The organism is Nocardia sp. NPDC050710, assembly GCF_040654375.1.
GTDB lineage: Bacteria > Actinomycetota > Actinomycetes > Mycobacteriales > Mycobacteriaceae > Nocardia.
Genome location: NZ_JBFAHV010000004.1, coordinates 57,672 through 169,726 on the forward strand (window position 1 = coordinate 57,672; position 112,055 = coordinate 169,726).

102 protein-coding genes and 3 tRNA genes (1 of these 105 only partly in view) are annotated in these 112,055 nt (G+C 67.3%); 51 read left to right on the forward strand and 54 right to left on the reverse strand.

Translation table 11 applies throughout. From position 1 onward, the window contains the following. On the reverse strand, positions 1 to 137 hold the 5' end (the start) of the coding sequence (locus tag AB0H61_RS10235; RefSeq protein WP_357301471.1) for a TetR family transcriptional regulator. 484 nt of this gene lie to the left of the window's left edge; only the first 137 of its 621 coding nucleotides appear in the window; it begins with the start codon at positions 135 to 137; the stop codon falls past the left edge of the window. Positions 138 to 309: 172 nt separating this feature from the next. Between AB0H61_RS10235 and AB0H61_RS10240 the strand changes: the two genes are divergently transcribed. Genes AB0H61_RS10240 through AB0H61_RS10250 form a run of 3 tightly spaced genes read left to right on the forward strand, consistent with a single transcriptional unit; the run spans position 310 to position 2,907 of the window. Then, positions 310 to 1,422: a ferredoxin reductase gene (locus AB0H61_RS10240; RefSeq protein ID WP_357301474.1), complete on the forward strand. Its 1,113-nt coding sequence runs from the start codon at positions 310 to 312 to the stop codon at positions 1,420 to 1,422. A gap of 27 nt (positions 1,423 to 1,449) precedes the next feature. Next, a complete protein-coding gene (locus AB0H61_RS10245; RefSeq protein WP_357301476.1) occupies positions 1,450 to 2,598 on the forward strand; it encodes an acyl-CoA desaturase in 1,149 nt (382 codons plus the stop codon). Beyond that, positions 2,599 to 2,907, forward strand: a complete 309-nt coding sequence (locus AB0H61_RS10250; RefSeq protein ID WP_357301479.1) for a hypothetical protein — start codon at positions 2,599 to 2,601, stop codon at positions 2,905 to 2,907. It begins immediately after the preceding gene. A gap of 17 nt (positions 2,908 to 2,924) precedes the next feature. Here the strand turns inward: AB0H61_RS10250 and AB0H61_RS10255 are convergent, their stop codons facing one another. After that, positions 2,925 to 3,461, reverse strand: coding sequence for a DUF4254 domain-containing protein (locus tag AB0H61_RS10255; protein WP_357301481.1), 537 nt, complete (start codon positions 3,459 to 3,461; stop codon positions 2,925 to 2,927). A gap of 445 nt (positions 3,462 to 3,906) precedes the next feature. Here AB0H61_RS10255 and AB0H61_RS10260 point away from each other — a divergent pair, with 445 nt between their 5' ends. Continuing rightward, entirely contained in the window at positions 3,907 to 4,227 is a 321-nt protein-coding gene (locus tag AB0H61_RS10260) for a hypothetical protein (RefSeq protein ID WP_357301483.1), read from the forward strand. A gap of 99 nt (positions 4,228 to 4,326) precedes the next feature. Here the strand turns inward: AB0H61_RS10260 and AB0H61_RS10265 are convergent, their stop codons facing one another. From AB0H61_RS10265 to AB0H61_RS10280, 4 genes are all read right to left on the reverse strand, one after another. Beyond that, complete coding sequence (locus AB0H61_RS10265; protein WP_357302260.1) at positions 4,327 to 5,523, reverse strand: MFS transporter; 1,197 nt, start codon at positions 5,521 to 5,523, stop codon at positions 4,327 to 4,329. Between the two features lie 101 nt (positions 5,524 to 5,624). Beyond that, entirely contained in the window at positions 5,625 to 6,827 is a 1,203-nt protein-coding gene (locus AB0H61_RS10270; RefSeq protein WP_357302262.1) for a PLP-dependent cysteine synthase family protein, read from the reverse strand. A gap of 126 nt (positions 6,828 to 6,953) precedes the next feature. Further along, positions 6,954 to 7,376, reverse strand: coding sequence for a hypothetical protein (locus tag AB0H61_RS10275; RefSeq protein ID WP_357301486.1), 423 nt, complete (start codon positions 7,374 to 7,376; stop codon positions 6,954 to 6,956). A gap of 52 nt (positions 7,377 to 7,428) precedes the next feature. Further along, positions 7,429 to 7,752, reverse strand: coding sequence for an excalibur calcium-binding domain-containing protein (locus AB0H61_RS10280; RefSeq protein ID WP_357301487.1), 324 nt, complete (start codon positions 7,750 to 7,752; stop codon positions 7,429 to 7,431). A 251-nt stretch (positions 7,753 to 8,003) separates the two neighbouring features. Here AB0H61_RS10280 and AB0H61_RS10285 point away from each other — a divergent pair, with 251 nt between their 5' ends. Further along, positions 8,004 to 8,672 carry a DUF4389 domain-containing protein gene (locus tag AB0H61_RS10285; RefSeq protein WP_357301490.1) on the forward strand — a complete coding sequence of 223 codons (669 nt, stop codon included), beginning with the start codon at positions 8,004 to 8,006 and terminating at the stop codon, positions 8,670 to 8,672. A gap of 103 nt (positions 8,673 to 8,775) precedes the next feature. Here the strand turns inward: AB0H61_RS10285 and AB0H61_RS10290 are convergent, their stop codons facing one another. Genes AB0H61_RS10290 through AB0H61_RS10300 form a run of 3 tightly spaced genes read right to left on the reverse strand, consistent with a single transcriptional unit; the run spans position 8,776 to position 11,409 of the window. Further along, positions 8,776 to 9,768: an ATP-binding cassette domain-containing protein gene (locus AB0H61_RS10290; protein ID WP_357301492.1), complete on the reverse strand. Its 993-nt coding sequence runs from the start codon at positions 9,766 to 9,768 to the stop codon at positions 8,776 to 8,778. Positions 9,769 to 9,770: 2 nt separating this feature from the next. Next, positions 9,771 to 10,604 carry an ABC-2 family transporter protein gene (locus AB0H61_RS10295; protein ID WP_357301495.1) on the reverse strand — a complete coding sequence of 278 codons (834 nt, stop codon included), beginning with the start codon at positions 10,602 to 10,604 and terminating at the stop codon, positions 9,771 to 9,773. Then, complete coding sequence (locus AB0H61_RS10300; protein ID WP_357302265.1) at positions 10,597 to 11,409, reverse strand: ABC-2 family transporter protein; 813 nt, start codon at positions 11,407 to 11,409, stop codon at positions 10,597 to 10,599. The genes AB0H61_RS10295 and AB0H61_RS10300 overlap by 8 nt, the downstream gene beginning before the upstream one ends. A gap of 211 nt (positions 11,410 to 11,620) precedes the next feature. On the opposite strand from AB0H61_RS10300, the gene ectB reads away from it, so the two are divergent. Next, the gene (gene ectB / locus AB0H61_RS10305) at positions 11,621 to 12,880 is read left to right on the forward strand and encodes a diaminobutyrate--2-oxoglutarate transaminase (protein ID WP_357301498.1); all 1,260 of its coding nucleotides are present in this window, start codon (positions 11,621 to 11,623) and stop codon (positions 12,878 to 12,880) included. 94 nt (positions 12,881 to 12,974) lie between these two features. Here the strand turns inward: ectB and AB0H61_RS10310 are convergent, their stop codons facing one another. Then, positions 12,975 to 16,448, reverse strand: a complete 3,474-nt coding sequence (locus AB0H61_RS10310; protein WP_357301501.1) for an indolepyruvate ferredoxin oxidoreductase family protein — start codon at positions 16,446 to 16,448, stop codon at positions 12,975 to 12,977. A gap of 256 nt (positions 16,449 to 16,704) precedes the next feature. Between AB0H61_RS10310 and AB0H61_RS10315 the strand changes: the two genes are divergently transcribed. Continuing rightward, positions 16,705 to 17,586, forward strand: coding sequence for an NAD-dependent protein deacetylase (locus tag AB0H61_RS10315; protein ID WP_357301503.1), 882 nt, complete (start codon positions 16,705 to 16,707; stop codon positions 17,584 to 17,586). Between the two features lie 40 nt (positions 17,587 to 17,626). On the opposite strand, the gene AB0H61_RS10320 is transcribed toward AB0H61_RS10315, so the two are convergent. Then, entirely contained in the window at positions 17,627 to 17,983 is a 357-nt protein-coding gene (locus AB0H61_RS10320; protein WP_357301506.1) for a hypothetical protein, read from the reverse strand. Positions 17,984 to 18,184: 201 nt separating this feature from the next. Here AB0H61_RS10320 and AB0H61_RS10325 point away from each other — a divergent pair, with 201 nt between their 5' ends. From AB0H61_RS10325 to AB0H61_RS10335, 3 genes are read left to right on the forward strand one after another with little or no spacing between them, the layout of a single operon-like run. Next, entirely contained in the window at positions 18,185 to 18,508 is a 324-nt protein-coding gene (locus AB0H61_RS10325; RefSeq protein ID WP_357301509.1) for a hypothetical protein, read from the forward strand. Further along, complete coding sequence (locus tag AB0H61_RS10330; RefSeq protein ID WP_357301512.1) at positions 18,505 to 19,824, forward strand: hypothetical protein; 1,320 nt, start codon at positions 18,505 to 18,507, stop codon at positions 19,822 to 19,824. The genes AB0H61_RS10325 and AB0H61_RS10330 overlap by 4 nt, the downstream gene beginning before the upstream one ends. Continuing rightward, positions 19,811 to 20,836: a hypothetical protein gene (locus AB0H61_RS10335; RefSeq protein ID WP_357301515.1), complete on the forward strand. Its 1,026-nt coding sequence runs from the start codon at positions 19,811 to 19,813 to the stop codon at positions 20,834 to 20,836. The genes AB0H61_RS10330 and AB0H61_RS10335 overlap by 14 nt, the downstream gene beginning before the upstream one ends. A gap of 88 nt (positions 20,837 to 20,924) precedes the next feature. Here AB0H61_RS10335 and AB0H61_RS10340 read toward each other — a convergent pair whose 3' ends face one another. From AB0H61_RS10340 to AB0H61_RS10360, 5 genes are all read right to left on the reverse strand, one after another. After that, positions 20,925 to 21,836, reverse strand: coding sequence for an alpha/beta hydrolase (locus AB0H61_RS10340; protein ID WP_357301517.1), 912 nt, complete (start codon positions 21,834 to 21,836; stop codon positions 20,925 to 20,927). 33 nt (positions 21,837 to 21,869) lie between these two features. Further along, positions 21,870 to 22,481, reverse strand: a complete 612-nt coding sequence (locus AB0H61_RS10345; protein WP_357301519.1) for a dihydrofolate reductase family protein — start codon at positions 22,479 to 22,481, stop codon at positions 21,870 to 21,872. 24 nt (positions 22,482 to 22,505) lie between these two features. Then, the gene (locus AB0H61_RS10350; protein ID WP_357301522.1) at positions 22,506 to 23,369 is read right to left on the reverse strand and encodes an alpha/beta hydrolase; all 864 of its coding nucleotides are present in this window, start codon (positions 23,367 to 23,369) and stop codon (positions 22,506 to 22,508) included. A 157-nt stretch (positions 23,370 to 23,526) separates the two neighbouring features. Next, entirely contained in the window at positions 23,527 to 24,720 is a 1,194-nt protein-coding gene (locus tag AB0H61_RS10355) for a cation:proton antiporter (RefSeq protein WP_357301524.1), read from the reverse strand. 9 nt (positions 24,721 to 24,729) lie between these two features. Next, positions 24,730 to 25,212, reverse strand: coding sequence for a TrkA C-terminal domain-containing protein (locus AB0H61_RS10360; protein ID WP_357301527.1), 483 nt, complete (start codon positions 25,210 to 25,212; stop codon positions 24,730 to 24,732). Between the two features lie 178 nt (positions 25,213 to 25,390). Here AB0H61_RS10360 and AB0H61_RS10365 point away from each other — a divergent pair, with 178 nt between their 5' ends. Both AB0H61_RS10365 and AB0H61_RS10370 read left to right on the forward strand, forming a co-directional pair. Beyond that, positions 25,391 to 26,269 carry an ATP-binding cassette domain-containing protein gene (locus AB0H61_RS10365; protein ID WP_357301530.1) on the forward strand — a complete coding sequence of 293 codons (879 nt, stop codon included), beginning with the start codon at positions 25,391 to 25,393 and terminating at the stop codon, positions 26,267 to 26,269. Further along, positions 26,266 to 27,492, forward strand: coding sequence for an ABC transporter permease (locus tag AB0H61_RS10370; RefSeq protein WP_357301533.1), 1,227 nt, complete (start codon positions 26,266 to 26,268; stop codon positions 27,490 to 27,492). The genes AB0H61_RS10365 and AB0H61_RS10370 overlap by 4 nt, the downstream gene beginning before the upstream one ends. A gap of 45 nt (positions 27,493 to 27,537) precedes the next feature. On the opposite strand, the gene AB0H61_RS10375 is transcribed toward AB0H61_RS10370, so the two are convergent. Further along, a complete protein-coding gene (locus tag AB0H61_RS10375) occupies positions 27,538 to 28,005 on the reverse strand; it encodes a DUF2269 family protein (RefSeq protein WP_357302268.1) in 468 nt (155 codons plus the stop codon). A 174-nt stretch (positions 28,006 to 28,179) separates the two neighbouring features. On the opposite strand from AB0H61_RS10375, the gene AB0H61_RS10380 reads away from it, so the two are divergent. Further along, positions 28,180 to 29,376 carry an AI-2E family transporter gene (locus tag AB0H61_RS10380; RefSeq protein WP_357301535.1) on the forward strand — a complete coding sequence of 399 codons (1,197 nt, stop codon included), beginning with the start codon at positions 28,180 to 28,182 and terminating at the stop codon, positions 29,374 to 29,376. Positions 29,377 to 29,389: 13 nt separating this feature from the next. On the opposite strand, the gene AB0H61_RS10385 is transcribed toward AB0H61_RS10380, so the two are convergent. The 5 genes from AB0H61_RS10385 to AB0H61_RS10405 form a co-directional block, all read right to left on the reverse strand. Next, positions 29,390 to 29,731, reverse strand: a complete 342-nt coding sequence (locus tag AB0H61_RS10385) for a hypothetical protein (protein WP_357301537.1) — start codon at positions 29,729 to 29,731, stop codon at positions 29,390 to 29,392. A gap of 83 nt (positions 29,732 to 29,814) precedes the next feature. Then, positions 29,815 to 32,064: a TraM recognition domain-containing protein gene (locus AB0H61_RS10390; protein ID WP_357301539.1), complete on the reverse strand. Its 2,250-nt coding sequence runs from the start codon at positions 32,062 to 32,064 to the stop codon at positions 29,815 to 29,817. After that, positions 32,048 to 32,389 (reverse strand): hypothetical protein, encoded by a 342-nt coding sequence (locus AB0H61_RS10395; RefSeq protein WP_357302271.1) that lies wholly within the window; start codon positions 32,387 to 32,389, stop codon positions 32,048 to 32,050. The genes AB0H61_RS10390 and AB0H61_RS10395 overlap by 17 nt, the downstream gene beginning before the upstream one ends. Positions 32,390 to 32,503: 114 nt before the next feature. After that, on the reverse strand, positions 32,504 to 33,667 hold the full coding sequence (locus AB0H61_RS10400) for a DUF4913 domain-containing protein (protein WP_357301542.1): 1,164 nt from the start codon (positions 33,665 to 33,667) through the stop codon (positions 32,504 to 32,506). 165 nt (positions 33,668 to 33,832) lie between these two features. Beyond that, positions 33,833 to 34,405, reverse strand: coding sequence for a sigma-70 family RNA polymerase sigma factor (locus tag AB0H61_RS10405; RefSeq protein ID WP_357301545.1), 573 nt, complete (start codon positions 34,403 to 34,405; stop codon positions 33,833 to 33,835). Positions 34,406 to 35,468: 1,063 nt separating this feature from the next. On the opposite strand from AB0H61_RS10405, the gene AB0H61_RS10410 reads away from it, so the two are divergent. Then, positions 35,469 to 35,924 carry a hypothetical protein gene (locus tag AB0H61_RS10410; protein WP_357301548.1) on the forward strand — a complete coding sequence of 152 codons (456 nt, stop codon included), beginning with the start codon at positions 35,469 to 35,471 and terminating at the stop codon, positions 35,922 to 35,924. Positions 35,925 to 36,045: 121 nt separating this feature from the next. Further along, positions 36,046 to 36,453, forward strand: a complete 408-nt coding sequence (locus AB0H61_RS10415; RefSeq protein ID WP_357301551.1) for a hypothetical protein — start codon at positions 36,046 to 36,048, stop codon at positions 36,451 to 36,453. Positions 36,454 to 36,490: 37 nt separating this feature from the next. Here AB0H61_RS10415 and AB0H61_RS10420 read toward each other — a convergent pair. Beyond that, positions 36,491 to 36,564: transfer RNA gene (locus AB0H61_RS10420), tRNA-Arg, on the reverse strand. A 206-nt stretch (positions 36,565 to 36,770) separates the two neighbouring features. Here AB0H61_RS10420 and AB0H61_RS10425 point away from each other — a divergent pair. From AB0H61_RS10425 to AB0H61_RS10455, 7 genes are all read left to right on the forward strand, one after another. Next, complete coding sequence (locus AB0H61_RS10425) at positions 36,771 to 38,813, forward strand: cytochrome c oxidase assembly protein (protein WP_357301554.1); 2,043 nt, start codon at positions 36,771 to 36,773, stop codon at positions 38,811 to 38,813. 271 nt (positions 38,814 to 39,084) lie between these two features. Beyond that, complete coding sequence (locus AB0H61_RS10430; protein WP_357301557.1) at positions 39,085 to 40,035, forward strand: serine/threonine dehydratase; 951 nt, start codon at positions 39,085 to 39,087, stop codon at positions 40,033 to 40,035. A 227-nt stretch (positions 40,036 to 40,262) separates the two neighbouring features. Continuing rightward, positions 40,263 to 40,784: a single-stranded DNA-binding protein gene (gene ssb / locus AB0H61_RS10435; protein ID WP_357301559.1), complete on the forward strand. Its 522-nt coding sequence runs from the start codon at positions 40,263 to 40,265 to the stop codon at positions 40,782 to 40,784. Positions 40,785 to 40,914: 130 nt separating this feature from the next. Further along, positions 40,915 to 42,591, forward strand: a complete 1,677-nt coding sequence (gene ettA / locus AB0H61_RS10440) for an energy-dependent translational throttle protein EttA (protein ID WP_357301562.1) — start codon at positions 40,915 to 40,917, stop codon at positions 42,589 to 42,591. 400 nt (positions 42,592 to 42,991) lie between these two features. Continuing rightward, positions 42,992 to 47,956 carry an NAD-glutamate dehydrogenase gene (locus tag AB0H61_RS10445; protein WP_357301565.1) on the forward strand — a complete coding sequence of 1,655 codons (4,965 nt, stop codon included), beginning with the start codon at positions 42,992 to 42,994 and terminating at the stop codon, positions 47,954 to 47,956. A 421-nt stretch (positions 47,957 to 48,377) separates the two neighbouring features. After that, entirely contained in the window at positions 48,378 to 48,818 is a 441-nt protein-coding gene (locus AB0H61_RS10450) for a thioesterase family protein (protein ID WP_357301568.1), read from the forward strand. 31 nt (positions 48,819 to 48,849) lie between these two features. Next, positions 48,850 to 49,518 (forward strand): hypothetical protein, encoded by a 669-nt coding sequence (locus tag AB0H61_RS10455; protein ID WP_357301571.1) that lies wholly within the window; start codon positions 48,850 to 48,852, stop codon positions 49,516 to 49,518. A 126-nt stretch (positions 49,519 to 49,644) separates the two neighbouring features. Here AB0H61_RS10455 and AB0H61_RS10460 read toward each other — a convergent pair whose 3' ends face one another. Together AB0H61_RS10460 and AB0H61_RS10465 are read right to left on the reverse strand one after the other, a co-directional pair. Next, positions 49,645 to 49,956 (reverse strand): AzlD domain-containing protein, encoded by a 312-nt coding sequence (locus AB0H61_RS10460; protein WP_357301574.1) that lies wholly within the window; start codon positions 49,954 to 49,956, stop codon positions 49,645 to 49,647. Next, complete coding sequence (locus AB0H61_RS10465; protein ID WP_357301576.1) at positions 49,953 to 50,756, reverse strand: AzlC family ABC transporter permease; 804 nt, start codon at positions 50,754 to 50,756, stop codon at positions 49,953 to 49,955. Before AB0H61_RS10465 ends, AB0H61_RS10460 begins: the two co-directional genes overlap by 4 nt. 98 nt (positions 50,757 to 50,854) lie before the next feature. On the opposite strand from AB0H61_RS10465, the gene AB0H61_RS10470 reads away from it, so the two are divergent. Next, the gene (locus AB0H61_RS10470; protein WP_357301579.1) at positions 50,855 to 51,406 is read left to right on the forward strand and encodes an XRE family transcriptional regulator; all 552 of its coding nucleotides are present in this window, start codon (positions 50,855 to 50,857) and stop codon (positions 51,404 to 51,406) included. An 8-nt stretch (positions 51,407 to 51,414) separates the two neighbouring features. Here the strand turns inward: AB0H61_RS10470 and AB0H61_RS10475 are convergent, their stop codons facing one another. After that, entirely contained in the window at positions 51,415 to 52,122 is a 708-nt protein-coding gene (locus tag AB0H61_RS10475) for an HNH endonuclease (RefSeq protein ID WP_357301582.1), read from the reverse strand. A gap of 217 nt (positions 52,123 to 52,339) precedes the next feature. On the opposite strand from AB0H61_RS10475, the gene AB0H61_RS10480 reads away from it, so the two are divergent. From AB0H61_RS10480 to AB0H61_RS10500, 5 genes are all read left to right on the forward strand, one after another. Next, positions 52,340 to 52,744, forward strand: a complete 405-nt coding sequence (locus AB0H61_RS10480) for a globin (protein WP_357302273.1) — start codon at positions 52,340 to 52,342, stop codon at positions 52,742 to 52,744. 262 nt (positions 52,745 to 53,006) lie between these two features. Beyond that, complete coding sequence (locus tag AB0H61_RS10485; protein WP_357302276.1) at positions 53,007 to 54,605, forward strand: alpha-amylase family glycosyl hydrolase; 1,599 nt, start codon at positions 53,007 to 53,009, stop codon at positions 54,603 to 54,605. Positions 54,606 to 54,672: 67 nt separating this feature from the next. Then, positions 54,673 to 54,954 (forward strand): hypothetical protein, encoded by a 282-nt coding sequence (locus tag AB0H61_RS10490; protein WP_357301584.1) that lies wholly within the window; start codon positions 54,673 to 54,675, stop codon positions 54,952 to 54,954. Further along, positions 54,941 to 55,405 (forward strand): DUF5130 domain-containing protein, encoded by a 465-nt coding sequence (locus tag AB0H61_RS10495; RefSeq protein ID WP_357301587.1) that lies wholly within the window; start codon positions 54,941 to 54,943, stop codon positions 55,403 to 55,405. Before AB0H61_RS10490 ends, AB0H61_RS10495 begins: the two co-directional genes overlap by 14 nt. Before the next feature lie 166 nt (positions 55,406 to 55,571). Next, a complete protein-coding gene (locus AB0H61_RS10500) occupies positions 55,572 to 56,375 on the forward strand; it encodes an NAD(P)H-binding protein (protein ID WP_357301589.1) in 804 nt (267 codons plus the stop codon). A 61-nt stretch (positions 56,376 to 56,436) separates the two neighbouring features. On the opposite strand, the gene pepN is transcribed toward AB0H61_RS10500, so the two are convergent. Further along, positions 56,437 to 59,016, reverse strand: a complete 2,580-nt coding sequence (gene pepN, locus AB0H61_RS10505) for an aminopeptidase N (protein ID WP_357301592.1) — start codon at positions 59,014 to 59,016, stop codon at positions 56,437 to 56,439. A gap of 191 nt (positions 59,017 to 59,207) precedes the next feature. Here pepN and AB0H61_RS10510 point away from each other — a divergent pair, with 191 nt between their 5' ends. Continuing rightward, positions 59,208 to 60,044 carry a phosphoribosylaminoimidazolesuccinocarboxamide synthase gene (locus AB0H61_RS10510; protein WP_357301595.1) on the forward strand — a complete coding sequence of 279 codons (837 nt, stop codon included), beginning with the start codon at positions 59,208 to 59,210 and terminating at the stop codon, positions 60,042 to 60,044. Between the two features lie 75 nt (positions 60,045 to 60,119). Here the strand turns inward: AB0H61_RS10510 and AB0H61_RS10515 are convergent, their stop codons facing one another. From AB0H61_RS10515 to AB0H61_RS10530, 4 genes are all read right to left on the reverse strand, one after another. Continuing rightward, positions 60,120 to 60,605 carry an NUDIX domain-containing protein gene (locus AB0H61_RS10515; RefSeq protein WP_357301597.1) on the reverse strand — a complete coding sequence of 162 codons (486 nt, stop codon included), beginning with the start codon at positions 60,603 to 60,605 and terminating at the stop codon, positions 60,120 to 60,122. A gap of 126 nt (positions 60,606 to 60,731) precedes the next feature. Further along, positions 60,732 to 61,994: a DUF6596 domain-containing protein gene (locus AB0H61_RS10520; RefSeq protein WP_357301600.1), complete on the reverse strand. Its 1,263-nt coding sequence runs from the start codon at positions 61,992 to 61,994 to the stop codon at positions 60,732 to 60,734. A gap of 202 nt (positions 61,995 to 62,196) precedes the next feature. Next, positions 62,197 to 62,598 (reverse strand): YciI family protein, encoded by a 402-nt coding sequence (locus AB0H61_RS10525; RefSeq protein WP_357301602.1) that lies wholly within the window; start codon positions 62,596 to 62,598, stop codon positions 62,197 to 62,199. 105 nt (positions 62,599 to 62,703) lie between these two features. After that, a complete protein-coding gene (locus AB0H61_RS10530) occupies positions 62,704 to 63,936 on the reverse strand; it encodes an FAD-dependent oxidoreductase (RefSeq protein WP_357301605.1) in 1,233 nt (410 codons plus the stop codon). A gap of 175 nt (positions 63,937 to 64,111) precedes the next feature. On the opposite strand from AB0H61_RS10530, the gene AB0H61_RS10535 reads away from it, so the two are divergent. Then, positions 64,112 to 64,756 (forward strand): DsbA family protein, encoded by a 645-nt coding sequence (locus AB0H61_RS10535; RefSeq protein ID WP_357301608.1) that lies wholly within the window; start codon positions 64,112 to 64,114, stop codon positions 64,754 to 64,756. A gap of 19 nt (positions 64,757 to 64,775) precedes the next feature. On the opposite strand, the gene AB0H61_RS10540 is transcribed toward AB0H61_RS10535, so the two are convergent. Next, positions 64,776 to 65,870 carry a M48 family metallopeptidase gene (locus AB0H61_RS10540; protein ID WP_357301611.1) on the reverse strand — a complete coding sequence of 365 codons (1,095 nt, stop codon included), beginning with the start codon at positions 65,868 to 65,870 and terminating at the stop codon, positions 64,776 to 64,778. A 200-nt stretch (positions 65,871 to 66,070) separates the two neighbouring features. Between AB0H61_RS10540 and AB0H61_RS10545 the strand changes: the two genes are divergently transcribed. Together AB0H61_RS10545 and AB0H61_RS10550 are read left to right on the forward strand one after the other, a co-directional pair. Then, on the forward strand, positions 66,071 to 66,544 hold the full coding sequence (locus tag AB0H61_RS10545; RefSeq protein ID WP_357301614.1) for a ribose-5-phosphate isomerase: 474 nt from the start codon (positions 66,071 to 66,073) through the stop codon (positions 66,542 to 66,544). 1 nt (position 66,545) lies between these two features. After that, positions 66,546 to 67,358, forward strand: coding sequence for a DNA-formamidopyrimidine glycosylase family protein (locus AB0H61_RS10550; protein ID WP_357301617.1), 813 nt, complete (start codon positions 66,546 to 66,548; stop codon positions 67,356 to 67,358). 189 nt (positions 67,359 to 67,547) lie between these two features. Here AB0H61_RS10550 and AB0H61_RS10555 read toward each other — a convergent pair whose 3' ends face one another. After that, entirely contained in the window at positions 67,548 to 68,504 is a 957-nt protein-coding gene (locus AB0H61_RS10555) for a GGDEF domain-containing protein (RefSeq protein ID WP_357301619.1), read from the reverse strand. A gap of 537 nt (positions 68,505 to 69,041) precedes the next feature. On the opposite strand from AB0H61_RS10555, the gene AB0H61_RS10560 reads away from it, so the two are divergent. Next, positions 69,042 to 69,112, forward strand: a tRNA-Gly gene (locus tag AB0H61_RS10560). Between the two features lie 47 nt (positions 69,113 to 69,159). Continuing rightward, positions 69,160 to 69,233, forward strand: a tRNA-Pro gene (locus AB0H61_RS10565). A gap of 334 nt (positions 69,234 to 69,567) precedes the next feature. Here AB0H61_RS10565 and AB0H61_RS10570 read toward each other — a convergent pair. The 5 genes from AB0H61_RS10570 to AB0H61_RS10590 form a co-directional block, all read right to left on the reverse strand. Next, a complete protein-coding gene (locus AB0H61_RS10570) occupies positions 69,568 to 69,756 on the reverse strand; it encodes a hypothetical protein (protein ID WP_357301622.1) in 189 nt (62 codons plus the stop codon). Positions 69,757 to 70,039: 283 nt separating this feature from the next. Continuing rightward, complete coding sequence (locus AB0H61_RS10575; protein ID WP_357301625.1) at positions 70,040 to 71,578, reverse strand: hypothetical protein; 1,539 nt, start codon at positions 71,576 to 71,578, stop codon at positions 70,040 to 70,042. Between the two features lie 428 nt (positions 71,579 to 72,006). Continuing rightward, a complete protein-coding gene (locus AB0H61_RS10580; protein ID WP_357301628.1) occupies positions 72,007 to 72,723 on the reverse strand; it encodes an ESX secretion-associated protein EspG in 717 nt (238 codons plus the stop codon). Continuing rightward, the gene (locus AB0H61_RS10585; RefSeq protein ID WP_357301631.1) at positions 72,720 to 73,298 is read right to left on the reverse strand and encodes a hypothetical protein; all 579 of its coding nucleotides are present in this window, start codon (positions 73,296 to 73,298) and stop codon (positions 72,720 to 72,722) included. Before AB0H61_RS10585 ends, AB0H61_RS10580 begins: the two co-directional genes overlap by 4 nt. Next, a complete protein-coding gene (locus tag AB0H61_RS10590; protein ID WP_357301634.1) occupies positions 73,295 to 73,639 on the reverse strand; it encodes a hypothetical protein in 345 nt (114 codons plus the stop codon). Before AB0H61_RS10590 ends, AB0H61_RS10585 begins: the two co-directional genes overlap by 4 nt. Before the next feature lie 304 nt (positions 73,640 to 73,943). Here AB0H61_RS10590 and AB0H61_RS10595 point away from each other — a divergent pair, with 304 nt between their 5' ends. Next, positions 73,944 to 74,339, forward strand: coding sequence for a DUF1801 domain-containing protein (locus AB0H61_RS10595; RefSeq protein WP_357301637.1), 396 nt, complete (start codon positions 73,944 to 73,946; stop codon positions 74,337 to 74,339). A 13-nt stretch (positions 74,340 to 74,352) separates the two neighbouring features. Here the strand turns inward: AB0H61_RS10595 and AB0H61_RS10600 are convergent, their stop codons facing one another. The 5 genes from AB0H61_RS10600 to AB0H61_RS10620 form a co-directional block, all read right to left on the reverse strand. Then, the gene (locus tag AB0H61_RS10600; protein ID WP_357301640.1) at positions 74,353 to 75,600 is read right to left on the reverse strand and encodes a serine hydrolase domain-containing protein; all 1,248 of its coding nucleotides are present in this window, start codon (positions 75,598 to 75,600) and stop codon (positions 74,353 to 74,355) included. A 209-nt stretch (positions 75,601 to 75,809) separates the two neighbouring features. Next, entirely contained in the window at positions 75,810 to 76,169 is a 360-nt protein-coding gene (locus AB0H61_RS10605; RefSeq protein ID WP_357301643.1) for a luciferase family protein, read from the reverse strand. Positions 76,170 to 76,338: 169 nt separating this feature from the next. Next, positions 76,339 to 79,041: a polynucleotide kinase-phosphatase gene (locus AB0H61_RS10610; protein ID WP_357301645.1), complete on the reverse strand. Its 2,703-nt coding sequence runs from the start codon at positions 79,039 to 79,041 to the stop codon at positions 76,339 to 76,341. Then, on the reverse strand, positions 79,038 to 80,816 hold the full coding sequence (locus AB0H61_RS10615) for a 3' terminal RNA ribose 2'-O-methyltransferase Hen1 (RefSeq protein WP_357301648.1): 1,779 nt from the start codon (positions 80,814 to 80,816) through the stop codon (positions 79,038 to 79,040). The genes AB0H61_RS10610 and AB0H61_RS10615 overlap by 4 nt, the downstream gene beginning before the upstream one ends. Positions 80,817 to 80,973: 157 nt before the next feature. Next, positions 80,974 to 83,442: a phosphoketolase family protein gene (locus AB0H61_RS10620; RefSeq protein WP_357301651.1), complete on the reverse strand. Its 2,469-nt coding sequence runs from the start codon at positions 83,440 to 83,442 to the stop codon at positions 80,974 to 80,976. Between the two features lie 171 nt (positions 83,443 to 83,613). On the opposite strand from AB0H61_RS10620, the gene AB0H61_RS10625 reads away from it, so the two are divergent. The 6 genes from AB0H61_RS10625 to AB0H61_RS10650 all read left to right on the forward strand — a co-directional run bounded on the left by AB0H61_RS10625 (position 83,614) and on the right by AB0H61_RS10650 (position 89,697). Further along, a complete protein-coding gene (locus AB0H61_RS10625) occupies positions 83,614 to 84,177 on the forward strand; it encodes an FKBP-type peptidyl-prolyl cis-trans isomerase (RefSeq protein WP_357301654.1) in 564 nt (187 codons plus the stop codon). Positions 84,178 to 84,385: 208 nt separating this feature from the next. After that, the gene (tig, locus tag AB0H61_RS10630; protein WP_357301657.1) at positions 84,386 to 85,756 is read left to right on the forward strand and encodes a trigger factor; all 1,371 of its coding nucleotides are present in this window, start codon (positions 84,386 to 84,388) and stop codon (positions 85,754 to 85,756) included. 186 nt (positions 85,757 to 85,942) lie between these two features. After that, complete coding sequence (locus AB0H61_RS10635) at positions 85,943 to 86,536, forward strand: ATP-dependent Clp protease proteolytic subunit (RefSeq protein ID WP_357301660.1); 594 nt, start codon at positions 85,943 to 85,945, stop codon at positions 86,534 to 86,536. Between the two features lie 66 nt (positions 86,537 to 86,602). After that, on the forward strand, positions 86,603 to 87,271 hold the full coding sequence (locus AB0H61_RS10640) for an ATP-dependent Clp protease proteolytic subunit (RefSeq protein ID WP_357301663.1): 669 nt from the start codon (positions 86,603 to 86,605) through the stop codon (positions 87,269 to 87,271). 443 nt (positions 87,272 to 87,714) lie between these two features. Further along, entirely contained in the window at positions 87,715 to 88,995 is a 1,281-nt protein-coding gene (gene clpX, locus AB0H61_RS10645) for an ATP-dependent Clp protease ATP-binding subunit ClpX (protein WP_357301666.1), read from the forward strand. A gap of 297 nt (positions 88,996 to 89,292) precedes the next feature. After that, entirely contained in the window at positions 89,293 to 89,697 is a 405-nt protein-coding gene (locus AB0H61_RS10650; protein ID WP_357301669.1) for an STAS domain-containing protein, read from the forward strand. Positions 89,698 to 89,774: 77 nt separating this feature from the next. On the opposite strand, the gene AB0H61_RS10655 is transcribed toward AB0H61_RS10650, so the two are convergent. Together AB0H61_RS10655 and AB0H61_RS10660 are read right to left on the reverse strand one after the other, a co-directional pair. Beyond that, positions 89,775 to 90,152 carry a nuclear transport factor 2 family protein gene (locus AB0H61_RS10655; RefSeq protein ID WP_357301672.1) on the reverse strand — a complete coding sequence of 126 codons (378 nt, stop codon included), beginning with the start codon at positions 90,150 to 90,152 and terminating at the stop codon, positions 89,775 to 89,777. Between the two features lie 302 nt (positions 90,153 to 90,454). Further along, on the reverse strand, positions 90,455 to 91,060 hold the full coding sequence (locus tag AB0H61_RS10660; protein WP_357301675.1) for a dihydrofolate reductase family protein: 606 nt from the start codon (positions 91,058 to 91,060) through the stop codon (positions 90,455 to 90,457). A 171-nt stretch (positions 91,061 to 91,231) separates the two neighbouring features. On the opposite strand from AB0H61_RS10660, the gene mihF reads away from it, so the two are divergent. Continuing rightward, entirely contained in the window at positions 91,232 to 91,546 is a 315-nt protein-coding gene (gene mihF / locus AB0H61_RS10665; protein ID WP_067787445.1) for an integration host factor, actinobacterial type, read from the forward strand. A 24-nt stretch (positions 91,547 to 91,570) separates the two neighbouring features. Continuing rightward, positions 91,571 to 91,975, forward strand: a complete 405-nt coding sequence (locus tag AB0H61_RS10670) for an NUDIX domain-containing protein (protein ID WP_357301678.1) — start codon at positions 91,571 to 91,573, stop codon at positions 91,973 to 91,975. Between the two features lie 57 nt (positions 91,976 to 92,032). On the opposite strand, the gene AB0H61_RS10675 is transcribed toward AB0H61_RS10670, so the two are convergent. From AB0H61_RS10675 to AB0H61_RS10695, 5 genes are all read right to left on the reverse strand, one after another. After that, on the reverse strand, positions 92,033 to 92,569 hold the full coding sequence (locus tag AB0H61_RS10675) for a hypothetical protein (RefSeq protein ID WP_357301681.1): 537 nt from the start codon (positions 92,567 to 92,569) through the stop codon (positions 92,033 to 92,035). Positions 92,570 to 92,664: 95 nt separating this feature from the next. After that, positions 92,665 to 93,504: a formate dehydrogenase accessory sulfurtransferase FdhD gene (fdhD, locus tag AB0H61_RS10680; protein ID WP_357301684.1), complete on the reverse strand. Its 840-nt coding sequence runs from the start codon at positions 93,502 to 93,504 to the stop codon at positions 92,665 to 92,667. Beyond that, complete coding sequence (locus tag AB0H61_RS10685) at positions 93,501 to 95,807, reverse strand: FdhF/YdeP family oxidoreductase (protein WP_357301687.1); 2,307 nt, start codon at positions 95,805 to 95,807, stop codon at positions 93,501 to 93,503. The genes fdhD and AB0H61_RS10685 overlap by 4 nt, the downstream gene beginning before the upstream one ends. A gap of 103 nt (positions 95,808 to 95,910) precedes the next feature. Further along, positions 95,911 to 97,293 carry an FHA domain-containing protein gene (locus tag AB0H61_RS10690; RefSeq protein WP_357301690.1) on the reverse strand — a complete coding sequence of 461 codons (1,383 nt, stop codon included), beginning with the start codon at positions 97,291 to 97,293 and terminating at the stop codon, positions 95,911 to 95,913. A 297-nt stretch (positions 97,294 to 97,590) separates the two neighbouring features. Continuing rightward, the gene (locus tag AB0H61_RS10695; RefSeq protein ID WP_357301693.1) at positions 97,591 to 98,337 is read right to left on the reverse strand and encodes an NAD(P)H-binding protein; all 747 of its coding nucleotides are present in this window, start codon (positions 98,335 to 98,337) and stop codon (positions 97,591 to 97,593) included. 258 nt (positions 98,338 to 98,595) lie between these two features. On the opposite strand from AB0H61_RS10695, the gene AB0H61_RS10700 reads away from it, so the two are divergent. Both AB0H61_RS10700 and AB0H61_RS10705 read left to right on the forward strand, forming a co-directional pair. After that, the gene (locus AB0H61_RS10700; protein ID WP_357301696.1) at positions 98,596 to 99,267 is read left to right on the forward strand and encodes a TetR/AcrR family transcriptional regulator C-terminal domain-containing protein; all 672 of its coding nucleotides are present in this window, start codon (positions 98,596 to 98,598) and stop codon (positions 99,265 to 99,267) included. 18 nt (positions 99,268 to 99,285) lie between these two features. Further along, positions 99,286 to 99,807, forward strand: coding sequence for a GNAT family N-acetyltransferase (locus AB0H61_RS10705; RefSeq protein WP_357301699.1), 522 nt, complete (start codon positions 99,286 to 99,288; stop codon positions 99,805 to 99,807). Positions 99,808 to 99,845: 38 nt separating this feature from the next. On the opposite strand, the gene AB0H61_RS10710 is transcribed toward AB0H61_RS10705, so the two are convergent. Next, on the reverse strand, positions 99,846 to 101,396 hold the full coding sequence (locus AB0H61_RS10710) for a glycerol-3-phosphate dehydrogenase/oxidase (protein WP_357301702.1): 1,551 nt from the start codon (positions 101,394 to 101,396) through the stop codon (positions 99,846 to 99,848). 61 nt (positions 101,397 to 101,457) lie between these two features. Then, positions 101,458 to 102,072 (reverse strand): helix-turn-helix domain-containing protein, encoded by a 615-nt coding sequence (locus tag AB0H61_RS10715; protein ID WP_357301705.1) that lies wholly within the window; start codon positions 102,070 to 102,072, stop codon positions 101,458 to 101,460. A gap of 164 nt (positions 102,073 to 102,236) precedes the next feature. Between AB0H61_RS10715 and AB0H61_RS10720 the strand changes: the two genes are divergently transcribed. Then, positions 102,237 to 103,811: an FAD-binding oxidoreductase gene (locus AB0H61_RS10720; protein ID WP_357302279.1), complete on the forward strand. Its 1,575-nt coding sequence runs from the start codon at positions 102,237 to 102,239 to the stop codon at positions 103,809 to 103,811. Further along, on the forward strand, positions 103,811 to 104,770 hold the full coding sequence (locus AB0H61_RS10725) for a YegS/Rv2252/BmrU family lipid kinase (protein ID WP_357301708.1): 960 nt from the start codon (positions 103,811 to 103,813) through the stop codon (positions 104,768 to 104,770). Before AB0H61_RS10720 ends, AB0H61_RS10725 begins: the two co-directional genes overlap by 1 nt. A 77-nt stretch (positions 104,771 to 104,847) precedes the next feature. On the opposite strand, the gene AB0H61_RS10730 is transcribed toward AB0H61_RS10725, so the two are convergent. Next, a complete protein-coding gene (locus AB0H61_RS10730) occupies positions 104,848 to 105,537 on the reverse strand; it encodes an AAA family ATPase (RefSeq protein WP_357301711.1) in 690 nt (229 codons plus the stop codon). A 143-nt stretch (positions 105,538 to 105,680) separates the two neighbouring features. After that, a complete protein-coding gene (locus tag AB0H61_RS10735) occupies positions 105,681 to 106,271 on the reverse strand; it encodes an XRE family transcriptional regulator (protein ID WP_357301714.1) in 591 nt (196 codons plus the stop codon). A gap of 337 nt (positions 106,272 to 106,608) precedes the next feature. Here AB0H61_RS10735 and AB0H61_RS10740 point away from each other — a divergent pair, with 337 nt between their 5' ends. From AB0H61_RS10740 to ndk, 4 genes are all read left to right on the forward strand, one after another. Next, a complete protein-coding gene (locus tag AB0H61_RS10740) occupies positions 106,609 to 109,287 on the forward strand; it encodes a valine--tRNA ligase (protein ID WP_357301717.1) in 2,679 nt (892 codons plus the stop codon). A gap of 83 nt (positions 109,288 to 109,370) precedes the next feature. After that, entirely contained in the window at positions 109,371 to 110,741 is a 1,371-nt protein-coding gene (locus tag AB0H61_RS10745; RefSeq protein WP_357302282.1) for a folylpolyglutamate synthase/dihydrofolate synthase family protein, read from the forward strand. A gap of 80 nt (positions 110,742 to 110,821) precedes the next feature. After that, the gene (locus AB0H61_RS10750; protein WP_357302285.1) at positions 110,822 to 111,160 is read left to right on the forward strand and encodes a DUF4233 domain-containing protein; all 339 of its coding nucleotides are present in this window, start codon (positions 110,822 to 110,824) and stop codon (positions 111,158 to 111,160) included. A gap of 246 nt (positions 111,161 to 111,406) precedes the next feature. After that, the gene (ndk, locus tag AB0H61_RS10755) at positions 111,407 to 111,823 is read left to right on the forward strand and encodes a nucleoside-diphosphate kinase (RefSeq protein WP_357301720.1); all 417 of its coding nucleotides are present in this window, start codon (positions 111,407 to 111,409) and stop codon (positions 111,821 to 111,823) included. Positions 111,824 to 112,055: the final 232 nt, after the last annotated feature.

Here is a 112,055-nt window from a genome sequence, read left to right on the forward strand (position 1 = left end):
ATACCGGCCGAGCGGGCGATCTCACGCAGGCTCAATGCGGCGAACCCGCGGTCGGCGGCCAGTGCGAGAGTGCCGTCCAGCAGGGCCTGCCGGGTGCGCTCCTTGCGCTCGATTCGGGTCCCAGCCTGCTCAGTCATCACGGTGAGCATACATCCGTTCACCATTCGTCCATGCCAAGGATGTAGTTCGGGTCACATAATTTGCCGGTTGACACCGGACCCTGTCCATCGGTCACACTAGTTGAGTGTACAGGCGTGCACTGAAAATCTCGTCGCACGCCGCAGCCCGACAAGAGGCACGGAGAACCGAATGGTGGACCTCATCGATCTGGTGCAGACCCTGACCACACCGCATCCGCTCGACCGCTACCTGGAACTCGTCCGCCCCACGCTGACCGCCCGGCAGATGCGGGCCGAGATCACCCATGTGCGCCGTTCGACCCCCGGGTCGGTGACGCTGACCCTGCGCCCGACCCGGCACTGGCGTGGTCATATCGCCGGCCAGTATGTCCAGATCGGTGTGGTGATCGACGGTGTGCGCCACACCAGGTGCTACTCGCCGGTTAATCCCGAAGGCAGACGGGACCGGCACATCCAGTTGACCATCAAGGCCCATCGCGGTGGGCTGGTGTCGCAGTACCTGCACCACCATGCCGTCCCGGGCATGGTGGTCGACCTGACACCGGCCGGTGGCACCTTCGCACTGCCCGAGCTGCGCCCCGAGCGCATCCTGCTGGTCAGCGGCGGCAGCGGCATCACCCCGGTGCTGTCCATGCTGCAGACATTGGCGGCCGAGGGCTACCCCGGTGAGCTGGTCTTCCTGCACTACGCGAAATCGCCGGTGCTGGTTCCGCATCGCGCCGAACTGGACGCGATCGCCCAGGCGCACAAGAGTTTCCGCATCGAGCTGCGCTATCCGGGTCGGCGTGCGACCGACGCGCACGGCCCGGCAGGCCTGCGGGTCTGCGGGGAGCTCAGCGGAGGCGGGTATTTCGACTACGACGAACTGGAGCGGGTAGCACCCTGGTTCGCCGACGCGCAGACCTTCGTCTGCGGTCCGCGGCCGCTGATGGACGCGGCGCGCAAAATCTTCGAGGCCGAGCAGCTGGCCGACCGGCTGCACACCGAGGAGTTCACGCTGTCACCGGCGCCGGTCGATCTCGGCGAGGCGCACGGCACGGTGAACTTCTCCGGCAGCGGGGTCAGCGCCGCGAATACCGGGGCCACGCTGCTGGAGCAGGCCGAGGCCGCCGGACTCGATCCGGAATACGGCTGCCGGATGGGGATCTGCTTCTCCTGCACGGCGGTTCGGCGCACCGGCTGCACCCGCAACCTGCGCACCGGCGAGACCGACAGTGATCCCGATCAGCCCATCCAGCTGTGCGTCAACGCCCCCGTGGGCGACGTCGAGATCGATATCTGACAACAAGACAATGACAGGGGAATAGTTATGACCATCCTCACCGAGACCAGGGAAGGACCGCTGGTCCTGAGCCCGGATCAGGTCGAAGAGCTCGGCAAGGCACTCGACGACCTGCGCGCCCGCATCGTCGCCGATCTCGGCGAGCGCGACCGCGATTACATCTACTCGATCATCAAGGCGCAGCGCGGTTTCGAGATCGCGGGCCGCGGCCTGATGTACCTCGGCTTCCTGCCGCCGTTCTGGCTGGCCGCGGTCGCGGCGCTGAGCGTTTCCAAAATCCTGGACAATATGGAGATCGGCCACAATGTCATGCACGGCCAGTACGACTGGATGCGTGAACCGGACCTGAATTCCCGCGAGTTCGAATGGGATACCGTCTGCCCGGCCGACCAGTGGCGGCATTCGCACAACTACATGCACCACACCTTCACCAATATCCACGGCAAGGACCGCGACATCGGCTACGGCATCCTGCGCATCGATGAGGCGCAGAAGTGGAACCTGCTGCGCCTTGGCAACCCGATCTACGCATTCGGCCTGATGATGCTGTTCGAGTGGGGCGTCATGGGGCATGACCTCGAGGTCGAGAACATCGTGCGTGGCAAGCGCTCCTGGGCCGATATCAAGAAGTTGGTGCGGGGACAATGGCGCAAGGCGGGCAGGCAGGTCCTCAAGGACTACGTCGTCTTCCCGGTGCTGTCGGGTCCGCTGTTCGTGAGCACCCTGGCCGGAAACATCACCGCGAACCTGGTGCGTAACGTCTGGGCCTACTCGATCATCTTCTGCGGACACTTCCCGTCGGGCGTACAGACGTTCACCGAAGAGGAGACCGCCGAGGAGACCCGCGGCGAGTGGTACGTGCGGCAGATGCTCGGCTCGGCGAATATTTCCGGCGGCAAGCTTTTCCATATCATGTCCGGAAATTTGTCGCATCAAATCGAACACCATCTGTTCCCGGATCTGCCCGCGAACCGGTATCCGGAGATGGCGCCGGAGGTTCGCCGATTGTGCGAGAAGTACGGCCTGCCGTACAACACCGGCCCGTTGCGTAAGCAGATCGGCTCGGTGTGGCGGAAGATTTTCAAGCTCGCGCTGCCGCCCGCCTTCGTCGAGAGTGACCCATCTCCCGGTGTTATCGTGATGCGTCAGCGGAAGGCAACCGAAGTGGGCGTGTGAATGATCGGGAAATTCGAAAGCAACAAGGATTTGATTCAGGAATTAACTTCCTCCGGAGCCAGGCACGTCGGCAATATTGCCAATATCATCACGGGCACCGTCGCCGAGGTGACCCGCGAGATCGGCGAGTGGATTACCGACGCGATCGAGATGAACGAGGCCGCGGCCGCCGCGCGCAAGGATGCGGCGGAGCATCGGGTCGATCGCGTCGATGCGGACTATGACGCGGGCGAGACCGAGGTCGCGCCGACCGCGGCGCCGTTCGTCGAGGCCGAGGTGGTCGAATCGGAGCTCGACGAGCCCAGGTGACGTCCCGGGGTGACCGATCACCAGACCGGCAGTCGCCGTCGGTGTTCGGTCACGTCGGTGATCAAATCCTGGTAACCGTCGGCCAATTCGGCCAGCCGGGTCCACTGTAGGTGGGCGTCACCGTCCAGCTGTAGTGGATGGGGCGGCACGGCCCGTGCCGTTGCTCCCAGAGATTGTTGTGCCACAATCCATTTCGCCGCCAACCGATCGATCACCGCGCCGAGTGTCTCGGTATGCAGCGAGGCGCCGGCGCGGTGCGCGATATTGGCGGCGACCCAGTCGTCGATGCGGCCGACCAATTCGGCGCGGCGCCGATCGATGTCTTCGAGCAACTGACTACAGGCCGCGACCCGGTTGCTGGAGGCGCCCGGTAGATGTGCCGCCTGTAGCGTGCGGCGCCTGCGTTCATGGCATTCGACCAGTTCGTGAGCGGCCTCCAGCACCCGGTGCCTGCGGCGGTTCGGGTCGCCGGGTTCGCGGAATGCGCGCAACAGCGCTGTTCGTTGTGGCAGCTCGCCGGCTCCGATACGGCTCTCGGCGTATTCGGTAGGCATAGTGCACGCCCCTGCGGTAACGATTCGACTGTGGATACGCCAGGGCCGAGGAGGATTTCGGGGAGGGGCACCCCTCGGCTCCGGCGCAGCCCCGAGCCCGGACGCCCCCACACAGTCCACCAGCACGGCAAAGAAACCGGGAAATCCGCGACGATGCGATGAGGGAGACGGCCCGAGAAATCGGGACTCTTTCAGGAAAGCGCGCTGGTCGGAACCGCGCAACCGTATCGTGTAAAAAACTATGAGCTGCCTGGAAATCGTTATGGTCCGTTACGGATCGGTCACACAAAAGCCGCTTTATCCGGCGTAGGCAGATTTATGAGCCATGAGGACGGATTCATGAGCATCGGTACTGAACGTATCGACGCGGTCGTGAGCGCATGGGCAGCAACCGTTGCGGGGCGGAGGCTGCGTAGCCGCGTGTGATGGGCTAGCCTCGGTATTCGTGCCCGCCTACGTGTCCTCGCCCGAGTTGACATTCGGCTTTATGTTCGCGTTGGAAGACCCCGAGCGAATCGCCGAGGTCGTGCGCACCCTCATGGTTCGCAAGACGGTCTCGGTGTTCCGATTGGCCCGTCTGTCCGATGACGACGGCCCACCCGAGCGCTACGTGGTGAACTGGGCGTCGATTCCGCAGATCTCCATCACCACCCGCGCACCGGATTCGGATGAGCTGCATGCCAATCGGATCATGCTGGTGAACGCCTTCCTCAGTGAGGAAGGCGAAGTGAGCCTGTACTCGGCCACCGGCCAGGCTCCGGGCTGAGCCGCGTATCACCCCGGTCGGCGCTGTGTCGGCACCCTGTATGCCGGCTGGGCGTCGCGCGGAGAGCCCGGTCGAGGGCACCCCGCGCGATCCCGCCGCCTATCCCACCGGCACCGGGGCTGCCAGCCGTCCGGTCCGGGCCAGTATGTATAATCCGGTGGCCGCGGCGGCGCCGATCGCGATGAGACCCGCCCACGCCAGTGCGCTCATGCCCGCGGTGCGAGCCGCGTCCAGCACGGTGCCGGTGCCGAGATTGCCGAGCAGAATGCCGACCCCGACGATGGTGTTGTACAGCCCGTCGTGGGTCGCCACCAGCCGATCGCCGCAGAGCGCGACCACGGTATCCATTTCGAACGGAAACACCGCCGCCGCACCGATTCCGAGAATCGCGGCGGTCATCAGGAGGGCTCCGATGGCGGCCGGTACGCCCAGACCGGTCCCCGGCACCAGCAGCAGCGGAACGAAGGCGGCGGCCAGGATCGCCATGCCGAACACCAAACTCCGCTGGCGGCCCCAACGTTCGCCGAACCACCGGGTGATGCGCAACTGACCGGCGATGGCGATCACGCCGGAGACCACGAACACCGCGGTCATCAGCGTCGTCGCGGCGGAATCGGCCCCGACAATGCGGGCGGCCTGCATCGGCAGCGCCAGATAGACCTGGAACGACAGCACATAGCAGCCGATCATCGCCGCGGCGAACAGCAGGAACGGACGGTTGGCCAGCACTATTCGCCAATCATCGAGCACCGAAGCGGTTCTCGGCTCCGCGCGGTGCTGCGGCAGGGCGCGCAGCTGAGCCACGGTGAGCAGGCCGAAGACCACGGCGGCGCCCGCCGCGGTGGTCCGGAAGTCGAAGGCCATCAACGCCAGTCCGACGATCGGGCCGAACAGGATGCCCGCCTGGTAGAAGATATTGAATACCGCGAACGCTTCGACCCTCCGGTCGGCGGAATCCACCGCGAGGTAGGCGCGCACCGCCGGATTGAACAGTGCGCCCGCGAATCCCGTTGCCGCCGAGGCGATCAGTAGCGCGGGTAGGGTGTCCGCGAAGGCCAGTAGCGCGAAACCTCCGGTGCGCAGCAGACATCCGGTCACGATCAGCGGCTTGTAGCCGAGCCGGTCCGCCAGCGTGCCGCCGACCAGGAACATGCCCTGCTGGGAGAAGTTCCGGATACCGAGCACCAGCCCGATCGCCCATGCCGCCAGCCCGAGTGGACCCGCCAGATAGCCGGCCAGGTAGGGCATCAGCATGAAGAAGCCGGTGTTGATGGCGAACTGGTTGATCATCAGCATCCGGCTGGGCCGGTTGAAGCTGCGGTAGGTGGCGAACACGCCGGATACCCTGCCGGAGGGCCCGGATGTCTCGGACACCGGGCCGGGGCGACGCGGACCGGTCATCGGGTCGCCCCTTCCGCGGACACGTACTGTTCGTCGGTCTGCGGCCCGGCCACCCGCGCGGCAGTCGAGACCGCGAGCGACCTGGGATCGACGATGGTGGTGCAGCGAGTCCACGAGTGCACCGCCGCGGCCGCCGGATGCTCGATCGTCGCCGGTTCGACCGGTGGCTCGCCATCGAGCAGACCGTGCGCACGGCAGTACTCGTCGTTGTAGACGGTGTCGAAGTAGCGCAGCGGGCCATCGGGGAAGACCGCCGCGATGCGCACGTCGGGATCGCTGACCCGGGCCAGCCAGCCCGCCACCAGCGCTACCGCGCCGACGCTCCAGCCGCCGCTGGCGTGGTGCGTCGCGGCCAGGGTCCGGCAGACCCGCACCGCTTCCGCCGGTGCCACCCAATGGATCTCATCGAAGGCGAAATAGTCGACATTCTCCGGAAGAATGCTGGAACCGAGCCCGCGCATCAGTCGCGGCCCGGCGGGCTGGCCGAAGATGGTCGAGGCCACGGTGTCCACGCCGACCAGCCGCAGATCCGGAAAGTAGCGGCGCAGCACCCGGGAGATGCCCGCGGAGTGGCCGCCGGTGCCCACCGAGCAGACCAGCACATCCACTCGGCCCAACTGCGCGACCAATTCCAGGGCCAGACCTTCATAGGCATCCCGGTTATCGGGATTGCGGTACTGATCCGGGCACCAGGCCCGCGGGTCGTCGGCCAGCAGTTCGGCGACGCGATCGCGCCGGGCTTGCTGCCAGCCGCCGGTCGGATGCGGCTGGGTGACCTGCTCCACTCTGGCGCCGTAGGCGGCGAGCATTTGCCGCATCAGCGGTTCCAGACCGGGGTCGGTGACCAGCGTGATCGGATGACGGTGCACCATACCCGCCAACGCCAGCCCCGAACCGAGGGTGCCGCTGGTGGATTCGATGATCGGTGCGCCAGGGGTCAACTCGCCGCGGGCGGTCGCGCGTTCGACCATATGCAGCGCGGGCCGGTCCTTCATACCGCCGGGATTGGCGCCTTCGAGTTTGGCCCAGAAGCCACGGCCGACCGGTGCGAGCGCCGAATTCGGCGCCGGGGCCAGCGGTTCGGTGATCCACAGCACGGGGGTGTTGCCGACCATGGTGGCCGGGCGCGGGCAGCGTTGAGCGGTGGTCAACAGCCCGGCCGGACTCGGGAGTACGGATCGTTCCAGGGCAGTGTTCATTTCCAGGGCAGCGGGCATGGGAAATCGTCGATTCTGTTCGGGTCGCTGATGGGCAGCGAGGTGCGGGTGCGGGAAACGCACGAACACCGGCCGAGCCCCGGCAAGCGTCGGCCTGACGCTGGCCGATCAGTTCCGGGCGATACCGAATCGAATGAGGATGTCCCGGCCGCTCGCGGCGGGTGGATGTCCCGGCGGCGCACGCAAGGCGTGACCGAGGGCCATGGCCTGCGGCGCGGCGCCGACGACCAGGGCGGTCGCGATCAGCAGCAGAATGACCAGCGCCGAATCATTGCGCGGCAAGGCGGCCGGCATGGCATCGGGGGTCAGATGCCGGTCGGTTTCGGTGACATGTTGATGCGGATCTACACCGAGCCCGACGGCGAGGCGTGACGCCGGCGCCGGACCGTCGCTCTCGATATGGGCGTGGTCGGCGCTCGTGTTGCTCGGGAACAGATGACAATCCGGGAACGCCATGACCAGGACCCAGGTGGCGAACGCCAGCGCGACGAGCACCCGGAGACCGGGGATTCGCACGGCGTTGGACCTCACGTCTGCCGATAGTACAAGCCCGGCGCCGAGCACCGTCCCAGCCGTGGGACGGCTAACGCGTCCTGGTCGGTGTGCGCATCGGAGTCGTCGGGCGCGTGCTCGGTCGCGCCGCGCACGCGGTGCCGTCCTCCTTGCCGTCGAGCTTGTCCAGCGCGGGCGAGTAGCCGCTGTCACCGCGCTTGACCGGTGCGCGGCCCGCCGCCCATGCCTCCTCGCAATCCCGGAACTGACGTGCCGTCGTCGTCGTGGCGACCGGCCCGGACGAGTGGGAATGCCGCTTCTTCTTGCTCTTACCGCAGCCACTCATGGTCAACACCAGCGCGGCGATCAGTGCGATACCGACGATCAGCACGACAGGACGGGACTTACGCATCATGGGACTCCCCCCGAGACAATGGAATTCGAACAACCGGCCAGTATTTCCTGTCGTGGCGGCCCGATGCAACCCGGGCGGCGTGGGGCCCGGTGACGGGCCCCACGCGATCGCGTGACACGGCCGACGCCGTGCCGGATTTCGTTGGCGTGTTGGTATCGGATCGTGGTGCGGTCGTCCGCTGAATACGGGACAATTTGGACATTGCTCAACGGTTCGCCGCTGCATCGAAGCGCCCGGAAGGAGCGTCGATCATGGAAATGGAACTCGAAAAGCCGGTCAGCCCCGCAAATCCGATCCGCGTCAGAGGTGATCTGGATCCCGGGCTGTCCCGATGGATGTGGCTGGTCAAATGGATCCTGGCCATTCCGCACTACATTGTGCTGTTCTTCCTGTACATCGGGTGGTTCGTCGTGACGGTGATCGCATTCTTCGCGATCCTGTTCACCGGGAAGTATCCGCGGGGCCTCTTCGATTTCGCCGTCGGTGTCATCCGCTGGGGCTGGCGGGTGGGTTTCTACGCGTGGTCGCCGCTCGGCACCGACAAGTACCCGCCCTTCAGCCTGGAGGCGAATGCGGACTATCCGGCCGATGTGGAGGTCGACTACCCCGAGCGATTGCATCGCGGCCTGGTGCTGGTCAAATGGTGGTTGCTGGTCATCCCGCACTACCTGGTGGTCACGGTCTTCGTCGGCGGCTACTACCTCGTTTCCGAGGACTACGCCGTTTCCTGGCCGTCGTTGCTTTCCATCCTGGCCTTGCTCGCGGTGGTGGCGCTCCTGTTCACCGGCCGATACCCGACGGGCCTATTCGATTTCTCGATGGGTGCGAACCGGTGGGCGCTGCGGGTAACGGCCTACGCCGCGCTGCTGCGCGATGAATACCCGCCGTTCCGGCTCGACCAGGGTCCGCGCGAACCCTGAATCGACGCCGACGCCATTCACGACAGCGTCGCGCAGCGACTCGCTGAGGGGTGGTGGCCAGGCGACGGACAACGTAATAATGCGAATCCGCCCGTTGATCGGATCAACGGGCGGATTCGTATATGCGCCGGACGACATCCTCTATTTCGGGTTCTTCGATCGATAGATCGCGCACCTCGGCGCGGTCCGACACGGCGGCGAGCAACTGTGCCGCCGTGGTGGTTTCGGCGTCGAAGGCCAGCCGTTGCCGCATTCCATCGGCCTCACTGGTGAGCAATTCGGCCGGGCACGGCAGATCGACCAGGTCCGGTGTCGGCTCGGCCAGATCCACCACCAGCACCCGGCGAGCGCCCACCGTGGCGCCGAGCCCGGGTAGCGACCCGTCGTAGACCAGACTGCCGTGATCGACCACAAGCACTCGGTCACAGAGGCGTTCGATATCGCCCATATCGTGGGTGGTGAGCAGCAGCGTGGTGCCGCGATCGACGCGTTCGGCTCGCAGGAATTCGCGTAGTCGCTGTTTGGACAGCACATCCAGGCCGATGGTCGGTTCGTCCAGGATCACGAGTTCGGGGGAATGCAACAGGGCGGCGGCGACCTCGGCGCGCATCCGTTGCCCGAGCGAGAGCTGACGCACCGGGGTATCCAGGGTTTCGGCCATCTCCAGTTGCTCGACGAGTTCGTAGGTGCGTTTGCGGGTGATATCCGGATCGAGCCGGTGGATCGCGGCCAGGATCGAGAACGATTCGCGCAGTGGAAGATCCCACCACAGCTGTGACCGTTGCCCGAAGACCACGCCGATCCGGGAGGCGAGCCTGCGGCGCTGCCGGACCGGCTCCAGGCCACAGGTGCGCACGGTGCCCGAGGTGGGAACCAGGATGCCCGTCAGCATCTTGATGGTGGTCGACTTGCCCGCACCGTTGGCGCCGATATAGCCCACCGCGGCGCCGCGCTCGATCCGAAAGGTCATGCCGTCGACCGCGGTGAGGGTGTCGCGCTGCCTGCGCCACCGGCGGCCGTTCTTGCGATACAGGATGAATTCCCGTGTCAGGTTGTCGATGTCGATGATCGCATCCGATAAGTCGGTATCCGCCACGCTTATCCGCCACCTCCCTGGTAGTGCCGAGTGCCGATTCGCCACAAGCCGAGCGCGAGCAGCCATACCCAGAGCGTCGCGACCGGTGTCAGCCACGCGAGCCATGAGGGCAGCAGCGGGGGGCCGGGTAGTCGAAGCAGGGCGATGGTGGGCAGGTACGCCGTGAAGGCGACCGGGATCGCGAAACCGAACAGGAGTTTCAGCGGCACGGGGAAGACCGAGGCGGGCTGCATCGCGGCGAAGGACCCGCCGTAGGTGAAGCTGTTCGTCAGTTCGGCGCCGTCGATCAGGAAGAATTGCAGCCCGGCGGCGCAGACGAAGATGCCGCTGAACAACAGGATGCCCCCGACCAGTGTCAGCGACAGGAGCGCGAAAGTGTCGGGACCCCAGTCGATATCGTTCCGGATGAGCCCGAGGCCGAGTACCACGACGGCGACCGCCGCCCTGGCGAAGCGGCGCAGCGAGATATCGCTGGTGATCAGTTGCAGCAGCAGCGGCTGCGGGCGTAGGTGGAAGGCATCGAGGGTGCCGAGCCGGATCAGGGTCGGCAGGGAATCCAGGTGTCCGACCAGAACCTGGGCCAGCGCGAAGGTGGTGTTGCTCAACCCGAACAGAAGGAGCGCGCCGTTCAGATCGAGTCCGCCGAGCACCTCCACGGTGTGGAAAATGACCCAGACCTCGGCGAATTCGACCAAGCCGATCAGGAAGGCGCTGAAAACCTCGCTGGCGAAGGACAATCGGTACGCCCGTTGGGCGCGCATGCGGGAGCGAAGCACCGCGGCGTACGGGGTGAACCAGGTACCGGCCGGTGTGGTCACAAGCGGCGGCTCAGCCACCCTGCACCTCCAGCCTGCGGCGCCCCGCCGCCAGCAGCACCCGGCCGGCCAGGCCGACCAGCAACACCCAAACCACCTGTGTGGCAACAACCGCTATCGCATCCATTCCGACGACCCGGCCGGACAGAATGTCGATCGGAGCCTGCAGAATCGATGGAAACGGGGTGGCGTGCGCGACGGTGCGCAGCCAGTCCGGGAACATGTGGACCGGCACGAACAGCCCGGCCAGAAACGTGCCGCAAATCTGGTATAGCACCCGAATGCCACGGGTTTCCACCACCCAGAACCCGATCAGGCCAACAGCGAATAACGACAGGAACGACAGGGCAACGGCCAGGAACACCGCGAGCAAACCCAGCAGATAGGGGCCGGGTGTGTGCGGCATCGCGAGTCCGAATGTGAGAAAGCCGAACACGACGCTGGGGACGCCGCGCGGGATGACGGTGCACGCGGCGCGCCCGAGATCGGTCGCGAGATAACCGAGTTGGATGTCGACCGGGCGCAGGAAATCGATGGCGACGTCGCCGGTCTTCACCCGATCGACCAATTCCAGTGGCGGGCCCATGAACTGCATCGCGCCGAGCAGTCCCTGGGACAGCCACACGTACGCGCCGATGGTGCCTTCGTCGTATCCGCCGAAGTCGCCCGCGGCGCGCACCGCGGCCAGCATCACCGCCGCCCGGACCAGACCGAAGACGCAGTTGGTGAACAGTCCGGCGAACATCGCCAACTTGTATTGCGACTGTCGGCGGAATCCGGCCACGGCGAGTTGTGCGTACACCCGGATCGTCCGCCACGCGTGCATGGCCACGGCAAGTCTTCCCGCCCCCTCTGCACCGCCGCGCACAAGGAGTCAACTTTAGTGCGGCGGTACGGACACGCGGTAGGTATCCGCGCGATTTTTCGAAAAGCGCTACACAGCTGACGCGTCAGTGTTAGAAACGCAGTCACTTCAGATTGGCGGATCGTCGTTCTGAGGCGGTGGAGCTGCTCGTGCCCGACAGGAAGGAACGCCGATGACTGTCGCCGAGATGACCGTTTTCGAAACACTCGAATCGAATGTTCGCGGCTACTGCCGGTCCTGGCCCACCGTCTTCGACACCGCGAGCGGCAGCTGGCTGCGCGACGAGCACGGCCGCGACTACCTGGACTTCTTCGCGGGTGCGGGCTCGCTGAACTACGGCCACAACAATCCGATCCTGAAACGCGCGCTGCTCGAGTACATCGCGGGCGACGGGATCACGCACGGGTTGGACATGTCGACGGTGGCCAAACGCAGGCTGCTGGAGACACTGCGCGATCTGGTCTTCACCCCGCGCGGCCTCGATTACAAGGTGCAGTTCCCCGGCCCGACCGGAGCCAATGCGGTGGAGGCGGCGCTCAAACTGGCGCGCAAGGTCACCGGCAGGCAGACGATCCTCAACTTCACCAACGCCTTTCACGGCATGTCGCTCGGCGCGCTGTCGGTGACCGGCAATGCGGCCAAGCGGGCCGGGGCGGGCATACCGCTGGTGCATGTCGCGCCCATGCCCTACGACGGCTACCTCGACGGCGACGACGACCTGCGCTGGATGCGCCGGGCGCTCGACGATTCGTCGTCCGGCCTGGACAAGCCGGCCGCGGTGATCGTCGAAACGGTGCAGGGTGAGGGCGGGGTGAATGTCGCGCGCGCCTCCTGGTTGCGGCAGCTGGCCGAGGTGTGCGCCGCGCGTGGCATCCTGCTGATCGTCGACGATATCCAGATGGGCTGCGGCCGGACCGGACCGTTCTTCTCCTTCGAGGTCGCGAGCATCACCCCGGATATCGTGACGCTGTCCAAATCGATCGGCGGCTACGGACTTCCGATGGCGCTGGTGCTGTTCCGGCCGGAACTGGATCAGTGGGCGCCGGGTGAGCACAACGGAACCTTCCGCGGCAATAACGCCGCGTTCGTCACCGCGCGGGTCGCGCTGGAACGGTACTGGTCCGACGGCGCGCTGGAGGCGGCGACCACGGCGAAGGGCGAGCGGGTCCGCGCCGTGCTCGCCGAAGTGGCGGGCACCCACCCCGGCCTGTCTACCCGCGGCCGGGGACTGGTGCAGGGTCTGGTCTTCGAGGACGCGTCGCAGGCGGCCAAGGTGTGCCGGCTAGCCTTCGAACGCGGGTTGCTGGTGGAGACGTCCGGTTCGGAGGATGAAGTGATCAAACTGCTTCCCCCGCTGACGATTACGGACGAGGAAATCGAGCATGGTCTGACGGTTCTCACCGGGGCCGTTGGCGCGATCTGCGCGCGCTGATGCCCGCGCGTCGCCGTGGGGCGTGATATCCCGGCGCGGAAACGGATCGGGGCCCGCGGGCGACTACCCGCGGACCCCGAGCCGCGATGGTGGATTACACCGGCGGCGGCTCGATGCCGAGACCGCGCAGACGATCCCGGTAGAGCTCCACAGTGGCCAGCTTGACGTCCTCGTACCCGCGGACGATATCGGTGAGGCCGGCCGCCTCGAGCGCGCGATCGTAATTCGACGGATCGAGATCCGCGGCGAGCGCCGTCACCATCTCGGTGTAATGCGCGAGCAGTGCGCGTTCCACCCGCCGGACATGGGCGTATCCGAACGGGTCGAACGCGGTGCCGCGCAGCCGCTTCCCCTTGGCCAGCAGCCGCAGGGCGATGTGGCCGCGCGGACCGATGCCGATCTTCTTCTTACGTCCCATCGCGCGCAGCACCGGCGGGTGCAGGCGGTAGGTGAGGTTCGCGCCGTCGGGGAGCTGATCGGTGACCTCGGCCAGGAAGGCCGGGTCGGTGAGGCGGCGGGCCACCTCGTACTCGTCCTTGTACGCGGTGAACTTGTACAGGCCCTGCGCCGTTTCCGCGCTGAATTCGGTGCGATCGGTGGCGGCCCGTTCCGCCTCCCAGATGCGTTGCACCGTCTGCACATATCCGCGCGCGATCCGCACGCCCTGAAAGCCGATCAGCTCCTTGGCGCGCAGTTCCACGCGGCGGCGGGTCTCACCGGTCGCGGTCAGACCCGCGAAAAGGTCCTCCGGAATGGTGATCTCGGCGCGTCGCGAGTGCTGCCGGGTCGTCGCGGCGGCGAATTCGTCCGGGCGGGCGATCGCGGCGCGGCCCCACCGGAAGGCGGCGATATTCGCGGCCACCGCGACGCCGTTGATCTCGATGGCCTCCTCGATCGCGGTGGCGGGCAGGCGGAGGCCGCCGAGCTGGTATGCGGCGCCGACCAATAGGAAGTTCGCGGCGGCGGTATTGCCGAAGAGCATCTCGGCCGCGGCCGCCGCATCGAAGGAGCGGACCGTATGTGACACCTGCTCCAGGCGGGCGAGCAGCCCGTCGGTCTCCGGGTACGCGACATCCTTGTCGTAGACCATATCGCCGGTCGGCGTCTTACTTGTGGAGGCGACCGACAGGGTGGCGGCCTTCGACCCGTAGGCCAGGTTCTTGGCGTCGGCGGCGGCCAGCAGATCGAAGGCCACGATGCAGTCGGCCGAACCCGGGGTCAACCGGTTCGCGGGCTCCAGCGCACCCGCCGCGAAACGCAGGTGCGAGACGACCGGTCCGGCCTTCTGGCTCAGTCCGATCTGATCCAGGCTCGCCACCTCGTATCCGGCTCGTAGCGCGGCGGTGGCCAGCACCTGATTCACCGTGACGATGCCGGTGCCGCCGATGCCCGCCAGGAAGACGTTCTGCGTCGAGGCCGGTGCGGCTGGTCCTCGGTCGGGCAGCAAGGGCGGATCCTGGCGGCGCATCCGCTTGCCCCGCCGGGTCTGTCCCGGCTCCGGCAACTCCACCGTCACGAAGGAGGGGCAATCGCCGTCCAAGCAGCTGTAATCGGTATTGCAGGAGGTCTGATCGATGCGGGTCTTGCGGCCGAATTCGGTGTCGACCGGCTGTACGGACAGGCAGTTGCTCTTGACGCCGCAATCGCCGCAGCCTTCGCACACCGCCTCGTTGATGACCACCCGGGTCCGCCGCACCGGCAGGGTGCCGCGCTTGCGCTGACGACGGGCGTCGGCGGCGCAGTGCTGGTCGTAGATGAGGACGGTGACACCGGGGATCTCGCGCAGGGTGCGCTGCGCCTCGTCGAGCCGATCGCGATGCCACAGTAGGGTTCCCGCGGCCAGGTCGCGCTTGCGGTACTTCGACGGCTCGTCGGCGCAGACGATGATCTTGCGTACGCCCTCGACGGTGAGCTTATGTGTCAGCATCGGCACCGCGAGCGCGCCCTGGGCGTCCTGCGCGCCCGTCATCGCGACGACATCGTTGTAGAGCAGCTTGAAGGTGATATTCACCCCGGCGGTGACACAGGCCTGCACCGCCAGCTGTCCGGAGTGGAAATAGGTTCCGTCGCCGATGTTCTGGAACAGATGCGGCACCCGGGTGAACGGTGCCTGTCCGATCCACTGGGCGCCCTCGCCACCCATCTGGGTCAGTCCGAGTACCTTGCTGTCGGCGCGACCGGACATGGTCACCATGGTGTGACAACCGATGCCGCCACCGGCGAGCGAGCCATCCGGGACCGCGGTGGAACGGTTGTGCGGGCAGCCGCTACAGAAGTAGGCGGCCCGCTTGGCGGGCAGCACGGACAGCGAGAGAGGCTGTGGCAGTGGGCGTTTCATCTCCAGATGGCCCGCGAGCGCGCGGCGCAGCGGCGCGAGGATACGGCCGCTGGTGAGCTCGCCGTCCTGGGCGAACAGCGGTCTGCCCTCGGCATCGTGCTTGCCGAGGATCCGCGGCGGCGCGGCGGTGCCGTACAGGATCTCGCGGATCTGGGTTTCGAGGAAGGCGGTCTTGTCCTCGACCACCACCAGGTGGGTGAGTCCGGTGGCGAACTCCCGGACCCGTTCCGGGGCAAGGGGAAACGGCATGCCGACGCGCAGCAGCCGTATCCCGGCGTGCAATAGTGCCGCGTCGTCGACGCCGAGATCCAGCAGCGCCTGCCGGACCGCGTCGAACGTGGTTCCGGTGGCGGCGATCCCGACCGTGGCATGGGACGGATCGACCTCGATCACATCCAGGTTGTTGCGGGTACTGTAGGCCTTCACCAATTCCCAGCGCGGGCCGTACAGATCGGCCTCGGCGATCACGCTGTCGGTCGGCGCGGCCATCGGACGCTGCAGATAACCGAATGGTCTTCCCTCCCACTCGATCTCGGGAACTACGAGGTCGATATCGCCCACCGAGCCGTCCACGGTCCACGCGCCGTCGGCGACGTCGGCCACGATCTTCAGTGCGACCAGGCATCCGGAGGCGCGTGAGAGCGCCACCCCGTGCAAGCCCATGGTGATGATCTCGCGGGCATTACGCGGGAACAGCACCGGAATGTTCATCGCCGCCAGCGAACGTTCGCTGACCGCGGGCACCGTGGAGGACTTCGACGCGGGATCGTCGCCGACCAGCAAGAGCATGCCGCCGCGCGCATTCGCGCCGTACATATTGGCGTGTCGCAGTGCATCGGTGGCCCGGTCCAGGCCGGGGCCCTTCCCGTACCAGACGCCGACCACGCCGTCATGTGTCGCGGCCTCGGCGGGTAGTTCGCCCTGACTACCCCAGACCGCGGTGGCGGCCAGTTCCTCGTTCAACCCCGGGACGAAGCAGATGTCGTGTTCGGCGAGCACATTCGGCATGCCCGCCAGCATCTTGTCGACACCGCCGAGGGGGCTGCCCTGATAGCCGGAGACGAAGGTGCCGATCCGGCGTCCGGCACGCAGATCGCGGACATGCTGCTCGACCAGCTGCCTGGCGATCGCCTGGACGCCGGTCAGGACAACGGTGCCCGCGCCGACGCGATAGCGGTCGGCCAGGTCGTAGGGGGCTGGGATCAGTTCGCGGTCGGCGAGCTCGGTCATACAGATCCACCCATCCGCTCGGCGCCGATCGGGCGCTTCGCATCGTTGAGCATTTGTTGCCGATATCCTGTCGCTGAAGTGCGAAGTGATCAATAGGTGAGTTTTACACTGATCATTCTGCTCAATATGAGCGCCCTGCGGTGCGCACGGGTTGTGCAGGGTGCGAGGTTACTGTGACGTCTACCACGTGAGGGTGCGATGTCGCGTGATCGCCCGGCCCCGTGTCGTCGGCCATGCCCGCCGTACCCTGAAACCCATGTCGGAGATCGCCGAAACGGACCAGCGGGATCCGGCTCTCGCGCGGCTGTTCGCGCTGGTCGACGGCCGCCGGGTAGCGGTGCTGACCGGCGCGGGCGTCTCCACCGACAGCGGAATCCCGGACTACCGCGGCCCCGCGTCGCCGCCGCGAAATCCGATGACCTATCAGCAGTTCGTCGGCGATTCCGTCTTCCGGCAGCGCTATTGGGCGCGCAACCACGTCGGCTGGCGGCATATGGATGCCGCGCGCCCGAACCCGGGGCATCGCGCACTCGCCCGGCTGGAGCGGCTGGGCATGGTCACCGGGCTGATCACCCAGAACGTCGACCTACTGCACACGAAGGCGGGCCACCGCCGGGTCCTGGATCTGCACGGTTCCTACGCCCGTGTGCGCTGCCTCGGCTGCGAGGCCCTGATCTCACGCATGTCGCTCGCCGAACGCCTCGAAGCGGCCAATCCGGGATTCGGCGCGCGCATCGCCGTCACCGGTGTCGAGGTCGCCCCCGACGCCGATGCGGTGGTCACCGACACCGCCGATTTCCGCATGGTCGACTGCGAGCGCTGCGGCGGCCTGCTCAAGCCGGATATCGTCTACTTCGGCGAGAACGTCCCCCGCGACCGCGTCGCCGCCGCCTTCACCCTCGTCGACGACGCCGACGTGCTGCTCGTCGCGGGTTCCTCGCTCACCGTCATGTCCGGCCTGCGATTTGCCCGACACGCCGCCAAACACGACAAGCCGGTGATCATCCTCAATCGTGGCCACACGCGTGCCGACGACTTGGCGAGCCTCACCCTCGACACGAGCTGCTCCACCGCCCTCACCACCCTCGCCGACCACGTCGAAGCGGCGACAGGGCGCACCGCGCCGGTGTCCCGGTAGGTGACTTCGGTGCCCGTCGCGCTATCGCAGGCCGATGAGCTCAGCCCGCCGTCCTCGCGCCCGAGAATCCGGTAGATCGTCCGCGCTCGCTGCGCATCTCGATGCCCGCCGCGGTCCGTCGCGCGATATGCCGGGCGACGCGTTCGGCATCGCGTCCGACACCGCCGATCAGGACCGAGGCGAAGGCGTACTGGAACGGCAGGCCGACGAAGTACAGGCCGGGGCTGGAAGCGACTACCCCGCGTTGCTGTTCCGGCCAACCGTCGTCGCCGGTGATCGGGATCTCGATCCACGCGGTGTCCTTATCGAATCCGGTGCACCAGACGACATTTCGTACTGCGCGATCGCCCTGGCGCGCTCGGCACCCGACATCGCGGTGTCCAGGTCGCCGCGCCACATGGCCTGGATCAAGCAGTTCGAGGCATCGGTGATTCGGCGCGATCCCAACGCGCCGGGACCACAACCTCGTAAAGGCCCCGGACCGGCGCGAACAGCGTGAGAGTCGGGGGATCGGGAGCGCGATGTCCGGGGGCGAAGTACTCTCGATGTGTCGAATCATGCCGCGACATCGAACTATTGGTTTCCGTGAGGGGGAACAGTGGACGCGCTGAAGCTCGACCCGGCGGCGGTGGCCGCCTACACCACGACCGCGGATACCGTGTCGCAACAGCTGGCCTCGGCCGCTGCGGTCGCGGCCGGCGCGGTGCACCCGGAGCGGTTGGCCGCGGACCTGGGACTGGTCGGCGCCCAGTTCGCGGCCCGGTTCAGCGCCGCCGTCGAGGAGCACTCGCAAGCGCTGTCGACCGCGGGACAGTTGGTCGCGGCCTACGGCCGAGTGCTGCGCGACTACAGCGCCGACGCGCAGGATGTCGATGCCGAGACCGCGGGCGGTCTCGGCAAGACCCGCGAGGAGCTGGCATGAGGCGATTACGCAGACGAGGCTCCAATGACGACAACGCCTCCTCCGCCAGAACTCTCGACCCCACCGTCGATCCGCCGATCGTGGCCGCACTGGTGGAGCCGATCCTGAAACTGCGCGCCTCGCTCGGCACCGGAGTAGGTACCCCGGATCAGGCCATCACCGGCGCCCTCGCGGCGGCATCCACCCGGGCCGCCGATACCGAGGGTCCGCACCGTGACGGCCTGTACGCGCTGGAATCGACCTGGAGCTCCAATGCCGCGGATCTCGCGGTGCCGTCGCTGCGCACCACGCAGACCGAGTTGGGCGAGATCTCCGACCGCGGACCGGCGTACCTCGAGGTGCTCGCCGACGCGCAGACCACCACTTCGCGTGGCGCCCAGAAGGTCGACCAGATCATTGCCGACTTCCGCAGGGATGCCCGGCGGATCCTCGGTGTCGCCACGGCTTCTCCCGATACCGACGCCGTCATCGAGCGTGGCGCCCAGGCGCTGCGGGATGCCATCAATACCGTGCAGTCCACCCGGTCGGAAATGGATGACCACACCCGGCGGCTGGACGCGATGGGACCGCTCACCGTCACCTCGCCCTCCGGCATCAACTCGAATCAGTACCAGAACCCGTATCAGAGCCAATACGTACCCGGCGCCACGGTTCCGGGGACCAACGGGCAGCAGCTCGATCCGGTGCAGGCGGCGCAGTTCCAGTTGCAGCAGCAATTGGTCTCGGCCGGAGTTCAACTGGGGACCGCGGCCATCAGCGCGGGCGTCGATATCGGCACCCACCTCATCGACAAAATCGTCGAAGTCGGCACGCACGCCATGGATACCGTCGCCGCGTCCGCGGATAAGGTGATCGACAAGGCGATTCCGGAGCTCATCCACCCCGGCAGCACCACCGGCGACAACAACGGCGGCTCCAACTCGAAGACCGGGACCGGGCAATTCGACTTCGGTGGCGGCGCAGGCAAGTCCTCGACCGGGCCCGGCGCCAATCGAGGTACGACGCCACCGTCGCAGGATGAGCAGTCGACGGCGGAGCGCTCCGATCCCAGACCGGTGCCCGCGCCCCAAGCGCCCTTCGCGCCGACTCCGCAATCCAATGGATCGGGCACCCCGAGACCGTCCGCGCCGGAGAACTCTCCGCAGCACGGACCGACCGGCGGTGTGGCCATGCCACCCCCCGCGGGTGGGAACGACCAGGAACACAAGCCCAAGGACGGCCAGCTCGGCGTGACCGTACCGGCCGCGTCGTTCGACGCCGATCCGGTGACTGTTCCGGCCGCCGTCATCGGCGATTTCGGCGATGACTTCGTCTGATTCCGGACGACCGAGCCCCGGATCGGACAACCCGTTCGATACCGGCCTGCCCATGCTGCGCCAGCCCGCGCGCAAGCAACCGAAGCGGCGGCGGTCGCAGGCGCGCCCTGCCACGGAGGCACCGGTGCCACCGGCGACCGGGCCGCTGCCGGCACCCCCGCCCCTTCCGGAACCGGTGCCGCTGCCGGACCCCGATCCGCTGCCGGGCCGAACCCAGCGATCGGGGGAGTGGGAGCAGTGGCTCGATCCGGCGCCGCGAACCACACCCGCCCCCGCGCAGGCGGCGGCGCCGCAGCTCCGGCTTCGAACCCGCTCCGAGGAGACCGACACCGCGGCGTACGACGGGCCGGAGGAGCGGGTTCCCTCGATCGTCGACCGCACCGGGGGCAATCCCGGTGTCGCGCTGCGTCATCCACGCCGTACACCGGAGGAGGCCGGAGGCGGTAACCGGGTGCTCGGCGCATTGATCGCGGTCGGCATCGTCGTCGCGCTCGTCGCGGTGGTGTTGATCGCCGTCAACGGCTCCGGCAAACAGAAGCGGACCGTCGTCGCCACCACACCGGCGCCCGCATCGTCGCGCACCGCGGCCGCCCGTACCACCTCGGCCCCCGGCGAGCCCGCGGTCATCGCAACCCCTGGATGCGAACAGCGCCGCACCCCGGAGATCGTCTCCGGCACCGACCCCGGCGGCACCACCGACGGACCCTCCGCCATCCTCGCCTTCGAACGCGCCTACTACGTTCAGCGCTCCGGGTACGCGGCCCGCGCGGTGGTCGCCGACAACTCCTCGGTTCCGGCGGCCGAACAGATCCAGCGTGGCATCAACCAGATCCCGCTCGGCACCCTCTATTGCGTGGAGATCACCCGGGCCGAGGGCGAGGACAGCCCGGCCCGCTGGAAAGTTCGTCTCACCCAACAGGTTCCAGGCCAGCAGCCGGCCACCTTCACCCAGCTCATCACCACCAGCACCAGCGCCAACCGCACCCTGATCACCGCCATCGCCCCCGGCTGACCGGAGCCGGTCGAGCGGCCGGTCATGATGGTCGGGTCGCCTGTCCCCGAGATATCGACGATCTGGAGGTGGCCGCTCCGAGGTAGAGCTATCGACTGGTCGGTGCGTCGAGAAACGGGGCGATGAGCGGGAGCAGCAGATCGGCTCGGTACATGAGGTCGTAATGCGTTGTACCGGGGATGATCTCGAGCCGGGAACCCGCGGCGAGTAGGCCCGCGAACTGAATGACGTGTTCGCGATAGAGGGCATCGGATTCGGCGGACACGAGCAGGGTCGGTGCCTTGATCGCCGCTATCTGCGACGTCCAGTCGTAGTCTGCACCGAGCAGGGTGCGTGTCTTATCGACCAGTGCGGGCCAGTCGCCCGGTTTCGGCGCGGTCTGCGCGTAGAGCGCGTGCATCGGACTGTCCAGCATGGCGCCGGGATTCATGGCCGCCATGCCCGCCCTGGTCTCGGGCAGCCAGCCGTCACTGCGGTAGGGGGCCGAAGCGACGACAAGTTTGTCGACCACGGTGGGAGTGCGTGCGGCGAGTTGCAGTGCGACACCGCCACCGAGCGAATACCCGAGTACATCGGCCTGTCCGAGGCCCAGATGGGTGATCAAGCTCGCGACATCGTCGGCCATCGTTTCATAGCGCAGTGGTCGGTCGATGTCGGCGGTATGCCCGTGTGCCTGAAGTTCGACGGAGACGACCTTCCTCGTCTTGGCGAGTTCGGGCAGCAATGCGCCGAAGGTAGCGTCGGCGGTGCTGAGCCCACCGTGCAGCAGGACCAAAGGAGCACCCGTGCCGTGGATTTCGTAATAGATCTGCATGCCGTTGATCGGGGCGTAGAAGCCTTTGCCGTCGGCGCTCGGCTTGTCGGAGTGGAAGTCCGCCGCGGCGGAGATCGTTGCCGAGCTCGCGGCGTCGGCAGTCTGGTCCGCGCCGCATCCGGTCACGAGCATCGCGGACAGTGCCAGTGCGGCACCGGCACTCAGTGTCTTGGTGATTGTCTTCATTGATCCACTTCCGGGTATTGGGGGTTCGTTGGCCTAGTGATCCGACTGGGGCAGATGGACTTTGGCATCGTCGTAGTCGGCGGAGCGCCGTGCACCGGGTCCGTAGATCAGGTGCACGACACCGGTGCCGAAGGTCGCGGAAGAGAGCAGTCGCAGCGGGACGGGGGCGCCCTCGGTGAACAACCGCGCGCCCGTCTGGAGCGCGATGGGGTGCACCAGCAGGTGAAGTTCGTCGATCAGGCCCGCCGCCAGCAGTTGCCGCACGACAGAGGGTGAACCGCTCATGGCAATATCGGTCGCGCCCGGCTGCTCCTTGAGCGCGGTGACCGATTCGAGCAGATCACCGCGCAACTGCTCGGAGTTGCGCCAAGAGAATGTCAAGTCCTGATGTGAGACAACGATTTTGCGGGCATCGCCGAGCGTCTTGGCCATGCCCGCGTCAGCGCCACCCGCCCGCTCGCGGTCCGGCCATGCGCCCGCGAAGCTGTCGTATGTCTTGCGGCCGAGCAGAAGAGTGTCGGCCGTGCCGAGCTGCTCGCCTACCGCGGCGCCCATTTCGTCGTTGAAGTACGGAAAGTGCCAGGTTTGTGGTTCCTCGACGACCCCGTCGAGCGAGATGAACAGACCTGCCGTGATCTTGCGCATCGAATTCTCCTTTACTGACCGGTGCTATGCGCGTTCGGTGGTGGACGGCGCCCAGTCGGCGTATTCCGCCGTTCCGGTGAGGAATTCGCCAGCGGCCGGGGCCATGATGGCGATATTCGGGTTGTGGCTCAGTTTCGCCAGCTCGCGGTGCCGGGCATTGGGCAGTGCGGCGGCAATGGCGCGGGCGCCGGTGCGCAGCAGCGCACCGCTCTTTTCGCCGGACATAACGAGAGTCGGCACGGTGACCCCGGCCCAGTCGGCGGCATCGAGCGCCGCACCGCGCATATAGGGACCCATGATGGCCCAGTCGTGCGCCGACGCACTGGATGTGGCCAGCAGGTCCTTCCACATCGGGGTGAACCGCATGATCGCGGCGAAGGCGCGCGGCATGCCCATGCCCTTGGTCATGTAGAACCGCACCACCTCGCTGCGCCGATCGGCGGCGATCAGCGCGTGCAATGTCACGTCCAGATCGGCTGGGGGAACGAAGTTCTCATGGTCGACGACGAACGGCGGTTCGAAGGCGACGACCCGGGTGATGCCGGGAATCCGGCCGGAGGCCGCCGCCAGCAGCGCAAGCCCCGCGCCCGCGGACCACCCGAAGAGTGCGGCCGAACCACCGACCGCGTCGACCAGTGCGGCGATATCGTCGATTTCGTTGTCGACGTTGTAGACGCCCGGCGAATCGCTGCTGTCGCCGCGGCCGCGCCGATCGTAATTGATGACGGTCAGGCGGTATTCGTTCGCGAGACGCTCGGCCAGTTCCACCATTTTCGGGAACTTCCGGAAGCTGAATGCGCCGCCGATCAGAATGACGGTCCCGGCATCGCCGCCGACGTAGCGATCGAATGCGATCTCGATTCCGGAAGGGGTGGTGATGGTCTCCATGATCCGGTGCCTTTCGTCCAAATTCCCCGCGCTGTATGCGTTCAGGGGTATGGACGAAGCGAAGCGCCGGGATTCATCGGCGCCACTGGGTCAATGGGTGTGACCCGGCGCACATTGTCGGCCGTGTGACGGTTCTGCGCGCCGGGTCGTCTCGCGACTAGTCGGGGACGGGTTCGGTCTGCGGCCGCTTGGGCCGGTCCATCATCAATCGGGTGATCGGTTCGACCACCCGTGCGGCGATCGGGCCGAGAATGGCCATGAGCAGCACATATGTCGTTGCCAATGCGGCGAATTCGCCCGGTAGCGCACCCGCGGTGACGGCGAGACCCGCGATGACGATGGAGAATTCGCCGCGGGCGACGAGCGCGGTACCCGCGCGGGCCCGGCCGAGTGTGCTTGCGCCCGCGCGCTGGGCCGCCCACCAGCCCGTGGCGATCTTGGTGACGGTGGTGACCACGGCGAGCAGGACCGCCCAGCCCAGTACCGGCGGGATGCTCGCGGGATCGGTACTGAGCCCGAAGAGTACGAAGAACATGGCCGCGAAAAGGTCGCGCAGTGGTTCGAGGATCTTGGTCGCATTGTGCGCGGTCGAGTCGGAGATCGCGATGCCGAGCAGGAACGCGCCGACCGCCGCAGAGACCTGGACCGCCGAGGCGAGCCCCGCCACCAGCAGGGCGGCGCCGAGCAGTTTGAGTAGGAAGATCTCCCGGTCGTCGCTGGCGACGACGGCCGAAACATATTTGCCGTAGCGCAGTGCGACCACCAGCACGACGGTCACCGCCACGAGTGCGATGCCAAGCGTGGTCAGTCCGGCGATCAGTCCGACACCGGCCAGCACCGCGGTCAGCACCGGCAGATATGCGGCCATCGCGAGATCTTCGAATACCAGGATCGAGAGGATGATCGGGGTTTCGCGGTTGCCGAGCCTGCCGAGGTCGTTGAGGACCTTCGCGACAATGCCCGAGGATGAGATATAGGTGACGCCTGCCAGTGCGATCGCCCCGGTGAATCCCAGGCCGAGCATCAGGGCGACGAGGACGCCGGGGGTGGCGTTCAGCACGAGATCGAGAAGCCCGGCGGGCCAGGATCTTCGCATTCCCGTGACCAATTCGGCCGCCGTGTACTCCAATCCGAGCAGTAGCAGAAGCAGCACTACGCCGATTTCGCTGGCCAGGTGGATGAACTCGTCGACCGCGTGCAGCTCGATCAGACCGCCCTTCCCGAATACCAGCCCGCCGAGCAGATAGAGCGGAATCGGTGAGAGGCCGATCCGTGCCGCGATACGTCCGAGCACCCCGAGACCGAAGAACACCGCCCCCAACTGGATCAGTGCCAGCGCGGTTCCATCCACGACCACAGATCAGCCGTTGGCTAGTAGCTCGGCCGCGGCGTCGAGCCCGGCGCTGGTACCCACAGCGATCAGCAGATCACCCGCGGTGAACCCGAATTCGGGTCCCGGGGAGGCGTGTACCTGCCCGGCGCGCATCACCGCGACGATGGATACTCTTGTCCGAGTGCGCATCTCGGTCTCGCCAAGGGTGCGTCCGTCGTAACGCGATCCCTGGTGAACCGGGAGCGTGCGGGTGTTCACCCCCTCGATATCGCGATGTTCCTCGCGCAGCTGCGCCACCAGTTGCGGTGCGCCGAGCAGATTGGCCAATACTCGAGCTTCATTGCCCGACAGGGGAATCTGTACCGTCGTATCGGGATCGCCTTCTTTGGTGAATATCAAATCCATGGTGCCGTCGCGGTGATCGACGACCCCGATACGGCGACGCGCACCCTCGAGTGGAAAGTCTTTGCGCACACCGATTCCCGGCAGCGGCGTTACTTCAACGTTCACCCCACACCCTAACCTTAACTATGCATTACCTTTACTTTACTCAATGCGAGGCGGGTTCGCGGGCCGGTCACCGCGGAGTGGCACCGGGCGGGACGTGCCGCCCGATCGCCGCGACAATTCCGGTACCCGGAATTCGCGGTCGGTAGGGTGGGGCCGACAGCTGAGACAGGGGAGTTCGATGTTGGAAGTCGCGAAGCTGATGCGCCGGTTCGGCGACAACGTGGCCGTGAACGATGTGTCGTTCCCCGTACCCCCGGGTGCCCTGACCGGATTTGTCGGCGGGAACGGCGCGGGCAAAACCACGACAATGCGCATGATCATGGGCGTACTGGCCATCCACGGTGGGCAGGTGCTGTGGCGGGACAGGCCGGTGACGGTGGCGGACCGGCGGTCGTTCGGGTACATGCCCGAGGAGCGCGGCCTCTACCCGAAGCAACCGGTGGTCGATCAACTCGTCTACCTGGCCCGCTTGCGTGGCCTCACCGCCGCCGACGCGCGGTCGCGGGCCACCGCATTGCTGGAGCGGTTCGACCTCGCCGATCGGAGCAAAGACAAACTCGAGTCGCTGTCACTGGGTAACCAGCAGCGGGTTCAGATCGCGGCGGCCGTGATCGCGCAGCCATCGGCACTCATTCTGGACGAGCCGTTCTCGGGATTGGATCCGGGCGCCGTCGACTCGATGGCCCAGCTGCTGCGCGAGTACGCCGACCGGGGCGTTCCGGTGCTGTTCTCCTCCCATCAGCTGGACCTGGTTGAGCGGTTGTGCGACAAGTTGGTGATTCTCGCGGCCGGTCGGGTGGTCGGCCAGGGGTCGGTTGCGGAACTGCGGGCCGGTGATCGGACGCGATACCGGCTGGTGCTCGGCGCGGACGCGAGTTGGCTCGCGGAGTACACCGGGGTGCGCGTGCTCGAGACGAACGGTTCGAGTGCGTTGCTGGAGTTGACCGGCGCGACGACCGATGAATTGCTCGCCGCGGCATTGTCGCGTGGTTCGGTGCACGAGTTGGCCGAGGTACACCAGTCGGTGGCGGATATCTACCGGGAGGTGACGGCGTGAGCGAGCGCGGCGACCGAGAAGTGGGCACGGATATGAGTACTCCGGACTCCGCGCCACGCGGTGTGTGGCGGATTGTCGCCGTGCGCGAGATTGCGGTGAAGCTACGCGACCGGAACTTCCTCGTATCCACGCTCATCACCATCGTCGCGATCGTCGCATCACTGGTCATCGGCGGGTTCGCGAACGGACGTACCGACAAGATCGACGTCGCTGTCGCGGGTGCGGGGGCTGACCAGGTGGTCGAGACCGCCAACGCGCTCGCCGACAGTGCCGACAAGAATGTCGTATTCACCGCACGGATGGCGGCCGATACGGCGGCGGTGGAACAACAGGTGCGCGGCGAAGCCGTCGACGTCGGCCTGGTACCCGTCGACGCCGGAGGGTGGCGACTGGTCGGCAAGGCCGCGGAGGACGACAATGCCGCCACCTACCTGACCGCCGCCGCCCAGCAACTCGCCGTGCAGCGTAATGCCGCCGCCGCGGGCATATCACTCGATCAGCTCGGCCGCGGCGGTGCGGTGACCTACGTTCTGCTCGACGAGTCCGTGGTCGATCCCGGGCTGGCGAGCATCGTGGCGTTCGTCTTCGCCTTCCTGTTCTATATGGCTTCGTTCCTGTTCGGCATGTCCATCGCGCAGAGCGTCATCGAGGAGAAGCAGAACCGCATCGTCGAAATTCTGGCCAGCGCGATCCCGTTGCGGCAGTTGCTGATCGGCAAGATCATCGGCAATACCGCGATGGCATTCGGTCAGCTCGCACTCTTCGTCGGCGCGGGCCTGATCGGACTGAACGCCACCGGCAAGGGCGATCAGGTTCGCCAGATCGGCGGTGCGGCAGGCTGGTTCATCATCTTCTTCGTCGTTGGCTTCCTCGCCTTGGCGGCCATGTGGGCCGTTGCCGGGTCGCTGGCGACACGCAGCGAAGATCTCCAGTCCACCGCGACACCACTATCGATTCTGATCATGGTCGTGCTGTTCGCCGGCATCTTCCTCACCGGCACCGGGCGGGTGATCGCGTCCTACGTGCCCGTCGTCTCCATCGTCGCCATGCCGAGCCGGCTGGCCGAGGGCAGCGCGAGCTGGTGGGAACCCGTCCTCTCCTTGCTCATCATGGCGGCCGCCGCCTACGGCATCGTCCTGATCGCCGAGAAGATCTACCGCCGCTCGCTGATGCAGACCCAGGGGAGGTTGACAATCAGACAGGCGCTCGCGGTGGAGGACTGAAGACGCGGGTGATCGCCGCTACCCCGTAGTCGGGCAGCGGGGGGATCAGGCGCCGGTTGTGGAGCCGGGGCGCACGATCATCAGGACGGTGACGGTTGCCCAGAGCAGGTTGAAGGCGCCGGTGTACATGGCGAGTCGGGCTCGGGAGCGGGGGTCGGTGGTGGGGGGTGTCGCGGTGAGGTCGGCGAGGATTCGTTCCTGGCGGGGGAGGACCGACAGCGCAAGTATTCCCGCGGCGACCGCGGTCAGGGCGATCGAGACGATCAGCCAGGTGTCGCCGAGGACGCCCAGGCTGTTGGCGGTGGCGAATCCGAAGACCGGGACGATCACCCCGATGAAGGCGTACACGCGGCTGATGCGGTGCAGGGTGCGCAGAATGGTGATCTGCTGGCCCGGTTCGGGTTCGGTCGCGGCGCGGCGGGCGACGGCCGGGAACATGCTGGCCGCCACGGTGATCGGTCCGATGGCGATGATCGCGGCCAGTACATGCACCGAGAGCAGGAATTTGGTCACCTGCTGACGGTAGGCAGCGGTGTTGATCATGAGAAGTGGCGTGATGGCCATATCTCAACGGATTCTCGCCAGTCGACACCGCCCCACACGCCTATCGGGCGGCATTCCGGCACACCGTCGCGCTGCCGTGCGTCGCAACCGCGAATTCGCTGGTCTGTGGGCCACACTGGGTTCGTGGCCGACCATCCGCAGGCCGACGAGGAACCCGCCGCCGGCTCGGTGACCGCGGCGGACGACCGGGCGCGCCGGATGCCGATCTGGCTGCCCCGGGCGATGGTTCTGGCGTTCGTCCTGCTCGGACTGTTCGAACTCGGCAACTGGGCCGTGCACCGGCTACTCGGATTGTTCGTCGTCGTGCTGGTCGCCTTTTTCGTCTCACTCGCGATGGAACCCGCCGTGGACAACTTGGCCGTGCGGGGCATGCCACGTGGTTTGGCCACGGGGCTGGTCTTCGTCGTGCTCTTCGCCTGTTTGGCGGCCTTCAGCACGGCACTCGGCACGCTGCTGGTGGAGACGGTCGGGAATGTCGTCAACGAAATGCCGCGGCTGTTGAACGAGTCGGTCGACTGGGTGAACCGGACGTTCAACCAGGAGTTCACGGTCACCCAATTGCGGGACCGCCTGCTACAGGATTCCGATGTCCTCACCGGCTACGCCGAACGGGCCGCGCATAATGCCTGGGGGCTGTCCAATACGATTCTGGGCGGGCTCTTCCGCTTTCTGCTGATCGCGCTGTTCAGTATCTACTTCACCGCCTACGGCCCCCGGATGCGCCGTTCGGTGTGCTCATTGCTGCCGCCGGAACGTCATGACGCGGTCTTGCACGCCTGGGATCTCGCGGTCGAGAAGACCGGTGGTTATCTCTACAGCCGTGCACTGCTCGCCGCGATCTCCGCCATCGCGCACGGGGTTTTCCTGGCGATACTCGATATCCCGGATGCTCTCGCGCTCGGCATCTGGTTCGGCGTGATCGCCTCGTTCGTTCCCACTGTCGGCACCTACCTAGCGGGTGTGCTGCCCATCCTGGTCGCGCTCACCGTCGACCCGATCGACGCGGTATGGATCCTGATTTTCGTCGTGCTGTACCAGTTGTTCCAGGACTACCTCTTGCAGCCGCGTATCACCGCCCGCACGGTCGACGTGAATCCGGCGGTCGCGCTGCTGGCGGTACTCGCGGGCGGGTCACTGCTCGGCGCGGTCGGCGCACTGCTCGCGATTCCGGCCACGGCCACCGTGCAGGCATTCCTCGGCCTGTACCTACGGCGCTACGAGGTACCCGACGATCAACGTATCGAGCGCACGGCGCGAAAGTCGCGGTCCATCGAGCAGAATCGGCACACCGACGAAAACGGGCCGACCTCGCGGCCCTGATGCCGTCGTCGGGTCAGTTGGTGGTGATCCCGGTGGAGATCTTGACCACGACCTTGTCGTTGGTGATTTCCTGCACCGTGACATTCATGCCGTCGGTGGGCTGGGTCTCGCCGACCGGCACGGCGACTTCCTGACCGCCCACCTTCAGCGTGACCGTATTACCGTTCACGGCAACGAGTTCTGCGTCCACACCGAGCACATTGACCTTGGCGTTCACGCCACGGTTGAAGGTGACCGTGCAACCGCCGACATTGCAGTCGGCCTTACTTCCCGGCCCCTCCACGGAGCAGGCGGCCACACCCAGCGGGGTGATCAGAGCCAGCATGGACAGGGCTATCAGCCGTCGAAAACGCACGGTGCCAGTGTAGAGCGAGTCGGTCGGCCATCGGCTTACCAGGACTGGCCAGGTGCGCTCAGATGCTTCTCCGGCGTGACGGCTCACGATGGCGGCGTCTCGTCGATATCCTCCGCCCAGGTCGAGGAGACGGCGAGCTGCCGCGCATAGGACTCGCGGACGCGATGTGCGTACTCACCTTCCCACCACGGCACGGTTCGCATCAACACCGGCTTGCCCCCGGAGGGAAACGCCACGACCCGTCCCCTCGGCAAGGACACGAAATCGGATACGGAGAACTGGACCGCGCGCTGCGAACTCGAAAGTGGTTGTTCCCCCGTGGATTCCGGCGTCACGTTATCGTTGACCATCGCCTCGAACCGCTCACGCAGGAATGCGATATCGTCCAGGCCGCCGCCGATCACCCGGATATCGGCGGCCGCCCACAGGGCCGCCATTCCGTCCGGACTCCAACACTGAACGCCTTGCGCCCACGATTGCAGCAATGTCATGACCACGATCCCGCTGGAGCCGAAACGGCGATAGAGCCGTGGCAGGTCGCGCCAGCGCACCATATGCGCGGCCTCGTCGAAGACCGCGAGCATGGGCGTCGGCAAGCGGCCGAGATCCGATCGAGCCGCCTGATTCGTCGCGGCGTCCAACACGGCCTCGGCCAGTGCGCTGACCAAGGGCGAAGCATTGCCGCGACCTTCGAGTGACAGCGCGTACAGCGTGCCACCCTCTTCGACGAATCGTGCTTCGTCCAACGGCGTGCGACTGCCGTCCTGTTCCACCCAGGGATAGATGCTCGACAGTTGCAGACACCGGGCCATGCGTTTGGCCGCCCCGAAGATGCGATTGCGGGTGCGGACGTCGGTGTTGTACTGGGCGCGCAGCCCGAGCGCGGCGGGCAGATTGCGGTTCGGCGCGGACGCCATCAGGATCTGCACCGGACTATCGTCGAATGTGTCGGACAGCCACTCCCAGACCGCGCGGATGGAACGACGCGCCACCGCCGCCGCGAGAATCAGTCCGACCAGCAGGTCCTCACCCTCGGGATCGAAGGACGCGTCGGACTTCTCGTCGCGGCCGTCGACGCTGTGGGCGAAGTGGGCGGCCAGTTTCGCCGCCCGAATCTCCGCACGCGCCAAATCCTCGCGTGACCCGCCGCGTACCCAGGCGATCGGATCCCAGCACCAGCTGGGTTGTTCGCCGGAGACATCCTGCGGATCGAAGACGAAAGTTGTTCCGGGGCGGCGTTCCTCGCGCACCTCGCGGGTGGCGATGACGACGTCGCGTCGACTGGATGCCACGAAGACCGGCCCCGGAGCGTCGAGGACCGCCGGGATCACCCGCGAGGTTGTCTTCCCTTGGCGCAGTCCCCAGATATCGAGGTGGGTCTGCTCATAGGAGCCGTACATTGTCATGCCGCCGGATACCGAAATGCCGATTCGCACGCCCGGTTCGTCGTCATCGGTCAGTCGCAGACCGAGTTCGCCGGCCTTCGTGCGAGCTGTCGCGTCGGTGAGCGGGGCGAGTTCACCGCTGGTGGCCAGTGAGTCGGCCTTGGCGTCGACGGGCAGCCAGCCGGTGGTCGCCCGGGTTCCGGCGTTGCGTGCGAAGACGAAATGCGTGGCACGGTCGAAGATTTGGCATCCCGGCTCGGGCTTGCCGTCGCGGACGAGAATATCCGCGGTTCTGTCGAAGATGTCGCCGATGGTGAGTCCCGGTGCCTGACTGGGAATTCCGCGTTCGACCACATCGATCATGCTCTTGGTGAAATAGGTCTGAGGCTGCGGGTGCTCACCCGCGAGTTGATACCACGCCGTCGAATACGGACCGCTGGCCATCATGAGATAGGTACCCGGCGGTGATTGCGGCAGTCCGGGCGTATCAGAGAGCCTGCCCGCCTGATCCACGGCCATACCCGCGAAACAGCAGTCCAGGATGGCGATCTTGACCGGCGCCGCGCTCATTCGAAACGCGTGTTTGACATGCTCGAAGGTCAGGCTGGTCGTTCGGCGACGTGTCGGCTTCGTACTCGTCTCGCCCAGTGCGAGGCAGAGTTGGTCGTCGGGATCGATCTGACCGTGGCCGACGAAGTAGAACAGTGCGACATCGGTTGCCTCCTCGAACTTCTCGACCAGGAGATCGGGAAGGTCCTGAGGCAGTCGGTGATTGGATGCCGTGAAGACCCGATCGCTCAGCCAAGCGCACAGCGGACCGGTCAGCAGCGACCGCATGCGCTCGAGGCTGTGCCGTGCCGCGGGGACCGGGGCGAGATCGTCGTAATCCCAGGTGCCGATCAGCACGGCCTGCGATCGCGAGAAATCCCCGTCAATCGCGTCCGGCATCCAGGGCCTGCTCGATCAGCTTCACCGCGTCGTCCGCATTGGCCGCGGTGACGACGACCTCACGTTCGCCGCGCCGGTCGACCTTGACCGTCACCGAGACATCCTTGCGTCGCGATTTGATGAATTCGGGCAAGGTCTTGACGGCCACGATGATCGCGCCACCACTGGGGGCCGCGATCTGCAGGATGTCCAGGAACCCCAGTTGTCCCGGCTCGGCGCGACCGGAAATCTGGACGACCTCGATACCCGGAATCGCGGACAACAGTGTGCGTAACGACCGCAATTCGGCGTCGTCCGAGATCGATATCTGTGCCGTCGCGACCATATCGCTCACCCCCGGTGATCAGAACGATGAACCGTCCACGACGCTACCGGAGGCCGTGAAATTCGACCACGGTTCCGCCGTCGTGTCGGCAGTAGGGCCACGACGCCCGTGCGATCAGATGTCGAAGTCGGCCACCGAAGGATCCGCGAACATGGCCCGCATGGGTGAGCTGAGGGGCAGCGGGCCGAGCATGTCCTGGTGACCCTTGCGGGCACTGCAGTACTTGAAGGGGCCGCGCTGGTCGATCAGCGTGTTCATATGCGGGTCGGCGTGGTCGAGGAACCACACGCTCAAACCCGTTCTGCCATCGAGTCGGTAGTGTTCCCAGGCGCGCCAGAGGGCGTCGAGTCGCCCGACAGCTTCGGCGTGTTTCCACCATTCGGGGCACCAGACGGTATCGCTGACATCGTTCACTTGGCGTCGGTACACCTGGCTCAAGTAGTTTTCGACGAAGGCGGCGACGTCGGTGTAGCGCGAGGTCTCCGCGCTCCCGGAAGTCGCTGTGCTGCCGGAAGTCTCCGCGCTGCCGGGAACGGTGTCGGCGGTATCCCGGGTGATGTCACGGAACAGCTCCGGAGGTGGCGGCCGCAACGGGAGAGGGCCGAGCAGATCTTGGTGTCCGTTCTGCGCATTGCAGTATCGGAACGGCCCGCGCTGGTCGATCAGTTTGTACATATGCGGGTCGGCGTGGTCCAGGAACCACACACTCAGGCCGGTGGAGGGTTCGAGCCGGTAATGTTCCCAGGCTCGCCACAGGGCGTCGAGACGTACGACGGCTTCGGCATGGCGCCACCATTCGGGGCACCAAGCGGTGTCGTTGAGGTCGAGGACCTGTCGGCGATAGACCAGGCTCAGGTAGTTCTCGACGAATTCCACCACACTCGCGTAGATGCTGACGCCCCGCTCGTCGACTCCCGACGGGTCGTGGAACACATCCATCGCCGGTGACTTCAACGGCAGTGGCTGGAGCATGTCCTGGTGTCCTCGGTGGACACTGCAGTACTTGAACGGACCCCGTTGGTCGATCAGGCTCCTGATGTGCGGGTCGGCGTGATCGAGGAACCACACGCTCAAACCGGTTCTGCCGTCGAGCCGGTAGTACTCCCAGGCGCGCCACAGCGCGTCGAGTCGCGCGACGGCTTCGGCGTGTTTCCACCATTCGGGGCACCAGACGGTATCGCTGAGATCGTTCACTTGGCGGCGGTAGACGAGGCTCAGGTAGTTCTCGACGAACTCCACGACGTTGGCGTAGACCAACGACCGCTGCTGCTCGCTCACAGCGGGGCCACCTCCCCGAATTCGCTTGTGTGCCGTAGCAATACACCCGACCCCGTGTGCGCCGACCTCGCGACGCGGCGTGCACTCGATACCGTCGTGCGCTCGCGCCCGATGGGATCCGAGCATACTCGCCCGCCGCCGATCACCGCGTCGAACGATGTGGTCTCAATTGTCGCAGAGGCGCCGCTCCAGCTGCTTGAGCCCGCAGCGGATGCGGCTCTTGACCGTTGGTAGCGGAATGCCGAGCAGGTCGGCGACTTCGCGGTAGGTGCGGTCGCCGTAGTAGGCGAGGGCGATCGACTCGCGCTCGAGTGCCGTCAGCTTGGCCAGATTGTCGCGGACGGACTGGTGGTCCAATTTCTGGTCGATCTGTTCGATGACGGTGTCGTGCCCCGGCTGGAAGTCCGAGGCACCGTAGGTGCTGTCCCGATCGGTACTGGCCTGTTCGGACCGCACCAAGTCGACGGCGCGCCGATGCGTGAGCATCATCAGCCAGGTCATCGGGGCGGAGCGAGTGTCGTCGTAGCGGTGTGCGCTGATCCACGCCTGTAGATAGACCTCCTGGCTGATCTCCTCGGCCATCGTGGGACTTCGGACGATTCGTACGGCGAGTCCGAATACTCGATGTCTGGTTGCTCGATAGAACTCGGTGAAGGCTTCCCGATCCCCGGCGGCGGTTGCGGTGAGCAATTCGCCGAGGCCGTATCGGGCTTCTGTTCGCTGCGTCGTGACTACCACTGCTGACTCCACATCCTGGTAAGGCTGAGAGATCGCTGATCCGTGCCCTTCGCCGGTGCGATGGGTGCGGCGCCCGGGGCTGCCTGTCATGGCAACGTCCGAGGCCGCGCTGTATTCGTCCCGAATCGACGCGAACGGGTAGTTCGCGCCTAGTGTTCGTCGATCACCCCGAGTGAGTACCCGCAATCGGCATCGCTCAAATGTTGCTGCGATCGAGGAAGTTGAACTGTATGAGTAATCGCAGCCGTCTCGTGAGGGTTACAGCCGGATTGGGGGCTTCGCAACTCAGCGAAGTCTGCATATTTGAACTTTTGGTACGAAAAGTGGCCGACAACGGACCGTTTGACTTTTGATTCTGTGAACCACAGGGCCACCGGCACAGTGCCTCTCCGCACACCGAACTCCGCGACCGCGGCTGACCCCGGGTGCGGTCCTCCGGTCGGATCGGTAGGTAAGACTGGCGCCGTCCTGATCTTCGTCCGCCCCGATATCGAGGTGACGGTGACTCCGGTTCCCCTCGGCGTATCCGCCGACGTCCTCGCCGATCTCCCGCAGTTCCCGCCCGGAACGTCGTTCAGCGCCGTTGTCGACGCGGCCGATGAAATCAGGTACCCAGCTCTTCCACACCGGCGCAGGCACTTCGATCGCGGGGTGCCGGGCGGGGGTGATGATCTCGGTGAAAGGACCCGGCCAGTACGTCAATTCCCTGGTAGCCTCCGATGTGTACGGACCTCACCGAGTCCGCCCCACTGGTCCGCCGGATGGCCGTCCGCTCGATCGGCGCCGGTGGCTCGGCAGCGGGCCGACCCGAGGCCGCGGATCGGCCCGTATCCCTCCGGCGGGATGTGGTCCTGGTAGCACCTGGATTACATCGATGCCCGCGAGACCCCCGGCCCCACGGCTGGTTCCACGGAACCGCGATCGTCGACCGAAATCTGCACGACAACCCCTGGCCACCGGTGGTCCCGGCAGACGCCTCCGACTTTGGGATGACCGCTTGCAAGGCGATACCGTGTAGCGACGTCGATCAGGGCGGGTTGTTTTCTCGGGGAGGGAATTTCAGATGATCGAGAACCAGAAGGCACCGCACCGGGTGCGGGCAGCGATCGTCAACATCTTGCTTGTCGTTATGTTGCTGCTCTTCGCGGCTTGTCCTCTATTCGTGCTTCTACCGCCGGTGAATACGCTCGCCTACTTCGCCGGTTACGGGGACACGGTGCAGGTGCAGGTCACGAAGAGTTCGTCGGGCAGCACGGGTTTCGGCAAGGGCGATCACGGCATCGGGCGGATCGTCGGCGACGGCCGTGAAGTGTGGTTGTTCGGGGTGCGCGAGGGGGAGACGGTCAGCGCGCGAACGCAGCTGATCAGGCTCAGTATGAAGCCGACTGTGTACCCCACCTCTGCTCAGGCTTTGTACGACCTGCTCTGGCTGCTGTGCGTTCCGGCATGGATCGTCGTGTACGCGTTATATAAGGCGTGGAAGATGCGGGCCGGGCGTAAACCGTTGCAGAAGACGTGAATCGAGGAACTATCCCTCGCCATCGTCGCTATCTCTCAGATGCTCATCCCAGTCGTCTTGATCTTGCTGCCACTTCGGATTCACCAGGTTCATGTGAACCACGTGCTCCGAGAAACTGGCGATGACAACCAGTCTCGGCAAGTTCCATCGAAGGCTGTCGACGATCGATCCCGGTTCCCCCGGCACCGGTGACCCAAGGTTCGCGATCAACAGTCCGGCCAGCCGCAAGAACCGGCCCTGCGCCACCGGCACGGACTCCCGTCACAGTCGTGGGCAGGATGTCACGCGCGAAGAAGTGGATGTCATAGACCTGCTTCTCGGTTATGAGCACCTGCCCATCCGGACGATCGTGAGCATGGTCGGTCGTGATGCTCGCGCCCTTCAGGCGCCGTTCTCGGACAGTCCACCCCGCGGCATCACAGGAGCGGTCCAGGTCCTCTTCCGACAGCGACTCGAGATCCGGCCCTATCTCGCCATCCTGCGCGCGAGAATCCCTACCTGTTTGAGCGCAGTAGGGTCTGGGTATTGATGTAGCTACGCGCATCGGCGCAGCTACATCCTGGGAGCGCCCCCGGCAGGAATCGAACCTGCGACCTAGGGATTAGAAGGCCCTTGCTCTATCCAACTGAGCTACGGAGGCAGCGGGTTCCACATTGGCCGACGTTGGCCGTGGTTGTCCAGCACGGAAAGTATAGCGACCGTCCAGCTCACTAGATTCTTAGCGTCAGCAACGTTCACCTCGGTTGAATAGCAGGGCGGGCCGACCGTGCCGGTCAGCTCGAGGAACAGGTTATCGGTCCGAGCCCGAACGGGCCATGTCTTATCTGTCCAACTACGCTCAGTCGTATGTCGTCAGCGCAGGACACGCCCGCCGAGACCGAGGGATCGGATACCGCTCGGTCGGGCTCGGCGAGGAATTTCGCAACGCTGACGGTGGTGGTCGGCGCGGTCGCGGCGGTGGTTGCGGCGCTGGTGGTCGGGCTGTCGGCGGCGCAGGCGCTGAATCTGCTCGGCATCCCGGATCCGGGACCGATGACCACCTACGGACTGCCCGCCGTGCGGGCGCTCGCCGATCTTTCGGCGGCATTGACCGTCGGCGCACTGCTGTTCGCGGCCTTCCTGGTGCCGCCGCAAGCGAACGGGCTGCTCGATGTCGGTGGGTATCGGGCGGTGCGGCGCGCCTCGAATTTCGCCATGGTCTGGGCTTGCTGTGCGGCGCTGCTCGTGCCGCTGACTGTGTCGGATACCACAGGGCAACCGGTCGGTCAGGTGTGGCGGCCGGAGCAACTGTGGCGGGCGATCGGCCAGGTGGAGCTGGCCGGGGCCTGGCGAACCACGGTGGTCTTTGCGCTGATCCTGGCTGTCGGCTGTCGGCTGGCATTGCGCTGGGGATGGACGCCGCTGCTGTTCGGCGGCGCGATCGTGACCATGATGCCGCTGGCGCTGACCGGGCATTCGTCCTCGGGCGGATCACACGATGTGGCGACCAACAGCCTGATCCTGCACCTTGTTTCGGCCGCGGTATGGGTCGGCGGCCTGTTCGCGGTGCTCGCGCACGCGATGCGCGGCGAGGCGCATTCCGATATCGCCGCGCGCCGCTTCTCGCTGACCGCGACCCTCGCGTTCGTCGTGATCGGGGTCAGTGGTGTGATCAACTCCTGGGTCCGGGTGCCGTTGGACGAGCTGTTCACCACCACCTACGGCAAGCTGGTGCTCGCGAAGGCGGCCGCTCTGATCGTGCTCGGTGTCTTCGGATACCTGCAGCGCCGGGCCGCGCTGCCCGCACTCGCCGCCGACCCGCGCGACCGCGCCGCACTGATCCGCTTCGGCGGGGTCGAGGCGCTGATCTTCGCCGCGACCATGGGCCTCGCCGTAGGACTCGGTCGCACCCCTCCGCCGCCACCGAAGACCGTGCCGAGCCCGGCCGAGGTCGAACTCGGCTACAACCTGGCCGGGCCGCCGACGGTCATCCGGTTGATCCTCGATTGGCGCTTCGATCTGATCTTCGGCACGCTCGCGATCGTGCTCGCCGTGCTGTACCTGCTCGGGGTGCGGCGATTGCACAAGCGCGGTGACGCCTGGCCGGTCGGCCGGACCGTCGCCTGGCTCTCGGCCTGCGCGGTGCTGCTCTTCGCCACCTCCTCGGGGCTGGGGCGGTATTCGCCCGCCGTGTTCAGCGTGCATATGGGCCAGCACATGGCGCTGTCGATGCTGGCGCCGATCCTGTTCGCGTTGGGGGGCGCGGTGACGTTGGCGCTGCGGGCGCTGCCGCCCGCGGGGCGCGACGGCGTACCCGGACCGCGCGAGTGGATCCTGGCGGCGGTGCACAATCCGGTGTCGCGCTTCGTGACCCATCCGATCGCCGCGTCGGTGATCTTCGTCGGCGGCTTCTACGCGCTGTACATGGGCGGCATTTACGACTCGTTCGTGGACTCGCACGCCGCGCACCTGTTGATGAATATCCATTTCCTGCTCAGCGGCTACCTCTTCTACTGGGTGGTGATCGGCATCGATCCGAAGCCGCGCCGGGTGGAGCCGCTCACCAAGCTCGCGATGGTCTTCGGTTCGCTGCCCTTCCACGCCTTCTTCGGAATCGCGCTGATGAGCATGACCACGGTGATGGGCGGCTGGTTCTTCCGCAGTCTCGGCCTCGGCTGGAATACCGACCTGCTCGGCGATCAGCGCACCGGCGGCAGCTTCGCCTGGGCCAGCGGCGAGGTGCCGCTGGTGGTGGTCATGCTGGCGCTGCTCATCCAGTGGTCGCGCAGCGACGCCCGGCTGGCCAAACGCATCGACCGGGCCGCGGACCGCGATCACGACGCCGACCTCGCTGCCCATAACGCGATGTTCGCGGAGCTGGCGAAACGCGACCGCGGGGTACCCAAGTGAGTGACCGGACGAGGGGCCGGCGCGACACCGTCCGCGGGTGATCCGTGCACGAATTGCGGAGTCCGGCGGGCACACTCGCCGTGTGGCCGAGTGCGCGAGACGCAGCGGTGGATGAGCGGAACCCGTCGCGCTCGGGCACCATGGATCCGGACGCTCGGGTGTGGGGAGCGCCGTTGAGCGTGAGTGAGCGAACCAGTGGCTGTGAGTGTGACGGCGAATGCCGAGAGAGACAATCGTGAGCGGGCAGGCGCACGTTGTGAAGGAATTCAGCGTGAATGAGCCCAGCGTGGACGAAATCGGCGCAGCCGATCGGGTGTACCGATCGGACGTGCGCGCGGCGCGTAAACGGTTGGCCGGACGGATACGCAAGACACCGGTTTTCCATACCTCCGTCGCGGGACCGAACGGTCCGGTGCCGGTGACATTGAAGCTCGAATACCTCCAGCACGGTGGCACTTTCAAGGTGCGAGGCACCTTCAACGCACTGCTGGAGGCGACCGCGTCCGTCGATCAGGTGGTGATCGCCTCGGGCGGTAACGCGGGCATCGCCGCCGCACTGGCGGCCGCACAGCTCGGCAAGGCCTGCACGGTGGTGGTGCCGGAGTCCGCGCCGCACACCAAGGTGGCCGCGATGTGGTCGCACGGCGCCGAAGTGCTGTGGCACGGAACCACATACGCCGAGGCCTACCGCTACGCGGGGGATCTGGCCGTCGAGCGTGGTGCCCTGCGACTGCACGCCGACGACCTGCCCGCGGTGGTCGCGGGGGCCGGGGTGGTCGGACTCGAACTCGAGGAGCAGGTGCGCGGACGGCCGTCGGTGCTGGTCGCCGTGGGTGGTGGGGGACTCGTCGCCGGGGTGGCGGCCGCGCTCGGGCGCAGGCAACGGGTGATCGGCATCGAATCGGCCGGCTTGCCGATGTTGCACACCGCGCTCGGTGTCGATCGTGCGCCGGGTCTGCGCCGCCCGAGGACCTCGAGCGCCGACCGAATCGGCGATATCGCGCTGGGCATCGCCCGACGCTACGACGTCCGCTCGCTGCTGGTCACCGACGACGCCATCGCCACCACCCGCGACTACCTGTGGCGGGAATTCCGCATCGTCGTCGAATTCACCGGTGCCGCGGCCCTCGCCGCCATCCAGAGCGGCGTCTACGTGCCGCCGCCCGGCGAACGCCCGGTCGTCGTCCTCTGCAGCGCCAACACCGATCTCACTACCTCCTGATCCGGCCGGCGATCCTGACAGCGAGGTAGCGGCGGAGGGCGCGGTCTGAGCCGGAACTGGCCGTACGTTTCGGCGAAACGGCCTTTGTCCACATCCGTGAAAGTTGTCCACATTCGTACATCCGGGGCTCCACGGGGGCTCCACGGCGAGCACGCTGAAGGGGCCCTCGCGAGAGGGAGGAAGAGCCGGGGCGAAGAGCCCGGATCCGGATGGGAAGGGGCGACATCATGTACGAAGCGATGGCTACCGTGGTCGGCACCGTGGTCACCAGCCCGGTGCAGCGGGATTTGAGCAATGGGGAGCGGGTGCTGACCTTCCGCTTGGCGAGCAACTCACGGCGGTTCGATCAGGCAGGCGGCGCGTGGGTGGACAACGGCACGCTATTTCTCACCATCAGCTGCTGGCGCAGGCTGGTGCACGGGGTGGCGGCATCGATACGGCGAGGTGACCCGGTCATCGTCTACGGACAGTTGCGCTCACACGAATACCGGACCAGGGACGGCGTGGAACGCCGGGATCTGGAGATGCGGGCCACCGCGGTCGGGCCCGATCTGACACGGTGCACCGCCCAGGTCACTCGGCGATCGGAGACCAGGACCGGGTCGGGGCCGAACGGCGTGATACGGAATACTTGTCTCGGATCGAGCGCTGAGGATGATGCACGCGTTGGCCAAGACCTGGGGGAGACCGCAGCGACCGTGCCTTCCGCATCCACCCAGAGCGCTGAACCGGAGCCGGTCGACGCCTGATCGCACGCGTGTCGCGCGTGAGCACGGCAGATCCGGCCCGGGCAGACCCCGGCGCCCGGCCCGAATCGACCCGGGGTGGTGGGTGGCTCTGCCCGATTCCATCGTCCCCCTGACCGATAGGCTTGTGTATATGGCTGAGTTCATTTATCAGATGAAGAAGGTTCGCAAGGCGCACGGCGACAAAGTCGTGCTCGACGATGTCACCTTGAACTTTCTTCCCGGCGCCAAGATCGGCGTCGTCGGCCCGAACGGCGCCGGTAAATCCAGCGTGCTGAAGATCATGGCCGGACTGGACCAGCCGAATAACGGCGACGCGTTCCTGGCACCCGGCGCCACGGTCGGCATCCTGCAGCAGGAGCCGCCGCTGAACGAGGAGAAGACGGTTCGCGGCAATGTCGAGGAGGGCCTCGGCGAGATCAAGGTGAAGCTGGATCGCTTCAACGAGATCGCCGAACTCATGGCAACCGACTACTCCGACGAGCTCATGGACGAGATGGGCAAGCTCCAGGAGGATCTGGACCACGCCGACGCGTGGGATATCGATTCCCAGCTGGAGCAGGCGATGGACGCGCTGCGCTGCCCGCCGCCGGACGAGCCGGTCACCAAGCTCTCCGGTGGTGAGCGTCGCCGCGTCGCGCTCTGCAAGCTGCTGCTGAGCAAGCCCGACCTGCTGCTGCTCGACGAGCCGACCAACCACCTCGACGCCGAATCGGTGCTCTGGCTCGAGCAGCATCTGGCGCAGTACCAGGGCGCTGTGCTCGCGGTCACCCACGACCGGTACTTCCTGGACAATGTCGCCCAGTGGATCCTCGAACTCGACCGTGGCCGGGCCTACCCGTACGAGGGCAACTACTCCACCTACCTGGAGAAGAAGGCGCAGCGCCTGGAGGTCCAGGGCAAGAAGGACCAGAAGCTGCAGAAGCGGCTCAAGGAAGAACTCGCCTGGGTGCGTTCCGGTGCCAAGGCCCGCCAGGCCAAGAACAAGGCCCGTCTCGGACGGTACGAGGAGATGGCGGCGGAGGCCGAGAAGCACCGCAAGTTGGATTTCGAGGAGATCCAGATTCCGGCAGGTCCGCGTCTGGGCAGTGTCGTCGTCGAGGTCTCGCACCTGGACAAGGGCTTCGGCGAGCGTCCGCTCATCAAGGATCTGTCGTTCACCCTGCCGCGCAACGGCATCGTCGGTGTCATCGGTCCGAACGGTGTCGGTAAGACCACGCTGTTCAAGACCATCGTCGGACTCGAGCAGCCCGACAGCGGCGAGGTGAAGGTCGGCGAGACGGTCAAGCTCAGCTATGTCGACCAGAACCGCGCCGGCATCGACCCGAAGAAGAACGTCTGGCAGGTCGTTTCCGACGGTCTGGACTTCATCGAGGTCGGCAACCAGGAGATGCCCTCGCGTGCCTATGTCAGCGCGTTCGGCTTCAAGGGTCCGGACCAGCAGAAGCCGGCGGGCGTGCTCTCCGGTGGTGAGCGCAACCGGCTGAATCTGGCGCTGACCCTCAAGCAGGGCGGAAACCTGATCCTGCTCGATGAGCCGACCAACGACCTGGACGTGGAAACCCTCGGCTCGTTGGAGCACGCGCTGGAGCAGTTCCCCGGCTGCGCCGTGGTCATCTCTCACGACCGCTGGTTCCTGGACCGCACCTGCACCCACATCCTCGCGTGGGAGGGCGACTCGGACAACGAGGCGAAGTGGTTCTGGTTCGAGGGCAACTTCGAGGCGTACGAGGCGAACAAGATCGAGCGCCTCGGCGCGGAAGCGGCTCGCCCGCACCGGGTTACACACCGCAAGCTCACTCGCGGCTGATTCGGATGGTCGACGGGGCGGGCGCACCGCGCATCGCCCCGTCGATCCACCGCTTTACCGAAGGAAATGCGGCGACGAGCCGTTGATCGCCCTCGCTGCCGAAGGAAATACGGACGACCTTCCAGACCCGGCGAATCTCGATAGGGTGGGTTACGTGCATGCGCAGGTGCTGTCCGAGCATTGGGTAGTTCCCATCCCCGACGCGCCGTCATGACAAATGTCGGGTCCGATCGGGTGCTGTGCCGAGCTAATGACCTCGGCAATCTTGTGGCGAATCGTGCGATCGTGGTGAACACCCTGGGATTGGAAGGGATTTCACCCCTTTGTCTCCGGCGCACAGCTACTCTCGGACCGGCGTCACTTTGTTGCGGAACCGAATCCGAGGGAGCTGGCGAAAGAAATGACGGTCTCGTCCGAATTGTCCAATGGGGGACGGAAGCAGGCGGGGCGGGTGAACACTGCGGCGTGGGCCGCGAGCTTGCCGCAGTCACTGCGTAGCGACCTCGCAACCCTCGAAGAGGCGTACTTCCGCCACGTCGACGCGGGCGATGTGGACTGCGCGATCACCGGAATCACTCAGATCTTCCGGCGGCACCTGGAGTTGGCGATGATCCGCCCGGTGGGCCGGGCGCTGGTACGGGTGTATCACCCGGAGGACGGGTCCGGGCTGGGCGCCGCTGTCCAGTTGGTGACCGACGATATGCCGCTGCTTGTGGAGTCGATCACTTCTTCGCTGAGCCGAATGGGCGTCAGCGTGAGCGAGGTGATCCACCCGATCTTCGAGGTACAGCGCGACGACGAGGGCCGGCTGACCAATGCGGCGCCGCACGAGGTGGACGGCAATGGCGGCACGGGGCTGCGCGAATCGTGGATGCACCTGCAGTTGCACCCGTCAACCAGCCGAGCACTGCTGGACCGGGTCGAACAGACGATGCCGGACGTCGTCGCGGACGTGCGCCAGGTCAACAGCGATACCGACGCCATGCGCGCGGTGCAGAGCAAACTCGCCGCCGACCTCGAGCAGGCCGCCGAATCGGGGCACGCGCCGTTCTCCGCCACCGACCTGGTCGATACCGCGAACCTGCTGCGCTGGCTGGCCAGCGGCAACTTCACGGTCCTCGGCTATGCCCGCTACCGGCTGGGCCCCGAGCAGCACCAGATGACCTCCAACGCGCTGCCGGGCACCTGCCTCGGCGTGCTGCGTCCCGATGTCGGCACGGACTTCCGGGTGCCGATCAACGACGGCGACCGTCCGCTGCTCATGCTCACCCAGGGTCTCGTGCCCGCCACCGTGCATCGCTCGGTGTACCCCTACTTCATCGGTGTCGCGGACTTCGACGAATCCGGCGCGATCGTCGGTGAACACCTGTTCATCGGCGTCTTCACCGTCACCGCGGTACACGAGAACGTCCTCGACATCCCGGTGATCGCGCGCCGGGTGCGTTCGGTGATCGAGGAGAGCGGCTTCGACCTGGACTCGTTCTCCGGGCAGGCCATGCTCGAGGTCATCCAGTCATTCCCGCGCACCGAGCTCTTCTCCTCGGATGCGGAGACGATGCGCCGCACCGCGACCGCCGTACTCAATGTCGGACTGCGCCGCCAGGTGCGGCTGTTCATGCGCTCGGACAACTACGGCCGGTTCGTCGCCTGCCTCGTCTACCTGCCCCGGGATCGCTACACCACCCGGGTGCGGCTGGAAATGCAGGAGATCCTGGTCCGCGAATTGGGCGGCGTTTCGATCGACTACTCGGCGCGGGTGAGCGAAAGTGAGCTCGCCAGTGTCTATTTCACGGTTCGATTGCCCGACGGCGACATGGGGATACCGCATACGACACCGACGCTCGCCGATACCTCCGAGCCCACCCGCCTGCGCATCCAGCGCTTGCTGTCCGAGGCCAGCAATACCTGGGACGACCACCTCAACGATGAGGTGAATACCTCGGCGGTGCTCGAGCCGGCCGTCGTCCAGCGTTATGCGAACGCCTTCCCCGAGGGGTACAAACAGGATTTCGCGCCGGCCCGCGCACTCCGCGATATCGTGCGGCTCGAGCGCCTGTCCGAGGGCTCGATCGACCAGAATCTGTATCGCACACCAGGTTCCGCGCCGGGTAGCTGGCGCTTCAGCCTCTACATCGGCGGCACCGGCGTTTCGCTGAGCCAGGTACTCCCGGTACTGCAGAGCCTGGGCGTCGAGGTGGTCGACGAACGCCCCTACCAGATCGAACTGGACCCCGCGCCGGGCGAGGCGACACTCGAACGCTGGATCTACGACTTCGGTCTGCTGGCCCGGCCGGAGTTGCTGCGCAGTTCGCTGGATCGCGATCTGGATGCGGAGCTGCTGGAGTCGTCGGCCCGCGCGGATGCGCTGGACGCCGAGGTGCGTGGGCTGCGCGAGCGGTTCACCGCCGCCTTCGGAGCGGTCTGGTACGGCCGCGCCGAGGCCGACGGATTGAACGAACTGGTGCTGCGCGCCCGCCTGCCCTGGCGTTCGGTGTCGATTCTGCGGACCTACGCGAAATACCTTCAACAGGCGGACTTTCCGTACAGTCAGGCCAATATCTCCCGGGTGCTGCTGACCTACCCGGATGCGGCGCGACTGTTCGTCGATCTGTTCACCGCGCAGTTCGATCCGGACACCGTCTCGGCCGAATATGCCGCGGAGCTCGATATCCAGCTGCGCGCGCGCATTGATGAGGTGGTGAGCCTGGACGCCGACCGCATCCTGCGTGCCATTCGCAGCCTCATCAAGGCGACGCTGCGCACCAACTACTACGTCACCGATGTCGCGGGGATGTCGCGCAACTACATCTCGGTGAAGGTCGAACCGCGCGAGGTCGCCGAATTGCCCAGGCCGAGGCCGCAATTCGAGATCTTTGTGTATTCGCCGCGGGTGGAGGGCGTGCATCTGCGGTTCGGTCCGGTGGCGCGTGGCGGGTTGCGTTGGTCGGACCGGCTCGAAGATTTCCGTACCGAGGTGCTGGGCTTGGTGAAGGCGCAGGCGGTGAAGAACGCGGTGATCGTGCCGGTCGGCGCGAAGGGTGGGTTCGTGGTGAAGCAGCCGCCCCCCGCTACCGACGATCCGGTGGCCGATCGGCAGGCGTTGGGCGCGGAAGGTGTCGGCTGCTACCGGATCTTCATCTCGGGCCTGCTCGACATCACCGACAATGTCGACCGCGCGACCGGCGCCGTGTTGCCCCCGGCGCGGGTGGTGCGCCGCGATGGTGACGACACCTACCTGGTGGTGGCCGCGGACAAGGGCACCGCGACCTTCTCCGATATCGCCAACGACGTCGCGCAGCGCTACGGCTTCTGGCTCGGTGACGCCTTCGCCTCCGGTGGTTCGGCGGGCTACGACCACAAGGCCATGGGCATCACCGCCAAGGGCGCCTGGGAAAGTGTGAAGCGGCACTTCGCCGAGATGGACCTCGATACCCAGACCGAGGATTTCACCGTCGTCGGCATCGGTGATATGAGTGGTGACGTCTTCGGCAACGGTATGTTGCTCTCCGAGCACATCCGCTTGGTCGCGGCCTTCGACCACCGGCATATCTTCCTGGATCCGAATCCCGATCCCGCGACGTCATATGCCGAGCGGCAGCGCATGTTCCAGCTGCCGCGCTCCTCCTGGGCCGACTACAACACCTCGTTGATCAGTACCGGCGGCGGCGTCTGGGATCGCACCGTGAAGTCGGTTCCGATCAGTCCGCAGGCGCGCGCCGTACTCGGATTGGCCGATGACGTCGAATCGCTGTCCCCGCCGGAATTGGTGCGCGCCATCCTGCTCGCACCGGTCGGACTGCTCTGGAACGGCGGCATCGGCACCTACATCAAGGCAAGTGCCGAATCGAATGCCGACGTCGGCGACAAGTCCAACGATCCCGTCCGGGTCAATGGAAATCAGCTGCGGGTCAAGGTGATCGGTGAAGGCGGCAATCTGGGCGCGACCGCGCTCGGCCGCATCGAGTTCTGCCGCAATGGCGGCAAGATGAACACCGACGCCCTCGACAATTCGGCGGGGGTCGACTGCTCCGACCACGAGGTCAATATCAAGGTGCTGCTCGACGGCGTGGTCAGCGGTGGCCTGCTGCCGGAGCCCGAGCGCAACCCGCTGCTCGCTTCGATGACCGATGCGGTCGCGCGAATGGTACTGCGGGACAATGTATCCCAGAACTTCCTGATGGGGATTTCGCGCTTCGAGGCGCCGGATATGCTGAATGTGCATCAGCGGCTCATCGAGGATCTGGAACAGCGCCGCGGGCTGGATCGCGAGTTGGAGGCGCTGCCCTCGGATCCGGAGATCAAGCGCAGAATGGAGGAGGGCGACGGTCTCACCTCCCCGGAACTCGCGAATCTCATGGCGCACGTGAAGCTTTCGCTCAAGGCCGATCTGCTCGGCTCGGATCTGCCGGATATGACCTATTTCGCCACCCGGCTGCCGGATTACTTCCCGACGCCGCTGCGCACCCGGTTCGGCGCGGCGATCAAGAAACACCGGCTGCGCCGGGAGATCGTCACCACGATGATCGCCAACGAAATGGTCGACTACGGTGGGATCACCTACGCGCACCGGTTGAACGAGGAGACCGGCGCCACCACCACCGACTCGGTGCGCGCCTTCGCGGCGGCCACCGGGATCTTCGATCTGCACGACATGTGGGCGCGGATCCGGGTGGCGGACACCTCCGTCTCGGTGCGAGATGCCCTCGAATTGGAGACCAAGCGCACCCTGGACCGGGCCTCGCGCTGGTTGCTGAGCAACCGCCCGCAGCCGATCGCGGTCGGCGCGGAGATCAACCGCTACAACCGCGGCGTGCGGGAGCTGGCGCCGAAGGTGCCGGGCTGGCTGCGCGGACATCATGTCGCGACGCTGACCGACCAATCCGCGGAGCTGATCGCGCAGGGCGCCCCGACCGACCTCGCGACCGAGGTCTTCGGACTGCTGAATCAGTTCCCGCTGCTCGACGTGCTGGATATCGCGGACATCACCGACCGCAGCGGTGACGAGGTGGGTTCGCTGTATTACGCACTGAACGACCACCTCAAGATCGATTGGCTGCTGGAGGCGGTCAGCCACCTGGAGCGCGGCGACCGCTGGCATGCGCTGGCCCGGCTCGCGCTGCGTGACGATATGTACGGTTCGCTGCGCTCACTCACCCTCGATGTGCTCTCCGCCGGTGACCCGGAGGAGACCGCCGACGAGAAGATCGCGTACTGGGAGTCGAAGAATCAGTCCCGGTTGGGTCGCGCCCGCGCGGCACTGTCGGAATTGTTCGAATCCGGTACTCACGACCTCGCCACCCTGTCGGTGGCGGCGCGGCAGGTGCGCAGCATGGTCAGCGGCGTCGGCGCGCAGTCGGAGCGCTGAGCGACCCGGCCGGGCACGCTCGATCTGCGTGCCCGGCCGAATCGCGGTAGTGTGCAGTGGAAAATGGGGCGTCGAATTCCTCGACGCTGGGTCTGCGGTGTGAATCGGCGATGCCGACGCTGGTGCCGTCGGTGACAGCGGTGCGTGACGCACCCGGACAGCGCGATGTCGCGCGTCGGCGATCCCGGAGCGCGGCGTGCCCCCGAGACGAGCCCGGGTGGCGGAGATTGCGATACTGGACACCGGAGATCGGCCTTGGCCCGGGTGTGCGCCCGGGCCGCAGCGCCGGAATTGATCGAGTCCGGCGCTCGACCACCTCGCTTGGATGCCCGGCTGCGACGCGGCAGATGCGGTGCATGGCGAGTGGTGTGGGCGCCCAATCGGAGGTACCACGTTGACGAGTTCGTTGAACGGAAATGGGATGGCCAACAGCGGCTCGACCCTGCTTCCCAAGCGTTTTCACGCCAAGGTGGAGGTCAGGTGGTCGGATATGGACGTCTTCCAGCACGTCAACCATGCCCGCATGGTGACGCTGCTGGAAGAGGCGCGGATCCCCTGGCTTTTCGACGGTCAACCGACGTCTACGCTGCGCGAAGGCTGCGTGCTGGCCGATCTGCGGGTGCGCTACCGCGGCCAGCTGCGGCACGACGACACTCCGCTGGATATCGCCATGTGGATCGAGCAGTTGCGCGCGGTCGATTTCACCGTCGGCTACGAGGTCCGGGCCAATGGCGCCGCACTCGACTCGCCGCCCGCGGTGATCGCCTCGACCCAGATCGCGGCCTTCGATATCCAGACACAGCGGTTGCGCAGGCTTACCGACACCGAGCGGGACTACCTCGCCGAGTGGATGGATAAGTGAGCTGATCTGAGTCCGTGACGACAGAGTTGTTGTGATAGCTGAGCAGCGGGTGCTGCACGTTTCCGATCCGGCCGAACGCGAGAACCTCGCCACCTTCCTGACGCGGGCGATCCGTTTGGACGACGCGGCTGTGGTCCGCTTGCGTAGGCGCGGTGAGCGTCATATTTTCGCCTGGGTGATAACGGGTTTCGAAGCTCTCGCGGCGCGTACGGTGATCGCCGAACTCGGTGTGGACGATGTGACCGTCGGCGCGGATCTGGTATTGGCCGGCCTGAGCTCGGGCAGTCCGATCGACCTGGGTTATTCGATGGACTCCGCCTGGCGCGGTGCGTTGCCGCCCACCGAGGGTTTCGCCCATATCGATGACGTACCCGCCCGCACCCTCGTCGAGCTGGCCGAACGCGGCGCCCAGCTCGCCAAGGAACATGGCAGCTCGCATGGACCGCCCGCGTCCCTGCTCGATCAGACGGTGCTGACGGTCTCGGCCGACCAGATCTCGGTCGAGGTCCCGATGCGCGTCGTTTTCGCCCTGACCGCCATGGATTTCATTCCGCATTCGGGCGACAAGGCGGAGGCCCGCCGTATCCCGCCCACCGAAATCGTTCGTGTTCGCGCCACCAACACCTGGTTGCGTCTGGACGCCCGCTACGGCTCGGTCGCCCGCCGTCGCGGTGGCGGTATCTCGTTGTTTCCGAGCTGACCGGTCGCCGGGTCGTGCGGCGAGCTCCGCGAGTCGAACCAGGGGAGACTCGGTACACCCCCGCGGGCCGACCGGTAGCCGTTGCGGGACGGACTTCGTGGGCATGGTGTTGCGAGGCAGGGGAATTCAGGTGAGGCCGAGCTGCCGCAGCAGGGCGGTGGTCGCCGCGGCGGTCAGGATGACCACCAGCAGCGGCGCCCGCCGCCAGGCGAGCGCCCCGGCGACGAGTACCCCGGCGGGCAGCGCGAAGCCGAGGTGCCCGGTACCGAAGGGCAGGGTGGTGACGGCAACCAGGGCGGCGAGCAGGACAACCGCCCCGATCTCCAATAGCTGCTTCGCGTGGGCGGGAAATCGGATGCGGCTGCGCAACGCGGGCCCGGCCCAGCGGAAGGCGTAGGTGCCGACAGCGAGGGTCAGCACTCCGGCGGCGAGCATCATCGCGAATCACCTTGTGGCCTCGTACGGTTCGCGGACTCGGTCGCGGTGCGGTCCGGATGTCCGACCGGCGCGGCACTATCCGTGATCGAGACCGCGTCGCTTTCCGTCCCAGCGCGGGTCCGATCACCGCCGCGGCCGAGTGTGAACGCCGCGACGAGGATTCCGGACAGGGCGAACAGCACCGGCAATCCCGGCGGTAGGAACGGTGCGCTCAGCACCGCCACCGCCGCGCCGACACAGACCGCGCCGAGCGTATCCCGGTCGCGCAGTGCCGGAATGACAAGGGCGAGTAGTACGGCGGGGAAGACCGCATCGAGCCCCAGCGCGGACGTATCGGGCACCACGCTGCCGATCAGTGCGCCGATGGCCGCGCCGCCGGGCCAAGCGAGCAGCACGCCGAGCCCGCAGGCCCAATAGGCGGCCCGTTTGCGATCGGATTCGGATTCGGCCAGCGCCATGGCCACCGACTCGTCGTTCATCACGTGCACCCCGACCACGCGCCGCCAGCCGGTGCCGACCATATCGGGCAGCGACAGGCCGTAGGGCAGGTGCCTCGCGTTCACCACCAACCCGGCCAGTACCGCCGCGATCGGGCTGCCGCCCGCCGCGATAATGCCGATGAACAAGAACTCCGCACCCCCGGCAAGCACCACGACGCCGAGTACGACCGGCAGCCAGATCGGAAATCCGGAGCTGACCGCGGTCGCGCCGTAGGAGACGCCGATCATCGCGACGGCCAGCAGAACCGCCGCGATACCGGTCAGCGTGTCCCGGCCGAGTGTTCGCCATATCGAACGCATGTAGCTTATAGTGAACGCGCGCGGGACGGTTCGTCAATATGGTTTTCTGTTGGGCGGTCCGGAAACCGACGGGAGCAGGGATGGCGCAGGACGACTCGATGACAGCGACGCCACAGGCGGTGATCGCCGCCGCGCTGCGCCGTGAACGCAGCAGGGCCGGGCTCTCGCTGACCGAGGTCGCGAATCGCGCGGGCATCGCGAAATCCACACTGTCCCAGCTGGAATCGGGCAGTGGTAACCCGAGTCTGGAAACCCTGTGGGCGCTGTGTGTCGCCCTGGATATGCCCTTCTCCCGATTGCTCGACCCGCCACGGCCCACCGTCCAGGTGATCCGTGCGGGTGAGGGGCCGGTGGTCGCGGCCGAACGGTCCGATTACCGCGCCACCCTGTTGGCGGCCGGTCCGCCGAACACCCGCCGCGATATGTTCCGGATCACCGCCGAACCCGGTCATGCCCGGGAATCGGATCCCCACAGCCCCGGTGTCGTCGAACACGTGCTGCTGGCCAGCGGCCGCGCCCTGATCGGCCCGACCGACGCGCCCGCGGAGCTGCGCCCCGGCGACTACATCTCCTACCCGGGTGATGCCCCCCATGTCTTCGAAGCCCTGGAGCCCGGGACTTGGGCGACGTTTGTGATCGAATACACCTGACGAATCCGTCAGGCCGCGCCCTCGCCGAGATACTGCAACCACACCGGGTCCAGATCGGCGGTGGTGGATAGCAGCCGCCAATGGGGCCCCTTGGGTGAGACCAGCGGGGAGCGCAGCGTCCAGCCCAGCTCGGTGAGCAGTTTGTCGGCCTTGCGATGGTTGCAGGGCGCGCAGCTGGCGACGCAATTCTCCCAGGAGTGCTCTCCGCCTCGGCTGCGCGGGATGACGTGATCGATGGTCTCGGCCTTGCCGCCGCAGTATCCGCAGCGGTAGCGGTCGCGATGCATGAGGGCGGCCCGGGTCATCGGAACCCGGGCGCGGTAGGGAACGTGCACGTAGTTGCGCAGGCGGATCACCGAGGGAATGGCCACCTCGGCCTCGGCGGAACGGACGACCGGACCTTCGTCGTTGTGGTGGACGGCGTCGGCCTTATCGCAGATGAGCAGGACGATCGCGCGGCGCGCGGACAGGGCGGTGAGCGGCTCGTAGGTGGCGTTCAGAAGCAACACCCGGCGCTTCAACCAGTTGGCGGTCTCGGCTTGGACCGGCGTGAGGTGAGGGCCCGGATGGGCATTCTCACCGGGGCGATGTGCGCCCGGATAGTGGTCGGACAAAATGTGCAGCGGAGTAGCCCCCGACCCACGATTGTGGACGTCGGCGGGCTGGAGTTGTCGGTGCGTCCTGGCCTCGTGCGATCGGCCGTGCCGCTGCTTCATGGGGACCCCGATTTCGTGATGTTCAAGATCATGTGATATTCCGCTGAGACTGCCACCCAGTTGACCATGGAAACCGGCCGATTGCACGGTGATTTCGCACAATGTTGGGTTAACTGCTGCTGAAGTGGTGCCCAGCCGCTACGTGAGGTGGTCCGAGCGGGGCCGGGACCAGGCGGGCACAATGGACGTCGGCGGATTCGGCGATCGAGAGGACCTGATGGGCACCGGCGAGCAGACAGCGACGTCGTTCTACGAGGCGGTCGGTGGCGCGGAGACCTTCCGGCGCATCATCGCGGCCTTCTACCGCGAGGTGGCCGCCGATGAGGTGCTGCGGCCGCTCTATCCGGAGGAGGATCTCGGTCCGGCGGAGCGACGGCTGCGGATGTTCCTGGAGCAGTACTGGGGTGGTCCGCGCACCTACTCGGATGAGCGTGGCCACCCGCGGCTGCGAATGCGGCATATGCCCTTCAAGGTCGGCCCGATCGAACGCGACGCGTGGTTGCGCTGTATGCGGATCGGGGTGGCCGAGATCGAGCCGGAAATTCTCGACGACGAACACCGCAAGGCCCTGCTCGACTACCTGGAGATGGCGGCGAATTCGCTGATCAACTCACCTTTCTGAGGCTTACCCGCTGGTGTCCGGGCCGGTCGCGCGGTGGGCCGGATGGTGGCGACCATCACGATTTTGCGGTGGCGGTGAATTCGCTGATCGGCGACCTCTGATCCGGTCCTTTCGATCCGATACCCGAACAGCAGCAGGTTTTTCGGTCGGTCTGAATGCGCGCTGATGGTTTGCCAGATATCGGCAACATGGCGTTGCCTGAGCGAATTTGCCGAAATTCTTTGGCACTATTGCGGATGTGACAGAGACACCAGGCGTGCCGGTGCCGGTGGATTCCGGCACACCGGTTGATCCGAATGCACAACCGTGGTGGCGGTCGGCCGTGTTCTATCAGGTCTATCCCAGATCCTTCGCCGACTCCGACGGTGACGGGGTGGGGGATCTCGGCGGTGTCCGGGAGAAGCTCGGCTACCTGGAACTTCTCGGGGTCGACGCGCTGTGGATCTGTCCGGTGACGCGGTCGCCGATGGCCGACGGCGGCTACGACGTCTCCGATCCCCGCGATATCGACCCGCTCTTCGGCGGCATGGCCGCCATGGACGCGCTCATCGTCGAGGCGCACGAGCGGAACATCAAGATCACGATGGATTTGGTGCCGAATCACACCAGCAGCGCGCACCCCTGGTTCACCGCCGCTCTCGCGGCCGCGCCGGACAGCGGGGAACGCGCCCGCTACATCTTCCGTGACGGCCGCGGACCCGGCGGCGCCGAACCGCCGAACAATTGGCCCAGCATCTTCGGCGGCCCGGCCTGGACCCGCGTCACCGAACCCGACGGCACCCCCGGCCAGTGGTATCTGCATATCTTCGCGCCCGAACAGCCCGACCTGAACTGGGAAAACCCCGAGGTGATCGCCGATTTCGAGCAGACCCTGCGGTTCTGGCTCGACCGCGGCGTGGACGGCTTCCGCATCGATGTGGCACACGGCATGGCCAAGCCGCCGGGACTGCCGGATATGGCGAATGTGTCCACCAAGATGCTGGTGCACGACGACGACGATCCGCGCTTCAACAACTCCGGCGTACACGAGATCCACCGGCGATTCCGCAAGGTGCTGGACGAGTATCCGCACGCCGTCTCGATCGGCGAGGTGTGGGTCGACGACAACATCCGCTTCGGCGAATATCTGCGCCCCGACGAACTGCATCTGGCCTTCAACTTCCGGCTCGCGGAGACACCGTTCGACGCGGAGGCGGTGCGTACGGCGATCGACCATTCGCTCACGGCGGTGGCCCCGGTCGGGGCGGTCCCGACCTGGACCCTGTCCAACCACGACATCGAACGCGAGGTCACCCGCTACGGCGGCGGCGCGGACGGGGTCGACAGGGCCAAGGCCATGATGATGGTCGAGTTGGCGCTGCCGGGTTCGGTCTTCATCTACAACGGCTCCGAGCTGGGCCTGCCGAATGTGGACGACCTGCCCGAAGAGGTTCTGCAGGATCCGGTGTGGGAACGGTCCGGGCATACCGAACGCGGGCGCGACGGCTGCCGGGTGCCGGTGCCGTGGGAGGGCAGTGCGCCGCCGTTCGGCTTCACCAGCGCCGAGCGGTCATGGCTGCCGCAGCCCCCGGAGTGGGCCGGGCTGACCGTGGAGGCGCAGTTGGAGGAGCTGGGCTCCACCATGTCGCTGTATCGCATGGCGATCGAATTGCGCGGAATGCGGCCGGAATTCGCGGGACCGCGGATCGAGTGGTACGGCAGCCCGAAGGGATGCCTGGCCTTTCGCAGGCCCGGCGGGCTGGTGTGTGTGCTCAACGCGACGCCCGCCCCGATCCCGCTTCCGCCCGGGGAATTGCTCCTGGCCAGCACGGCGCTGTGGGGCGGACAGCTGCCTCCGAACGCCGCCGCCTGGCTGGTCTGATTCGACACGAAGCCCCGGCGGCGCGACCAGTGATGATCTACTACAGGCCATCGGATACCTTTGATCCGTGAGCATTCTCGAGACAGTGCTGATCTTCGTCGGCATCCCGCTGGTGATCTACGGCGCGATCGCCGGATTGTCGTATCTCGGTAAGCCACTCGCTGGTGAGAAGCCGGCCCATTTCGACCTCGGTCAGAAGTGGACCCAGCCGCCGGTGCTGTGGAGTGCGACCGACGAGGTGACCGGTCGCGGTCACCACGATATTGCTGGGGCGTCGCATGGCAACCATGCCGCCATCGAAGCCACCCAGGTGGAGCTGATCGGAGGCCGGGCAAGTGGCAAGTTCTAAGTGGCCCGCGGTGGTCGAATCCGAACTACCGCACGGATACGCTCTGACCAGCAGCGGCCGCGTCTCCGGTGTGCACGAGGCCGGTGACGTATTCAAGGAAGCGCCGTTCAGCGATGACGAGCGGCTCGCCATCGACAACGTGCTCACCGAGGCCACCCGGGCTACCAAGGTGCGCTTCAACATCTACATCGGTGATCTGGGCTCGGATCCGGCCGCCGGTGCGGACGCGATCTTCCCGGCCACCCTCGAGGCGGCCAGGTCGGTGCTGATCGCCGTCTCCCCGAACAACAAGGCGATCGAGGTCCGTTCCGGACATGACGTCGCCGATCGCGCCAATGATCGCGTCTGCCAGCTCGGTGTCACCGCCGCGCTGAGCTCGTTCCGCCAGGGCGAGCTGATCGACGGCCTGATCTCGGCCGTGCGCGTCATGGCCGCCGCCATCGGCCGCTGATCCCGCCGACGCGGAACTCCCTTCGTGGCGCTGATCGGGGTGAACGAAGCCTGAACCCCCGGCTCGTTCACCCCGTTCCGCGTCGTGACTTGCGTCCGCCCGGGTCGGTGATACCGCGCTGATTCGGGGCTTGCGGGCCTGCGGCCCGCCTGTGCACCGTGGTGTGATGAAAATTCTGGTCACAGGTGCCACGGGGAATATCGGCCGCATGGTCGTCGACCATCTGCTGGCGGGGGGCGCCTCGGATGTGCGGGCGCTCACCAACCATCCGAAGCGTGCCGCGCTGCCCGCCGGGGTAGAGATCGCCGAGGGGTACCTCCGTCGGCTTTCTTCCTTGCCCGAGGCCTTCGCGGGTGTGGACCGTATGTATCTGGCCCCGGCGTTGGAGACGGTGAACGAGGTTGTCGCATTGGCGAAGGCCGCGGGTATCCGGCACATCGTCGACCTCTCCGGCGATGAAGGCACCGATTGGCAGCCCATCGCCCGCGCCGTCGAAGCCTCCGGCGTCGACTGGACCCACCTCTACGCCGGTGAGTTCACCGAGAACACGACGATGTGGGCGGAGGAGATCCGCACGACCGGCCGGGTTCGCGAACCCTATCCCGAGTCGGCGAACGCCCCGATCGCCATGGACGACATCGCCCGGGTGGCCGCCACCGTTCTGCTGGCCGACGACCACGCGGGCCGCACCTACGATCTGACCGGCCCGGAAACCATGACCCGTGCCGAGCGCGTCCGTCGCCTCACCGAGGCGCTCGGCACCCCGATCGAATTCGTGGAAGTCACCCGCGCGGAAGCGATCCAGAAACTCCAGCCGATCATGGGCGAGTACGCCGAATGGTATGTCGACGGCCTCGCCATGATGGTCGACCACCCACAGCGGGCGACCACTACGGTCGCCGAACTCACCGGCGCCCCCGCCACCACCTTCGCGCAGTGGGCGGCCGTCAACGCGCACCTGTTCCGCTGACGCCGGGGCACAATCGAGATGCGTGGGGCCCGGATTCGGCGAATCCGGGCCCCACGAACCGTTATTCGGCGTCGAATGCGCGGGCGCGCAGCGAGCGCTCGATGCCCGCCTTGCCCTCGCTGACCAGGCGGCGCAGCGCCGGAGGATGGTCGTCGGCGAGGAACTTGTCGGCGACGGCGACGGCTTCCTCGGTAATGGCCCAAGCGGGGTAGAGGCCGATCACGACGGTTTGGGCGACCTCACTGGAACGGCGGTCCCACACGCCCGGGACATCGGCGAAATAGCGGTCGACATAGGAGTCGAGCAGCTCACCCTGGCCCGCGGGCGCGAAGCCGCCGACGATGGAGCGGGCGGTGATATTGGGGACGGTGTCGTCGCCCATCACGGTGGCCCACGCCTGCTCCTTGACCTCCGCGAGCGGGCGCGCGGTCGCCGCGGCGGCGGCCTGGCGCTTACCCGCCGCGGTGGGATCGTTGGCGAGTTCCTGGTCGATGACCGGGGTGTCGAGGCCGTCGGCATCGATCTCGCCCGCTGCCGCCAGCGCGGTGACAATGCGCCAGCGCAGGTCGGTGTCGACATCGAGCCCGCGCAGCCCCGCCGCCGTGGGATCGCCGTCGAGCAAAGTGCGCAGGGTCTCGGTGTGCCGGGGCGCGAGTTTGGCGCCGGTGAGCGCGTTGACGAACGCGAGCTGATGATCCGAGCCCGGTTCGGCCGCGCGGGCCGATTCCAGGACCCGGTCGGCGAATTCGGGCCACCCGTGCTCCGTCGCCCAGGCCGGGTCGGCGTAGCTGCCGATGGCGGTATGCGCCTGCATCAGGAGGCGCTGCACCACACCGATTTCGGACTCGGCGCCGATACCGCGCTGCACCAGCGCGACGAAATCACGGGCCCGCATCTCGGCCTGGCGGGTCATCTCCCAGGCGGCCGACCAGGCCAGCGTACGGGGCAGCGGTTCGACGATCTCGTGGATGCGGTGCAGCACCACATCGAGGGAGTCCGGGTCCAGCCGCACCGAGCAGTAGGTGAGATCGTCGTCGTTGACGAGCACCAGTTGCCCGCGCTCCACGCCGACCAGCTCGGGCACCTCGGTGCGCTCGGCCGCGTCGAGGTCGATCTCGACGCGGTTGGTGCGCACCAGCTTTCCGTCCCGCTCGCCGTAGACGCCGATTGCCAGCCGGTGTACGCGGCGCTCACCGACGCCGGGTTCCGCACCCTCCTGGACGACCGCGAACCGGGTGAAGCGCCCGCCGGGATCGACCTCGAAGTCCGGGCGCAGGATGTTCAGGCCGGTGGTCTTGAGCCACTGCGTGCCCCAGGTGGAAAGATCACGGCCGGAGGACTTCTCGAGCGCGGCCAGCAGGTCGTCGAAGGTGGCGTTGCCGTAGGCGTGGTCGGCGAAGTAGGTCCGCAGACCCGCCAGGAACGGCTCCAGCCCGACATAGGCCACCAGCTGCTTCAGCACGGAAGCGCCCTTGGCGTAGGTGATTCCGTCGAAGTTCACCTCGACCGCGGCCAGGTCCGGGATATCGGCGGCGATCGGGTGGGTGGAGGGCAGCTGGTCCTGCCGGTACGCCCAGGACTTCTCGACATTCGCGAAAGTGGTCCAGGCATTGGTGTATTCGGTGGCCTCGGACTGGCACAGCACCGAGGCGAAGGTGGCGAAGGATTCGTTCAGCCACAGGTCGTCCCACCACTTCATGGTGACCAGGTCGCCGAACCACATATGCGCCATCTCGTGCAGCACCGTCTCGGCGCGCCGCTCGTAGGAGGCCCGGGTCACCTTGGACCGGAAGACGTAATCCTCCAGGAAGGTCACCGCGCCCGCGTTCTCCATGGCCCCCGCGTTGAACTCCGGCACGAACAGCTGGTCGTACTTGCCGAAGGCGTAGGGCACCCCGAAGTTCCGGTGGTAGAAGCCGAATCCCTGCTTGGTCTCGGTGAACAGGCGTTCGGAGTCCATATGTACGGCGAGGGAGGCGCGGCAGTAGATGCCGAGCGGGATGGTGCCGTGTTCGTCGGTGTAGGTGTCGGTCCACTCCGCGTACGGGCCGGCGATCAGCGCGACCAGATAGGTGCTCATCCGCGGCGTGGTGCGGAACAGATGCTGTCCCGGATCCGCGATCAGGGTGTCCACGGCCGCGCCGTTGGAGATGACCTTCCAATCCGACGCCGCGGTGACCTTGACGTCGAAGGTGGCCTTCAGATCGGGCTGGTCGAAGCAGGCGAACATGCGCTTGGCGTCGGCGGTTTCGAACTGCGAGTACAGGTAGACCGCGTCGTCGGTCGGATCGACGAACCGGTGCAGGCCCTCGCCCGTATGCGAGTACTCGCAGTCGGCCTCGACGACCAGCTCATTGCGTTCGGCCAGGTCGGTCAGGGTGATGCCGGTCGACTCGTCATAGTCCGAGACGTCGATCGTACGGCCGTTGAGCACCGCCGCCCGCACCCCGCGCGCGACGATATCGATGAAGGTGCTCGCGCCCGGCGTCGCGGTGAAGGTGACCGTGCTGCGGGAGAAGAAGGTCTGCTCGCCCGGTTTACCCGCCCCGTCGGTCAGATCGAGCTCGATGCGATAGTTCTCGACCTGCACTGTCGAGGCGCGTTCGATCGCCTGCTCGCGAGTCAGGTTGGGTGCGGACATGAGGCTCCTTCGTGGTCGAAGAACAAGCACGGGCAGCACCCACAATGCCACCACTCTGCGGCCGCCCGCGCGGGACTTTCCCGCCAACCCTATCGGCCCCGACCTGGCCCGCGCCGCGTAGCGGGTGCGGTGGCGGCGGTATTGTGCCTGTGCAGCGCAGGTTCATCACCCAGGGATTCGGAGGCTCGACGTTGAAGCATGTGCACGCCGGGAAGGTGCGCGACCTGTACGAGGACGGCGACACCCTGCTGCTCGTGGCCTCCGATCGGGTTTCGGTGTACGACGTGGCGTTGCCGACGCCGATTCCGGAGAAGGGCGCACTGCTGACCCAGCTCTCCAACTGGTGGTTCGAGTTCTTCGCCGATGTGCCCAATCACGTACTGTCGGTGACCGATGTGCCCGCCGAGTTCGCCGGCCGCGGCATCCGGGTGAAGCCGCTGAAGATGATCCAGGTCGAATGCATCGCCCGCGGCTACCTGACCGGCGGGGGCCTGAAGGAATACCAGAGCACCGGCGCCGTATCCGGCGTCGCGCTGCCGCCGGGGCTGCGCGACGGCGACAAGCTGCCCGAGCCGATCTTCACCCCGACCAGTAAGGCGTCCGAAGGGCATGACGAGCCCATCACCTTCGCGGACGTGGTGAATCAGGAGGGGCGCGAGGTCGCCGAGCAATTGCGTGACCGCACCCTCGACATCTACCTGCGCGGCGCCGAGCATGCGGCACGCAACGGCGTCATCATCGCCGACACCAAGGTCGAATTCGGTTGGGACGGGGATGTGTTCACCCTCGGCGACGAGGTGCTGACCTCGGACTCGTCCCGCTTCTGGCCCGCCGATCAGTGGGAGCCCGGCCACGCCCAGCCCTCGTTCGACAAGCAGTTCGTCCGGGACTGGTCGACCTCGACCGGATGGGACAAGGAGCCTCCCGGCCCCCAGATCCCCGCCGATATCGTCGAGGCGACCCGCCGCAAATACATCGAGGCCTACGAACTCATCACCGGCCGAACCTGGACCGGTATCCCGAACTGAGCTCGGGACGGCACAGACCTTGTACACGCCGCACAGGGGTTACCGGCGCGGTGCGGCGCGGCGAGGGTCTGTGAACTAGTCGCCGCGCAGGTGCGCGGCGAGGCGCTCGAGGTAGGGGCGCTGGCCTTTGCCGAGTTTGGTGGTGGCGGTGGTGAGGTCGAACCAGTCGGCGCGGTCGATCTCCGGGAATTCGGCCATCCGGCCGGAGCGCGGTGGCCATTCCATTTCGAAAGTGCCGGGCACCATCCGGCTCGGGTCGAGGTCGGCCTCGACAGCCCAGACGGTGACGGTCTTGCGGCGACTGCCGCTGCCGTATTGCACGTCGCCGAGCGGTACCCAGTCGCCGTCGGGGACCGGAAGTCCCAGCTCCTCGGTGAACTCTCGGCGCGCCGCGGCCTGTGCGTCCTCCTCCGCGGGCTCGTACTCGCCCTTGGGGATCGACCACGCGCCCTCGTCCTTGCGCGCGAAGAACGGCCCGCCCATATGTCCGATCAGTACTTCGGCGCCGTTGTCGGAGGTCCGGCGGAACAACAGGATTCCCGCGCTGCGTGTATCTGTCACGGGTGCAGTCTGCCGGGCACGGCTCGCGCGGACCGCATTCGGCCCGGGATCCGTTCGATCCGCGTTTGGCGCTGCCCCCGCGCCCGATCGGCCGTCGCGCCGAAAGGTCTTGTCCTATGGCATGAATCAGCGGGCGGGTCGGCTGCGCGCGCGGAGTTGGGCGGCACGAATGGTGAGGTAGTCGCGCTCGGGGGTGCTGGTGGTACGAGCGGCGGCGGCGGTGTAGGCGGTAATGGCGGCGGGATAGTCGCCCGCCATTTCGTGCAGGTGGCCGCGCACGGCGTCGATGCGGTGATTGCCCGCGAGCTGGTCGTCGAGGGTGTTCGCGAGTGCGAGACCGGCGGCGGGACCCTGCACCATGGCGACAGCGACGGCGCGGTTCAATGTCACCATCGGATTGGGGGCGATCCGCTCGAAGTGGTCGTACAACTCCAGGATGCGCGGCCAGTCGGTGTCTTCGGCGCGCAGAGCCTGGGCGTGCAGTACGGCGATGGCCGCCTGGATTTGGTAGGGGCCCGAAAGTCCCCGTGCGAGCGTGCCGGTGGTCAGCCGGACGCCCTCGATAATGAGTGCGCGATCCCAGCGGGCCCGGTTCTGTTCGGCGAGCGGGATCAGTTCGCCGTGCGGGCCGGTGCGGGCGGCGCGGCGCGCGTCGGTGAGCAGCAGCAGCGCGAGCAATCCGGTGACCTCGGTGTCCTCGGGTAGCAGCCGGTGGATGGCGCGGGTCAGCCGGATCGCCTCGCCGGATAGGTCGGTCCGATGCAGATCCGGGCCGGCGGTCGTGGTGTGACCCTCGGTGAAGATCAGATACAGCACGTGCAGCACCGGCCCGAGTCGTTCCCGCCACCGCGCCGGATCCGCGTTCGCGCCATCCGATGCGTCAGCCGGGTCGGCGAATGGGCGGTCCAGCGTCGAGAGGCGCTTCTTGGCCCGCGAAATCCGCTGCGCCATGGTGGCTTCCGGCAGGAGGAAGGCGCGGGCGATTTCGGCGGTGCCGAGGCCGCCGACGGCTCGCAGTGTCAGCGCGATCGAACTGGCCGATGACAGCGCCGGATGGCAGCACAGGAAGAACATTTCCAATGTGTCGTCGCGGTCGACGGTTTCGGCATCGGGCACATCCTGTTCGAAAACCGTGGTCTCGCGCCGCCTGCGCGCCACCTCGGCGCGAACGGTATCGGCCATTCGGCGCTGAGCCACCTGGATGAGCCAACCGCGGGGATTCTCCGGTACGCCCTCGCCCGGCCATTGCGCCGCCGCGGCCAGCATCGCCTCCTGGACAGCATCCTCGGCGGTGTCGAAGTCGCCGAATCGGCGCACCAGTACGCCGAGGACCTGCGGTGCCAGCTCGCGCAGCAGATCCTCGGCCTCCCGGGTCAGTGCATCGGTCATCGGCGTGCCACCGGGCCGCCGCGCTCGGCCGACGGTCGGTCGCGCGGTGAGGGGGCCCGCGCCGCGGCAGGCACGGCTTTCCGCGAGGCGGGTCGGGTGGAGGCTTCGCCTCGAGTCACCGTGCACCGTCTCGAGTTGAACCCGCCGGGTAAGCGTTTCGTCGTACTGCCCTGTCCACTATCGGTCCGACCTCGAGCGCCGCCTACTGCTGTGCGGCCGGGGCGCTCATCACCGCGCGCACCTGGATGTACTCGCCGATCGGCTTACCGCCGGGGCCGGGCGCGGCGGAGGCCTGGGCGGCGATCTCGAGGGCGCGTTCCGGGCTGTCTACATCGACAATCCAATATCCGGCCAGGAATTCCTTGGTCTCCGGAAAGGGGCCGTCGGTGACCACCGGCGCCGAGCGACCGTCGGCGCTCACCAACCGGGCCTCCTCGGGCCCGGCCAAACCCTGCGCGTCGACGAGTTCGCCGGATTTGGCCAGCTGTTCCCCGAGTGCCCGCTGGAATTCGATATGCGCCGTGATGTCCTCGGGCGCCCACTCGGTCAGCGGGGTGTCGCAGTAGGCGGCCTCGCGGTAGGTCTTCAGCAGCATGTACTTCATGGTCGGCTCCTTGCCGGTCGGCGCGCCTGTTCGGCGCTCTCGAGGGTAGGTCGGAACCGCGCACGCGTTCTCGACGTACCGGCGGATCGCGCGATGTGATCTAGCTCATAGCGGGGCGGCGGTGTCGGCCAACCGCGCCGGGTCGACCGGCGCGCCCGCGTCGATGAGCTCCTTGATCCGATCGGTCACATCCCAGACATTGACGTTCATACCCGCCAGCACACGGTTGCCGGAGTCGAGCCAGAACGCGACGAACTCCCGCTTGCCCACGTCGCCGCGCACGACCACCCGGTCGTACTCCCCGGGCACGGCATATCCGGTGTACTCCATCCCGAGGTCGTACTGATCGGTGAAGAAGTAGGGGAGCCGCTCGTAGGTCGCAGTCTTGCCGAGCATGGTCGCGGCCGCGACGGCGGGCTGGTTGAGCGCATTCGCCCAGTGCTCCACCCGAATTCGGCGTCCGAGCCGGGGATGCTGCTGCTCGGCGATATCGCCGACGGCGACGATATCCGGATCGCTGGTGGCCAGGCTCGCGTCCACCAGTACCCCGCCGTCGACCGCGAGACCGGCCTCGGCGGCCAGTTCGATATTCGGCCGGGCGCCGACCGCGATCAGCACCGCGTCGGCCGCGACGATGCTGCCGTCGCCGAGTCGCAGGCCGTCGGCGACCATGGTCCCCCCGCCTTCGCGCGTGGTGATCTCGGCGACCTGTGCGCCGAGGCGCAGGTCGACGTCGTGCGCGCGGTGCAGGTCGGCGAAAACCTCACCCATCTCCGGTCCGAGTGCCGCCAGCAACGGCTGGTCGGCGGTCTCGACGATGGTCACCGCGACCCCGGCGGCCCGGGCCGCGGCCGCCACCTCGAGGCCGATCCAACCGGCCCCCACGATGGCGAGACGGACGGCCTTACCGAACAGCTTGATCAGTGTGTCGGAATCCTCGATGGTGCGCAGCGTGTACACGTTCGGTGCGTCCGAACCCGGTAGCGGCAGGTGGCGCGGCGTCGAACCGGTCGCGAGAGCCAGCTTGTCGTAGGGAAGGGTCGAGCCGTCGGGCAGCGTGACGGTTTTCGAGGTCCGGTCGACGGCGGTGACCGTGGTGCCGAGCCGGACCTCGATGTGGTGGTCGCGATACCACTGGCCCGGGTCGACGGTGAAGTCGGCGAGGGCCTTCTTGCCGAGCAGGTGTTCCTTGGACAGGGGTGGTCGCTCGTAGGGCAGGTGTTCCTCGGCGCTGATCAGGGTGACGGTCCCGTCGAAATCGTTCTCCCGCAGGGCTTCCGCGAGTTTGGCGGCGGCCAGGCCACCCCCGACGATCACGAAACGAGCTTCCGAGGTCATTGCGGACTCCTTGTCTGAGGGAACCGGATTCCTGCGACTCGAGCCTACTGTCACCGGGCGTCGCGGATCGGAAATTCACCCGGGGACGGGAACGAATCGTCGACCGACGTGGTTGCTCCCCATAGCGTCGCCGTGTGCGACGTCCTTCGCGTCTGCCGATCGAGAGGAACGAACCGTGACCGACACGGCCGAGAAGAATGTTGCCGACTTCTGGTTCGACCCCCTGTGTCCCTGGTGCTGGATCACCTCGCGCTGGATCCTGGAGGTCGAGAAGGTCCGCGATATCGAGGCTCGTTTCCATGTCATGAGCCTGTCGGTCCTGAACGAGGACCGTGACGGGCTGCCGGAGCAGTACAAGGAGCTGCTGGCCAGCGGCTGGGGGCCGGTCCGGGTCGCCATCGCCGCCGCCGAGCAGCACGGCGACAAGGTTCTCGCCCCGCTCTACACCGCGATGGGCACGCGGATCCACGAGCGCAAGGACGAGTACGAGCGTGCGACCCGTACGGAGTCGCTGGCCGCGGTCATCGCCGACTCGCTCGCCGAGGTCGGGCTCCCTGCCGAGCTGGCGCAGGCCGCCGAGAGCACCGACTACGACACGGCGTTGCGCGCGAGCCACCATGCGGGCATGGACAAGGTCGGCAAGGATGTCGGCACGCCGACCATCCACGTCAACGGTGTCGCCTTCTTCGGCCCGGTGCTGTCGCGGATTCCGCGCGGCGAGGATGCGGGCAAGGTCTGGGACGGTGTGGTCGCGCTGGCGTCCTACCCGCACTTCTTCGAGCTGAAGCGCACCAGGACCGAGGATCCGGTTTTCGACTGATCGGTGTGGCTCGGCGCGGTCAGGACGGCGGCGCCGAGTTGTACGAAAGCGGCGGGTACCCGCCGCTATTCGGTGGGTACCCGCCGTGCGGCGGGTAGGTACCGGGTGGCGGGGGCGCGATGCGCGGATTCGGCCGCCACAGTAGGTTGCCGTGCTTGCTCCGGTCGCGCAGTGCCCACATCCGCCAGGTCAGCACCGGGTGACTGACAATGCCGTTATAGAGCCAGATGAAGAAGCCCCGTTCGACCGGTGCCCGGTCCGCCATCTCGTCGAACCCCACCAGGGCGTTCAGGTATTTACCCGCGGCGAGGGTGCGCATCGCACCCGACGCGCCCTCATGCCGGTAGCAGTAGCCGTGATTGTCGGCGGTGTACTCCTGCGCCCGCTGCAGCGATCCGCCGAGGATCGGCAGATAGGGCACGACATACATGCCGAGCCAGCGCCAGTACGACGTGTGACCCGCCGCGATATGCCCGACTTCGTGGCCGATGATGAAGGCGAGCGCGTCCGGATCGCGTGCGGCGCCGCCGATTTCGAACAGATCGCTGTTGACGGCGACGAAGCGCCGGAATCCGTGCCCGGAGGCGAAGGCGTTGATGACACCGTTGCCGAGCACCACGTACGCGTCGGGCACGGTGGGCATGCCGAATCGCGCGGCCGCCTCCACCACCATCCGATGCGCGTCCGGGAACTGGCTCGGCGTGATCCGGACGCCGCTGGTCCGCAGGCTCGCGAACAGCAGACCGCGCTGTAACCACAGGATCAGCGGTGCGAGGATCAGCGGTGCGCCGATCTGCAGCGGAATCCAGCCCGCCAGCGTCGCCAATAGTCCGAATATGAAGAACAACGCGGTCAGCACCACGATGATGACCAGCAACGGGATCTCGAGGATATGCCGCGCCGGCATGCCGAACGGCGAAAGCCCGCGCGTCTGCTGATACGGCCCGACGGGCGGCCTCGATCCGCTGACCGCGAACTGATAGCCCGATACCCAACCGGGCGGTCCGCTCGCCGGATTCCAGCCGGTCAATCCCGTCACCGGATCGGTGCCGGTCGGGCCGCCGCGCGGATCCAGGCTCACGTTCGGTCGGTGCGGATGGTCTTCGGACTGCATGGGGTGAACTCTATTCATTCGGCCCACATCGGGCCGGGGCGTTACCTGCGTCCTCCGAACCTGTGGCACGCGACACATCGGCGGTCCGATCCGCCGCGAATGCTCGGGAAAGACGGTCCGTGCGAACGCGGTACAGGATCTCGTGGCGGTGCGGTCCCCTCCCGGCGGCCGTCGGGAACCGGCCTGACACAATCGCTGCCATGCGCGTATACCTGGGTGCCGACCATGCCGGTTTCGAACTGAAGAACAACGTCAAGGCCCATCTGGAGCAGGCGGGCCACGAGGTCGTCGACTGCGGCGCCCTCGAATACGACGCGCTCGACGACTACCCCGCCTTCTGCATCGAGGCGGCCCGCCGCACCGTCGCCGACCCGGGCAGTCTCGGCCTGGTGTTCGGCGGCAGCGGCAACGGCGAGCAGATCGCCGCCAACAAGGTGCCGGGCGCTCGCTGTGCGCTTGCTTGGAGCGTGGAGACCGCCCAGTTGGCCCGCCAGCACAACAACGCTCAGCTGATCGGCATCGGTGGCCGCATGCACAGCACCGGGGAGGCGCTGGCGATCGTCGACGCGTTCCTGTCGACCGAGTGGTCCGATGAGGAGCGCCACCAGCGGCGCATCGACATCCTCGCCGAATACGAGAAGTCCGGCGTCGCCCCCGCGGTTCCCGCCTACTGAGTTGCCCGAAGGTCATACGCTGCACCGCCTGGCGAACCTGCATCAGGAGCGGTTCGCCGGGGGTGTGGTGCGGGTGTCGAGTCCGCAGGGCCGGTTCGCGGAGGGGGCCGCGCTGGTGGACGGACAGGTGCTGGTGCGGTCGGAGGCCCACGGCAAACATCTGCTGCACCACTACGAATCCGGGGTCGCGGTGCATGTGCACCTCGGCCTCTACGGGAAGTTCTATGACTCCGGCCTGCCGATGGAGGCGCCGGTCGGACAGGTTCGGATGCGGATGATCGGGGCGGCGAACGGGCATCCCGGCTTCGGGACCGACCTGCGTGGGCCGAATGCCTGCGAAGTGCTCTTGCCGCCGGAGGTGGAGGCCCTGACCGAGCGGCTCGGCGCCGATCCGCTGCGGCCGGAGGCGGACCCGGACCGCGCGTGGCAGCGGATCCGCCGCTCGCGCAGGCCGATCGGGGCATTGCTGATGGATCAGAGCGTGATTGCCGGGGTCGGCAATGTCTACCGGGCCGAAGTGCTGTTCCGGCACGGTATTTCGCCGTACCGGCCCGGTGCCGGCATGAGTCCCGGTGAGTGGGACGCGATCTGGGCGGATCTGGTCGAGCTGATGCCGGTGGGGGTGGCGACGGGGCTCATGCACGTGGTGCGGCCGGAACACGATCACGGTGAGCCCTCTTATGCGCCGGATCGGCCTCGGACCTACGTCTATCGGCGGCCGGGGGCCGCGTGCCGGGTGTGTGGGTCCACGGTGGTTCACGCGGTTCTGGAGGGTCGAAATCTGTTCTGGTGCCCGGCCTGTCAACCGGGCTAGGCGAAGTCGTATCCGCCGGGGCCGATCACTCGTGGCCCTGAATGCGCCCTGACCGTGACGTAGACGGCTGAAATGGCTGTTGCCGCACCGGAAACTCCAAAGAGGTCGTGTGCGGCCGTACAGCCGGGCCGGTGGTGCCGATGCGGGTGGGGATGCCGCGCGGCGGGGAGGCGAACGAACCCGGAGATCTCAGCCGGCGACCGCGGCGTCGATCTCCGGTTCGTCTGTATCCGAGAAGGCGAATCGGCGGCCGCCCGCGGTCTTCGCCGAGTACATCGCGCGGTCGGCCCGCCGTAACAGGTCCGTGAAGTCGCATGGCGTGCCCGGCGGATTGTGGGCGGTGCCCACGCTGGCCGATACCGGGACCGGTCCCGCCGACGACCACACCGGATCGCGCAGGGCGTGCACGATCCGATGCGCGATCTCGGCCAGGGTATGACCATCCCGGTTGACGGCCAGCACGAACTCGTCGCCGCCGTACCGGCAGATCACCGTATCCGGCGGACAGACCTCCCGCAGCCGGTTGGCCAGCTCGACGAGCACCTCGTCCCCGACGGCGTGGCCGTAGCCGTCGTTGATCTGCTTGAACCGGTCCAGGTCGATCAGCAGCAGCCCGACATTGCTGGTCGGATCGGTGGCCATGCGCCGGACCTTGTCCTGGAGCAGGGTGCGGTTGGCCAGATCGGTGAGCGCGTCATGGGTGGCCTCGTGCCGCAGCCGGTGCTGGAGCGCGGCGATTTCCTGCACCCGCAGCGACACCGCTGCCGAAATGTTCTGCTCCTGCTGGGCCAGGGCCCGTTCCTGCAGGGCCTGGGCATAGCTGTCGATGGCCTGGCTCGCGATGAACGGCCAGCGTGTGGCGACCAGTGATCCCGGCCTACCCGAGGGGAAGCCGAGTAGCCACCGGCTGGCCTGGGCCAGCATTCTTGTTCGCTCGAAGGGCGGCTCGGCCAGCCGGGCGCCGAGCATCCTGGCCTCGGGCACCGGAAACGGCTCGGACCTGGCCAGATCGAGTAGACGCTGCACGATCTCGACGAGAACAGGTTCCAGCTGCTCCGGCGAGGCGTGTGAGCCCGGTTCCGCGCATACCGCGCGAGCCCAGGCGCGCGCCATCGCGCCGACGGGTGGTTCGTTGTCCGTCGACATCGCGCTCACCCGCCGCGGGTGATGTCGGTACCCGGGTGCCCTGTGCGCGCACAGGTGCCGGCTTCACCCCGATCACTACTGCTACGCGGTTGGGTCCACCTAGCTCGGTGCACACTCACCGCCCCCTTTCCAGATACCCCCGTCCGGCAAAAAGGATCCTAGCAAGCCACGCGGCACTGAAAAACGCCGTTTTACAACGAGTTTTCGGTCCCTCGCGAATGACGATCGGAAGTGTGATCGTTCCTGGGGCCCTGGCGTTACACATGAATTTCGGTTCGCTGGAGAGTCGCGGGCGGACACGCCGGAGGTATGCCGGAGGCGGTCTCGACCGGGCCCGTCGGACGTGGTCGCGCGCCGGGAGACGCGAGCCGATCGGAGAGCGGCGGCCGAGCGGGTGTGACCGATCCCGATGATCTTGCTGTGCGATGAGCTGCGGCACAGCAGTCGACCCCGGGGGCGATTGGCGTTTTCGGCGACAGATTCGGTACAGTCGGTGCGCACACGACATCGTGGCGATCCCATCGATGTCGTATGCCTGCGGGTGTAGTTCAATGGTAGAACCTCAGCCTTCCAAGCTGATGGTGCGGGTTCGATTCCCGTCACCCGCTCAAAGACAGGATTCATCCTCGACGGCGGCCCATCCGCGACGAGGTCACGGGGTGTAGCGCAGCTTGGTAGCGCATCCGCTTTGGGAGCGGAGGGTCGCAGGTTCAAATCCTGTCACCCCGACAAAGTTCGACTCCGGTTCACAACCGGCCTGTGTGGACATTCTTCCCGTATGTGGACGGGTTCCTGCTCATTGTGACCGACAATGTCGGCCTGGGCCGGGTCTTGACTGTAATACGTGTGGTGGGACGGCGCAGCTGAGGCCGGTGTCGACGCCGCATCGCTCGGCTGCTTCCGGGTTCGCGGGATCGGCTGCGATTCAACGGTTCTCGTCGGCGGGCTGCCATAGGCTGATGACACCTCTTTCCGGGGGCAGTGGACGTTGGTCCGGAGGTGGTGGGGATGGCGAAACATCGCCGGATCCGCGACATCAGGGCGCAAGACTCCGCGGACCGGGCTACGCATCCGTCCGGGGTTCGCTTTCCGGTGCGCCATAGGCCATTTCGTGGAGGGCACGCCGGAGTTGTGCGGTAATTCGCTCTGGTGGGGCGTCGCGCAGGCCGTCGAGTCGGAGCAGGTGGCGTCCGATGACGGTGCCGATGGTGAGTGCGCCGATGAGTCCGGCGCGTAGGTCGTCATCGGGCACATGGTGTGCGGCTGCGGGCGGGCCGCATCGCGGAACCGGACTTCACCGGATGCCTCCGGGTGGGCGAACATGGATCGCCGTCGGCGGTGGGATGCTCGGCCAACTTCTGCGCGGCGCACTCGAGCCCGACACGGTGACGCCTGCCCGCGCTCAGCGGATATGCGGAAGTCTTCCGGGCGTGCGGTGCGGGTATTCGCGTTCCTCGCCGGGTCCGGGACGGCCCACGGCGGCAAGAGCGTGCCCAGCTCTTGCCGCCGTGTCGTTTCGTGGAGGGAGTTGTGTGTTACCGCTGCCTGCTGGTGCGGGCGCGCCTGCGTTCGGCCTGGAGCTCGGCGAGCTCCTGCTCGAGCAGTTCGGCGATGCGGAATTGGCCGGTGTCGTGGATGGGGTCGGGGGCGGGGACGACCTGGAGGTCCGGCTTGGGCGCGGTGGGGGCTTCTTTCTTGGCGGCGACCGGCGCGGCGGGGCGGATGTCGCCATTGGCCGGCGTGCTCGGCACGCGGGTCTTGGCGGGGACCACCTTGCGGATGCCGGATTTGGCCGGGGCGGGGGCGCTCGTCTTGGCGACAGGCTTTTCCGCGGGCGACGGGACGGCTTTGACCGGCTTGGTCTCGGCAGCCGCTGCCACGACGGGCTTTTCGGCCGGTGCCGGGCTCTTGGGCTGCCGTACGGGGGCGACCGGTGCGTCGGCCTCGATCGGCGCCGTGGGGCGCGTCTCGGCGACGCTGGGCGCGGAACCGTTCGTAGCGCGCACCGGAACCTGATCGGAATCGGCTGCCGCGCGGCGCTTCTCGGTCTCGGCCGGTGCTTCGATGACCGCGGGACGCGGACGCCCGCCGCTGCTCTCCACCGGCAGCACCTCCGTCAGCGCTTCGGTCTCGTCGGGCACGTACTCCTCGGCCTGCGGTTCCATCTCCCCTTCGTAGAGTTCCACGGCGGGCTCCAGGTCGGGCTCCGGCTCGGCCTCGATCACCACGGGCGGGGTCGCCAGTTCGGTGGCCATCGGGCGGTACTTGGCGAGGTCGGGCAGTCGGCTGCGGATCACCTCGGCCGGGTCGGGCAGGTCGCGCACCTGGTCGGTGGCGCGTGCGATGGCGAGGCCGTAGCGAGCGCTGGCCGCGTCGTGGATGAGTAGTGCGACGCCGATCATCACCGGAGCGACGGCGTGGACTCCCGCGTCGAACCACTGTTCGGCACGCACATACGGGTAGGTGTTCAGGCCGACCGTGAGTGTCAGCAGGGCGACCTCGGCCGCGACGACCTGGCCACGGTTGTCGACGACGCCCCATTCGGAGACCTTGTTGGTGCCGATCATGATGATGATCAAGCAGACGCTGATCATCGCCTCGATGAGGTAGCTGAACCAGTACAGCGGGTCGCCGGGGCCACCGGGCGCGATGTTGTGTTGGACATTGACCGCGGACCAGAGCATGCCCGCCGCGACCACGCCCGCCAGTGCGCGCAGCGACCATGAGCGGTGCCGGTATAGCGACGCCAGTTTGGCGTGCGGACTCGATTCTCGCCGCTGTGCGGCAATTGCCTTGCGGGCCACCAATAGATCCCTGATGTCGGCTTTCTCGATCTCTTCCGTGGTCTGTCGGGCGCGGTCGGCGGCCGCGGCGGCCGCCTGCACCTGTTTCCAGCGCTGCGACCGGTCCTGACCGCGGATCCGCTCGGCGAGTTCGCGTTCGGCGTGCAGCTCGTCCTCGGACAGCGCCTCGGTCAGTGCGGGGTCGAATTGGTATGCCAGTCTGCCTCGGGCCTTCTCGACGCGCCTCGCCAGCTGCGTGACCTCGTCCTCAATGGGATGCTCTATGGTCACCTCGACTCCCACCGGGGGAGATTCGCGGGTTGGCAAGTGATCACACGTGGGAACGGCACATGCCATTAATAGTCGATGTACCCGCGCCAGCGAAACTGTGGATTAGCCGCCATGTCGGTCGAACTCGGCGTGCCGCGGGCGACACGCCCCCAGCAAATTCGATTCACGGTCATTTTGTGTTCACGAGATCCCGGGCGAGCCGCGAGTCCGCGCCGGAGCTCCGGCCAGCTCAGCGCGAGCGCGTTCGCGACGACCGGCGGTCCAGTGGCACTGCGCGACTCGCGACAGATCCGACTTATCGGGCGAAGCTATGGCCGTGCCGCCTCCCGAAATATAGCCGCCCCCATCGACATCCGTACCGGTGGGTAACCGCGAATCGGACAGATTGTGCCGCAACGATATCGGCTACCGTTCGCGCCGCTCGGACTTCAGCGGATGACGGCGAGGCGGGTGAGCTGGCTGTCGAGCACCGTATCGGTGACGGGGGTGAGGCTGAGTTCGGTGCTGGTGGTGAGCAGATAGCGACCGTCGTCGGTGAAATCCAGCCAGGTGCGGTGCCGGGTGGGCGGGGACAGGGGGTCCTCGGGCGCGACCGTGACGGTGATGAAGCCGCGGGCGTCGATCGGGCGGTGCAGGGTTTCCCGGAAGGCGGCGGCGCGATCCGCGTCGTCGGAGTGCCGCCACTGGTTGGGGTCGTCGTACAGCACGGCCTCGCGGGGTTCGCGCATCGGGGCGAGACGGCCCGCGGGCGCGGGTCCGATGGCCGTGACGAGGTGGTGTGGCACTCGGCGGGCGTGGCAGGCGATGACGGTGACGTCGCACGGGCCGGCGATCAGCACCGTGCCCCAGGCCAGGTGGCTGGCGCCGAAGGCGAGGATCGGTTCCTCGGCCCGGCCCTGCGGGTTGTACCGGTCACCGGAGACGGTGATCGTGGTGGCGTCGCCGCGGGCGCAGAGGGCCAGCGCGCCGGTCAGGTCGGGGTCGCCGTTGCGCGGGAACCGCTCGGCGAGTTTCAGTTTTTCCCAGTCGTTTTCGCTGCGCACGGTACCGCGGTGGGCCATGTTGATCGGGTACGGGCGGCGATCCAGTCCGGTCTCCACCGACCAGATGTAGGTGAACTCGTCCGGGCTGAAGACCCACCTCACCGCGCGTTCTCTCCTCGGACGGGCCCCTCGAACGCGGGTACGGCATCACCCGAGGCCACCAGCGTCGAGTTGTACAGGAAAGTCAAGGTGTCCTGGGCATCCGCCAGCGCGGTGGCCGCCGCGATATCGTGCGCCATCTTGCGCGGCCCGCCGTCGATGGCCTCGCGTACCGGATCCGGGTCCGGCGCATACGGTGTCGATGGGGGCGGGATCGCATCCCGAACCGTTTGCGCCGCAGAGGAATTGAGTTCCATCAGCCGGTGCACCGCCGCGCACACGTCCTGTGCGGCCGTACCCGACCGCACGAATGTCTCGGTGGATTCCCGCGCCGCCGCGGCCGCTCGACCGCTCCATTCGGCGAATTCCTGCCGCACCGCGGCGGCGAACGCCTCGAACAACTGCTCCAGTGCCGCGGCCCCGACTTGCCAGCCCTCCGCAGTGCGACCGAGCGCGGCCGGATCCAGCGCCTCGTGCACGAGCTGCCAGATCTCCGGATGGGTGTAGGCGTCGAAGGCCTCCCGATCCGGGACGTACGCCGGGTCGGTCCCCGCCTCGCGCCACCGCGGCGGTGTCATATTTCCTCACCCAGCTCGTCGGCCGCGACCTCGAGCGCCGCCCGGTTGGCCGCGTCGGCCTCCTCGAACAGCCGCGCCGCCGCCAGATAGCCCGCCTTCAACCGCCATGCCGCCTCCTGCAACCCGGCCAGGACCTCCCGGTACTCCGCGCCCTTCGCCCCGAAGCCGCGCGCCAGCGCCCGCCCCGACGGCAATTCCGAGAACCCGGACACCTCGGTGAGTTCGCCGCCCGCGAGCCGGGCCTGCCGCAACCCGTCGATCAACGCATCGCACGCCGCCGACAGCCGCCGGGCCGCTCCCTCCGGCATCCCGAACTCGCCCGCGGCGGCCGCGTTATACATCCCGGCTCCCGCAACTTGCGCCTCGTCCGGTCGCATTGGGTTCGGCCCCCCTCGGTCGGCACCAAAGTTCTTGAAGCACGCCAGTTTATCAGTGTGCACGCGGTCCGACGGGCGGACGCCGCATGAGGTGTAGCAACCCCCAACGCGGCGGTATGCCGGTTGTGGCCTGCCACGGCGCCCGCGGGTTCGAGTGGTGCGCACCCGTCGAATCGCCGGGATTTCGATGGCACTACCGCCCGCTCGCATGGCCCTCGGCTGCCGGATACCGGGACCGGTCGATCCCGGTCCGTGTTTGAATCGGATCATGTCCTATGAGGCCGACCCGCGCGTCGATGCCTATATCGACGCCTTGCCCGACTGGCAGCAGCAGATCTGCCTGGAGGTCCGCGAGCTGGTGCACGCCGCGGACCCGGAGGTGGTCGAGACGATCAAGCGGACGGTGCAGCCGTACTTCGTGCTCCAGGGCAATATCTGCGCGTTACTCGCCACGAAGACGCATGTCAACGTGTTCCTCTACGACGGAGGGATCGTGCCGGATCCCGCGGGGATCATCACCGGCGGGCACGACAACAAGACCGGACGGACCGTCGCGGTGTATCAGGGCGAGACCCTCAATGCCACGGCACTGTCGGCGATGTTCCGGCAGATCATCGCCGACAACAGGGCCGGAGGGTGGCGCAAGCTGAAGCGCGGGGGTTGAGTACCGCGCGCCGTCAGCTGGCCGCTTGTTCCGGCAGTTCGGTGCTCACGCCGGTGTCCGCCGCCCGCGCCGCGCGCTCGGACAGCGCCGCCAACATGGGCAGGCGGGCGTCACCGAGGGACATGGCGTGGTTGCCGAGATGGTTGGTGACGAAGCCGATGGACAGCCCGGCGCGGGGGATGGCGAGGCCGCCGGAGCCGCCGATGCCGAAGTGGCCCAGCGCATGCCGGGTCAGCCGGGGGCCGACGATGGCACGGTGGTACCCGCGGGCGAACTGCGGCGCCGCGCCGAGGACGTAGTCGTAGCGGCTGTTGGCTGGCATCTCGGCGAGTGACCTGGTGGTCTCGGGGCGGAACAGGCGGCGGTGACCGACCAGGCCGTCGTTGGCGATGGCGCCGTACATCTTGCCCAGCGCGCGGGCGGTGAAGGTGCCGTTCCAGCCGGGCATCATCGCGTCGTAGGGGCGCATGCTGTGGGTCATATCGGCCCAGCCGTCGTAGACCGCGCCGCGGGCGGAATGCACGATGGGCAGTGCGGAGAACGGCGCGATCAAGGTGTCGAACGGGACACGGGCCACGCCGAGCCGCGGACCGAGCCGGGCGATGCGGTGCCGCTGATGCTGGGGTACGCCGAACCAGAAATCGTTGTCGCCGAGCGGTTCCGCGAGTTCGCTGCGGACCAGTTCGGGGAAGCTGTGGCCGGTGGCGCGCTGAGCGATTTCGGCGACCAGGGTGCCGAAGGTCAGGCCGTGGTAGCCGGAGGCGCGCAGCCGCATCGGATCGGGCGCCGAGGCCGCCATGGCCGCGGCGACCTTGTCGTGATCGAGTAGGTCGTCGGGGTCGTCGAGCAGCCCGCGGGTGCGCTGCAATCCCGCGCGATGATTGAGGACGTCGCGAATGGTGATGGAGTCCTTGCCGTTGGCCGCGAACTCGGGCCAATAGGTGGCGACCGGCGCGTCCAGTTCGAGTGCCCCGTGTTCGATCAAGCGATTCGCGACGGTCGCGGCGACGCCCTTGCCGGTCGAATACGACAGTGCCATCGTGTCGGCCCGCCATGGCCGTTCGGCGTTCGCCCAGCCCGCCCAGATATCGATCACCGGTTCGCCGTGCAGGTAGACCGCGAGGGCGCCGCCGCCATGGGCCTTGCGCCGGAACATCGAGAAGAACTTGATGGCCACACCGGTGAACCGGTCATCGATCAGCATGTGCGCCGGTAGGCGTCGGCCGCCGAAGGGTAGGCCGTCGGTGCTCGCAGCCGACATCGTCAGACTCCTTTGTCTGTTGGTACAGCACAAGCCGCTTAACAATTGCAAGCGGCTTGCAAGCGCCAACTGTAACGTGCGTCACTCGGCGCGGACAATTGCCTTCCCATCCAGTGGGAGCGCGTGTCTGCGCCGACACGCCCGGCGGGATGAATTCGATACCGCCGGACCCGCTCGAGCATGCGGTGCGGCCTCGGCACCCGGCGGCGCTACGACGGCGAAGCCTGACCTGCTTGCCGCCACGAGGCGTACAGGGCGGCCGCGGTCAACTGGAGTTCGGCGTCGCCGCGTGGGGCGTAGAGCATGACGATGGTGTCCGGCCACTCCGGGCGCAGCGTGATCGGAGGTGGCTCGACCCAGCCCGCGGCGGCGAGCGGTGCGATAACCGGCCGCGGCAGGGTCAGATGCAGGAAGCCGGTGCGGTGGATATATCCGAACTCATCCGTGCTCGGGTGCAGGAACGCCTCCCACGGACCGCGCGGCTCGCGCAGGCGCAATGCGAGCGAGACGGGTTCGGAGACCTGGCTGGGTCCGGTGAAGACACCCGGTAGCGCCTGTGCCCGCGTCACGCCCATGCGGTGGTGAGAACGGATCGAGCTGGTCGTGCGGAATCTCCCGATTGGTCGTGGTCGGGCGTGGACCGGAGCGATGGGGTGGCCGGGTCGGATCGACTTCCACCGCCACCGCTACGACCGAGCGGCGGCCACTGATCCGCACCCGGAACAACCGAGCACCCGCCTATAGGCGCGGGTCGACCGGTTCGGATTCCAGTGCCAGGATCGCGAATACGGCCTCGTGGACGCGCCACAGTGGCTCACCCGCGACGAAGCGGTCCAGTGACTCCAGGCCGAGGGCATACTCGCGCAATGCCATCGAGCGCTTGCGGCCGAGGCCACGGGTGCGCAACCGCCCCAGGTTGCCCTCGCGCAGGTACTCCGGGCCGTAGATGATCCGTAGATATTCCGGACCACGGCATTTCACGCCCGGCTGGACGAGGCGACCTCGGCCCGCGCCGACGGTGCCGCCATCGGACGCATGCGTGGCGTCCATGACGCGCGATTCGGCCGCCGCGCGATCTCCCGACAAGTCGGTGATGCCCGCCATCGCGGAATCCGCTGCCGGGGAACTCTTTCCGCGTGCGCCGCGAACCATGGACGCCAGCGGCTTCACCACCATTCCTTCGCCGCCCGCGTCGGTGAGTGAAGTCCACCATGCGATGGCGGCAGCGTCACCGTCGGGGACGGTCAGGTCGACGACCACGCGGCCGGTCGCGGTGAAGAATTCGGTATCCGCGGCGACCAGCCGATCGATCCGGGTCAGATGCCAATCATGGTCGCGCACCGCGTAGTTGACACCCTCGCCGGCAAGAATCTGGAACGGGGCCAGGCGCAGCCCGGTGAGACCTTCCACCGGCCAGCAGTAACGGCCATAGGCGGCGGTGAACGCGGTGGCGTCGGCCGTGCGGGCGGCGACCCGGTCGGCCAGTCCGGTGACGTCCATACCACGGGCGGCGGCGGCCGCGAGCAGATCGCCCGCGCTGCCCAGTGCCGCGCGCGCCGCCGCGCCGACGGCCGCGTACTGCGTGCGCAGCAGGCCCGCCGCCTTGGCGGACCAGGGCATGAGTTCGGTATCGAACAGCAGCCAGTCGGTGCCCAATTCCGCGAACAGACCCGCCTTTTCGGCGGCGGCGCGCACCCGGGCCAGCACCGACTCGGTGTGGTCCGCCTGGTCGAAGAAGGGACGACCGGTGCGGGTGTAGATCGCGCCGGTGCTTCCGTCGTCGATGCCGAAGCGGTCGCGTGCGATGCGCGCGGAACGCGCCACGACAACGATCGCCCGCGAGCCCATATGCTTCTCCTCGCACACCACTCGCTCGACGCCCTCGGCGCGGAAGTACCCGAATGCCTCCGCCGGATGTTCGAGGTAGCCGTCGAGCTGGGAGGTCGCGCACGGCGCCATGGTCGGCGGCAGGTAGACCAGCCATCGTGGATCGATGGCGAAGCGGCTCATAACCTCCAGTGCGGCGCCCGCGTTCTCCTCCTGTACGCCGACCCGCCCGTGATAACGGGTCTCCACCACCCGTCGGCCGACCACGTCGTCGAGGTCCAGAACGCCCGGGTCGCGGTGCACGACACCGTCCGCCCATGTGCCGCTCTCGGCACCGAGCGGGCGCACCGGCTCGTACCAGACCTGTTCGGCCGGAACGGAAACCGGTTCTCGCTCCGGGTAGCGCAGTGCCGAGAGCCGGCCGCCGAAGACGACGCCGGTGTCCAGGCACAGCGTGTTGTTCACCCAGCGCAATTCGGTGACCGGTGTATGCCCGTAGAGCACAGTGGCGCGGCCGCGATAGTCCTCGGCCCACGGATAACGCACCGGCAGGCCGTATTCGTCGGTCTCGCCGGTGGATTCGCCGTACATGGCGAAGGCGCGTACCCGGCCGGAGGCGCGACCGTGGAACTCCTCCTTCAGACCGGCGTGCGCGACCACCAGCTTGCCGCCGTCCAGGACGTAGTGGCTGATCAGACCGCGACAGAAGTCGAGGGTGGCCTTGCGGAAATCCTCGTCCTCGGCCTCGAGTTGGGCCAGCGATTCGGCCAGGCCGTGCGCGAGTCGAACTTTCTTGCCACCGAGCGCGCGCACCAGCTTGTTCTCGTGATTGCCGGTGACGCACAACGCCGTTCCGGCCGCCACCATACCCATGACGAGTCGCAGCACGCCCGGGGTGTCGGGACCGCGGTCGACCAGGTCGCCGACGAAGACCGCGGTACGCCCGTGTGGGTGCCGCGCGCCGATCGCACGGCCCGCCGGATCACGGTCCACCATGTAGCCGAGCGCGTCGAGCAGGGTCTCGAGTTCCGCGCGGCAGCCGTGCACGTCGCCGATCACGTCGAATGGGCCGGTGAGTTCCCGTTTGTCATTCCATGCCTTCTCGTCGACGATCGTCGCGGCGTCGATCTCGGCGACCCCGCGCAGCAGGTAGACCTTCCGGAAACCCTCGCGTTCCAGGCTGCGCAGCCCGCGGCGCAGTTCGCGCTGCTGCCGCGCCACCACATGCGCACCGACGTCCGCCCGCTCGGCGCGGGCGGCATTGCGCTCCAGACACACCGAATCCGGGACGTCCAGCACGATCGCGACCGGCAGCACATCGTGTGCCCGGGCGACGGCGATAAGTTCCTGACGCGACTTCGGCTGCACATTGGTGGCGTCGACCACCGTCCGCAGCCCGCGCCGCAGCCGCACGCCCGCGATGTGATGCAGGAGCGCGAAGGCGTCCGGGGTGGCCGATTGATCGTTCTCGTCGTCGCTGACGATCCCACGGCAGGCATCCGAGGAGACAATTGCCGTGGACCGGAAATGCTTGCGGGCGAAGGTGGATTTCCCCGATCCGGTGCTGCCGATCAGCACGACGAGTGAGAGCTCCGGGATAGATAGTTCGGTCATCGTGCCGCGCCCTTCTCGTCGTTGCCGATATCGGCGGTCTTGATGAAAACCGCCATTTGGGTGGGTGATCCGAGGTCCGGGTCCGGGGCGCCGATCGGGACGAATCGCACGGCGTACCCGAATCTGGCGGCGACCCCCTCGGACCACCGCGCGAATTCCGCACGGGTCCATTCGAATCGGTGATCGCGGTGGCGGAACTCGCCGGGAGCCATGCCTTCGAACCGTGCGTTGACCTCGGCGTTCGGCGTGGTAACCAGCACCGCAGTGGGCGCCGCCGCCCCGAATACCGCATGTCCCAGCGCGCTCAGCCGCGGCGGGTCGATGTGCTCGATCACCTCCATGAGCACGGCCGCGTCATATCCGCGCAGCCGCGCGTCGGTATAGGTCAGCGAGCCCTGCAACAATGTCAGCCGCCGCGCGACCCGCTCCGGCATGCGATCGAGCCGCAGCCTGCGCTTGGCGATATTCAACGCCCGCATCGACACGTCGACGCCGACGATTTCGGTGAAAGTCCTGTCCGCCAACAGTTCCCGCAGCAGCGACCCCTCACCGCAGCCGAGATCGAGGACCCGGCTTGCCCCGACCTCGCGCAGTGCGTCCAGTACCGCGGCCCGCCGGGATACGGCGAGCGACGGCTGTCGACTCGCCTGCGCGTCGACGGCGTGGGACTCGACGCCATGGGACTCGGTGTCGTCTGACTTGCTGTCGACCGACCGCGTGGAGGTCTCCGGTCCTGCCACCGCAACCTGCGCCGCCGCCCAGGCGTCGGCCGCGCTGGCGTCAACCGCGCCGGTGACATTCGGGTCGGTGGCCTTGGGGTCGGCCGGGCCGGTGACATTCGGGGCGGCCGCGACCGCGACATCAGGGGCGGCTGCGACCGCGACATCAGGGGCGGCTGCCCCGCGCTCGGACTCGCCCCCGTGCTGGGTCCACTCGACACCCCTGGCGTTCGACGGGGAAGGCTCGGAATGCACGTCGTCCTCGACGTTTTCCTCGACCGCGTCGAGGAACTCCGGGTCGACGTCGTCGACCTCGGCCAGCCGGGCGAGTGCGGTACGAACCAGGGAGTGACGACGCGCCAGGTAGCGCCGGGTGATCCAGGCGCGTTCCGGATGCTGGGCGAGCCAGCTCTCACCCGCGCGGATCAGCTTGTCCACCTCGTCGGCGGCCACCCAGTAGTGCTTGGCGCCGTCGAGCACCGGCAGCAGCACGTACAGGTGCGAGAGCGCGTCGGCGAGCCGGACGGTGCCGGTGAGTTCCAGCCGGACGTAGTGCGAATCGCCCCAGTCCGGGAATGCCGGATCCAGCGGCAGGGGTGTGGTCGCCACCGTCCAGCCCAGTGGCGCGAAGACCCGCTCGGCGATCTCCGGTCCGCCCTTGCACGGGACGGAGGGCAGTTCGATGCGCAGCGGGAGTGCGGCCCGCGCCAAGTCCGGGCGGTGATCACAGCGACCGTGCAGCGCCGTGCGGAATACCGCGCCCAGCGCGACCGACAGCAGTGAGGACGCCGCATAGGGCCGGTCGTTCACATACTGCCCGAGACTGAAATCCGGTGTGCTGCGCGAGCGCCCGCGCACCAGCCGAATCGGATCCACCTCCAGTACCAGCGCGGCGGTGCACCGCTGTTCGGTGGCCTCCGGATACACCACGTGCGCAGTGCCGTAGGACTGTTCGAACGCCTGCACCCGGGCGGGGTTCTTGTGCAGCAAGAACCCCAGATCGGTCGCCGGCCACGTGGCGCCCTCCGGTCGTGTGCAGGTGATCGTCAGAAGCATCCTGCGATCGTCGCCGCTCGCCCGCCCCCTCGCAAGGAGGTTTTCGTCCCGCCAGCGCGGGCCCTGCCGCAGGTTTCGGTGTGCCGCATGCGAATCCGTCCCCCGCGCACGAATCCGCAGGTGTATCGGTGTCCACAGCGCTACGCAGCGGTGCGGGTCAGTGACTGGGATCGGGCCAGCGCCAGTCGGCCACCACCGGGATGTCCTCGCCGTGTTCACGGGTCCACGCCCGCGCGCTCCAGCGGGCGTCGACCATCTCCTGCCGCAAACCGGCGGCCTGCTCGCGCAGCGTGGGCACCCGATCGATGACGTCCATGACCAGGTGGTAGCGGTCCAGATCGTTGAGCATCACCATGTCGAAAGGTGTTGTGGTGGTGCCCTTCTCCCGGTACCCGCGGACGTGCATCGAATCGTGATTGGTGCGTCGATAGGTCAGCCGGTGGACGAGCCACGGGTATCCGTGGAAGGCGAAGATCACCGGCCGGTTCCGGGTGAAGAGGGTGTCGAATTCGCGGTCGGGCAGCCCGTGCGGGTGCTCGTCGTCGGGTAGCAGCCGCATCAGGTCGACCACATTGACCACACGAACCCGTAGGTCGGGCAGCCGATCTAGCAGAATGGCGGCCGCGGCAAGGGTTTCGAGCGTCGGCACGTCACCCGCGCAGGCCAGCACCACATCGGGCGTGCTGCCCACGGCGTCGTTGTGCCCGGCCCATTCCCAGATGCCGACCCCGCGCGCGCAGTGCACCGCGGCATCCCGCACCGAAAGCCAGTCGGGCTGTGGCTGTTTGCCCGCCACCACCACGTTGACGTAGTGCCGTGAGCGCAGACAGTGGTCATAGGTGGAGAGCAGGGTGTTCGCGTCCGGTGGCAGATACACCCGGACGATCGCCGGTTTCTTGTTCAGCACCACATCGAGGAAGCCAGGGTCCTGATGTGTGAACCCGTTGTGGTCCTGCCGCCAAACATGCGAGGAGAGCAGGTAATTGAGGCTTGCGATGGGACGCCGCCACGGCACCTCGGCGCTGGCGTCCAGCCATTTGGCGTGCTGGTTGAACATCGCGTCCACGATGTGGATGAACGCCTCGTAGCAGGTGAACACCCCGTGTCTGCCGGTGAGCAGATATCCCTCCAGCAGTCCCTGACACATATGTTCGGAGAGCACCTCGATGACCCGCCCGGTGCGGTCCAGCTTCACATCGAATGGTCCGACCTCGCCCTGCCAGTCCCGGCCGGTGACCTCCAGGATGTCCTGCAGCCGATTGCTGGCCAGTTCGTCCGGCGCGAAGGTCAGGAAGTTGTCCGGATTCTGCCGGGTGACATCGCGCAGCCAGCCGCCGAGCACGCGGGTGGCCTCGTGGTCGGTCGCGCCCGGTGCGCTCACCTCGACGCCGTAGTCGCGCCAATCCGGCAGTCGCAGATCGCGCACCAGCGTGCCGCCGTTGGCGACCGGGTTGGCGCTCATCCGCCGATCGCCATCGGGCACCAGGTCGGTCAGCTCGGAGACCGGCCCGCCCGCCTCGTCGAAGAGCTCTTCCGGACGATAGGACCGCAGCCACTGCTCGAGCACGGCGCGATGGGTGTCGTCGGTGCGGGCGGCGGGCAGCGGCACCTGATGCGCGCGGAAGGTGCCCTCGACGCGATCACCGTCGACGTACGGGGGACAGGTCCACCCCTTCGGGGTGCGCAGCACGATCATCGGCCAATGCGGTCGCGCACCGTCGGTGCCGCCGCGCGCGGCCCGCTGGATACTCGCGATCCGTTCCAGACAGGTGTCGACGGCGGTCGCCATCGTCTGGTGTACAGCCGCCGGATCGTCGCCCTCGACGATGATCGGCTCATAGCCGTACCCGCGCAGCAAGGACAACAGCTCGGTCTCGGGGATGCGGGCGAGCAGGGTCGGATTGGCGATCTTGTACTCGTTCAGCGCCAGAATCGGCAGCACCGCGCCGTCACGGCGGGGGTTGAGGAACTTGTTGGCATGCCAGCTGCCCGCCAGCGGCCCGGTCTCCGCCTCGCCGTCACCGATGACGCAGAACACCGTCAGATTCGGATTGTCCAGCGCCGCGCCGTAGGCGTGCAGCAGCGAATAGCCCAGCTCGCCGCCCTCGTGGAAGGAGCCGGGCGTCTCGGGCGCACAGTGGCTGGGCACCCCGCCGGGGAAGGAGAACTGCGCGAACAGCGCGCCCATCCCGGCGGCGTCACGCGGTATGTGGCTGTAGAGCTCGGAGTAGGTGCCCTCGAGCCAGGCGCAGGCATTCGGGCCCGGCCCGCCGTGGCCCGGCCCGGCCACGAAAACCGCGTCGAGCCCGCGCCGGCGGATCGCCCGGTTGGCGTGCACCCACACCATATTCAGTCCGGGCACGGTGCCGAAGTGCCCGAGCAGGCGGGGCTTGATGTGTTCGGCCCGCAACGGCTCGCGCAGCAGGGGATTGTCCATCAGATAGATCTGGCCGACCGCGAGATAATTGGCCGCCCGCCACCACGCGTCCAGTGCTTCCAGTTCACCGCGCTCCAGCGGACCCGGGATGTCCGCCAGCCGGTAGGGCTCGGGCGGAATGGTGCGACCGCCGCTGCTCTCGACATTGTCGGCCGAGGTATCGCCCTCGGCGCTCGCCATCCCGCTCATATGCCGACTCTCCTCACGCTTGGGGCAGTGGAGAATTCATCTCGAGCCTACCGACCGACCTGGCCCCCGGAGTGGAGCTCGGCGATCGGATCCGGTGACCTGTGGCGCTCGGACGACGCACCGGGACGGCCGAGTGGGCACCGCGAGCCCGCGTGCCCTAAGGTCCGCCGCATGCAAAAACTCGGCAGGATCATCGGAGTCGGCGCCATCGCAGCGGCGGCGGTCGCGCTGACCGCCTGTGGCTCGGGAGACGACACGAGCTCGACCGCCACCTCGTCGAAGCCGACCGGCACCGCCGCGGCGCCCGCGACGCAGTCCCACGGTCGCGAATGCACCGCCGACGACATCAAGGTGGACGGCGGCTACGGCGACAACCCGAAGATCACCATCCCGGACAACTGCGATCCGCCCAAGCAACTTGTCGTGAAGGATCTGGTCGCGGGCAGCGGACCCGGCGCGGCCGCGGGCCAAGCGCTCACCATGAACTATTCCCTGGTCACCTGGTCGGACAAGAAGAAGCTGGACAGCTCCTTCGACCGGGGTAAGCCGTTCCAGCTCACGCTGGGCGCCGGGATGGTCATTCCGGGCTGGGAGCAGGGCCTGGAGGGCGTTCAGCAGGGCGCGCGCAGGCTGCTGATCATCCCGCCGGAGCTCGGTTACGGCAAAGGTGGAAATGGCATCAAACCCAACGAGACGCTGGTCTTCGTGACGGACGCGGTCGCCGTCGGGAAGTAATCCGGCCGATTGCAGGGCGTCCCGACCGGTCAACTACCCTGGTCGGGATGCGTACATCAGGGTGCGCGGACGACGAACCGCCCGCAGCCCGGTCAGCGCGTAGCGTCGCTTCGCCTCTCATTCCGGACATCGGGGTGCTCGGTGGGGCCCGCACCGGAATGTCGACCAGCACGAACACCGAACCGAACAACGAACAAGGAGCATGTCCGTGAAGAGCACCGTCGAGCAGCTGAGCCCGACCCGGGTCCGGATCAATGTCGAGGTGCCCTTCGAGGAACTGAAGCCGGACTTCGATCGCGCCTACAAGGCTCTCGCCAAGCAGGTCCGTATTCCCGGCTTCCGCCCGGGCAAGGCCCCGGCCAAGCTCCTCGAGGCGCGCCTCGGCCGCGGCGCAATCCTGGAGCAGGTCGTCAACGACGTGCTGCCCGGCCGCTACAGCGAAGCCGTCACCACCTCCGAGGTGAAGGTCATCGGTCAGCCGGAGATCGAGATCACCAAGATCGAGGACGGCCAGGAGCTCGCCTTCACCGCCGAGGTCGACGTGCGTCCGGAGATCGAACTGCCGTCCTACGACGACATCGAGGTCACCGTCGACGCGTTCACCATCGAGGACGCCGACATCGAGGAGCAGCTGCAGTCGCTGCGTCAGCGCTTCGGCACCCTGACCGGCGTCGAGCGCGCGGTGCAGAACGGCGACTTCATCTCGATCGACCTCTCGGCCACCGTGGACGGCGAGGAGGTGGCCGATGCCGCCACCACCGGTCTGTCGCACGAGGTCGGCTCCGGCCAGCTGATCGAGGGCCTGGACGAGGCCGTCGTCGGCCTGTCCGCGGGCGAGTCCGCCGAGTTCACCTCCAAGCTGGTGGCCGGTGAGCACGCGGGCAAGGATGCCGTCATCAAGGTCACCGTGCAGTCCGTCAAGGAGCGCGAGCTGCCCGAGGCCGATGACGAATTCGCCCAGCTGGCTTCGGAATTCGACACCCTGGACGAGCTGAAGGACGACCTGAAGAGCCGCGTCGAGCGGGGCAAGAAGGTCGAGCAGGCCGGCTCGATCCGGGACAAGGTGCTCGAGACCCTGCTGGACAAGGTCGAGGTGCCGCTGCCCGAGGCCGTGGTGCAGGCCGAGATCGACGCCGTGACCCACGACGCCGTGCACGGCTTCGATCACGATGAGGCCAAGCTGGCCGAGGCGCTGGAGGCCCAGGGCAGCAGCCGCGAGGAGTTCGACAAGGACACCAAGGAGGCCGCCGAGAAGTCGGTGAAGACCCAGCTGCTGCTGGACGCCATCGCCGAGGCGGAGAACACCCAGGTCGGCCAGGAGGAGCTCACCGAGCGGATCCTGTTCCAGTCGCAGCGCTACGGCCTGTCGCCGGAGCAGTTCATCCAACAGGTGCAGCAGGCCGGTCAGCTCGGCGCGATCTTCGCCGACGTCCGCCGCGGCAAGGCGCTTGCCGGTGTGGTCGGCAAGGTGAAGGTCACCGATTCCGCGGGCAACACCGTGGACACCGCCGAAATGTTCGGAGCCCCGGAGGCTTCCGAGGGTGAGGCCGACGTCGAGGCCGCCGCGAGCGCCGAATAGATTCGACGGAATGCGAGCGTGATCGGCACCGACGTGATGTGGTGATTGCGCTCTGAGCGAAGATGGGCGGTGCCGGGAGTTCGGCGCCGCCCTGCTTCGTTAATGTTTGTGACAGCGAAGCGTCAATAACAAGCCGGTGAGAAGAGAAGGCAGGTATCCGTGACAATGAACAAGGCAGGGGTCGTCATGAGTTCCCCCACTGCTGGTCTCAACCTCAGTGATTCCGTCTACGAGCGCCTGCTGCGTGAGCGCATCATCTTCCTCGGCACCCAGGTCGACGACGACATCGCGAACAAGCTGTGCGCACAGATCCTGCTGCTTGCCGCGGAGGATCCCACCAAGGACATCGCGCTCTACATCAACTCGCCCGGTGGGTCGGTGACCGCCGGTATGGCCATCTACGACACCATGCAGTACGCCGAGTGCGACATCCGCACCGTCGGCATGGGCCTGGCCGCGTCGATGGGGCAGTTCCTGCTCACCGCGGGCACCAAGGGCAAGCGGTTCGCGCTGCCGCACGCGCGGATCATGATGCACCAGCCGTCGGCGGGTATCGGTGGTTCGGCCGCCGACATCGCGATCATGGCCGAGCAGTTCGTACACACCAAGCGTGAGCTGAACGAGCTGCAGGCGCTGCACACCGGCAGGTCCGTGGAGCAGGTCACCGCCGACGCCGACCGCGACCGCTGGTTCACCGCGAAGGATGCCCTCGAGTACGGCTTCATCGACCACGTGGTGAGCCACGCGAACCAGGCGAACGGCTCGGGCTCGGCCAAGTAGCCGACTGTCGCAGTCGCTACGCCCCGCGCGCAGACCCGTTCACTCACACAGACTTTGGAGACGAAGATGGCCAATCTGATCGACCCACGCGCCGGCGTTTCCGGCATGGCGCCGCAGGGCCCGCACTCGCGGTACATCCTGCCGCAGTTCACGGAGCAGACCACATACGGCGTCAAGACCTCGGACCCGTACAACAAGCTGTTCGAGGAGCGGATCATCTTCCTCGGCGCACAGGTGGACGATGTGTCGGCGAACGACATCATGGCGCAGCTGCTGGTGCTGGAGTCGCAGGATCCGGACCGTGACATCACCATGTACATCAACTCGCCCGGTGGCTCGTTCACCGCGCTGATGGCGATCTACGACACCATGCAGTACGTCCGCGCCGACGTGGTCACGGTCTGCCTCGGCCAGGCCGCCTCCGCCGCCGCCGTGCTGCTGGCCGCGGGTGCGCCCGGTAAGCGGGCCTGCCTGCCCAACGCTCGCGTGCTGATCCACCAGCCCGCGCTGGAGGGCGGCATCCAGGGGCAGGTGTCGGACCTGGAGATCCAGGCGGCCGAGATCGAGCGCATGCGCAGGCTCATGGAGTCCACGCTGGCGAACCACACCGGTAAGGACGCGGACACCATCCGCAAGGACACCGACCGCGACAAGATCCTGACGGCCGAGGAGGCCAAGGAGTACGGGATCGTCGATCAAGTGTTCGGTTACCGCAAGCTCAGCGCCCAGAAGTAGATTCACGCGGCCGCCCGCGCGCCTGTTGGCGTCGCGTGTCGATCGCTCGTAAGTTGCTCTATGTCAGTACAGTCCGGCCGGGATATCCGCCACTCGGCATCTGTCCCGGCCGGACCGCTCCGTTTGCACCGACCGCCCGGAAGGGCATCCGGCGGAAGGGATTCCGGAGCGGGGATGGCCGGATGTCGAAGTGGCGATCCATAGGGGAGAACATGTTCCACCGTGGTGAGAACCGGCACATCCCCGACGAGAAACATGCTCGAGTTGTCGACCTCCGTCGACGACTCCGGGTACGGTCGACCTAGGGACCTTTGCTCCCGGTTGACGGCATAGCTCGACCCGCCGCACATGCTCGAAGTGTTCGCGATTACACCCGAGTTCGGCGGATTGCTGGCAACCTGGACGGACGGTTGCACGCGGACAAGGAAGTAGGGACCCACGAGATGGCGCGCATCGGAGATGGCGGCGATCTGCTCAAGTGCTCGTTCTGCGGAAAGAGCCAGAAGCAGGTCAAGAAGCTCATTGCGGGACCAGGGGTGTACATCTGCGACGAGTGCATCGATCTATGCAACGAGATCATCGAGGAAGAGCTGGCCGAGTCCAGCGAGGTCAAACTCGATGAGCTGCCGAAACCTGCCGAGATCCGGGACTTCCTGGAGAACTACGTCATCGGGCAGGACACCGCCAAGCGCACGCTCGCCGTGGCCGTCTACAACCACTACAAGCGCATTCAGGCCGGTGACAAGGGGCGCGACAGTCGCGGCGAGACGGTCGAGCTGACCAAGTCGAACATCCTGATGCTCGGGCCCACCGGCTGTGGCAAGACCTACCTGGCGCAGACGCTGGCCAAGATGCTGAACGTGCCGTTCGCCATCGCCGACGCCACCGCGCTGACCGAGGCCGGGTATGTCGGTGAGGATGTCGAGAACATCCTGCTGAAGCTGATTCAGGCCGCGGATTACGACGTCAAGCGGGCCGAGACCGGCATCATCTACATCGATGAGGTCGACAAGATCGCGCGCAAGAGCGAAAATCCGTCGATCACCAGGGACGTCTCCGGCGAGGGCGTGCAGCAGGCGCTGCTGAAGATCCTGGAGGGCACACAGGCGTCGGTGCCGCCGCAGGGCGGGCGTAAGCACCCGCACCAGGAGTTCATCCAGATCGACACCACCAATGTGCTGTTCATCGTGGCGGGCGCGTTCGCGGGCCTGGAGAAGATCATCTCCGACCGCACCGGCCACCGCGGCATCGGTTTCGGCGCCGAGGTGCGCTCCAAGGCCGAGATCGACACCACCGATCATTTCGCCGATGTGATGCCGGAGGATCTGATCAAGTTCGGTCTGATCCCCGAGTTCATCGGCCGCCTGCCGGTGGTCGCCTCGGTGACCAACCTGGACAAGGAATCGCTGGTCAAGATCCTCTCCGAGCCGAAGAACGCGCTGGTGAAGCAGTACATCCGGCTCTTCGAGATGGACGGGGTCGAACTCGAGTTCACCCAGGACGCGCTCGAGGCCATCGCGGATCAGGCCATCCTGCGTGGCACCGGTGCCCGCGGTCTGCGCGCCATCATGGAGGAAGTCCTGCTGCCGGTGATGTACGACATCCCCAGCCGCGACGACGTCGCCAAGGTGGTCGTGAACGCCGATACGGTGACCGAGAACGTGCTCCCGACCATCGTGCCGCGCAAGGCGCAGCGCGCCGAGCGTCGCGAGAAGTCGGCCTAGCGGCAACCGCCGCAGCTACCCGCGATCGGCCCGGGCGCGTCCACTGGACGCGCCGGGCCGTTCTCGATGGCGGGGTGGATCCGATGGCGCGTCGCGGCCGGGGACCGGTCCGACGTCATGGGTAGCCCCCTATCCGCGACGAAATCGTGATCGACGGGTGTACAGACCTGTCTGTTGGGGTACCCGGAATGCAGGGTTGAGTAACCAGCCCAGTCCGGGGCCGCCGAGTGGTCCCGGACGAATGATCTTCGCCGGCAATGGATCACAGTTGCCGTGCGCGCGACCGGACGGGTCCTCATGTCGACCGTACTTGCCACCCAGCTCGCTGCGCCGCGATCGCGGCGGCCCGCTCCCATCGACCGGCTACAGGTTTCCCTCACCGCGCCCAGCGACGCGGTGACCTTGTGCGCCGTCGCGGGAGAGGTCGACTCCTATACCGCCGACATCCTGCGGAACAGCCTGATCGGCTCTTTGCCTACCGCCTCGCCCACCATTGTCATCGACCTGTCGATGGTGACGTTCTTCGGTGTGGCCGGCCTGCGCGTTCTGATCGAGGCGAGATCTCGGGTCGGGCATTCCGGGCGTCACATGCGCCTGGTCACGGGCTCCCGGTGTGTCGATCGTCTGCTGGAGGTCGCCGGTGATGCGGCGGACTTCGAGACGAGGCCCGACCTGGCGGCCGCGGTTCTCGACGTCGCGTAACGGCGGCGCGGGGCGACGGTGGATCGCGCCGGTCTCGATCCGGCGAGATCCACCGGCCCGGTGAATCGGATTGGGAGTCAGGCGGATTCGCTGCTCATATCGTCTTGGCTCCAGTACGCGCGCATGCTGATGATCTTGCCCTCATCATCGAATTCCATGACATCGATGGGGGACAGCGTGAAGCGTTGATCACCGAATTTGGTGACGAGGGTGAACATGAACGCCGCGTGGTTACCCGCGATCCGCACGGTCTCCGCACGGAGTTCGGTCTCCCGATCGAGATTGGCGATCACTTCGTAGAACTCGCGGATGGCCGCATGTCCCCGCTTGGGTTCGGTGCCGATGGGATCCTCGACGGTGGCGTCGGCCGCGTAGAGGTTGACGATGTCCTCGGTCGGACCGGAGCCGACCAGTTTGACGTATTGCTCGACCACATCGCAGATCTGCTGTGCCATCGGAACTCCTGACGAATTGAAACATGTTCTAGTTCGGAGCCTAGCAGCGTTCCCTCGTCCGATGATTGCGGATCTCACCCAGTGGGGTCTTTTCCTTATACGCCTGCTATCGCGGATCCGGTGACGACCCGAGGGTCGCGCCCGGTGCCGGGGATCGCCTTTGATCCCCCGTGGTTCGCCGTTGAACCTTTCATCCGGAAGCAGGTGCTGTTGTTAATGCTGTCGTACGGCACGGCCTGGGTGTTACTTGCGTTCCGCTCACCGGAATGTGGCTGCGGAGGGCGGCGTGGTCGAGGGAATGCCTAGTAGGACCCGTACTCGGGCGCCCCCGCCTTCCGGTAGGTCGCGATCACGACGCCCGCCGGGGTGACGCGGGAGGCTGTCAGGCGGAAACCCGTGGGCTCGGCGTCGGCGTGGAACAGTCGCTTGCCGGTGCCGAGCACCACCGGGAAGGTCATCAGGTTCATGGTGTCGATCAACCCGTTGGCCAGCAGGGTGTGCGCGAGGTTGCCGCTGCCGTGCACCTGCAGTTCGCGACCGGGGCGTTCCTTCAGCGCGGCGACCTCCGCGACCAGATCGCCGCGCAACAGCTCGGTGTTCGCCCAGTCGGCGCTGTCGAGCGTGGTGGTGGCGACATATTTGGGCAGCGTGTTGAGCCGGGATGCGATGGGGTCCTCCGGGTCGTCGTACTGCGGCCAGTAACCCGCGAAGATCTCATAGGTACGCCGCCCGAGCAGGAAGGCGTCGACCCTGTCGAACACCTCGCTCACGAATGCGCCGAACGCCTCATCGCCGAAGGGGAACGACCAGCCGCCGTGCGTGAATCCGCCGCTCGTGTCCTCCTCGGGACCGCCGGGGGCCTGGCAGACGCCGTCGATGGTGAGGAATTGGGTGAGTGACAGCTCCATGATCCGGATTCCTTCCGTCCTTGTGCCCGATCTTCACCCGTAACGACGGCGCGGACCCGGAAAACTCATCGCTACCTCCGCCCGGTGTGTCGGCGCGGCGTGGTCGGCGCGGTGCTGTTTACTCGGTCCGGTCAACCAGATGTTCGAGTGACGAGTGAAAGCGGAGGAGACATGGCACTGCCCACAATGACCGCCGAGCAACGCACCGAGGCGTTGGCCAAAGCGGCCGCGGTGCGCAAGGCGCGCTCCGAACTGATCGGCAAGGTGAAGGCCGGCAAGGTTTCGGTCGCGGACCTGCTCAAGAAGGCCGAGTCCGACGATCTGGTCAAGAAGACCAAGGTTGCCGCGGTCATCAAGGCCCTGCCCGGCGTCGGACCGGTCAAGGCGGCCAAGCTGATGGACCAGGCCGAGATTCCGGAGGATCGCCGCATCGGTGGTCTGGGCGCCCGCCAGCGGGCGGCGCTGCTCGAGGCGCTCAAGGACTAGTTCGCGCGGTAGCGTCTGCAGATCATGACCGTGGAACGAACGCTCACGTCGGTTGCTTGGTTGTGCGTCGAGGATGGCAGGCTGCTCGCGGTCCGCACCGAGGGCCGCGACGCCTTCTACCTACCAGGCGGCAAACCCGAGCCGGGGGAAACCCTGGCGCGAGCGCTCGTCCGCGAGGTCCGCGAGGAACTCGGCGTCGAGATCGATGAGCGCGGCATTACGCCCGAGGTGACCATCACGGCTCCGGCCCACGGTCGCCCGGGCACCCTCGTCGAGATGCACTGCTTCCGCGCGCCGGGGCGCGGCAACCCCGCCCCGGCGGCGGAGATCGCCGAAATGGCGTGGCTGGGACCCGATGACGGGCACCTGTGCGCCCCGGCCGTGGTGCGGACCCTGCACCACCTGACCTCCATCGGTGGCTGGAGCTAGATCCCACAGACCGTTCATACGCCCCACGGCCTTTTGCGTCGTGGGGCGTTCGCGTTGCTAACGCTTGCCGGTGCGGCGGCGCGGGATCTGGAATTCGATCGGCTCGGAATCGGGGACCTGTGTACCGCGCGGCGGCACGAACAGCAGCGCCACACCCAGCCCGAGCAGCGCCGCGGCGGCGATCAGGCTGAGGGTGAAGCTCGCCGTGCCCATCTCGGCGGGCTTGTGGGAGGCGTGATAGATGAGGTGCGGTAAGGCCATCACGGTCCAGCCTGTTCCGGCCGCCTGCGCCAGCGCGCTCCCGCCGCGGATCAGCGCGAATAGCGATACCGCGCCCAGCGCCAGGAAGAAGGCGCCGACATCACTGGCCAGATGATGGTTGTACGGCCCGTCGACCGCGATCCACTGCATTCCGAAGCCCGGGAAACTGGTGTACCAGGAGTGCGGCGCGAGGACCCCCCACAGCCCGACGACGATCCCCTGGAACGCGAGCACCCCCAGGATGATCCGAACGGCGAGCCAGCGCCGCCGGTGCTGCTCGAACCGCATCCGGACGCGGACGCCCCCTGAATTGCGTTCTACCGAAATCCGCATCGGTCGCTCCGTTCATCCCGAATGAGTGGATCGGTGCGTTCACGGTAATTCCGACATTCGCCCCCGGGCAATGTTCGGCCGGAATTCCGGGCCGCTCACGCCGGATGGGATGCGGCGGGGTGGGAGATCGCGAGACGCTGCGCGCCGGTGTAGACGTTCATGGTGGCACCGCGCAGGAAACCGACGAGGGTCAGACCCGAATCGGCGGCGAGATCGACGGCGAGCGAGCTGGGCGCGGAGACCGCGCCGAGTGCGGGAATACCCGCCATAACGGCCTTCTGGACCAGCTCGAAGGAGGCGCGGCCGCTGACGATCAGAATGAGATCGCCTGCGGGAATACGGTTTTCGCGCATCGCCCAGCCGATCACCTTATCGACGGCATTATGGCGCCCGATGTCCTCACGAACGGCGAGGGCGGTGCCGTCGGCGGTGAACAGGCCCGCGGCGTGCAGACCGCCCGTGGCCTCGAAGACGGATTGGCGGGCGCGCAGCGTCTCCGGCATGGCGGCCAGGACGGTGGTGTCGATCGTCGGCCCGTCGAGCGGAAGGGGGTGGCGGGTGCGGGTGCGGACCTCGTCCAAGGCGGTCTTCCCGCAGAGGCCGCAGGCGCCGGTGGTGAGGAAATTGCGGGGGCGCACCGGGGTGGGGGCGCGCAGTTCCACATCGAGGACGTTGTAGGTGTTCTGTCCGTTCTCATCGGTGCCCGCGCAATAGCGGGCGCTCACTACGTCCTCCGCGGTGCCGATGATGTTCTCGCCCAACAGAAATCCGTGGACCAGGTCGATATCGGCGCCGGGGGTGCGCATAGTGACCGTGAGGGATTGCCCGGCGATGCGGATCTCCAGCGGTTCCTCGACGGCCAGGGTGTCGGGCCGGCTGGTCTCGCCGTGTGCGGAGATCCGCAGGGTCGGGCGGCGGGCGGTGACTCTACTCACCGGGCACCCACGTGGACATGTGGTTCCAAGCGAATTGTGACGGCCTTGGAGACCGGTGTATTCGACCGTGCCGCAACGTGATCCAGTGGGACCAAAGGATTGGTCTCGGGGTAGTAGGCGGCGGCGTTGCCAGGTGGGGTGGCATAGGAAACGATGCGGAAACCTTCGACCCGCCGCTCGACGCCGTCGGTCCATTCCGAGATCAGATCGACCAGATCGCCATCGGCGAAACCGAATTCGGCGATGTCGGCGGCGTTCATCAGCACCACCCGGCGGCCGCCGTGCACGCCCCGGTAGCGGTCGTCCAGGCCGTAGATGGTGGTGTTGTACTGGTCGTGGCTGCGCACTGTCTGCAGGATCAACCGGCCGGGCGGGACCGGAACCCAGCTCAGTTCGTTCACCGCGAAGTTGGCCTTACCGGTGGTGGTGCGGAATTCGCGTGAATCCCGAGGCGGATGCGGGAGTACGAAGCCGTTGCGCGCGCGGACCCGCTTGTTGTAATCCGCGCAGCCGGGGACAACCTGGGCGATGGCGTCGCGGATCTTGTCGTAGTCGTCCCGGTATCGCGCCCATGGCACGGGGTGGTCGGGGCCGAACAGGTTCAGCGCGAGTTCGCAGACAATGGCGATCTCGCTGCGCAGGTGGTCGCTGACCGGCTTCAGCCGACCGGTGGACAGATGCACCATCGACATCGAATCCTCCACCGACACCTGCTGTTTCACCCCGCCGCGCAGATCCTCGTCGGTGCGGCCTAGGGTGGGCAGGATGAGCGCGGTGCGCCCGTGCACCACGTGGCTGCGGTTGAGTTTGGTGGAGACCTGCACGGTGAGCGCGCAGCCGCGCAGCGCGGCCTCGGTCACCTCGGTATCCGGGGTGGCGGAGACGAAATTGCCGCCCATCCCGAAGAATATCGTCGCCTTGCCCTCCCGCATGGCGCGGATGGCGTTCACGGTGTCGTAGCCGTGGGTGCGCGGGCTGGTGATGCCGAATTCGCGGTCCAGCGCGTCGAGGAAGGAGTTCGGCATTTTCTCCCAGATGCCCATGGTGCGGTCGCCCTGCACATTCGAATGGCCGCGCACCGGACAGACACCCGCGCCCGGCTTGCCGATCATGCCGCGCAGCAACAGCAGATTCGTCGCCTCCTCGATGGTGGCGACGCCGTGCCGCTGCTGGGTCAGGCCCATTGCCCAGCAGATAATGGTGCTCTTCGACTCGGCCAGCAGCCGTGCGGTGCGCTCGATTTCGGCGCGGGTGAGTCCGGTCGCCGCCTCGACTATGCCGAGATCGACAGCGCGCGTCTGCTTTTCGTACTCGGCGAAGCCCGCGCAGTGTGCGTCGACGAAGGCGCGGTCGACCACCGTGCCCGGCGCGCGATCCTCGGCCTCGAACAGCAGCCGTCCCAGGCCCTGGAACAGCGCCATATCGCCGCCGAGGCGGATCTGCAGGAAATCATCGGCGATGGCGACGCCGGTGGTGACGCCCTTGACGGTCTGCGGATCGCGGAACCCGAGCAGACCGGTCTCCGGCAGTGGATTGACCGCGATAATCCTTGCGCCCTTCGCCTTGGCGCCCGCCAGGGCGCTGAGCATGCGCGGATGGTTGGTACCCGGATTCTGGCCCGCGACGATGATCAGATCCGCGGCATCGAAATCGTCGATCGAGACCGAACCCTTGCCGATGCCGATGGAACTGGTGAGCGCGGCGCCCGAGGATTCGTGGCACATATTCGAGCAGTCCGGCAGATTGTTGGTGCCGTAGCTGCGGACCAGCAATTGATAGAGGAACGCGGTCTCGTTGGCGGTGCGCCCGGAGGTGTAGAAGACGGCCTCGTCCGCGGATGCCGAGCCGCGCAGTTCATCCACGATCAGCCGGTAGGCGTCGTCCCAGTCGATGGGTGCGTAATGGGTGGCGCCGGGGCGCAACACCATCGGGTGGGTGAGACGGCCCTGTTGCCCGAGCCAGTACCCGGACTTCCCCGCCAACTCCTCGACCGAATGCGCGGCGAAGAATTCCGGGGTGACGGTGCGCAGTGTCGCCTCCTCGGCGACGGCCTTGGCGCCGTTCTCGCAGAACTCGGCCGGACGGCGATGCCCGCTCGGCTCCGGCCAAGCGCAGCCCGGACAGTCGAAGCCGTGCACCTGATTGACCCGGGCCAGTGTGCGGGCGGTGCGCACGACACCCATCTCCTCGACCGAGCGTTTCAGCGACACGGCCACCGCGGTGACACCCGCGGCCTGCTTCTTCGGCGGGGTCACGGTCAGCGCGGATTCATCGATGTCCTGAGTCGGCCCGTGTCGATGCATGATCCGTATTGTCCTCTCCCCGGCCCGGCTGTCTCAGGTGGCCCAGGCGTCCGCACTCGCATCGTAGGCACCGGTCGAATTCCGTGCTGTCGAGGGCAACTGATCAAGGGCGCTGCTGCAGCGGCTTCGATGAGGCAGGTCGGCGTTCCTCGGTGCGGTAGGTCAGGATCTTCTCGCCGATGCGGATGCTCCAGCCGGGGGCGAGTTCGGCGACGGAGGTGCCGATGCGGGTCCACTGCTCGGCGCCGGGGGCCGCGATGAAGGTGCCCGCGGGGGTGCCGGCGTCGCGGACGAACACCTTGCCTCGATCGAGCGTGACGTAGGCATGGATGCGGGAGACATGCCGGTCCCGCGGGACTGCCAGCGGGGATGCGGTGGCCTTGCGCACCGCGTCGTCGGACATGGGGCTGCGACCGATGACATAGGGCCGGTCCAGTGGGTATGCCGTCTCGTCGTAGACCAGCGCACCGACCGGGCCGGATGCGGAGAGGTCTCGCGGTGCGTCGCCGCCGGAGGGACGCGCGGGCCGGGTCTTCGAATCGTCGGGCGGTACTTCCTTGTGCAGCACAACGGGTTCCGGCCGGGCCGGAGATCCGGATCCGGGGGTTTGGGACCAGGCCGGCGACATGGCCTGGGTACCGACCTGCTCCGGGCCGGTGGGGCGGGGGATGGGTTCGGCGCCGCTCTCGGCGATCCGGCGTGGTTGCGCGGGTCTGGCCGTCGGCACGCGTCCCGGCCCTGAGCGTTCCACGGCCGAGCGGTCCGGCTCGGCGGGCGTACGTCCCGGTCCCGAAGGTTCAACGGCGGCTCGCTCGGATTTGCCCGATATCGGTCCCGCCCCGGAACGTTCGTGGGTCGCCGCGCGTCCGGTGCGCTCGACACCGGGCTGGTCGCGCTCGGTGGCGTCGTCCAGCATGTCGAAGCCCGCGGGCGCGGTATGCGCCGGTTCCGGCAGCGCGGATCGCGGGTGCGCCGATTCGGCCCGCGCCGATTCGGTCGTCCGGCCCGCACGCCACAGGCCGATGCGGAGTTCGAAGCCGCCGCCGGGCACCACGCCGGAGCGCAGGTCGGTGCGGGGATGGACCGTGAACGCGGCGTCGATATCGGTGCCGACGGTGATCCGGCGCACGGGTTCGCGCACGATTTCATCGACCCAGGTGAACGCACGTGCCCCCGATAGCCGCCGAACCCCTTCGGCCCCTTGGATTTCGGCGACAACCGGACCGCGCAGCAGGATCACCGTGCCGTCCGAGGTCGGTGCGACCACCCCGAACGGGGGTGGCTCGGATCCGCTGCCGAAGACCACCGCGGCGAGCCGCTGGGCGATCGCCGCACCCGGGTGGTCCGCGTCGGCGACGGCCTCGATCGCACCGAGAATTCGGTCGGTGGAGGCCGTTTCGCCCGCGAGATACACAACAACCGCACCGAAGCGAGCAATCAGGCCGTCGCCCGTCGCGATTCCTACGGTCGACGGGTTCTTGCGCACCCGCGCCTCCTTCCCGCGCACTACCGGCGTCCAGCATAGTGCCGGGGTCCGCCGCGACGCCCGGTTGCCTCCCACCTGGTTCCGTTGAGGCCACAGCCCCCGGCCTGGGTGGACACCATCGGCCGTAACGAGCAGAAGACCGTGCGAATGTGGGAACAATGTCCGTGCAGGCCGTCGCCTGACCGACCGACAGCGCCGAGTGCCCTGATCAGCCGGTGAATTCGGCGAGGTGATCTTCGACCCAGCTGGTGAAGGTGCGCGCCGGACGGCCGGTGAGCGCGGCGACGGTGTCGGTGATCACGGTGGGTACGCCGTCGCAGCGCTGCCAGTAGTCCAGCAAACCGTCGGCGTAGCGCACCGGGATGTACTCGGCCGTCTCGCGACGCCATGTCTCGGGTGTGACATGCGCGGTGGTGACGGCGCGTCCGGTGATGGTCGTGATGCGCTCGAGTTGTGCGCGGAAGGTGAGGGTTTCGGGGCCGGTGAGGTGATGGAATTCGCCCCGATGAGCTGGTCGGGTGAGGAGCGCGTACGCGGCTTCGGCAACGTCGAGTTCGTGAATCGGGTCGGCGTAGGCATTCGGATACGGCAGGCTGACCGGCCGGTCCGAGGTGATCGACCAGGCCCACCGCGGGCATTGCTCGCGAAGGCGCCGGGGCGCAGCACCGAGACGGTCATCGGGGCGTCGGCGAGTCCGCGCTCGGCCGCCAGGTGGGATTTGGCGACCGGGTTGGTCGCGGCATCCGGATCGAGCACCGACGACGAGGAGAGCAGCACGATGTGCTGGACGCCGGCTTGTGCTGCGGTGGTGACGAATTCGGCGATGTGCGCCGGTTCGGCATAGAGGAATACGGAGGTCACGCCTGCCAAAGCGGCCGGGAAGGTGGCCGGATCGGTCAGATCGCAGGCGACCGTGGGCACGTCGGCGGGCAGTTCGAGCCCTTCGGGGCGGGCGGAACCGACGCGGGCGTCGAGTTGGTCGGCGCGCAGCAGGCCGAGCAGGGTGGTGGCGACCGCGCCGCGGCCTCCGGTCAACAGAATCATCGAAACTCCTTGGTGGGTAAGCGGGTTGATGTACGTGTCGGGGAAGGGGACGAGCCGGCATCAGTGCTCGGGCTGGGCATTGCGGGGTAATAGCCCGACCACGCCGCAGCTGAGCACAGTGGTGGCTGCCACATCCTTCGGGGCGAGAGGTTCGGAATTCGAACACCGATCGTGACGAACAATGTTCGTTCGCCGATACGGTACGAAACGAACAATGTTCGTGTCAAACGGTGTTCGTTCGGGCGTATGCTCGGACCCATGAACGCCGCACCTGTCAGCCGCCGGGCCCGCCCCGCGAAGGCCCCACTCAGCCGCGACGTGATCATCGAGACCGGTCTGCGCATCCTGGATGCCGATGGCCTGGCCGCCCTCACCATGCGCCGGGTCGCGCAGGAACTCGATACCGGCGCGGCCTCGCTGTACGTCTATATCGCCAATCGCGACGACCTGATGGCCGCCATGCTGGATCATGTGCTCGGCACCATCCCGGAGCCGGAGGGCGGCCCCTGGCGCGAGCGGCTCACCGCACTGGTCGACGACTCCGTTGCCGCCATGAGCAAACACGAGGGGTTGGCACTGGTCGCGCTCGGCGCGATTCCCACCGACCCCAATGCGCTGCGGCTCATCGACCGGATGCTGGCCCTGTTCGCCGAGGGCGGGCTGGACGAGCGGACCAACTCGTGGGCCGTCGATCTGCTGTACCTGTACATCACCGCATCCGCCGCGGAACAGAGTGCCTACAACACTCGCCAGTCCGATGAGGCCACGCATGTCGCCGCGGCGCAGCGCGCATTCGCCGATCTACCCGCCGACCGCTACCCGATGATCGCGGCCATGCGCGAACAGTTGTTGACCGGCGACGGCGACGCCCGTGACACCTGGGCGCTGCGCGTGCTGATCGAGGGAATCCTCGCGACACCGGCCGGGTGAAGGGGCGATACTCCAAGGATGCAGATGATTCGACCGGCCACGGACGCCGATCTGCCCGCCTTGCAGGAGATCGAGATCGCCGCTGGGAAACCGTTCGCGAACATCGGGATGATGGCTATCGCCGACGATGACCCGCCCTCGTTGGAACGGTTGCGCGAATTCCGGGAGGCCGGGCGGGCCTGGGTCTGGGTCGACGACTCCGACCAGCCGATCGGCTACCTCGTGCTCGGCATCGTGGACGGCAACGCCCACATCGAACAGGTGTCGGTCGACCCCGACCACGCGGGCAAACGCATCGGGAAGCAGTTGATCGAACACGCCGCGCGCTGGGCGAAGACCCAAGGGATGCGGGCGATTACGCTGACCACATTCACCGAGGTCCCGTGGAACGGGCCGTATTACGAGCGGCTCGGCTTCCGCTATGTCCCGGTGGCCGCCGAGGCGCCGGAGATGCGGGCCGTGCGCGCCGCCGAGGCCGATCACGGTCTCGAGCGCTGGCCCCGCACCGCGATGCGGGCCGAACTGAGCCACTGGCCATGAGCACGCCGACCGGCGGGTGCGGTGCGCCCGCCGGGTCGTCAGCCCAGTCGGGCGAAGGCCGCCTCCGCCGCGGGAAGGGCGGCGGCACGGTCGGCCGCGACGAGTCCGATGCGGGTGCGGCGGTCGAGGAGATCGTCAGGATCGAGTGCGCCCTCGTGTGAGATCGCGAAGGCGAATTCGGCTGCGGTGACGTCGATTCCGGGCGCGACGGGTTCCGCCATGGCCGGATTGTCCACGGCGGCCGCCAGCATCGTGGGTGCTTCGCTGCCGTAGCGGTCGATGAGCACCGGCGGCGCGTCGAGGCGATCGCGTGCGGCACCTGATACCGCGCCCACCAGGGGAAGTCGGGCGGTACGGCAGGGCCCGGCGATCAGCTCGCCCGCGACGACGGCGGCGTCGATGACGTCCTCGGCCATCTGGCGGTAGGTGGTGAGTTTGCCGCCGACAATGGTGATGACGCCGTTGGGGGAGTGCAGCACCGCGTGCTGGCGCGAGATATCGGCGGTGCTGCCGTCGCCGGTTTTCAGCAACGGCCGCAGGCCCGCATAGGAACCGCGAATATCGGCACGGGTCAGCGGCTCTCGCAGCGCGGTGTTGATGGTGTCGAGCAGGAAATCGATCTCGGATTCGGTCGGCCGTGGTTCGTCGGGGACCGGCCCGGGGGCGTCCTCATCGGTGAGACCGAGGTACACCCGGCCGTGCGCGGCGGGGAAGGCGAAGACGAAGCGGCTGGTGCTGCCCGGAACGGGCACCGTCAGCGCGGCGGTGAGTCCGCCGAATGCCGCGGCGTCGAAGACCAGGTGGGTGCCGCGGCTGGGGCGCAGTTCGATACTCGGATCGACCTGATCGGCCCATACTCCGGTGGCGTTGACGACGGTGCGGGCCCGGACGGCGAGCGTCTCACCGGACCGGGTGTCGCGCAGCGTGGCCGAATCTCCGGTCACGTCGAGGGCTTCGACGCGGGTGAGGACGGTCGCACCGGTGGCCGCCGCGGTGCGGGCCAGCGCGACGACCAGGCGTGCGTCGTCGACGAGTTGCCCGTCCCAGGCCTGGAGGCCGCCGCGCAGTCCGGCGCGGCGAACCGTAGGCGCCAGCCGCAGCGCCTCGGCGGTGGCGACCCGACGCGAACGGGGCAGCGTTGCCGCCGGTGTGCCCGCGGTGCGACGCAGCACATCGCCCGCCATGAAACCGGCGCGGATCAGTGCGCGTTGCGCGAGGCCGATCCCGGGCAGCAGCGGCACGAGCTGCGGCAGCGGTCGCACCAGATGCGGTGCGGTGGTACCGATCAGGATCCCGCGTTCCACCGCGCTCTCGTGTGCGATGCCGACCCGACCGCCGGCCAGATAGCGCAGCCCGCCGTGAACGAGTTTGGAGCTCCAGCGGCTGGTGCCGAACGCCAGATCGTGCCGCTCCACCAGTACGGTTCGCAGCCCGCGCGCGGCGGCGTCCAGCGCGGCTCCGGCTCCGGTGACGCCACCGCCGATGACCAGCACGTCGATCTCGGCGCCGTCGCCGAGCTGATGCAGCTCGGCGGTACGCCGCTCGGCATTCAGCGCGGAGTTGCCGTTGGTCGCCGAATTCGCAATCATCACAATCCCTTTCCGGTGCCGATCGGCGTCATTAGGTGGTCGTCGGCGGCGGATTCGCGCGTCATTTGCGGCGGCCGTCGGCGGGAAGTAGATAGCCCTCGATCGCGTGGGCGAGTTCGGCGTCCAGGTCGGCGCCGGGCAGCAGCGAGGAGACGGTGCTGGCGGACTGGACCGCGGACTGTGCGATGAGCAGCAGCATGGTGGCCAGGTGTGTGGGGTCCCCGTCGCGGATGGAGCCGTCGTGTTGGCCATCGCGGATGCCGTCGGCGAAGAGCTCGATCAGGGTGCGCTGGTTGCGTCCGAGGCGGCCGAATACATAGGTGAGCATGAGGTCGGTATCGGTCCGGAAGATCTTGCCGAACAGGGGGTTCGAGCGGATCGTCGCGGCGCCCGCGACGATCCCCGCGACCAAGCGGGCGCGGGCGCTGCCGGTGGCGGGCATGGTGGCGGTGAGGATCGCGCGCAACTCCCGCACCAGCAGTTCGGCGACCAGCGCGCCGGTATCGGACCAGCGCCGGTAGACGGTGGGCCTGCTCACCCCGGCCCGGCGGGCCACCTCGGTGAGGGTGGTCCGGCGGACGCCGAACTCCTCGACGCAGGCGCGGGCTGCCTCGAAGATCGCGAGATCGATGGCCGAGAACTCGGTGTCGGCATCGGGCGCGTCTGGGGTGGGCATCAGGTTCACCACCGGGTGTCGGCGGCACCGAGGTGCCGGAACGGGTGTCGGTTCATTACTGCTTGACAGTATATGTCAAACTGTAACGCATGGTCGAGACTCAGCACATCGGCGGCGATTCGGTTCCCGCCGCAAAGCCGGGCGCGGTGACGCAGGCAGCGAGTATGGTGTGGGACGCCTGGGGTATTCCGGCCGGACGCCAGCCACTTTCGGCACAGATCCGGGGCCTGCTCGCGCAGGTTTTCGGGGTGTCCGGTGACCCGGTGGCGCGCCGCGATGAGGGTGACGTGCCACTCCGTGAGTCGGCGCTGACGTCGGCCCAACGAGACGGGTTGGTCGCGATGGTCGGCGCGGACAATGTGTCGACCGACCATCACGACCGTCTTCGGCACGCGGGCGGTAAGAGCACCCCTGACCTGCTGCGCCGCCGCGCCGAGGGTTCGCAGGATGCCCCCGATGCCGTCGTCTTCCCCGCCGATCACGATCAGGTATTCGAAGTGCTGGCCTACTGCGCCTCCCACGAGGTCGCGGTGGTGCCCTTCGGCGGCGGCACCAGCGTGGTCGGTGGCGTCGACCCGGTACGCGGCCGCTTCGCCATGCTGATCGCATTGGACTTGCGTCGCCTCGTCGGCATTTCGGAGGTCGACCCGATCAGCGGGACGGCGACCCTCGGCGCTGGACTCACGGGACCGCAGGCCGAGGAATTGCTGGCCGCACATGGACTTTCGCTCGGCCACTTCCCGCAGAGCTTCGAATTCGCCAGTATCGGTGGCTTCGCGGCCACGCGGTCGTCCGGGCAGGCGTCTGCCGGATACGGGCGCTTCGACGATATGGTGCAGCGGCTCCGGATCGCCACGCCCATGGGCACTCTCGAACTCGGTAGGGCCCCCGCCTCCGCCGCGGGCCCGGATCTGCGTGAGCTGTTCGTCGGCTCGGAGGGCACCCTCGGCGTAATCACCGAGGTCACCGTGCGGGTCCACCCCAAGCCGGAAACCGTTGGCCATCAGGCATGGTCCTTCCCCGACTTCGCGACCGGCGCGGCCGCCCTGCGTGCCGTCGTCCAGACGGGCGCGGCACCCACCGTACTTCGGCTTTCCGACGAGGCGGAGACCGGCCTCAACCTGGCCCGTTCCGGCGATATCGGCGGCAATGCCGTCTCCGGTTGCCTGGCCATAACGACCTTCGAGGGCACCGCCGCGCATGTGGCGGCGCGCAGCGCCGAGGCGAACGCGCTGCTGGCCGCCGCGGGCGGGACGCCGCTGGGAGCGGCCCCGGCCGAACAATGGGAGCACGGCCGCTTCGCCGCGCCCTATATGCGGGATGCGTTGCTCGATGTCGGCGTGCTCTGCGAGACCCTGGAGACCGCGACCACCTGGTCCAACCTCGCCGATCTGAAGGCGAAGGTGACCGCGGCGCTGACGGATTCGCTGACCGGCCAGGGCACCCCGCCACTGGTGATGTGTCATATCTCGCACACCTACCCGACCGGCGCCTCGCTCTACTTCACCATCGTCGCCAAGCAACTCGACGATCCGATCGCGCAGTGGCATATCGCGAAGTCGGCCGTCGGCGATGCGATCGTGACGGGCGGCGGCACCATCACCCACCACCACGCGGTCGGCACCGATCACCGGCCGTGGCTGCCCGCCGAGGTGGGTGACCTCGGGGTGCGGGTATTGCGCGCGGTGAAAAAGGAATTGGACCCTGCGGGCATCCTCAACCCTGGAAAACTGATCTGATGACATCGGAGTCACCCCGCACCATTCGCTCCGCCCTGGTCGTCACCAATCGACTGTCCGGGCTGGGAAAGGGGCACGACACCGCCACCGCCGCCATCGCCCGGCTCACCGAGCGCGGCGTGGAGGTCACCGAGATCCGCGCTCCCTCCGCCGCCGAATCCGTCCGCCTGGTGCGGGATTCGCTGGCGGCGCCGGACGAGGCCCGTCCCGACGCGGTGATCTGCGTCGGCGGTGACGGACTGGCGTGCGTGATTCTGGAGGCCGTCGCCCAGACGGGTGTGCCACTCGGCCTCATTCCGAGCGGCACCGGCAATGACCTGGCCCGCGAACTCGGCGTGCCGACCGACGATCCGGAGGCCGCGGCGGATCTGGTGCTGGCGGGCCGTACCCGGGTCGTCGACCTCGGTCGCATCGAATCCAGCGGCACGCGGCCGATGTGGTTCGCCACCGTCACCGGCACCGGCTTCGATGCCCGAGTCACCCTGCGCGCCAATGAGATGCGGTGGCCGAAGGGCCCGTTGCGCTACAGCTTCGCCGCACTGGCCGAATTGGCGGGCGGACTCGCGGTGCCCTATCGGATCGAGCTGTCCGGCGTCGCGCCCGGCGCCCTGGACAATCCGGCCGGGGATGGCGTCATCGAGACCGAGGCCGTCATGGTCGCGGTCGGCAACTCCCGCACCTACGGCGGCGGCATGCTGATCTGCCCCGATGCGCAGATGGATGACGGATTGCTGGATCTGACCGTGGTGGGCAAGGTTTCGCGGCTGGAGATGCTGAAGTTGCTGCCCGCCCTCTCCGCGGGCAAACGGATCGAGCACCCGGCCACCAAGCGCTACCGGGTCGAGCGGGTCACGCTGACGGCGCCCGGGGCTCCGGCCACCGCCGACGGCGAACCCGCCGGGATGCTGCCCGCGACACTGCGGGCTGTCCCGGGTGCGCTCACCGTGCTGGTTCCGTGAACGGGGGCGGGTCGAATCGGCATCGGCCCGCCTGTTCACCACCGCCGCGCACGGCGGAATCCGTGTGCTCGACGGGATTACCCCTCGAACGCGACGCGGCGTATCCGGTTCACGGTCGACCGATCCACGATGACCACCGATGACGACCGCACCGGCGTCTGCTTCGTGGCGGCCACGGAGCGGATCAGGCGCTGCCAGCGACGCACGTGCAGGCGGAAGGACACCCCGTTCACCCGCCGCCCGCGGGCGTACTGACCATCCCTGGCCACCGTCGCGGGAACATCGAGGAGCACCACATGCAGCTCGCGATGGTTGTCACCCGCCCAGCGGGCGATCATCCGCCGTGCCCACCCGAAGGTCGCGCAGTCGTGGATCACCACCGGTCCGGTCCCGTCGCGTAGTGCCGTCCGGATTCCGGCGTAGTGCGCGATATGTACCACCGGTCGCCACAGCGGATACGGCAGCCAGCCGAGTCGTCTTCGCCACCGATTGCGCGCATGATGCGAATCCAGCACGATCGCGCCTTCCGGTCCACGCGGTGGCGCCTCGGCCTCCGCGGTCGCACCGAAGAACAGGCGCAGCGCCGTACTCTTCCCAGCACCGGGAACACCGGCGAAGATCACGGCGGCCGTTGTCGGATAACGTAGTTCATCGACGGGATGGCCACGTAGATCGTGCACGGCGTCCGGTGTGATGACGCGCGCGGCCGAGACGGGCAGCCGCGGCTCCGGGGAGAAAATGGGTATGGCATCCAACGGGGGGCTCATCCTTTCCAGGCTCCCCAGTTCGACCCGATTCGGCAACCGGGAAAACCCTGAAATCTCCGTTGGAATCGGGTGTCGACGCCGCTGGATCGGCGGTGATCAATGCCTCCGGTCGGCCGGAGGCTGGTCGATCACAACCGATTTCGTCAGGATCTGCGCCCGGTGGAGCGCGCCCGGACGTGCATGCGCTCGCCCTGGCTGCCGAAGAGACTCAGGATTTCGACCGGTCCGCGACCGGTGCTGCCGAACCAATGAGGTTGGCGGGTATCGAATTCCGCGGTCTCGCCGGGCCCGAGGACGAGGTCGTGTTCGGCCAGCACCAGGCGCAGCCTGCCGGATAGGACGTAGAGCCACTCGTAACCTTCGTGTACCCGCGCGTCGGGTTCGTTGCGCTCCGGCGGGATGATCATCTTGTAGGCCTGGAGCGGGCCGGGCTGGCGGGTCAGTGGCAGCACGGTGGTGCCGTTGACCTTGCGCGCGGTGGCATGCACCCGCGGGTCGGCGATCTTGGGCGCGGCGACGAGTTCGTCGAGCGGCACCTGATGCGCCATGGCGATCGGCAGCAGCAGCTCCAGACTGGCCTTGCGCTGACCGGACTCCAGCCGCGACAGCGTGCTCTTGGAGATCCCGGTGGCCTCGGCCAGCGCGGTCAGGGTGACGTTGCGGTGTGTGCGCAGCGCCTTGAGGCGGGGGCCGATGTCGGCGAGGGTCTGAGCTATGCCCGGCTGCCTGGTCATGGCGCCAGTCCACACCCGCTTCCCGATATCGGCAACTATTGTTGCCGAAATCGCGACCCGGGTGCGGCACGCCCCCCGGCGACGGCGAGCAACACCGTCCTGGAGGCGCGGGACAGCCGCCACCGATCACTATCGGCGCCATCCGCCGTTGGTGCCGGGCACAGTGAAAACGCCGGAAGCTGAGAATTGCTTATGGATTCGAGGCCGAGGTCCGGATCGCCGGTAAGCTCGGGACATAGGCGGAGTGTTCGGTGTCCCTCATCCACCGAAGACTCCGCCTTTTTCTGTGTCCTGGGCCTTTTAGGAGCTCACCGGGCACGACCACTAGAATGCCGGGGTGACCAGCGCAGCCCCTGACAACTCGCGTAATCGTGCCGATGCCCTCCCCAAGAGCTGGAATCCCAGCGAGGTGGAGGCCGAGATGTACGAGCGCTGGGTAGCGGCCGGTTACTTCACCGCCGACACCACCGCCGACAAGCCCGGCTACTCGATCGTGCTGCCGCCGCCGAATGTCACCGGCAGCCTGCATATGGGCCACGCGCTCGACCACACGCTGATGGACACCCTGTCGCGCCGCAAGCGCATGCAGGGCTACGAGGTGCTCTGGCTGCCCGGCATGGACCATGCGGGCATCGCCACCCAGACCATCGTGGAGAAGCAGCTCGCGGTGGACGGCAAGACCAAGGAAGACTTCGGTCGCGAACTCTTCATCGATAAGGTCTGGGACTGGAAGCGCGAATCCGGCGGACAGATCCAGTGGCAGATGCGCGCCCTCGGCGACGGCGTCGACTGGAGCCGCGACCGGTTCACCATGGACGAGGGCCTGTCCCGGGCCGTGCAGACCATCTTCAAACGGCTCTACGACGCGGGCCTCATCTATCGCGCCGAACGGCTGGTCAACTGGTCGCCAGAGCTGCGGACTGCCATCTCCGATATCGAGGTGAAGTTCGAGGACATCGAGGGCGAGCTCGTCTCGCTGCGGTACGGCTCGCTGAACGACGACGAGCCGCACGTGATCGTGGCCACCACCCGGGTGGAGACCATGCTCGGTGACACCGCGGTCGCGGTGCATCCGGAGGATCCGCGGTACCGGGCACTGCTGGGCACCACGCTCGAACATCCGATCACCGGCCGTCAGATTCCGGTCATCGGTGACGACTATGTCGATCCGGAGTTCGGAACCGGTGCGGTGAAGATCACGCCCGCGCACGATCCGAACGACTTCGAAATGGGCCTGCGGCACAACCTGCCGATGCCGACCATCATGGACGAGCGTGGCCGGATCGCGGGCACCGGAACCGAATTCGATGGTATGGACCGCTTCGAGGCCCGGGTCAAGGTGCGCGAGCGGCTGGCCGAAGAGGGTCGCGTGGTCGCCGAGAAGCGGCCGTATCTGCACAGCGTCGGGCATTCCGAGCGCAGCGGCGAGTCGATCGAACCGCGGCTGTCCATGCAGTGGTGGGTGAAGGTGGAGTCGTTGGCCAAGGCGGCCGGTGACGCGGTGCGCAACGGCGACACCGTGATCCACCCGCCCAGCCAGGAGCCGCGCTGGTTCGACTGGGTCGACGACATGCACGACTGGTGCATCTCGCGGCAGCTGTGGTGGGGTCACCGCATCCCGATCTGGTACGGCCCCGAGGGCGAAGTGGCCTGCGTAGGACCGGATGAGACCGCGCCCGACGGCTGGGTGCAGGACCCGGACGTGCTCGACACCTGGTTCTCCTCTGGCCTGTGGCCGTTCTCCACCATGGGGTGGCCGGACAACACCGCGGAACTGGAAAAGTTCTATCCGACAAGCGTTCTCGTCACCGGGTACGACATCCTGTTCTTCTGGGTGGCCCGGATGATGATGTTCGGCACATTCGTCTCCGAGGATCCGGCGATCACCGCGGGCAAGCAGTCGGCCGGTGTGCAGGTGCCGTTCAAGGATGTGTTCCTGCACGGCCTGATCCGCGACCAGTACGGCAAGAAGATGTCGAAGTCACGCGGCAACGGCATCGACCCGCTGGACTGGATCAAGGCCTACGGCGCGGACGCGCTGCGCTTCACGCTGGCGCGCGGCGCACAGCCCGGCGGTGACCTCTCGGTCGGCGAATCGCATGCGCTGGCCTCGCGCAGCTTCGTGACCAAGCTGTTCAACGCCACCAAGTTCGCGCTCATGAACGGCGCCCGGCCCGGTGAGCTGCCCGCGCGCGGCACCCTCACCGACGCCGACCGCTGGATTCTGGACCGGCTCGATCAGGTACTCGCCGAAGTGGATTCGGCCTTCGACGCCTACGAGTTCGGCAAGGCGTGCGAGGCGCTGTACCACTTCGCCTGGGACGAATTGTGCGACTGGTACCTGGAATTGGCGAAGGTGCAATTCGCGGCCGACGACGCGCGCGCCGAGTCGACGCGGGTGGTGCTGGGCACGGTCCTCGACGCGGTGCTGCGACTGCTGCACCCGGTGATCCCGTTCGTCACCGAATCGCTGTGGCAGGCGCTGACCGGCGGGGAGTCGGTGGTGATCGCGGCCTGGCCGCAGGCGTCGGGCAATCCGGTGGACGAGGTCGCGGCACAGCACATCGCGGATGCGCAGCAGCTGATCACCGAGATCCGCCGGTTCCGCAGCGACCAGGGGCTGGCCGACAAGCAGAAGGTGCGCGCCCGGCTGATCGGCCTCGGGGAGGCCGGTCTCACCGAGCTGCGCGAGGCGGTCACCTCGCTGGCCCGGCTCACCGAACTGGAGGACGGGTATGTGGCGACCGCCTCGGTCGAGGTCCGGCTGAGCCGGTCGACCGTGGTGGTCGGCCTGAACACCGAGGGTGCGGTCGACCTGGAGGCCGAACGCCGCCGTCTGGAGAAAGACCTCGCCGCCGCCGAGAAGGAGCTGGCGGGCACCGCGGCCAAGCTCGGCAACGAGGCATTCCTCGCCAAGGCCCCGGAACCGGTGGTCGAGAAGATCAAGGCTCGCCGCGATGTCGCCGCTGCTGAGGTGGAGCGCATCGGGGCCCGGCTCGCGGAACTGGCCAAGTGAACGACGAGCCGGAGCGTCAGTACCGGGACGAGAACGGAGCCGCCCGTCTCGGCTCCGGCCCGTCTCCGGTCGACCTGGCCGAAATGGCGCTGGTGGAGGCAGAGCTCGATCAGCGCTGGCCGGAAACCAAGATCGAGCCGTCGCTCACCCGCATCGTGACGCTGATGGATCTGCTCGGCTCGCCGCAGCAGAGCTGTCCGGCGATCCATATCGCCGGAACCAATGGCAAAACCTCGGTGAGCCGGATGATCGATGCGCTGCTCACCGCGCTGCACCGGCGCACCGGCCGGATCACCAGCCCGCATCTGCAGCTGGCGACCGAACGGATCAGCATCGACAACCGGCCGATCAGCCCGGCACTGTACGTGCAGACCTACCGCGAACTGCAGCCCTATATCGAGATGATCGATAAGCAGTCCGAGGCCGCGGGCGGGCCGGCTATGAGCAAATTCGAGGTGCTCACCGGCATGGCCTTCGCCGCCTTCGCCGAGGCGCCGGTCGATGTCGCGGTCGTCGAGACCGGTATGGGCGGCACTTGGGACGCCACCAATGTCGTCGACGGCCAGGTCACGGTGATCACCCCGATCGGCTTGGACCACACGGACTATCTCGGCGACGATCTCACCGCCATCGCGGGGGAGAAGGCCGGGATCATCAAACGCGCGCCGGAAAACCTGGTTCCGCATGACACCGTCGCGGTGATCGCCGAACAGGAACCGGAGGCGATGGAGGTGCTGCTGCGCCGCGCCGTCGAGGTCGATGCCGCGGTGGCGCGCGAGGGCTCGGAGTTCCGGGTGCTGGCGCGGCAGATCGCCGTCGGCGGCCAGCAACTCGAATTGCAGGGTCTCGGCGGGGTTTACGACGAGATCTTCCTGCCGCTGCACGGCGAACACCAGGCCCGCAACGCGGTGCTGGCGTTGGCGGCGGTGGAGGCGTTCTTCGGCGCCGGCGCCGAGCGTCAACTCGATATCGACGCGGTGCGCGCCGGTTTCGCGAGCGTTGCCAGCCCGGGCCGGATGGAACGGATGCGCAGTGCGCCCACCATCTTCATCGACGCCGCACACAACCCCGCGGGCGCGAGCGCCCTGGCGGCGACCTTGACCACGGAGTTCGATTTCCGCAAGCTGGTCGGGGTGGTCGCGGTGCTCGGCGATAAGGACGCCGCGGGCATCCTGGAGGCGCTCGAACCGGTCTTCGATGAGATCGTCGTCACCACCAACGGCTCCCCGCGGGCCATGGATGTCGACAGCCTGGCGAATCTGGCGGTGCAACGCTTCGGCGACGAACGCGTGGTGACCGCGGAGACGCTGCCCGACGCGCTGGAGACCGCCATCGCGATCGCCGAGGAGGTCGGCGAGGCCGGTGAGATGGTCTCCGGCGCCGGCGTGGTGGTGACCGGTTCGGTGGTCACGGCGGGCGCCGCCCGCGCCCTGTTCGGAAAGGACCCCGCGTGAGTGAACAGGAACCGGAACAGACCGGCGACGAGGCGGTACCGCCACCCACCACCGATCCGTGGAAGGGCTTCCGCGGTGTGATGGCGGGCACCCTGATCCTGGAGGCCATTGTGGTGCTGCTCGCACTGCCGGTGGTCGCGACGGTCGGCGGCGGCGTGAGCTGGATCTCCGGCACCTTCCTGGTGCTGCTGGCGCTGGTGATGATCCTCGGTGCGGGGGTGCAGCGAAAGCCGTGGGCGCTCGGCTTCAACCTCGGCCTCCAAGTGCTGGTGCTGCTCGCCGGGTTCATCCATCCGTCCATCACCATCATCGGCATCGTCTTCGCCGTGGTGTGGGGCTTCATCCTGGTGCTGCGCCACGATGTGAAGCGCCGGATGGAAGCGGGCCTGCTGCCGAGCCAGCGGATCCAGCCGCAGTAAGGGTCGCATCCGCGCCGCTACCGTTTCGCTGTACCCGTCACCGGGCGGATTCCGTGTCGTCATTACGTCAGGTGTTCTGATGATTCGTCATGCCCACCTTCGCCGTTCGACCCCCGCGCCGTGACTGCGTGATCAGCTGAGCGGGGCCGGGCGGCATCGAAGTGCGGGTACTCGAGCGGTGCGCACGGTGCCCCCAGCTGTGCACTGGTTCGGTACCTGGACGGGGTGCCGGTTACGCTGTGCGCCGTGACTGAGCAGACGTTGGTACTCATCAAGCCGGACGGCGTGGCCCGTGGCCTGGTCGGCGAGGTGCTGGCCCGGATCGAGCGCAAGGGCCTGAAGATCGCGGCCCTGGAGCTGAAGCAGGTGTCCGAGGAGCTGGCCGGGGCGCACTACGCCGAACATGCCGAGAAGCCCTTCTTCGGTTCCTTGATCGAGTTCATCACCTCCGGCCCGGTCGTCGCGGCCGTGCTCGAGGGCCCGCGCGCCATCGCCGCCTTCCGCCAGATCGCCGGCGGCACCGACCCGGTCGAGAAGGCCGTACCCGGCAGCATTCGCGGCGACTTCTGCCTCGAGACCCAGTACAACCTGGTGCACGGCTCCGATTCCACCGAATCTGCCAAGCGCGAGATCGGCCTCTGGTTCCCCGAGTTCCCGGCCTGATCGCCTACCGCTCCGAGGCCCACAGTCGCGCGCGGAGCGAACCGGGGGTGCAGTGCCCTCGGGGCGCGACGGAACCGAGCGTCGGCGGGGTGGAGTCGTGAGCGAGCGGAGCGGAGCGAACCGGGGGTGCAGCGCCTTCGGGGCGCGACGGAACCGAGCGTCAGCGAGGTGGAGTCGTGAGCGAGCGGAGCGGAGCGAACCGGGGGTGCAGCGCCTTCGGGGCGCGACGGAA

Coding starts and splice junctions, on each gene's coding strand:
- AB0H61_RS10685 (WP_357301687.1), bottom strand. CDS start 95,807: ATGCATCGACACGGGCCGACTCAGGACATCGATGAATCCGCGCTGACC.
- AB0H61_RS10280 (WP_357301487.1), bottom strand. CDS start 7,752: ATGATGCGTAAGTCCCGTCCTGTCGTGCTGATCGTCGGTATCGCACTG.
- AB0H61_RS10545 (WP_357301614.1), top strand. CDS start 66,071: ATGCGCGTATACCTGGGTGCCGACCATGCCGGTTTCGAACTGAAGAAC.
- AB0H61_RS10265 (WP_357302260.1), bottom strand. CDS start 5,523: ATGCTGATGATCAACCAGTTCGCCATCAACACCGGCTTCTTCATGCTG.
- clpX (WP_357301666.1), top strand. CDS start 87,715: ATGGCGCGCATCGGAGATGGCGGCGATCTGCTCAAGTGCTCGTTCTGC.
- AB0H61_RS10300 (WP_357302265.1), bottom strand. CDS start 11,409: ATGCACGCGTGGCGGACGATCCGGGTGTACGCACAACTCGCCGTGGCC.
- AB0H61_RS10715 (WP_357301705.1), bottom strand. CDS start 102,072: ATGCCCACCCCAGACGCGCCCGATGCCGACACCGAGTTCTCGGCCATC.
- AB0H61_RS10520 (WP_357301600.1), bottom strand. CDS start 61,994: ATGACCGATGCACTGACCCGGGAGGCCGAGGATCTGCTGCGCGAGCTG.
- AB0H61_RS10530 (WP_357301605.1), bottom strand. CDS start 63,936: ATGACCTCGGAAGCTCGTTTCGTGATCGTCGGGGGTGGCCTGGCCGCC.
- AB0H61_RS10390 (WP_357301539.1), bottom strand. CDS start 32,064: ATGCCGGACGCGATTGACGGGGATTTCTCGCGATCGCAGGCCGTGCTG.
- AB0H61_RS10315 (WP_357301503.1), top strand. CDS start 16,705: ATGTCGGAGATCGCCGAAACGGACCAGCGGGATCCGGCTCTCGCGCGG.
- AB0H61_RS10240 (WP_357301474.1), top strand. CDS start 310: ATGGTGGACCTCATCGATCTGGTGCAGACCCTGACCACACCGCATCCG.
- ssb (WP_357301559.1), top strand. CDS start 40,263: ATGTACGAAGCGATGGCTACCGTGGTCGGCACCGTGGTCACCAGCCCG.
- AB0H61_RS10585 (WP_357301631.1), bottom strand. CDS start 73,298: ATGACACCGCCGCGGTGGCGCGAGGCGGGGACCGACCCGGCGTACGTC.
- AB0H61_RS10465 (WP_357301576.1), bottom strand. CDS start 50,756: ATGCGTTCGATATGGCGAACACTCGGCCGGGACACGCTGACCGGTATC.
- AB0H61_RS10425 (WP_357301554.1), top strand. CDS start 36,771: ATGTCGTCAGCGCAGGACACGCCCGCCGAGACCGAGGGATCGGATACC.
- AB0H61_RS10700 (WP_357301696.1), top strand. CDS start 98,596: ATGAACGCCGCACCTGTCAGCCGCCGGGCCCGCCCCGCGAAGGCCCCA.
- AB0H61_RS10720 (WP_357302279.1), top strand. CDS start 102,237: ATGGTGTGGGACGCCTGGGGTATTCCGGCCGGACGCCAGCCACTTTCG.
- AB0H61_RS10730 (WP_357301711.1), bottom strand. CDS start 105,537: ATGAGCCCCCCGTTGGATGCCATACCCATTTTCTCCCCGGAGCCGCGG.
- AB0H61_RS10625 (WP_357301654.1), top strand. CDS start 83,614: ATGCAAAAACTCGGCAGGATCATCGGAGTCGGCGCCATCGCAGCGGCG.
- AB0H61_RS10255 (WP_357301481.1), bottom strand. CDS start 3,461: ATGCCTACCGAATACGCCGAGAGCCGTATCGGAGCCGGCGAGCTGCCA.
- AB0H61_RS10250 (WP_357301479.1), top strand. CDS start 2,599: ATGATCGGGAAATTCGAAAGCAACAAGGATTTGATTCAGGAATTAACT.
- AB0H61_RS10335 (WP_357301515.1), top strand. CDS start 19,811: ATGACTTCGTCTGATTCCGGACGACCGAGCCCCGGATCGGACAACCCG.
- AB0H61_RS10395 (WP_357302271.1), bottom strand. CDS start 32,389: ATGGTCGCGACGGCACAGATATCGATCTCGGACGACGCCGAATTGCGG.
- AB0H61_RS10590 (WP_357301634.1), bottom strand. CDS start 73,639: ATGTATAACGCGGCCGCCGCGGGCGAGTTCGGGATGCCGGAGGGAGCG.
- AB0H61_RS10500 (WP_357301589.1), top strand. CDS start 55,572: ATGAAAATTCTGGTCACAGGTGCCACGGGGAATATCGGCCGCATGGTC.
- AB0H61_RS10310 (WP_357301501.1), bottom strand. CDS start 16,448: ATGACCGAGCTCGCCGACCGCGAACTGATCCCAGCCCCCTACGACCTG.
- AB0H61_RS10450 (WP_357301568.1), top strand. CDS start 48,378: ATGGCCAACAGCGGCTCGACCCTGCTTCCCAAGCGTTTTCACGCCAAG.
- AB0H61_RS10745 (WP_357302282.1), top strand. CDS start 109,371: ATGGCGCTGGTGGAGGCAGAGCTCGATCAGCGCTGGCCGGAAACCAAG.
- AB0H61_RS10600 (WP_357301640.1), bottom strand. CDS start 75,600: ATGTCGGCTGCGAGCACCGACGGCCTACCCTTCGGCGGCCGACGCCTA.
- AB0H61_RS10725 (WP_357301708.1), top strand. CDS start 103,811: ATGACATCGGAGTCACCCCGCACCATTCGCTCCGCCCTGGTCGTCACC.
- AB0H61_RS10540 (WP_357301611.1), bottom strand. CDS start 65,870: ATGCAGTCCGAAGACCATCCGCACCGACCGAACGTGAGCCTGGATCCG.
- AB0H61_RS10245 (WP_357301476.1), top strand. CDS start 1,450: ATGACCATCCTCACCGAGACCAGGGAAGGACCGCTGGTCCTGAGCCCG.
- AB0H61_RS10270 (WP_357302262.1), bottom strand. CDS start 6,827: ATGAACACTGCCCTGGAACGATCCGTACTCCCGAGTCCGGCCGGGCTG.
- AB0H61_RS10650 (WP_357301669.1), top strand. CDS start 89,293: ATGTCGACCGTACTTGCCACCCAGCTCGCTGCGCCGCGATCGCGGCGG.
- ettA (WP_357301562.1), top strand. CDS start 40,915: ATGGCTGAGTTCATTTATCAGATGAAGAAGGTTCGCAAGGCGCACGGC.
- AB0H61_RS10705 (WP_357301699.1), top strand. CDS start 99,286: ATGCAGATGATTCGACCGGCCACGGACGCCGATCTGCCCGCCTTGCAG.
- AB0H61_RS10350 (WP_357301522.1), bottom strand. CDS start 23,369: ATGGAGACCATCACCACCCCTTCCGGAATCGAGATCGCATTCGATCGC.
- AB0H61_RS10675 (WP_357301681.1), bottom strand. CDS start 92,569: ATGCGGATTTCGGTAGAACGCAATTCAGGGGGCGTCCGCGTCCGGATG.
- AB0H61_RS10470 (WP_357301579.1), top strand. CDS start 50,855: ATGACAGCGACGCCACAGGCGGTGATCGCCGCCGCGCTGCGCCGTGAA.
- AB0H61_RS10330 (WP_357301512.1), top strand. CDS start 18,505: ATGAGGCGATTACGCAGACGAGGCTCCAATGACGACAACGCCTCCTCC.
- AB0H61_RS10460 (WP_357301574.1), bottom strand. CDS start 49,956: ATGATGCTCGCCGCCGGAGTGCTGACCCTCGCTGTCGGCACCTACGCC.
- ectB (WP_357301498.1), top strand. CDS start 11,621: ATGACTGTCGCCGAGATGACCGTTTTCGAAACACTCGAATCGAATGTT.
- AB0H61_RS10750 (WP_357302285.1), top strand. CDS start 110,822: ATGGCGGGCACCCTGATCCTGGAGGCCATTGTGGTGCTGCTCGCACTG.
- AB0H61_RS10365 (WP_357301530.1), top strand. CDS start 25,391: ATGTTGGAAGTCGCGAAGCTGATGCGCCGGTTCGGCGACAACGTGGCC.
- AB0H61_RS10735 (WP_357301714.1), bottom strand. CDS start 106,271: ATGACCAGGCAGCCGGGCATAGCTCAGACCCTCGCCGACATCGGCCCC.
- mihF (WP_067787445.1), top strand. CDS start 91,232: ATGGCACTGCCCACAATGACCGCCGAGCAACGCACCGAGGCGTTGGCC.
- AB0H61_RS10610 (WP_357301645.1), bottom strand. CDS start 79,041: ATGACCGAACTATCTATCCCGGAGCTCTCACTCGTCGTGCTGATCGGC.
- AB0H61_RS10345 (WP_357301519.1), bottom strand. CDS start 22,481: ATGCGCAAGATCACGGCAGGTCTGTTCATCTCGCTCGACGGGGTCGTC.
- AB0H61_RS10480 (WP_357302273.1), top strand. CDS start 52,340: ATGGGCACCGGCGAGCAGACAGCGACGTCGTTCTACGAGGCGGTCGGT.
- AB0H61_RS10475 (WP_357301582.1), bottom strand. CDS start 52,122: ATGAAGCAGCGGCACGGCCGATCGCACGAGGCCAGGACGCACCGACAA.
- AB0H61_RS10640 (WP_357301663.1), top strand. CDS start 86,603: ATGGCCAATCTGATCGACCCACGCGCCGGCGTTTCCGGCATGGCGCCG.
- AB0H61_RS10710 (WP_357301702.1), bottom strand. CDS start 101,396: ATGATTGCGAATTCGGCGACCAACGGCAACTCCGCGCTGAATGCCGAG.
- AB0H61_RS10655 (WP_357301672.1), bottom strand. CDS start 90,152: ATGGCACAGCAGATCTGCGATGTGGTCGAGCAATACGTCAAACTGGTC.
- AB0H61_RS10525 (WP_357301602.1), bottom strand. CDS start 62,598: ATGAAGTACATGCTGCTGAAGACCTACCGCGAGGCCGCCTACTGCGAC.
- AB0H61_RS10695 (WP_357301693.1), bottom strand. CDS start 98,337: ATGATTCTGTTGACCGGAGGCCGCGGCGCGGTCGCCACCACCCTGCTC.
- AB0H61_RS10615 (WP_357301648.1), bottom strand. CDS start 80,816: ATGCTTCTGACGATCACCTGCACACGACCGGAGGGCGCCACGTGGCCG.
- AB0H61_RS10415 (WP_357301551.1), top strand. CDS start 36,046: ATGACAACCAGTCTCGGCAAGTTCCATCGAAGGCTGTCGACGATCGAT.
- AB0H61_RS10670 (WP_357301678.1), top strand. CDS start 91,571: ATGACCGTGGAACGAACGCTCACGTCGGTTGCTTGGTTGTGCGTCGAG.
- pepN (WP_357301592.1), bottom strand. CDS start 59,016: ATGTCCGCACCCAACCTGACTCGCGAGCAGGCGATCGAACGCGCCTCG.
- AB0H61_RS10660 (WP_357301675.1), bottom strand. CDS start 91,060: ATGGAGCTGTCACTCACCCAATTCCTCACCATCGACGGCGTCTGCCAG.
- AB0H61_RS10555 (WP_357301619.1), bottom strand. CDS start 68,504: ATGTCGACGGACAACGAACCACCCGTCGGCGCGATGGCGCGCGCCTGG.
- AB0H61_RS10595 (WP_357301637.1), top strand. CDS start 73,944: ATGTCCTATGAGGCCGACCCGCGCGTCGATGCCTATATCGACGCCTTG.
- AB0H61_RS10410 (WP_357301548.1), top strand. CDS start 35,469: ATGATCGAGAACCAGAAGGCACCGCACCGGGTGCGGGCAGCGATCGTC.
- AB0H61_RS10620 (WP_357301651.1), bottom strand. CDS start 83,442: ATGAGCGGGATGGCGAGCGCCGAGGGCGATACCTCGGCCGACAATGTC.
- AB0H61_RS10285 (WP_357301490.1), top strand. CDS start 8,004: ATGGAAATGGAACTCGAAAAGCCGGTCAGCCCCGCAAATCCGATCCGC.
- AB0H61_RS10445 (WP_357301565.1), top strand. CDS start 42,992: ATGACGGTCTCGTCCGAATTGTCCAATGGGGGACGGAAGCAGGCGGGG.
- AB0H61_RS10340 (WP_357301517.1), bottom strand. CDS start 21,836: ATGAAGACAATCACCAAGACACTGAGTGCCGGTGCCGCACTGGCACTG.
- AB0H61_RS10635 (WP_357301660.1), top strand. CDS start 85,943: ATGAGTTCCCCCACTGCTGGTCTCAACCTCAGTGATTCCGTCTACGAG.